The organism is Bradyrhizobium sp. USDA 4502, assembly GCF_054063355.1.
In genome coordinates this window covers 5,328,884-5,442,790 of record NZ_JBSSGF010000001.1, presented here as the reverse complement: position 1 = coordinate 5,442,790, position 113,907 = coordinate 5,328,884, and the positions used below count along the sequence as shown (strand labels likewise).

The 113,907-nt window shown below is 65.4% G+C and carries 105 protein-coding genes and 1 pseudogene (2 of these 106 only partly in view); 68 read left to right on the top strand and 38 right to left on the bottom strand.

Features of this window, described 5'->3' with window-relative positions; translation table 11 throughout:
- From ACVW1B_RS25380 to ACVW1B_RS25360, 5 genes are all read left to right on the top strand, one after another.
- Positions 1-2,312, top strand: partial view of a hybrid sensor histidine kinase/response regulator gene (locus ACVW1B_RS25380; RefSeq protein ID WP_456822376.1) — the 3' portion only. It extends 445 nt beyond the left edge of the window; only the last 2,312 of its 2,757 coding nucleotides appear in the window; its start codon lies off the left edge, out of view; it ends in the stop codon at positions 2,310-2,312.
- 22 nt (positions 2,313-2,334) lie between these two features.
- Positions 2,335-2,805: a chemotaxis protein CheW gene (locus ACVW1B_RS25375; protein WP_310880168.1), complete on the top strand. Its 471-nt coding sequence runs from the start codon at positions 2,335-2,337 to the stop codon at positions 2,803-2,805.
- A gap of 63 nt (positions 2,806-2,868) precedes the next feature.
- Entirely contained in the window at positions 2,869-3,234 is a 366-nt protein-coding gene (locus ACVW1B_RS25370) for a response regulator (RefSeq protein WP_018273268.1), read from the top strand.
- A gap of 130 nt (positions 3,235-3,364) precedes the next feature.
- On the top strand, positions 3,365-4,531 hold the full coding sequence (locus ACVW1B_RS25365) for a protein-glutamate methylesterase/protein-glutamine glutaminase (RefSeq protein ID WP_456822375.1): 1,167 nt from the start codon (positions 3,365-3,367) through the stop codon (positions 4,529-4,531).
- Entirely contained in the window at positions 4,528-5,400 is an 873-nt protein-coding gene (locus ACVW1B_RS25360) for a CheR family methyltransferase (RefSeq protein WP_456822374.1), read from the top strand. The genes ACVW1B_RS25365 and ACVW1B_RS25360 overlap by 4 nt, the downstream gene beginning before the upstream one ends.
- 160 nt (positions 5,401-5,560) lie before the next feature.
- Here ACVW1B_RS25360 and ACVW1B_RS25355 read toward each other — a convergent pair whose 3' ends face one another.
- The 5 genes from ACVW1B_RS25355 to ctrA form a co-directional block, all read right to left on the bottom strand.
- On the bottom strand, positions 5,561-6,718 hold the full coding sequence (locus ACVW1B_RS25355) for a glutathionylspermidine synthase family protein (RefSeq protein WP_456822373.1): 1,158 nt from the start codon (positions 6,716-6,718) through the stop codon (positions 5,561-5,563).
- A gap of 33 nt (positions 6,719-6,751) precedes the next feature.
- Entirely contained in the window at positions 6,752-6,973 is a 222-nt protein-coding gene (locus ACVW1B_RS25350; RefSeq protein WP_304496725.1) for a hypothetical protein, read from the bottom strand.
- A gap of 105 nt (positions 6,974-7,078) precedes the next feature.
- Complete coding sequence (locus tag ACVW1B_RS25345) at positions 7,079-7,513, bottom strand: hypothetical protein (RefSeq protein WP_456822372.1); 435 nt, start codon at positions 7,511-7,513, stop codon at positions 7,079-7,081.
- Between the two features lie 16 nt (positions 7,514-7,529).
- Positions 7,530-7,934: a DUF350 domain-containing protein gene (locus tag ACVW1B_RS25340; protein ID WP_057015189.1), complete on the bottom strand. Its 405-nt coding sequence runs from the start codon at positions 7,932-7,934 to the stop codon at positions 7,530-7,532.
- 167 nt (positions 7,935-8,101) lie between these two features.
- Entirely contained in the window at positions 8,102-8,803 is a 702-nt protein-coding gene (gene ctrA, locus ACVW1B_RS25335; RefSeq protein ID WP_016848562.1) for a response regulator transcription factor CtrA, read from the bottom strand.
- Between the two features lie 367 nt (positions 8,804-9,170).
- On the opposite strand from ctrA, the gene fliI reads away from it, so the two are divergent.
- The 4 genes from fliI to ACVW1B_RS25315 all read left to right on the top strand — a co-directional run bounded on the left by fliI (position 9,171) and on the right by ACVW1B_RS25315 (position 12,753).
- Positions 9,171-10,496: a flagellar protein export ATPase FliI gene (fliI, locus tag ACVW1B_RS25330; protein ID WP_310881916.1), complete on the top strand. Its 1,326-nt coding sequence runs from the start codon at positions 9,171-9,173 to the stop codon at positions 10,494-10,496.
- A gap of 108 nt (positions 10,497-10,604) precedes the next feature.
- Positions 10,605-11,024, top strand: a complete 420-nt coding sequence (gene fliJ / locus ACVW1B_RS25325) for a flagellar export protein FliJ (RefSeq protein WP_016848565.1) — start codon at positions 10,605-10,607, stop codon at positions 11,022-11,024.
- A 211-nt stretch (positions 11,025-11,235) separates the two neighbouring features.
- Complete coding sequence (locus ACVW1B_RS25320; protein WP_253607307.1) at positions 11,236-11,781, top strand: sigma-70 family RNA polymerase sigma factor; 546 nt, start codon at positions 11,236-11,238, stop codon at positions 11,779-11,781.
- A gap of 3 nt (positions 11,782-11,784) precedes the next feature.
- Positions 11,785-12,753 carry an anti-sigma factor gene (locus ACVW1B_RS25315; protein ID WP_456792738.1) on the top strand — a complete coding sequence of 323 codons (969 nt, stop codon included), beginning with the start codon at positions 11,785-11,787 and terminating at the stop codon, positions 12,751-12,753.
- A 297-nt stretch (positions 12,754-13,050) separates the two neighbouring features.
- Here ACVW1B_RS25315 and ACVW1B_RS25310 read toward each other — a convergent pair whose 3' ends face one another.
- The 5 genes from ACVW1B_RS25310 to ACVW1B_RS25290 form a co-directional block, all read right to left on the bottom strand.
- On the bottom strand, positions 13,051-13,251 hold the full coding sequence (locus ACVW1B_RS25310; protein ID WP_092090232.1) for a hypothetical protein: 201 nt from the start codon (positions 13,249-13,251) through the stop codon (positions 13,051-13,053).
- 385 nt (positions 13,252-13,636) lie between these two features.
- Positions 13,637-15,769: a flagellar biosynthesis protein FlhA gene (gene flhA, locus ACVW1B_RS25305; protein WP_050383751.1), complete on the bottom strand. Its 2,133-nt coding sequence runs from the start codon at positions 15,767-15,769 to the stop codon at positions 13,637-13,639.
- 409 nt (positions 15,770-16,178) lie between these two features.
- On the bottom strand, positions 16,179-16,475 hold the full coding sequence (locus ACVW1B_RS25300; RefSeq protein WP_028341258.1) for a hypothetical protein: 297 nt from the start codon (positions 16,473-16,475) through the stop codon (positions 16,179-16,181).
- Positions 16,476-17,132: 657 nt separating this feature from the next.
- Positions 17,133-17,906 carry a DUF2182 domain-containing protein gene (locus ACVW1B_RS25295; RefSeq protein WP_310881912.1) on the bottom strand — a complete coding sequence of 258 codons (774 nt, stop codon included), beginning with the start codon at positions 17,904-17,906 and terminating at the stop codon, positions 17,133-17,135.
- A gap of 44 nt (positions 17,907-17,950) precedes the next feature.
- On the bottom strand, positions 17,951-18,580 hold the full coding sequence (locus ACVW1B_RS25290) for a DUF1326 domain-containing protein (protein ID WP_057015186.1): 630 nt from the start codon (positions 18,578-18,580) through the stop codon (positions 17,951-17,953).
- A 266-nt stretch (positions 18,581-18,846) separates the two neighbouring features.
- On the opposite strand from ACVW1B_RS25290, the gene ACVW1B_RS25285 reads away from it, so the two are divergent.
- Together ACVW1B_RS25285 and ACVW1B_RS25280 are read left to right on the top strand one after the other, a co-directional pair.
- Positions 18,847-19,314, top strand: a complete 468-nt coding sequence (locus ACVW1B_RS25285) for a hypothetical protein (RefSeq protein WP_456822371.1) — start codon at positions 18,847-18,849, stop codon at positions 19,312-19,314.
- A gap of 212 nt (positions 19,315-19,526) precedes the next feature.
- Complete coding sequence (locus ACVW1B_RS25280; RefSeq protein ID WP_456822370.1) at positions 19,527-20,684, top strand: MFS transporter; 1,158 nt, start codon at positions 19,527-19,529, stop codon at positions 20,682-20,684.
- A 7-nt stretch (positions 20,685-20,691) separates the two neighbouring features.
- On the opposite strand, the gene ACVW1B_RS25275 is transcribed toward ACVW1B_RS25280, so the two are convergent.
- On the bottom strand, positions 20,692-21,096 hold the full coding sequence (locus ACVW1B_RS25275; protein WP_456822369.1) for a DUF4864 domain-containing protein: 405 nt from the start codon (positions 21,094-21,096) through the stop codon (positions 20,692-20,694).
- A 118-nt stretch (positions 21,097-21,214) separates the two neighbouring features.
- Positions 21,215-21,646 (bottom strand): hypothetical protein, encoded by a 432-nt coding sequence (locus ACVW1B_RS25270; RefSeq protein WP_057015184.1) that lies wholly within the window; start codon positions 21,644-21,646, stop codon positions 21,215-21,217.
- A gap of 139 nt (positions 21,647-21,785) precedes the next feature.
- Here ACVW1B_RS25270 and ACVW1B_RS25265 point away from each other — a divergent pair, with 139 nt between their 5' ends.
- On the top strand, positions 21,786-22,538 hold the full coding sequence (locus tag ACVW1B_RS25265; protein WP_456822368.1) for a Crp/Fnr family transcriptional regulator: 753 nt from the start codon (positions 21,786-21,788) through the stop codon (positions 22,536-22,538).
- Positions 22,539-22,837: 299 nt separating this feature from the next.
- Here ACVW1B_RS25265 and ACVW1B_RS25260 read toward each other — a convergent pair whose 3' ends face one another.
- Positions 22,838-24,370, bottom strand: coding sequence for a lysozyme inhibitor LprI family protein (locus ACVW1B_RS25260; protein ID WP_456822367.1), 1,533 nt, complete (start codon positions 24,368-24,370; stop codon positions 22,838-22,840).
- A gap of 67 nt (positions 24,371-24,437) precedes the next feature.
- A complete protein-coding gene (locus ACVW1B_RS25255; protein WP_018273259.1) occupies positions 24,438-24,986 on the bottom strand; it encodes a cupin domain-containing protein in 549 nt (182 codons plus the stop codon).
- A gap of 160 nt (positions 24,987-25,146) precedes the next feature.
- On the opposite strand from ACVW1B_RS25255, the gene ACVW1B_RS25250 reads away from it, so the two are divergent.
- Both ACVW1B_RS25250 and ACVW1B_RS25245 read left to right on the top strand, forming a co-directional pair.
- On the top strand, positions 25,147-26,475 hold the full coding sequence (locus ACVW1B_RS25250; RefSeq protein WP_035631725.1) for an aspartate aminotransferase family protein: 1,329 nt from the start codon (positions 25,147-25,149) through the stop codon (positions 26,473-26,475).
- 106 nt (positions 26,476-26,581) lie between these two features.
- Entirely contained in the window at positions 26,582-27,847 is a 1,266-nt protein-coding gene (locus ACVW1B_RS25245) for a D-amino acid dehydrogenase (protein WP_456822366.1), read from the top strand.
- Positions 27,848-28,108: 261 nt separating this feature from the next.
- Here the strand turns inward: ACVW1B_RS25245 and ACVW1B_RS25240 are convergent, their stop codons facing one another.
- Positions 28,109-31,240, bottom strand: coding sequence for a multidrug efflux RND transporter permease subunit (locus ACVW1B_RS25240; RefSeq protein ID WP_456822365.1), 3,132 nt, complete (start codon positions 31,238-31,240; stop codon positions 28,109-28,111).
- Between the two features lie 384 nt (positions 31,241-31,624).
- Entirely contained in the window at positions 31,625-31,828 is a 204-nt protein-coding gene (locus ACVW1B_RS25235) for a hypothetical protein (protein ID WP_016844551.1), read from the bottom strand.
- Positions 31,829-31,974: 146 nt separating this feature from the next.
- On the opposite strand from ACVW1B_RS25235, the gene ACVW1B_RS25230 reads away from it, so the two are divergent.
- The 4 genes from ACVW1B_RS25230 (at position 31,975) to ACVW1B_RS25215 (ending at position 34,022) form a co-directional block, all read left to right on the top strand.
- Positions 31,975-32,328 (top strand): hypothetical protein, encoded by a 354-nt coding sequence (locus tag ACVW1B_RS25230; protein WP_456822364.1) that lies wholly within the window; start codon positions 31,975-31,977, stop codon positions 32,326-32,328.
- A 373-nt stretch (positions 32,329-32,701) separates the two neighbouring features.
- Positions 32,702-33,145: a hypothetical protein gene (locus ACVW1B_RS25225; protein ID WP_253607315.1), complete on the top strand. Its 444-nt coding sequence runs from the start codon at positions 32,702-32,704 to the stop codon at positions 33,143-33,145.
- A gap of 36 nt (positions 33,146-33,181) precedes the next feature.
- Positions 33,182-33,370, top strand: a complete 189-nt coding sequence (locus ACVW1B_RS25220) for a hypothetical protein (RefSeq protein WP_253607316.1) — start codon at positions 33,182-33,184, stop codon at positions 33,368-33,370.
- A gap of 52 nt (positions 33,371-33,422) precedes the next feature.
- Complete coding sequence (locus tag ACVW1B_RS25215; RefSeq protein WP_253625707.1) at positions 33,423-34,022, top strand: hypothetical protein; 600 nt, start codon at positions 33,423-33,425, stop codon at positions 34,020-34,022.
- Between the two features lie 119 nt (positions 34,023-34,141).
- On the opposite strand, the gene ACVW1B_RS25210 is transcribed toward ACVW1B_RS25215, so the two are convergent.
- Positions 34,142-34,774, bottom strand: coding sequence for a TetR/AcrR family transcriptional regulator (locus tag ACVW1B_RS25210; RefSeq protein WP_456822363.1), 633 nt, complete (start codon positions 34,772-34,774; stop codon positions 34,142-34,144).
- A 152-nt stretch (positions 34,775-34,926) separates the two neighbouring features.
- Between ACVW1B_RS25210 and ACVW1B_RS25205 the strand changes: the two genes are divergently transcribed.
- The 3 genes from ACVW1B_RS25205 to ACVW1B_RS25195 are packed head-to-tail and all read left to right on the top strand — an operon-like array spanning position 34,927 to position 38,738.
- A complete protein-coding gene (locus tag ACVW1B_RS25205) occupies positions 34,927-35,424 on the top strand; it encodes a (2Fe-2S)-binding protein (protein ID WP_057015174.1) in 498 nt (165 codons plus the stop codon).
- Positions 35,421-36,467, top strand: a complete 1,047-nt coding sequence (locus ACVW1B_RS25200) for an FAD binding domain-containing protein (protein ID WP_456822362.1) — start codon at positions 35,421-35,423, stop codon at positions 36,465-36,467. The genes ACVW1B_RS25205 and ACVW1B_RS25200 overlap by 4 nt, the downstream gene beginning before the upstream one ends.
- A gap of 3 nt (positions 36,468-36,470) precedes the next feature.
- Positions 36,471-38,738: a xanthine dehydrogenase family protein molybdopterin-binding subunit gene (locus tag ACVW1B_RS25195; RefSeq protein ID WP_456822361.1), complete on the top strand. Its 2,268-nt coding sequence runs from the start codon at positions 36,471-36,473 to the stop codon at positions 38,736-38,738.
- A 219-nt stretch (positions 38,739-38,957) separates the two neighbouring features.
- Here ACVW1B_RS25195 and ACVW1B_RS25190 read toward each other — a convergent pair whose 3' ends face one another.
- Positions 38,958-39,605 carry a cupin domain-containing protein gene (locus tag ACVW1B_RS25190; protein WP_456822360.1) on the bottom strand — a complete coding sequence of 216 codons (648 nt, stop codon included), beginning with the start codon at positions 39,603-39,605 and terminating at the stop codon, positions 38,958-38,960.
- Between the two features lie 182 nt (positions 39,606-39,787).
- Here ACVW1B_RS25190 and ACVW1B_RS25185 point away from each other — a divergent pair, with 182 nt between their 5' ends.
- From ACVW1B_RS25185 to ACVW1B_RS25145, 9 genes and pseudogenes are all read left to right on the top strand, one after another.
- Positions 39,788-40,555 (top strand): ABC transporter substrate-binding protein, encoded by a 768-nt coding sequence (locus ACVW1B_RS25185; RefSeq protein ID WP_456792728.1) that lies wholly within the window; start codon positions 39,788-39,790, stop codon positions 40,553-40,555.
- 179 nt (positions 40,556-40,734) lie between these two features.
- Positions 40,735-41,388, top strand: coding sequence for an amino acid ABC transporter permease (locus ACVW1B_RS25180; protein ID WP_057015170.1), 654 nt, complete (start codon positions 40,735-40,737; stop codon positions 41,386-41,388).
- Positions 41,385-42,116: an amino acid ABC transporter ATP-binding protein gene (locus ACVW1B_RS25175; protein WP_456822359.1), complete on the top strand. Its 732-nt coding sequence runs from the start codon at positions 41,385-41,387 to the stop codon at positions 42,114-42,116. Before ACVW1B_RS25180 ends, ACVW1B_RS25175 begins: the two co-directional genes overlap by 4 nt.
- Positions 42,117-42,130: 14 nt before the next feature.
- Positions 42,131-43,423, top strand: coding sequence for an NAD(P)/FAD-dependent oxidoreductase (locus tag ACVW1B_RS25170; RefSeq protein ID WP_456822358.1), 1,293 nt, complete (start codon positions 42,131-42,133; stop codon positions 43,421-43,423).
- A gap of 80 nt (positions 43,424-43,503) precedes the next feature.
- A pseudogene (locus ACVW1B_RS25165) lies at positions 43,504-43,581 on the top strand (hypothetical protein); the annotation flags it as partial.
- A 21-nt stretch (positions 43,582-43,602) separates the two neighbouring features.
- Positions 43,603-45,858, top strand: coding sequence for an ATP-binding protein (locus ACVW1B_RS25160; protein ID WP_456823066.1), 2,256 nt, complete (start codon positions 43,603-43,605; stop codon positions 45,856-45,858).
- 16 nt (positions 45,859-45,874) lie between these two features.
- Positions 45,875-46,732, top strand: a complete 858-nt coding sequence (locus ACVW1B_RS25155) for a hypothetical protein (RefSeq protein ID WP_456822357.1) — start codon at positions 45,875-45,877, stop codon at positions 46,730-46,732.
- 47 nt (positions 46,733-46,779) lie between these two features.
- On the top strand, positions 46,780-47,274 hold the full coding sequence (locus ACVW1B_RS25150) for a hypothetical protein (RefSeq protein WP_057015167.1): 495 nt from the start codon (positions 46,780-46,782) through the stop codon (positions 47,272-47,274).
- A gap of 7 nt (positions 47,275-47,281) precedes the next feature.
- Positions 47,282-47,977 carry a class I SAM-dependent methyltransferase gene (locus ACVW1B_RS25145; RefSeq protein ID WP_456822356.1) on the top strand — a complete coding sequence of 232 codons (696 nt, stop codon included), beginning with the start codon at positions 47,282-47,284 and terminating at the stop codon, positions 47,975-47,977.
- Positions 47,978-47,988: 11 nt separating this feature from the next.
- Here the strand turns inward: ACVW1B_RS25145 and ACVW1B_RS25140 are convergent, their stop codons facing one another.
- A complete protein-coding gene (locus ACVW1B_RS25140; RefSeq protein WP_310881896.1) occupies positions 47,989-48,390 on the bottom strand; it encodes a PaaI family thioesterase in 402 nt (133 codons plus the stop codon).
- Between the two features lie 308 nt (positions 48,391-48,698).
- Positions 48,699-50,288 carry a gamma-glutamyltransferase gene (locus tag ACVW1B_RS25135; RefSeq protein ID WP_456822355.1) on the bottom strand — a complete coding sequence of 530 codons (1,590 nt, stop codon included), beginning with the start codon at positions 50,286-50,288 and terminating at the stop codon, positions 48,699-48,701.
- 104 nt (positions 50,289-50,392) lie between these two features.
- Here ACVW1B_RS25135 and ACVW1B_RS25130 point away from each other — a divergent pair, with 104 nt between their 5' ends.
- Entirely contained in the window at positions 50,393-51,166 is a 774-nt protein-coding gene (locus ACVW1B_RS25130) for an enoyl-CoA hydratase-related protein (protein WP_456822354.1), read from the top strand.
- 250 nt (positions 51,167-51,416) lie between these two features.
- On the opposite strand, the gene ACVW1B_RS25125 is transcribed toward ACVW1B_RS25130, so the two are convergent.
- A complete protein-coding gene (locus ACVW1B_RS25125; protein ID WP_456822353.1) occupies positions 51,417-52,430 on the bottom strand; it encodes a zinc-dependent alcohol dehydrogenase family protein in 1,014 nt (337 codons plus the stop codon).
- 204 nt (positions 52,431-52,634) lie between these two features.
- Between ACVW1B_RS25125 and ACVW1B_RS25120 the strand changes: the two genes are divergently transcribed.
- Positions 52,635-53,504, top strand: coding sequence for a DUF2066 domain-containing protein (locus tag ACVW1B_RS25120; RefSeq protein WP_456822352.1), 870 nt, complete (start codon positions 52,635-52,637; stop codon positions 53,502-53,504).
- Positions 53,505-53,633: 129 nt separating this feature from the next.
- On the opposite strand, the gene ACVW1B_RS25115 is transcribed toward ACVW1B_RS25120, so the two are convergent.
- Positions 53,634-54,587, bottom strand: coding sequence for a helix-turn-helix domain-containing protein (locus ACVW1B_RS25115; RefSeq protein ID WP_253607332.1), 954 nt, complete (start codon positions 54,585-54,587; stop codon positions 53,634-53,636).
- 734 nt (positions 54,588-55,321) lie between these two features.
- On the opposite strand from ACVW1B_RS25115, the gene ACVW1B_RS25110 reads away from it, so the two are divergent.
- The 18 genes from ACVW1B_RS25110 to ACVW1B_RS25025 all read left to right on the top strand — a co-directional run bounded on the left by ACVW1B_RS25110 (position 55,322) and on the right by ACVW1B_RS25025 (position 76,943).
- Positions 55,322-55,576: a hypothetical protein gene (locus tag ACVW1B_RS25110; RefSeq protein ID WP_456822351.1), complete on the top strand. Its 255-nt coding sequence runs from the start codon at positions 55,322-55,324 to the stop codon at positions 55,574-55,576.
- Between the two features lie 21 nt (positions 55,577-55,597).
- Positions 55,598-56,623 carry a formylglycine-generating enzyme family protein gene (locus tag ACVW1B_RS25105; protein ID WP_456822350.1) on the top strand — a complete coding sequence of 342 codons (1,026 nt, stop codon included), beginning with the start codon at positions 55,598-55,600 and terminating at the stop codon, positions 56,621-56,623.
- A complete protein-coding gene (locus tag ACVW1B_RS25100; protein ID WP_310881890.1) occupies positions 56,620-58,263 on the top strand; it encodes an arylsulfatase in 1,644 nt (547 codons plus the stop codon). Before ACVW1B_RS25105 ends, ACVW1B_RS25100 begins: the two co-directional genes overlap by 4 nt.
- A 68-nt stretch (positions 58,264-58,331) precedes the next feature.
- Positions 58,332-60,866 (top strand): fused MFS/spermidine synthase, encoded by a 2,535-nt coding sequence (locus ACVW1B_RS25095; RefSeq protein ID WP_456822349.1) that lies wholly within the window; start codon positions 58,332-58,334, stop codon positions 60,864-60,866.
- A gap of 4 nt (positions 60,867-60,870) precedes the next feature.
- The gene (locus ACVW1B_RS25090) at positions 60,871-61,905 is read left to right on the top strand and encodes an AAA family ATPase (protein ID WP_456822348.1); all 1,035 of its coding nucleotides are present in this window, start codon (positions 60,871-60,873) and stop codon (positions 61,903-61,905) included.
- A 5-nt stretch (positions 61,906-61,910) separates the two neighbouring features.
- Positions 61,911-62,900, top strand: a complete 990-nt coding sequence (locus tag ACVW1B_RS25085; protein WP_456822347.1) for a DUF58 domain-containing protein — start codon at positions 61,911-61,913, stop codon at positions 62,898-62,900.
- Positions 62,893-63,384, top strand: a complete 492-nt coding sequence (locus ACVW1B_RS25080) for a DUF4381 domain-containing protein (protein ID WP_456822346.1) — start codon at positions 62,893-62,895, stop codon at positions 63,382-63,384. The genes ACVW1B_RS25085 and ACVW1B_RS25080 overlap by 8 nt, the downstream gene beginning before the upstream one ends.
- Complete coding sequence (locus ACVW1B_RS25075) at positions 63,377-64,375, top strand: vWA domain-containing protein (RefSeq protein WP_456822345.1); 999 nt, start codon at positions 63,377-63,379, stop codon at positions 64,373-64,375. Before ACVW1B_RS25080 ends, ACVW1B_RS25075 begins: the two co-directional genes overlap by 8 nt.
- Positions 64,368-65,888, top strand: coding sequence for a VWA domain-containing protein (locus tag ACVW1B_RS25070; RefSeq protein ID WP_456822344.1), 1,521 nt, complete (start codon positions 64,368-64,370; stop codon positions 65,886-65,888). The genes ACVW1B_RS25075 and ACVW1B_RS25070 overlap by 8 nt, the downstream gene beginning before the upstream one ends.
- Complete coding sequence (locus ACVW1B_RS25065) at positions 65,885-67,279, top strand: BatD family protein (RefSeq protein WP_456822343.1); 1,395 nt, start codon at positions 65,885-65,887, stop codon at positions 67,277-67,279. Before ACVW1B_RS25070 ends, ACVW1B_RS25065 begins: the two co-directional genes overlap by 4 nt.
- Positions 67,280-67,364: 85 nt before the next feature.
- Positions 67,365-69,035, top strand: coding sequence for an arylsulfatase (locus tag ACVW1B_RS25060; protein WP_456822342.1), 1,671 nt, complete (start codon positions 67,365-67,367; stop codon positions 69,033-69,035).
- A gap of 37 nt (positions 69,036-69,072) precedes the next feature.
- Entirely contained in the window at positions 69,073-70,095 is a 1,023-nt protein-coding gene (locus ACVW1B_RS25055) for an HAD family hydrolase (RefSeq protein ID WP_253607344.1), read from the top strand.
- Positions 70,092-70,334 (top strand): DUF3302 domain-containing protein, encoded by a 243-nt coding sequence (locus ACVW1B_RS25050; RefSeq protein ID WP_168856266.1) that lies wholly within the window; start codon positions 70,092-70,094, stop codon positions 70,332-70,334. Before ACVW1B_RS25055 ends, ACVW1B_RS25050 begins: the two co-directional genes overlap by 4 nt.
- A complete protein-coding gene (locus ACVW1B_RS25045; protein WP_253607345.1) occupies positions 70,334-71,275 on the top strand; it encodes an HlyD family secretion protein in 942 nt (313 codons plus the stop codon). The genes ACVW1B_RS25050 and ACVW1B_RS25045 overlap by 1 nt, the downstream gene beginning before the upstream one ends.
- 15 nt (positions 71,276-71,290) lie before the next feature.
- On the top strand, positions 71,291-72,727 hold the full coding sequence (locus ACVW1B_RS25040) for a DUF1254 domain-containing protein (RefSeq protein ID WP_253607346.1): 1,437 nt from the start codon (positions 71,291-71,293) through the stop codon (positions 72,725-72,727).
- Positions 72,724-73,740 (top strand): DUF1254 domain-containing protein, encoded by a 1,017-nt coding sequence (locus tag ACVW1B_RS25035; RefSeq protein ID WP_456822341.1) that lies wholly within the window; start codon positions 72,724-72,726, stop codon positions 73,738-73,740. Before ACVW1B_RS25040 ends, ACVW1B_RS25035 begins: the two co-directional genes overlap by 4 nt.
- A 49-nt stretch (positions 73,741-73,789) precedes the next feature.
- On the top strand, positions 73,790-74,815 hold the full coding sequence (locus ACVW1B_RS25030; RefSeq protein ID WP_456822340.1) for a SphA family protein: 1,026 nt from the start codon (positions 73,790-73,792) through the stop codon (positions 74,813-74,815).
- 235 nt (positions 74,816-75,050) lie between these two features.
- Complete coding sequence (locus ACVW1B_RS25025; protein WP_456822339.1) at positions 75,051-76,943, top strand: adenylate/guanylate cyclase domain-containing protein; 1,893 nt, start codon at positions 75,051-75,053, stop codon at positions 76,941-76,943.
- Between the two features lie 127 nt (positions 76,944-77,070).
- Here the strand turns inward: ACVW1B_RS25025 and ACVW1B_RS25020 are convergent, their stop codons facing one another.
- From ACVW1B_RS25020 to ACVW1B_RS24995, 6 genes are all read right to left on the bottom strand, one after another.
- Positions 77,071-77,352, bottom strand: coding sequence for a hypothetical protein (locus tag ACVW1B_RS25020; RefSeq protein WP_057021052.1), 282 nt, complete (start codon positions 77,350-77,352; stop codon positions 77,071-77,073).
- A 95-nt stretch (positions 77,353-77,447) separates the two neighbouring features.
- On the bottom strand, positions 77,448-77,960 hold the full coding sequence (locus ACVW1B_RS25015) for a MarR family winged helix-turn-helix transcriptional regulator (RefSeq protein WP_253607348.1): 513 nt from the start codon (positions 77,958-77,960) through the stop codon (positions 77,448-77,450).
- A 77-nt stretch (positions 77,961-78,037) separates the two neighbouring features.
- Entirely contained in the window at positions 78,038-79,351 is a 1,314-nt protein-coding gene (locus ACVW1B_RS25010) for an MFS transporter (RefSeq protein WP_253607349.1), read from the bottom strand.
- Positions 79,352-79,388: 37 nt separating this feature from the next.
- A complete protein-coding gene (locus tag ACVW1B_RS25005; protein WP_253607350.1) occupies positions 79,389-79,715 on the bottom strand; it encodes a non-heme iron oxygenase ferredoxin subunit in 327 nt (108 codons plus the stop codon).
- Between the two features lie 8 nt (positions 79,716-79,723).
- Positions 79,724-81,613, bottom strand: coding sequence for an aromatic-ring-hydroxylating dioxygenase subunit beta (locus ACVW1B_RS25000; protein ID WP_456822338.1), 1,890 nt, complete (start codon positions 81,611-81,613; stop codon positions 79,724-79,726).
- Positions 81,614-81,888: 275 nt separating this feature from the next.
- Entirely contained in the window at positions 81,889-82,785 is an 897-nt protein-coding gene (locus ACVW1B_RS24995; protein WP_253607353.1) for a LysR family transcriptional regulator, read from the bottom strand.
- 109 nt (positions 82,786-82,894) lie between these two features.
- Between ACVW1B_RS24995 and ACVW1B_RS24990 the strand changes: the two genes are divergently transcribed.
- The 5 genes from ACVW1B_RS24990 (at position 82,895) to ilvA (ending at position 89,887) form a co-directional block, all read left to right on the top strand.
- Positions 82,895-84,514: an FAD-dependent monooxygenase gene (locus ACVW1B_RS24990; protein ID WP_456822337.1), complete on the top strand. Its 1,620-nt coding sequence runs from the start codon at positions 82,895-82,897 to the stop codon at positions 84,512-84,514.
- An 11-nt stretch (positions 84,515-84,525) separates the two neighbouring features.
- Complete coding sequence (locus ACVW1B_RS24985) at positions 84,526-85,317, top strand: alpha/beta fold hydrolase (protein ID WP_456822336.1); 792 nt, start codon at positions 84,526-84,528, stop codon at positions 85,315-85,317.
- A gap of 19 nt (positions 85,318-85,336) precedes the next feature.
- Entirely contained in the window at positions 85,337-86,755 is a 1,419-nt protein-coding gene (locus tag ACVW1B_RS24980) for an MFS transporter (RefSeq protein ID WP_253607356.1), read from the top strand.
- A gap of 18 nt (positions 86,756-86,773) precedes the next feature.
- Positions 86,774-87,964 carry a M24 family metallopeptidase gene (locus tag ACVW1B_RS24975; RefSeq protein ID WP_253607357.1) on the top strand — a complete coding sequence of 397 codons (1,191 nt, stop codon included), beginning with the start codon at positions 86,774-86,776 and terminating at the stop codon, positions 87,962-87,964.
- Between the two features lie 375 nt (positions 87,965-88,339).
- A complete protein-coding gene (gene ilvA, locus ACVW1B_RS24970) occupies positions 88,340-89,887 on the top strand; it encodes a threonine ammonia-lyase, biosynthetic (RefSeq protein WP_456822335.1) in 1,548 nt (515 codons plus the stop codon).
- 28 nt (positions 89,888-89,915) lie between these two features.
- Here the strand turns inward: ilvA and ACVW1B_RS24965 are convergent, their stop codons facing one another.
- The 3 genes from ACVW1B_RS24965 to ACVW1B_RS24955 are packed head-to-tail and all read right to left on the bottom strand — an operon-like array spanning position 89,916 to position 93,102.
- Positions 89,916-90,944, bottom strand: coding sequence for a class II aldolase/adducin family protein (locus ACVW1B_RS24965; protein ID WP_456792704.1), 1,029 nt, complete (start codon positions 90,942-90,944; stop codon positions 89,916-89,918).
- An 11-nt stretch (positions 90,945-90,955) separates the two neighbouring features.
- A complete protein-coding gene (locus tag ACVW1B_RS24960) occupies positions 90,956-91,825 on the bottom strand; it encodes a TIGR01459 family HAD-type hydrolase (RefSeq protein WP_456792703.1) in 870 nt (289 codons plus the stop codon).
- A complete protein-coding gene (locus ACVW1B_RS24955) occupies positions 91,822-93,102 on the bottom strand; it encodes an FGGY-family carbohydrate kinase (protein WP_456792702.1) in 1,281 nt (426 codons plus the stop codon). Before ACVW1B_RS24955 ends, ACVW1B_RS24960 begins: the two co-directional genes overlap by 4 nt.
- A gap of 134 nt (positions 93,103-93,236) precedes the next feature.
- Between ACVW1B_RS24955 and ACVW1B_RS24950 the strand changes: the two genes are divergently transcribed.
- The 10 genes from ACVW1B_RS24950 to ACVW1B_RS24905 all read left to right on the top strand — a co-directional run bounded on the left by ACVW1B_RS24950 (position 93,237) and on the right by ACVW1B_RS24905 (position 104,743).
- Positions 93,237-94,253 (top strand): sugar-binding transcriptional regulator, encoded by a 1,017-nt coding sequence (locus tag ACVW1B_RS24950; protein WP_310881861.1) that lies wholly within the window; start codon positions 93,237-93,239, stop codon positions 94,251-94,253.
- A gap of 28 nt (positions 94,254-94,281) precedes the next feature.
- Entirely contained in the window at positions 94,282-95,721 is a 1,440-nt protein-coding gene (locus ACVW1B_RS24945; protein ID WP_016846935.1) for an extracellular solute-binding protein, read from the top strand.
- A 117-nt stretch (positions 95,722-95,838) separates the two neighbouring features.
- Complete coding sequence (locus tag ACVW1B_RS24940) at positions 95,839-96,768, top strand: carbohydrate ABC transporter permease (protein ID WP_210262648.1); 930 nt, start codon at positions 95,839-95,841, stop codon at positions 96,766-96,768.
- A gap of 14 nt (positions 96,769-96,782) precedes the next feature.
- The gene (locus ACVW1B_RS24935) at positions 96,783-97,640 is read left to right on the top strand and encodes a carbohydrate ABC transporter permease (RefSeq protein WP_018273209.1); all 858 of its coding nucleotides are present in this window, start codon (positions 96,783-96,785) and stop codon (positions 97,638-97,640) included.
- A 4-nt stretch (positions 97,641-97,644) separates the two neighbouring features.
- A complete protein-coding gene (locus ACVW1B_RS24930) occupies positions 97,645-98,748 on the top strand; it encodes an ABC transporter ATP-binding protein (protein ID WP_310881860.1) in 1,104 nt (367 codons plus the stop codon).
- Positions 98,749-98,760: 12 nt separating this feature from the next.
- On the top strand, positions 98,761-99,876 hold the full coding sequence (locus ACVW1B_RS24925) for an ABC transporter ATP-binding protein (protein ID WP_375166746.1): 1,116 nt from the start codon (positions 98,761-98,763) through the stop codon (positions 99,874-99,876).
- A 2-nt stretch (positions 99,877-99,878) separates the two neighbouring features.
- Positions 99,879-101,459: an FGGY family carbohydrate kinase gene (locus ACVW1B_RS24920; protein WP_456792701.1), complete on the top strand. Its 1,581-nt coding sequence runs from the start codon at positions 99,879-99,881 to the stop codon at positions 101,457-101,459.
- Positions 101,452-102,492, top strand: a complete 1,041-nt coding sequence (locus tag ACVW1B_RS24915) for a 2-hydroxyacid dehydrogenase (protein WP_456822334.1) — start codon at positions 101,452-101,454, stop codon at positions 102,490-102,492. Before ACVW1B_RS24920 ends, ACVW1B_RS24915 begins: the two co-directional genes overlap by 8 nt.
- 17 nt (positions 102,493-102,509) lie before the next feature.
- Positions 102,510-103,238 (top strand): class II aldolase/adducin family protein, encoded by a 729-nt coding sequence (locus ACVW1B_RS24910; protein ID WP_172647311.1) that lies wholly within the window; start codon positions 102,510-102,512, stop codon positions 103,236-103,238.
- Complete coding sequence (locus tag ACVW1B_RS24905) at positions 103,235-104,743, top strand: glycerol-3-phosphate dehydrogenase (protein WP_456792699.1); 1,509 nt, start codon at positions 103,235-103,237, stop codon at positions 104,741-104,743. Before ACVW1B_RS24910 ends, ACVW1B_RS24905 begins: the two co-directional genes overlap by 4 nt.
- Positions 104,744-104,766: 23 nt before the next feature.
- On the opposite strand, the gene ACVW1B_RS24900 is transcribed toward ACVW1B_RS24905, so the two are convergent.
- From ACVW1B_RS24900 to ACVW1B_RS24890, 3 genes are read right to left on the bottom strand one after another with little or no spacing between them, the layout of a single operon-like run.
- Positions 104,767-105,762 (bottom strand): ABC transporter substrate-binding protein, encoded by a 996-nt coding sequence (locus ACVW1B_RS24900; RefSeq protein WP_028335663.1) that lies wholly within the window; start codon positions 105,760-105,762, stop codon positions 104,767-104,769.
- Positions 105,763-105,783: 21 nt separating this feature from the next.
- A complete protein-coding gene (locus ACVW1B_RS24895) occupies positions 105,784-106,593 on the bottom strand; it encodes an ABC transporter ATP-binding protein (protein ID WP_310881854.1) in 810 nt (269 codons plus the stop codon).
- Positions 106,590-107,345 (bottom strand): ABC transporter permease, encoded by a 756-nt coding sequence (locus ACVW1B_RS24890; protein WP_225163506.1) that lies wholly within the window; start codon positions 107,343-107,345, stop codon positions 106,590-106,592. Before ACVW1B_RS24890 ends, ACVW1B_RS24895 begins: the two co-directional genes overlap by 4 nt.
- A 122-nt stretch (positions 107,346-107,467) precedes the next feature.
- Here ACVW1B_RS24890 and ACVW1B_RS24885 point away from each other — a divergent pair, with 122 nt between their 5' ends.
- From ACVW1B_RS24885 to ACVW1B_RS24875, 3 genes are read left to right on the top strand one after another with little or no spacing between them, the layout of a single operon-like run.
- Entirely contained in the window at positions 107,468-108,595 is a 1,128-nt protein-coding gene (locus ACVW1B_RS24885) for a mandelate racemase/muconate lactonizing enzyme family protein (RefSeq protein WP_456822333.1), read from the top strand.
- Complete coding sequence (locus ACVW1B_RS24880) at positions 108,595-110,190, top strand: GMC family oxidoreductase (protein WP_456822332.1); 1,596 nt, start codon at positions 108,595-108,597, stop codon at positions 110,188-110,190. Before ACVW1B_RS24885 ends, ACVW1B_RS24880 begins: the two co-directional genes overlap by 1 nt.
- Positions 110,191-110,218: 28 nt before the next feature.
- Positions 110,219-110,941, top strand: a complete 723-nt coding sequence (locus tag ACVW1B_RS24875; RefSeq protein WP_028335658.1) for a GntR family transcriptional regulator — start codon at positions 110,219-110,221, stop codon at positions 110,939-110,941.
- 10 nt (positions 110,942-110,951) lie between these two features.
- Here the strand turns inward: ACVW1B_RS24875 and ACVW1B_RS24870 are convergent, their stop codons facing one another.
- The 4 genes in view from ACVW1B_RS24870 to ACVW1B_RS24855 are tightly spaced (at most 15 nt apart) and all read right to left on the bottom strand, a layout consistent with a single transcriptional unit that may run on beyond the window.
- Positions 110,952-112,742, bottom strand: coding sequence for a chloride channel protein (locus ACVW1B_RS24870; protein ID WP_456822331.1), 1,791 nt, complete (start codon positions 112,740-112,742; stop codon positions 110,952-110,954).
- Complete coding sequence (locus tag ACVW1B_RS24865) at positions 112,739-113,002, bottom strand: SUMF1/EgtB/PvdO family nonheme iron enzyme (RefSeq protein WP_456822330.1); 264 nt, start codon at positions 113,000-113,002, stop codon at positions 112,739-112,741. Before ACVW1B_RS24865 ends, ACVW1B_RS24870 begins: the two co-directional genes overlap by 4 nt.
- Positions 112,999-113,733 (bottom strand): SDR family NAD(P)-dependent oxidoreductase, encoded by a 735-nt coding sequence (locus ACVW1B_RS24860; protein WP_456822329.1) that lies wholly within the window; start codon positions 113,731-113,733, stop codon positions 112,999-113,001. Before ACVW1B_RS24860 ends, ACVW1B_RS24865 begins: the two co-directional genes overlap by 4 nt.
- A 15-nt stretch (positions 113,734-113,748) precedes the next feature.
- Positions 113,749-113,907, bottom strand: the 3' portion of a protein-coding gene (locus ACVW1B_RS24855) for a LacI family DNA-binding transcriptional regulator (protein ID WP_057021071.1). Its footprint extends 876 nt past the window's final position; 159 of the gene's 1,035 nt are visible here — the last part of the coding sequence; its start codon lies beyond the right edge, outside the window; its stop codon occupies positions 113,749-113,751.

Genomic DNA, 113,907 nt, shown 5'->3' with positions numbered 1-113,907 from the left:
AGGAAGACGTGCCGGTCGTCGAAGCTCCGTCGGTGCAGGCCAACATGACCGAAGGCACGCTGGTGGTGCAGACGCTGGAGCGTCCGCTGCGTCCGGGCGAGGTCTCGCTCGACGAGCTCGAGCGCGCCTTCCGCGAGACCGAGACCGAAGTCGCCGCACCGGCGCCGGCCGTGAAGCCTGCACCTGCTGCCGCCGCCGAGCCGGCTGAGGCTGTGAAGAAGCCGGCCCGCAAGGCCGCCGGTGAGGAGGTCCAGGAAGGCGACAAGATCGCCAACCAGTCGATCCGGGTCAATGTCGACACCCTCGAACACCTGATGACCATGGTCTCCGAGCTGGTCCTGACCCGCAACCAGCTGCTGGAGATCTCCCGCCGCAACGAGGACACCGAGTTCAAGGTGCCGCTGCAGCGGCTCTCCAACGTCACCGCCGAGCTGCAGGAAGGCGTCATGAAGACGCGCATGCAGCCGATCGGCAATGCCTGGCAGAAGCTGCCGCGCATCGTCCGCGACCTCTCCGGCGAACTCGGCAAGCAGATCGAGCTCGAGATGCACGGCGCCGACACCGAGCTCGACCGCCAGGTGCTCGACCTGATCAAGGATCCGCTGACGCACATGGTGCGCAACTCCGCCGATCACGGGCTGGAGACCACCGCCGAGCGCCTCGCAGCCGGCAAGCCGGAACAGGGCACCATTCGCCTCTCCGCCTACCACGAAGGCGGCCACATCATCATCTGCATCGCCGACAATGGCCGCGGGCTCAACACCGAGCGGATCAAGGCCAAGGCGCTCCAGAACGGTCTCGTCACCGAGGCCGAACTCGAGAAGATGACCGAGGCCCAGATCCACAAGTTCATCTTCGCGCCGGGCTTCTCGACCGCCGCCCAAGTCACCTCGGTGTCCGGCCGCGGCGTCGGCATGGACGTGGTGCGCACCAATATCGACCAGATCGGCGGCACCATCGACATCAAGAGCGTGGCCGGCGAGGGCGCCTCGGTCACCATCAAGATCCCGCTGACCTTGGCGATCGTCTCCGCTTTGATCGTGGAAGCCGGCGGCGACCGCTTTGCGATTCCCCAATTGTCTGTCGTCGAGCTGGTGCGGGCCCGCGCCAACTCCGAGCACCGCATCGAGCGCATCAAGGACACCGCGGTCTTGCGCCTGCGCAACAAGCTGCTGCCGCTGATCCACCTCAAGAAGCTCTTGAAGATCGACGACGGCGCGACGACTACGGATGCCGAGAATGGTTTCATCGTGGTCACTCAGGTGGGCAGCCAGACCTTCGGCATCGTGGTCGACGGCGTGTTCCACACCGAGGAGATCGTGGTCAAGCCGATGTCGACCAAGCTGCGGCACATCGACATGTTCTCCGGCAACACCATCTTGGGCGATGGCGCCGTGATCATGATCATCGACCCCAACGGGATCGCAAAAGCGCTCGGCGCGTCCGGCTCCTCGGCCCATGACCTCGCCGACGACAATGCGAACGCCCATTCGGCGAGCGGCGAGCAGCTGACCTCGCTGCTGGTGTTCCGCGCCGGCTCCTCGCAGCCCAAGGCGGTGCCGCTCGGCCTCGTCACCCGGCTGGAGGAGATCGCAACCGACAAGATCGAACTCTCGAACGGCCGCTACATGGTGCAGTACCGCGAGCAGCTGATGCCGCTGGTGCAGATGGCCGGGGTCGAGGTGCAGTCGCAGGGCTCGCAGCCGATCCTGGTGTTCGCCGACGACGGCCGCTCGATGGGGCTCGTGGTCGACGAGATCATCGACATCGTCGAGGAGCGGCTCAACATCGAGGTCGCGGGTTCGCAGGACGGCATTTTGGGTTCGGCCGTGATCAAGGGGCAGGCCACCGAGGTGATCGACGTCGGCCACTTCCTGCCGATGGCGTTCGCCGACTGGTTCTCGCGCAAGGAGATGCGCCCGTCGACCTCGGCGCAGTCGGTGCTGCTGGTCGATGACTCAGCGTTCTTCCGCAACATGCTGGCGCCGGTGCTCAAAGCCGCCGGCTACAAGGTCAGGACCGCGGGCGGCGCGCAGGAAGGGCTCGCGGCGCTGCGTTCGGGACAGAGCTTCGACGTCGTGCTGACCGACATCGAGATGCCCGAGATGAACGGCTTTGAGTTCGCCGAGAACATCCGAAGCGACCACAATCTGATCGGGCTGCCGATCATCGCGCTGTCGGCGATGGTGTCGCCGGCGGCGATCGAGCGCGGCCGGCAGGCCGGCTTCCACGACTATGTCGCCAAGTTTGACCGTCCCGGGCTGATCGCGGCGCTGAAGGAGCAGACCGCCGAACTGCGCCGCGCCGCGTGACCGGATGCAAGGAAACGAATTGATGACCAGCAAGAGCGAGACCAGTGAAGGCGCCATGGCCGAATACGTCACCGCCGTGATCGGCGGGCAGCTGTTCGGCCTGCCGATCTCGCGGGTGCAGGACGTGTTCATGCCGGAGCGGCTGACGCGGGTGCCGCTGGCCTCCAGTGAGATCGCCGGCGTGCTCAATCTGCGCGGCCGCATCGTCACCGTGGTCGACATGCGCGCCCGGCTCGGGCTGCCGAAGGCCGACGACGGTAAGCCTCCGATGGCGGTCGGCGTCGACCAGCGCGGCGAATCCTATGGCTTGTTGATCGACCAGATCGGCGAGGTGCTGCGGCTCTCCGAAAACAGCCGCGAGGACAACCCGGTCAACCTCGATCCCCGCATGGCCAAGCTCGCCGGCGGCGTCCACCGCCTCGACGGCCAGCTCATGGTCGTCCTCGATGTCGATCGCGTGCTCGAACTGGTGCCCGATGCCAAAGCGGCGTGAACAGCGCCGCCCGAACTGAAGAACTGAAACATCCCACCGGGGATGAGGAAGTAGAGGTCGCAGATGAGAACGTGTCTTGTTGTCGATGACTCAAGCGTCATTCGCAAGGTCGCCCGCCGCATCCTGGAAGGGCTCGACTTCCAGATCGTCGAGGCCGAGGACGGCGCCAAGGCGCTCGAGGCCTGCAAGCGCGCGATGCCGGAAGCCGTGCTGCTCGACTGGAACATGCCGGTCATGGACGGCTACGAGTTTCTCGGCAATCTCCGCCGCATGCCCGGCGGCGATCAGCCCAAGGTCGTGTTCTGCACCACCGAGAATGACGTCGCGCATATCGCACGCGCGCTGCATGCCGGTGCCAACGAATACATCATGAAGCCGTTCGACCGGGACATCGTCACCGCGAAGTTCCAGGAAGTCGGACTCATTTAGAGCATGATCCGGAAAAGTGGGAACCGGTTTTCCGAGAAGACCATGCTGACTTAGATTCTTCGTTCGATCCGGCGGCAGAAGCCTTCGGCTCAACGGTTGTTGTGCGTCGTGTTGCGTCGCTGGTGAAGTCATGAGTGTTGCGTTGACAAGTACTGCGGTCCCGACATCGACCCGTTCCGACAAGGTGCGGGTGATGGTGGTCGACGATTCCGTGGTGATCCGCGGGATGATCTCGCGCTGGATCGGCGCCGAGCCCGACATGGAGGTCGTCGCCTCGCTGCGCACCGGCCTCGACGCCGTCAATCAGCTCGAACGCATCAACCCCGATGTCGCGGTGCTCGATATCGAGATGCCCGACCTCGACGGCATCTCGGCGCTGCCGCAGCTGCTGGCGAAGAAGCGCGATCTCGTCGTCATCATGGCCTCCACGCTGACTCGCCGCAACGCGGAGATCAGCCTGAAGGCTCTCTCGCTCGGTGCGTCCGACTACATTCCGAAGCCGGAAAGCACGCGCGAGGCCACCGCCGCGGAAACCTTCCGCCACGACCTGATCCAGAAGATCCGTCATCTCGGCGCCAGGGCGCGGCGCAGCCCGGTGCACACGACGGCAAGCCCGCCGCTTGCGCCCGGTCATGACAGATCGCGTCCGCTGACTCCCGCTGCCGCGCACACGGCGCCGGCCCAGGCCACGCGCCGTTCGTTCGGCCTGCTGCCGCCCAAGGTGCTGCTGATCGGCTCGTCGACCGGCGGCCCGCAGGCGCTGATGTCGCTGGTCGCCGAGATCGGTCCGGTGATCGATCGCTTCCCGGTGCTGATCACCCAGCACATGCCGCCGACCTTCACGACCATTCTCGCCGAGCATCTGGCGCGCACCAGCAAGCGGCCGGCGCATGAGGGGATCGACGGCGAGAGCATCAAGCCGGGCCATATCTATCTGGCGCCCGGCGGGCGCCACATGCGCGTCGCCCGCCACGGCGTCGATGCCACGATCGCGCTCGACGACGGGCCGCCGGTCAATTTCTGCAAGCCCGCGGTGGATCCGATGTTCACCTCCGCGATCGATGTCTGGCAGGGCAGCATCATGTCGGTGATCTTGACCGGCATGGGCTCCGACGGCATGCGCGGCGGCAAGGACGTCGTCGCCGCCGGCGGCAGCGTGATCGCGCAGGACGAAGCAACCAGCGTGGTGTGGGGCATGCCCGGTGCCGCGGTCAATGCCGGCATCTGCGCCGCGGTGCTGCCGCTCAATCAGATCGCACCGAAGCTTGTTCGGGTATTTGCGGGAGACCGTTCGTGACGCCGCTGGACTACGAGTATCTGCGTAAGCTGCTGAAGGAGCGTTCCGGCCTCGATCTCTCCGCCGACAAGCAGTATCTGGTCGAGAGCCGCCTGCTGCCGTTGGCGCGCCGGTCGAACCTCGCCGGGATTCCCGAGCTGGTGCAGCGGATGAAGGGCGGCGCAGAGCTGCTGACATCCGAGGTGGTCGAAGCGATGACCACCAACGAGACCTTCTTCTTTCGCGACAAGATCCCGTTCGACCATCTGAAGGAAGCGGTGCTGCCCGCGCTCGCGCAGGCGCGCGCGGCGCGCCGCAGCTTGCGCATCTGGTGCGCGGCGTCGTCGACCGGGCAGGAGCCGTATTCGATCGCGATGCTGCTGAAGGAGATGACTGCGCTGTTTGCCGGCTGGCGCATCGAGATCATCGCCACCGACCTGTCGCAGGCGGTGCTCGAAAAGGCCAAGGCCGGCCTGTTCAGCCAGTTCGAGGTGCAGCGCGGCCTGCCGATCCAGCTGCTGGTCAAGTATTTCGTGCAGAAGGGCGAGCTCTGGCAGCTCAACGCCGATATCCGCGGCATGGTGCAGCACCGCCAGCTCAATCTGTTGCAGGACGTCTCGCATCTCGGCACCTTCGACGTGATCTTCTGCCGCAACGTGCTGATCTATTTCGATCAGCAGACCAAGGCCGGTATCTTCGGCAAGGTGTCCCGGATGCTCGAGCCCGACGGCGTGCTGGCGCTTGGCGCGGCGGAATCCGTGGTCGGCATCACCAACCTGTTCAGGCCATATCCCGACCGGCGCGGGCTCTATCAGCCGAGCGTCGCCCCGGTCGCGCGCGCCGGCGCCGCGCTGCATGTGCTGAAGGCGGTTGCGTCCGCTGCGCGGTGAGACGAGATACCCCGCTCTAACTCCGTCACCCTGAGGAGCCGCGAAGCGGCGTCTCGAAGGGTCGACGGCCATCAGCCGGGCCGTGCATCCTTCGAGGCTCGCAAGGGCTCGCACCTCAGGATGACGGCGACAGAGCCGCGTTCGTCTCAACGTTCATGAACTACAAAATCGCGTGCGGCAGGAAGCGCGAGGTGTTGCCGGTGATCGGATTCTCGTCTTCCCGAATCGAGAGTCCGCAGGGCGTGCCGTCAACCAGCCAGCTGCCGAGCACCGGATACTGCCCGGAAAAATTCGGCAGCGGCGCCAGCGCCTGGCGGATGAAGCCTTCGGCGCCGTAGGGGCCTTGCTCGGCGACCAGCGTGACGCCGGCGCTGACCAGCTCGACATTGGCGCCCTCGCGCGAATAGATCGGCTTGCGCACGAACGAGGTGCCGAGCTGGGCGGCCTGCGGGTCGTCCTCGAAATAGGCCGGCAGCAGATTGGGGTGGTTCGGGAACATCTCCCAGAGCAGCGGCAGGATGCCCTTGTTGGAGAGGATCGCCTTCCATGGCGGCTCGATCCATTGCGTCGGCGCGGTCGAGAGGTTCTTGCCGAACGCGTCGTGGAACATCCACTCCCACGGATAGAGCTTGAACGCGAGCGCGATCGGGCGTTCGTCGAGGTCGACGAACTGACCGTCGTCGCGCAGTCCGATCTCCTCGATGTCGAGCAGCGTGGTCTTCAGCCCGGCCTGCGCCGCGGTGTCCTCGAGATAGGCGAGCGTGCCGGCGTCCTCGGGATTTCCGGTCAGTCCGGTGAGATGCAGCGGGTGGGTCGCGCCGATCCTCTTCCAGGCCTCGATCAGCCGGTCGTGGATCGAATTGAACTGGTCGGCGCGCTTCGGGATGATGTTGCGCGCAATCGCCTGTTCGAGCCAGGTCCATTGAAACACCGCGGCCTCGAAGATCGAGGTCGGCGTGTCGGCATTGTATTCGAGCAGCTTGGCCGGGCCGCGGCCGTCGAAGGTGAGATCGAGCCGGCCGTACAGGCTCGGATTGTTGCGGCGCCAGCTTGCCGCGATCAGATCCCAGAACGCCTCCGGTATCTTCAGCCGGCGCAGAGAGCGCTCATCCCTGACCGCGCGTCCGGCGAGCTCGAGGCACATCGCATCGATCTCGCCGGTCGGCGCCTCGATCGAGCGCTCGATCTCGTCCAGCGTGAAGGCGTAATAGGCTCGCTCGTCCCAGTACCGTTCGCCGTCGATGGTGTGGAAGGTGAAGCCGGCATTCTCGGCGGTCGTCCGCCAATCGTCGCGTTCGAGGCATGCGATGCGTTGCATGAGGGGAAACCGCGCTCGCTCGTCAGCCTGGTGTCAGCTTCCGCCATGCGACGGATCGTCGTCGCCGTAGCGGGCGATGGTGCGCGGCGCGCCGCCGAAGCCGCCGGAGGGCGACCGTTCCGCGGACTTTCGCTTCGCGTCGTGTCCTGCGTGGTGATGGTGGCTGCGGGCATGGCTTGTCGTCAGGCCGATCGACGCCGCGCCGATCGCGATACTTCCCATCAATTTCAGCCATACGCGGCGCGAGCGTTTCATGGACGCAATCCCTGCCTTGCCGTCTGCGGAGCGCGGAGTTTCCATCAGCTGCGTTCGCCGGGCAAGCGAAAGCGCGATGACACGGCGATGACACGGCAACATGCATCAGCCGCCGCTAAAGCCGAACGCATGCGCGAATGAACCGAAGCCGCCGCGGCTCACCGACGAGCTTGACGATGAGCTCGAGGAAGAGGAGGTGCCGCTCGACGAGGAGTTGCTGTTATAGAAGCTGCTGCGCGACGAGCCGCTGCTGCCGCCCGATCCGGACGATGAGCTGCGCGACGTGCAGTCAGCGCCGGGTTGTGGCGGGACCGGCGTGGCGACGCCCGGTGCGGTGACGCCCGGCGGCGTCGGCGGCACCGGCTGGCAATTCGGCCGCGGCATCAGCGCGTAGGCGCTGCCGCCGACCGCGAGCGTTCCCATCAAGAGCAGCGCGACGTGGTTGGAGCGCTTGGATGGCGCATCCGGCCGCGGCGGCGTCGGCACCGCCGGCACGACCGGTCGCCGTTTGCCGAAGTCCGGGTTCGGTTTGCGCGCCATGGTTTGGTTCAACGGCTCAGTAGATCATGCAGGCCGCGTTCAGCGCGCCTGCGGCCAGCGAGGACAGCCCGAGCCAGATCGCCGGCGCCATTTCGCCGGAGGCGATCCGCCCCGACAGGTTCGGCACCGGGATCTTCACGATGTAATAGACGATGATCTGCACGATCAGCGCGATGATGCTCCAGATCAGGCAGTCCACCACATTGGCGGAGTGGGCGATCGCGCTGACCACCGGCAGCACGAAGCCGAGCAGGCTTAAGCCCAGCGCAATCGCCGCCGCCGGATCGTTGTCGCGGATCAGCTGGAATTCGTCATGCGGGGTGACGCGCGTGTAGACGAAGAGGTAGGCGACCACGGCGATCAGCGCCGTGCAGAAATAGACCAGGAACGCCGGCAGGCCGGCGAGGGATTGCAGGATCATGTCGGGGCGGTCCGGGAGTTCGTCGGGATTCGCGCGAGGCAGGATTGCACGTTCCCTTGGTCGGCGCATGCCGACAGCCGGTTCAATCCCAAACAAAAACCCCGCCATTTGCGGCGGGGTTCAGGTCGAAAGGAGCGAACCTTGCGGTTCTCTGCGGGCCCGGAAGGTCAGGCGGGAATGCGCTCGTCGGCCTCGTGCGGCTCGCGCAGCACGTAGCCGCGGCCCCACACGGTCTCGATGAAGTTGCGGCCTTCGGAGGCGTTGGCGAGCTTCTTGCGGAGCTTGCAGATGAAGACGTCGATGATCTTCAGCTCCGGCTCGTCCATGCCGCCGTAGAGATGGTTGAGGAACATTTCCTTGGTGAGGGTGGTGCCCTTGCGGAGCGAGAGCAGCTCCAGCATCTGGTATTCCTTGCCGGTCAGATGCACGCGCTGGCCGCCGACCTCGACCGTCTTGGTGTCGAGATTGACCACGAGATCGCCGGTCTGGATGACCGATTGGGCGTGCCCCTTGGAGCGGCGCACGATCGCGTGGATGCGGGCAACCAGCTCGTCCTTGTGGAAGGGCTTGGTCATGTAGTCGTCGGCGCCGACGCCGAGACCCTTGACCTTGTCCTCGATGCCGGCGAGGCCGGAGAGGATCAGAATGGGAGTCTTGATCTTCGAAACCCGGAGCTGCTTGAGCACGTCGTAGCCGGACATGTCGGGCAGGTTGAGGTCGAGCAGGATGATGTCGTAGTCGTAAAGCTTGCCGAGATCGACACCTTCTTCGCCGAGGTCCGTCGTGTAGACGTTGAAACTCTCGGATTTGAGCATCAATTCGATCGACTGCGCGACGGCGCTATCATCTTCAATCAGCAAAACGCGCATGCCAGTCCCCTATAGTCGCCGCTCCGGGCGTCAGGTCGGCCGCACTTGCGGCACTCACAAAACGCCTTTGAACAACTGATTCGGATCCTGACGAGATATGGTTAACAAAAACTGATTCCTCGACGCAAGCTCTAACCGTGCAATTTTTGTCGAATCGCCCTAAGATATTGCGTAGAAGAAGCTTTTCCTAACCGCGCTCGTTCAGTTTCCACATTAAGAGCCGGGCCTAACCGACTCTCGCGACTCGCCCTTCTTCTGATGGGCAAGCGACCTCAGTCACCAAAGACAGTGACGCAATGATTAATGATGCGGGTAAACACGAAGTTAAGCGGCCGGAGCAAAAAAGCGGAAACTTAAGGTTTTCGCAATGAAGGCGCTCGCGGAGCAGATCGGCGACATCGACGGCGTCAATATTTATGGCCGCGTGGTCGGCGTCCGCGGGCTGATGGTCGAGATCGCGGGCCCCATTCACGCGATGTCGGTCGGCGCCCGCATCGTGATCGACGTCGGCGCGGGCCGCTTCATTCCCGCCGAGGTGATCGGCTTCTCCGGCGAGAACGCGGTGGTGATGCCGTTCGGCGGATTAGATGGCGTGAGGCGCGGTTGCCGCGCGGTGATCGCCAATGCGGCGAGCCAGGTGCGGCCGTCGCCGGCCTGGCTTGGCCGCGTCGTCAACGCGATGGGCGAGCCGATCGACGGCAAGGGCCCGCTGGTGCAGGGCGCCTCGCCGATGTCCTACCGCAACTCGCCGCCGCCGGCGCATTCGCGCAAGCGGGTCGGTCCGCCGCTCGATCTCGGCGTGCGCGGTCTCAATACTTTCCTGACCTGCTGCCGCGGCCAGCGGCTCGGCATCTTCGCCGGCTCCGGCGTCGGCAAGTCGGTGCTGCTGTCGATGCTGGCGCGCAATGTCGATGCCGCGATCTCGGTGATCGGGCTGATCGGCGAACGCGGCCGCGAGGTGCAGGAATTCCTCCAGGAGGATCTCGGCGAGGAGGGGCTGGCGCGCTCGGTCGTGGTGGTCGCGACCTCGGACGAGCCGGCGCTGATGCGGCGCCAGGCAGCGTATCTGACGCTCGCCATCGCGGAATATTTCCGCGACGAGGACCAGGATGTGCTGTGCCTGATGGACTCGGTGACGCGCTTTGCGATGGCGCAGCGCGAGATCGGCCTCTCGGCGGGCGAGCCGCCGACCGCCAAGGGCTACACGCCGACCGTGTTCACCGAATTGCCGAAGCTGCTCGAGCGGGCAGGGCCGGGCACCGGCGACGGCACCATCACCGCGATTTTCACGGTGCTGGTCGACGGCGACGATCACAATGAGCCGATCGCGGATGCGGTGCGCGGCATCCTCGACGGCCATATCGTGATGCAGCGGGCGATCGCCGAGCGCGGCCGCTATCCCGCGGTCAACATCCTCAAGTCGGTGTCGCGCACCATGCCGCGGTCGGCCGACCCCGACTTCCTGCCCTACATCAACAAGGCGCGGCAGGTGATGGCGACCTATGCCGACATGGAGGAATTGATCCGGCTCGGGGCCTACCGGCCGGGTTCCAGCGCGGAGGTCGACGAGGCGATCCGGCTGCATGAGCCACTCGAGGCCTACCTGCGCCAGGCCAAGGACGAGTCCACCAGCCTTCCCGACGGCTACCGGCAACTGGCTCAAATCCTGTCGGGTTTGGAAACGGAACGCTAACTTTGTCGGGCCATCATCACCGGCACACCATAGCTATGCCGGCGGGGCCCAGCGGGGAGCCGGCTCTGTCCCGCGTTCAGATTTGGGACTTCTGGGGAGTATGAGTCGATGAAGTCACGTGAAACGCTGATTCGCCTGAAGAAATTTCAGGTCGACGAGAAGCGCCGTCGGGTTACCCAGATCGAAGGCATGATCGCCGACTTCCAGCGCATGTCGGTCGAGCTCGAGCGCGAGATCCAGACCGAGCAGGAGCGCGCCGGGATCAACGACCCCACGCACTTCGCCTATCCGACCTATGCCAAGGCCGCGATCCAGCGCCGCGAGAACCTGACCCGTTCGGCCGACGAACTGCGCGCCCAGCTCGACGACGCCAAGGCGCTGCTGTCGGAGGCATTCGAGGAATTGAAGAAGGTCGAGTTGCTCGACGAGCGCGACCAGGCGCGCGAACGCGCGGAGGAGAGCGCTCGCGAACAAGCCGACATGGATTCGATCGGCCTGATGCGGGCCCGTCTCGGCGTCATCGCCTGAACCCTCGCTCCCTCCGCTGACCAGATTGAGAGCCCGGGCCGATCGCCCGGGCTTTTTGCTGGGCGCTGTCCACAAGCCGCCGACTTGCCGGCCACTTGTTAGCCCCTTGGCGGATCGTGGTGTCCCAAAATATGCTACCACCGGTCAGGACGGATGATCGGCAGCACGGTGGCAATGAGGCGATGGGGGATCGGGGCTTGGAGGGCGCAAGATGCTGACGCCGGCTGAGCTGGTCTGGCTGATCGCCGCCGTCGCCAAGGGGGATGAGGCCGCCTTCGAGCGGCTGTACGCCGCGACCCGCTCGAAACTCTTCGGCGTCGTGCTCCGTATCTTGCGGCGACAGGACCTCGCCGAGGAGGTCATTCAGGAGGCTTACGTCAAGATCTGGAACAGCGCCGGGCAGTTCAACCCAGCCCTGTCATCCCCGATCACGTGGATGACGTCGATCGCGCGCAACCGCGCCATTGACGTGGTGCGCAAGCGCGGCGAGGCCTCGCTGGAGGAAGAGCCGGCGGCGATGGAGGTCGCAGCCGACCAGCCCGATCCACTGGCGCGACGGGAGATGACGGAAGAGTTGAAGCGATTGCTGGAGTGCGTCGGTCGTTTGGAGCCGGATCGTCAGAAGCTCGTGCTGCTCGCCTATTACAACGGCTGGAGCCGCGAGCAACTCGCCGCAAAGTTCGAGACGCCGGTGAACACGGTGAAGACCTGGCTGCGCCGCAGCCTGATGGATATCCGGGAGTGTCTTGGACTCTGATTGATGGCCTATAGCGAAGACCATATCGCGCTCGCCGCGGAATATGCGCTCGGTACGCTCGATGCCGAGGAGCGCGCGCAGGTCGAGACCATGATGGTCGTCGACAGCGAGTTCGCAGCCCTGGTGCAGGCCTGGCAGTTCAGGCTCGGGCCGCTGAATCAGATGGTCGGCCTGGTCGAGCCGCGTCCGGCGGTTTGGGACAACATCAAGGCGGCGATCGGCCACACGAGCGCGCCGCAGGCGCCGCTGGTGCTGCCGGAGACGCCGGCCACGACGGTAACGCCGCCGCCTTCGCCAATCACGGACGATCCCGAATTCGGCTCGGCGTTCGATCCGGAGCCTGCGCAGTCGCCCGAGCCCCGGAGGCTGCCCGAGGCCCGACCGCCGCGGGTCATCTTCGACGAGCGCAACGTGACCGCGCTGACGGGCCGCGTCAAACGCTGGCGCGGCATCGCGTCGGCCGCGACCGCGATCGCGGCCGCGCTGCTGGTGACGCTCGGCCTGCAGATCTACAAGCCCGACGCTCTGCCGAATGCGATCCGGCCGAAGCCGCGCATCCAGACCGTCGAAGTGAAGACGCCGGCGCCAGCGTTGACGCCGTCGGCGCAATATGTCGCGCTGCTGCAGGGGCCGAATGGCGGGCCGGCCTTCATCATGACCATCGACGGCGCCACCAAGAACTTCACCGTCCGCAAGGTCGGCGCCCCGTCGGAGCCCGGCAAAAGTTTCGAGCTCTGGCTGATCTCCGACAAGCTGCCGCAGCCGCGCTCGCTCGGCGTGATCGGCGCCGATGATTTCACCGCGCGGCCGGTGCTGTCGGGCTACGATTCTGACGTGATCAACGGCGCCACCTATGCGGTGACCGTCGAGCAGGCCGGCGGCTCGCCGAACGGCCAGCCGACCTCGGCGCCGATCTTCACCGGGAAGCTGATCGAGACCGTACCGGGCGCGTCGGGTTCGCCGCCGCGATAGGCCAGCCGCCCATCGTCAGAGGTTGCCGATGGTGGCCGCCCGTCCCATTGCGAGCGCAGCGAAGCAATGCACCCTTCCGCACGAGCGGTGACAGTGGATTGCTTCGCTGCGCTCGCAATGACGTGGATAAGATGTCGCGTCGGCCACCCGCAAAAAAAGAAAACGCCCGTGGGGAGCGGGCGTTTTCGATAGTCAACTTGGGGGTAGTTGGGGGTCTTAAATATCCACGCAGCGACTTTGGGGGGCTGTAAAGAACACTACGTGAATTCGTGAAACTCTCCTGTTAGCGGACCAGTGTTAGCGGACCAGCGAGTTGCTGGTGCTGGTGATCGCGACGGGCTTGCCGGCCTTCATGACCCGCGCCGTCTGCGTGTATCCCTCATCCGACGAATTATGTGCCGCGATGCCGAAGCCCGCGACCAGGATACCGGCGAACAACGCCACAACCACAATCTTCAGGTGCGTCATACGATCGGCGCTGTAGATCGAGTGGTTCATGGAAGTCTCCTGCCGCCTTCCTGCTCTCAGTAAATCTGTCGGTTCGGTCTGTTGTCCGGTTCAACGTCTCGTGCCCCGCTAACGTAGGATTTGCCGATTCCGTTCCCTAGAGGCCATCACAAGGCCGTGATGAGACGTGATCGGGCGCGATCAGAAATGACCCTTTGGTAATCCGAGACGCATTAAAGCTATTTAATATCAGTGTCTTGGGATTATGCTGGGATGCTGCATCCCAGATAGGGCCGTTCCGGCCTGTTCTGCATAAATCAGTTGCCTGTGGCGAGAAAGCACAGACGAAAACGCAAGTGATTTGCGGCCCCTAGCTCGTTTTCGCGCGAAGTGGACGCCCGGCTCGCGTGCAGAAAACGCTTCCGAACAAGTGACTCTAAACGCTGCCGACCGTCTTCAGCCGGGCCCTGGGATGGATCTCGGCTTGCGACAGGACGGTGGTCTGCGAGCGGAACCGTTCCACCAGTGAGCGAACGAACGGCCGGATCGCGGCCGACGTCACCAGGACCGGCGCCTCGCCCTCGCGCGCCGCCTGCTCGAAGGCGTTGCGCACGGCGGTCATGAACTCCGACAGTTTCGAGGGCTGCATCGCCAGGCTGCGGTCGTCGCCGGTGCCTACGATCGATTCCGCAAACGCCTGCTCCCAGCGCGCCGACAACGCGATCAGCGGCAAATAGCCGTTCGGCGAGGTGTTTTGCGCGCAGATCTGGCGGGCCAGCCGGGCACGGACGTGCTCGACCATGGTGGCCGGATTGCGCGAGAACGCCAGCGCGTCGGCGATGCCTTCGAGGATGGTCGAGAGATCGCGGATCGAGATGCGCTCGGCGAGCAGCAATTGCAGCACGCGCTGGATGCCCGACACCGTGACCTGGCCCGGCACGATGTCCTTGATCAGCTCGCCTTGCTCCTTCGGCAGGTCCTTCAAGAGCTTCTGCACCTCGCCGTAGGACAACAGGTCCGCCATGTTGGTCTTGAGCAGCTCGGTCAGATGCGTCGACAGCACGGTCGCGGCGTCGACCACGGTGTAGCCCTTCAGCGCGGCCTCTTCCTTCAGGCCGGCGTCGACCCAGGTCGCCGGCAGGCCGAAGGTAGGCTCGATGGTGTGGATGCCGGGCAGTTGCACCTGGTTGCCGGCGGGGTCCATGACCATGAACTGGCTCGGCCAGATCTTGCCGGTGCCGGCGTCGACTTCCTTGATCTTGATGACGTAGCTGTTGGCTTCGAGCTGGACGTTGTCGAGGATGCGCACCGCCGGCATCACGAAACCCATCTCTATGGCCAGCGAGCGGCGCAGCGCCTTGATCTGCTCGGTCAGGCGGTCGGTGCCGTCGGGGCCGTTGACCAGCGGCAGCAGCGCGTAGCCGAGCTCGATCTTGAGGTCGTCGATCTTCAGCGCGGCGGCGATCGGCTCCTCCGCGGCCGCAGCGGCGGCGGCCGCGGCTGCAGCAGGGGCGGCGGCTGCTGCCGTTTCGGCCGCCTTCGCAGCCCGCTTCTGCTTGCGAGCGTTCCAGGCCAGCACCGCGGCGCCGGAGCCCAGCGCCAGGAACGGCAGCGTCGGAATGCCCGGCAGCAGCGCCAGCACCAGCATCACGCCGGCCGACATGCCGAGCGCCTGCGGATAGCCGGAGAGCTGGCGCATCAGCGCCTTGTCGGCGGCGCCGGTGATGCCGGCCTTGGAGACCAGGAGGCCGGCGGCGGTCGAGACGATCAGCGCGGGCACCTGGGTGACGAGGCCGTCGCCGACCGTCAGCACGGTGTAGGTGCGGGCGGCTTCGCTGAAGGAGAGGCCCTGCTGGGCGACGCCGATGATAATGCCGCCGACGATGTTGATGCCGACGATCAAAAGACCGGCGATGGCATCGCCGCGGACGAATTTCGAGGCACCGTCCATGGCGCCGAAGAAGCCGCTCTCGTCTTCCAGCGCCTTGCGGCGCTCCTTGGCGGCCTTCTCGTCGATCAGGCCGGCGGAGAGATCGGCGTCGATCGCCATCTGCTTGCCGGGCATCGAATCCAGCTGGAAGCGTGCCGCGACTTCGGCGATGCGGCCCGAACCCTTGGTGATGACCACGAAGTTCACGATCACCAGGATCGCGAACACGATGATGCCGATCACGAAGTTGCCGCCCATCACGAAGTTGCCGAACGCCTCGATGACGTGGCCGGCGGCCGCCGTGCCCTCATGGCCGTGGCTCAGGATCAGCCGGGTCGAGGCCATGTTCAGCGACAGCCGCAGCATGGTCGAGATCAGCAGGATGGTCGGAAACGACGAGAATTCCAGCGGCGCCTGGATGAACAGCGAGGTCATCAGGATCAGGATCGAGACCGTGATCGAGACCGCCAGGAAAAGGTCGAGCACGATCGAGGGCAGCGGCAGGATCAGCACCACCAGGATGGTGAGGACGCCGATCGCCAGCGCGATATCGCCGCGCTTCAGGATGTCGCCGATCTCGCCGAGGCTCGGCAATCCGCTCTTGCCTGCCGTGCCCTGACCCGCCGTGACGTCGACCATGGTAGCCGCTCTCCCCCGCGACTGGCGGCTGCGGCCGCCAAGCGTCTGCGCGACGGCCGCAGGGCCGCCGTTCCGAAAGTGAGGCACCGCGCTGGCGTTCACGGGGATCTCCGCCCGTTAGACGCGTTCGACGACACTCGACTTCACTCGGCAATTCTTGCCGGGTGTATGGTTAGCAAAGGGTTAATAAGGGCTTTCGCGCGACCGCACGGGTCGTCGCAGGCGCCGGCAGGGGGATTCGCGGCCGGAAGCAGGGGTGAGAGGGCCTCGTGGTCAAGATGCGCCGCCCTCACCATGAGGGTCCAGACCAGGATTTTGCCCCGCAACAACGCGTCATCCTGATGAGGAGCCCGCCAAAGGCGGGCGTCTCGAAGGATGGCCACGGATGAGGCCGCAGGCCTTGCGGCCTCTATCTGAGCGCACCGAGCACGACGCCCGATGCGGCGATGATGCCGAGCGTGATGACGCTGGCGCGCCACAAGAACTGCTGCCGGGCGGCGCGCCGGTCATGAAAGGCCAGCCAGTCGTGGACAAAGCCCGCGGGGATGTCGAACACCACCGCCGACTTGTTGCGACGGTGCGTTTCATGCTCGCAGTACATCGTCCGGACTGTCGGCACGCCCAGCCGCTCGAGCTCGCAGTGCCACTCCCAGGCATGCTTGCCGTTGGTCCAGCGATTTTCAAAGGGGATCACGTGTGATTCCATGACGAGCCTCCTGGCCCACCCTTGAACCTCACGCGACAAGTCTAGCCGATTTCATGGGCTGGCGCGAGATTGACGCCGCACCGGGGCTCGTGCCCGTGCGGCGCGATGGCGGTAACTCGTCCGGGCGCCATGGAGCGTCCCCGGCGGCCCTGCGCCGGGTCCGCCCGGCGGTGCAGGGGCCCGCTTTAGGCGGGCTCAGTCCAACTGCGCCAATGCGTCGGTTGAACATGGACGTGGTCATTTGAACCAACGACCCAGTCGGCGCCGTCCTTGTGGCAGGGGACCACGAGCGCATGGACCATTCCATCATAGTCCAGGACACAGACTTCGAGATCCCGGTCTGCTGGCGCAGTTGAAACGGGTAGCCATTCTGCGGGCAAGGTATGCATGATGTACCCTCCGATGAAATGCATGCGGTTCTCTCGGCGCGACGGCCGGGGCGTGGGGCATCTGGCTTGACGCCAGCACGCGAGCGTCTGTCGCTCGTCAGTTCCGTCACAAGCAGCGCTGCCGGCCTGCGACGCACAATCCACCGTCCGAACGATCTTGGCACGGATGACGAATGGCAAGTGTGAACCAGCTCGCACTGCTTTCAATCTTCTTCGACAGGATGATCGCCGTCGCGCGATCGATATTCCTACACGTCCGGACACTTTCTCAAGTCGTATGCACGAGCACGATCAGTCCCGCCACAATCAACGCGGCGCCGGCGGCATAGCTGAGGCGGTGGCCGACCGGGAGCAGCTTCTCGCAGGCGACGTAGACCGTGATGCCGACGATCCAGAGCAGGTTCATCACGCCGCCGACGAACAGCAATGCCATCAGGAACCAGCAGCAGCCGAGGCAGTAAAGGCCGTGCCGCAGCCCCATGCGCAGCGCACCGGCCGTGCCCGGTCGCCAGTGCCGGCTCAGGAACAGCACCGGGCTCTGGCAGTAGCGCAGGCAGGCTCGCTTGAGCGGCGTGAACTGGTAGAGCCCGGCCAGCAGCAGGACGCCGCTGGCGAGCGTCGCGCTGGTAGCAGCCATCGCCATCGACAAGAGTCCGGCGAGGTCGAGTTGCCATTGCGCCAGCGTCGCGGCGAGGCTGAAGCCGGCCCAGATCACGAGATAGCCGCACAGGAAGATCCAGGCCTCAGCGAGGGGAGAGGGCGTTGCCGATTGCTTGCGCTTCAGGGCGGCGAACAGCAACACCATCGGCGCGGCGCTCGAGATCATCATGGCGACCATCATCGTCAACCACATGACGAACACCAGCACGGCATAGGAAGGCGTCCATGGCGTCGGATCCATCGGCATATCAGCCATGCTCATGTCGATGCCGGCGCCGGCCAGGAGATAGGCCCAGGCCAGCGCCATCACCGCGGCGATGCCGCCTGCAAAGATCAGGCGGTCATGCCGCAGGACGTTTTCGAGCGCCGATGTCTCGCTCATGGTGGGATCCCAGCAGCCGAACGGCCGAACCGCGCCCGGCTGTGTCAGGCCGCGACGCCGTCCGGCGTCTGCACGACGTTGGCGAGCGAGCTGTGCGAGCCCTTGGTCTCGTACTTGATCGCCCCGGTCGAGCGGATGTTGGAGGAGGCCACCTCGGCCCCCCTATGCTCGAACCCCTCCGGCATCACGACCTGGATGCGATGCGGCGTGCCGGTGACAGGATTCTTGATCGGCTCGACCTCGGTCTCCAGCACGCCCTTGGCGACGAGCTTGGCGACGCGCCCGTTCTTGTCGAAGGAGAACTCGATCGGCACGAACACCGGATCATGGATCTTGGTCACGATCAGGCTGAAGATCTGGAACAGCGTGCCTTCGGCCGAATTCTTGCCGGACAGGATGTTGAACAGCGCTTCGCGCTGTTCCGCCGTGGCGCGCTCGTCGATGATCGGCTGCATCTGCCCGTTGCCCTCGTGAAGCGCGCCGGGAAAGTCGACGGTTGCCGCGAACACCAGGCCGTCGAGCTTGGTGCTGCCGAAATGCCCCTTGGTGATCCGCATGCCGACCATGCCTTTGCAGGAACCATGCGTCGGCAGCGCATTGAAATCGCAGGGGCAGCCAAATGCACAATTGCAGTTCTTGATCCATTCGCCTTCGAGACGCCAGTCAGAAGCCATGGCAAACCTCCATATGACTGTCGGTGATCAATGCAGGCGCTTCAGAATGCCTTCCGCTTCAAAAAAAACCGGATCAGTTCAAGTAGGCCGGGATCATAGCAGCAACCGGTCCGGCGGTACAGGAAGCGCTGACGCCCGATCGTCCAAACATCGCCGCGGCGGCGCACGGAGGCGCCGATCGGGGAGGGAGGACGGACCGGGATTGAACGTCCCAGCCTCGACGTCAGACGAAATACCGAGCAAGTCGCTTCGTGTCGGGGGATTCCATGACAAGCCAAGGAGACCGTGCGGCGGCAACGACCGGCAAACCCTGGATTGGTGGTTTCAGGGCTGTCGCGGCTGTCACCCTTTCCGTCGCGACGGGTGCTGCCGCAAAGCCTCCGGGCCAGGACGCCGCCATGATGCGCATGCTGGCGTGCGACGGCGAAGGCGTCAGGATGGAGGTCTATCTACCGCTATCGGTTGCATTGGCAGGCCAAGGCCTGCGCGCCGGCCAGACGGTGATCGGCTACTACGCGCTCGACCTGACCGAGGCCAACAAGGGCAAGCCGCTTGAGCCGGTTCGCGTCACGATGAGCGCGGACAAGAAGACGGTGACCGTCGACCAGTACACAAGGGGACTGCCGCCGACACAGATTCCGGTGGGCGGGGGCACGGTCGATTTCGATCAGCGGTTTGCGAAACGCGCCAAATGCGGCCCGTTCCAGTCGCAGGACCCGAACTTCGGGAATTGATGCGACGCTAGCCGCGCGCGAATCCGCCGCGGAGCGTGCCGTTTCAAGGGGCGGCGTCCCCTTGCTGGCGCATGCCTAATCTCTCGGCAATGTGGCTTGACCCGGAGGCAAATGCCGACGAAGTTCCGCCTGCCGTGGTAATTTCTTCTGAATTTTCCCCTGAAGTCGCTACGTTCATTCCCGACTCGCGCCGGGCATGGCTGCGCCTTGTCGTGGCCGTGGTGATCGGCTCGCTCGGCAGCGTCGGCATGTGGTCGGTCGTGGTGGCGCTGCCCGTGGTGCAGACGGACTTCGGCGCGACCCGCGGAACGGCCTCGCTCGCCTTCACCATGGTGATGCTCGGCTTCGGCCTCGGCCAGGTCGTGACCGGCAAGATCAGCGACCGCTACGGCATCGTCGCGGCGATCGGCGCCGGGATCGGCATCCTCGGCCTCGGCTATGTCGGCGCCGGCTACGCGCCGTCGATCTGGGCCTTCATCCTGCTGCATTTTGCCATCGGCCTGTCGTCGGCGGCGACCTTCGGCCCGTTGATGGCGGAGGCGTCGCACTGGTTCGAGCGCTACCGCGGCCTCGCGGTCGCGATCGCCGCGAGCGGCAATTACGTCGGCGGTACGGTGTGGCCGCCGCTGGTCAATTTCGGCATGCAGAGTGTCGGCTGGCGCACCACCCATATTGCAATCGGCATCTTCACCGCGATCTCGATGCTGCTTGCACTCATGGTGCTGCGCGTGTTGATGGGCGCGGCGACCAGGCGCAGCCATGGCAACGCGGCACCGCCCCGGGTCGACCTCAAGCTTTCCACCAACGCGCTGACCGTGATCCTGTCGCTCGCGTCGATTTCCTGCTGCGTGGCGATGTCGATGCCGCAGGTCCATATCGTCGCCTATTGCGGCGATCTCGGCTACGGCGTGGCGCGCGGCGCCGAGATGCTGTCGCTGATGCTCGGCTTCGGCATCATCAGCCGGATCGGCTCCGGCTTCCTCGCCGACCGGATCGGCGGTATCCGCACCCTGCTGATCGGCTCGATCGCGCAAGGCGCGGCGCTGTTGTTCTATCTGTTCTTCGACAGCCTGACCTCGCTCTACATCATCTCGGCGATGTTCGGCCTGTTCCAGGGCGGCATCGTGCCGAGCTACGCGATCATCGTGCGCGAGGCGATGCCGGCGTCGGAGGCCGCGACGCGGATCGGCATCGTGATCTTCGCCTCGGTGTTCGGCATGTCCTTTGGCGGCTGGATCTCGGGCGTCATCTTCGACGCCACCGGCTCCTATGCCGCCGCCTTCGCCAACGGCCTCGCCTGGAACCTGCTCAATGTCAGCATCATTCTGCTGCTCATGATGCGCTCGCGGCAGCGGGTGGCGCTGGCGTAATTCTCGATCACACCGCTTGGCCGGCCTTGAGCAATGAGCAGCCGGTGATCTTCAGGCTGCCGTCGGCCTGCCGCTCCAGCGTGTAGAGCGCCTCCCACGCCTCGCCATTGGCGTCGACGATATGGACGCGCTGCGCGATCCGGTCGCCGTCGCTGCGCGCCTCGCCGAACTCGAAGCTTCTGTGCCGATAGACCGGCGCGTATTGGCTCTGCACCATCGACATGAAGATGTCGGCTTGCGGAAAGATCTGCTGGATCGCCGGCGCGGCATGCGAATAGGCCGCCGCGGCGTCGTCGCGGCCGAACGCCTGCTCCTGCGCGCGGATCACGGCCTGCGCGGCGCCGACGTCGTCGGCCGCTGCGGGAGCGAGCGAGCCGAGCAGAATAGCGACGAACATCAGGATGATGCGCATGCGGTGGCACCGTCGACAGTCGACCTTCCAGCCGCCGCAAGGCTACTCCCGCACGACCACGGCGGCAACGGAGCAGGCGCATTCGGCGGCTGGCTCCGAACGGCCACGCAGCGCGATGTCAGTTGACGCGCCGATGGTGCCGCAGCGCCTCGGCAGTCGGGCATCCGGCGTGCCGCGCATGACGCGTTGCGAATGGCTGCTCGATGGTGACGATCTGGCAACCGTATTGCGCCGAAACCTCGGCGATGACGTTCGATACCGCGTCGTCGATCCGCGAGCCGGGCAGATGCGCGACGATCAGATCGCCGATGCTGAGCCGCTTGCGGACGCGCAGGTCGTTGTCGATGCGGTAACTGAACAGGGCATGGATCACGCCGCGGCGATCGCGGATCGCGATCAGCCCGGTCTCGGGCGAGCTGCCGCGGCAGCGCCGGCGCACGAACCGCAGCCACTGATCCGTGGTAATACTGGCATCATGCATGAACACCAGCGGATAGGCCACGATCGCATGCTGATGGTCGATCGGAAGTGCCTGGAATTGCTCGTTCATCGCCGGATTCCCCGATGATGGCGAAACTGCTGGGGAAAGCGCGGCGCAGCATTGATCTGCATCAATGCCGCCGGCGGTTGATCCAGATCAAATCGGGGTTGATAGTGTCAAGCACCCAACCAAGCGGACACCCGAAGCCATGAGCATTGCCGAGCCACTGCAGGATTCCTGTGCAGGCGCGACGCGTTCCGACTGCAGGCACGGCCGCGCCACGAATGGTTGCGAGGACTGCAAGGTCAGGCTGTTCAGCGTCTGCGCTGCGCTGGAGCCGTCCGAGCTCGAGGAGCTCGACCGGATCAGCCAGGCAAAGCTGGTTCCGGCACGAACGACGCTGTTCGAGCAGAGTGCGCTGGCGGGGAGCGTGTTCAATGTCACCGACGGCGTCGTGCGGCTCTACAAATCATTGCCCGACGGCCGCCGTCAGATCGTGGGTTTCGCGCTGCCGGGCGACTTCCTCGGACTTGCGCTGCAGGACCGCTACGGCGTCACCGCGGAGGCGGTTAACGACGTCGCGGTTTGCCGTTTCGTGCGATCGGCGTTCCTCGCCTATGTCGACGGCAAGCCGCATCTGCTGCGCCGCCTGCATGAGTTCGCGGGGCACGAGTTGAGCCTGGCGCAGGACCAGATGTTGCTGCTCGGACGGCGCAGTGCCGAGGAAAAGATCGCTGCATTCTTGCTCAACATGCAGACGCGATACGCCCGGATCGGAAGCGTGTCCGTCACCGTGCCGCTGCCGATGAGCCGGCAGGACATCGCCGACTATCTCGGTCTCACCATCGAGACGGTGAGCCGCACGCTGACCCGCCTTGCGCGCGAGAAGGTGGTGTTGATCGTGCCCGATGGCGTGCGGCTGCTCGACCTCGAACGGCTCAAGCTGAGCGGCGCGAGCTGACGCTTCGGCGTCGGCTTTTTGATCCAGCACAAGGCGATGCGCGCGCAGGCGCGCTAGGTCTCTCCATCACATGCAGGAGACGACCCATGCCTCTCGACACCATCCTCGTCATGATCGCGGTCACAGCGATGTTCGCCATTGCCGCCGTTATTGCGTGGGGCGACCGGCAGACGCGCGATCTTTGATACTGTCGTGTGATCAGAGCCATTCCGGTCTGATTGAATCGGAACGGGTCTCTGGATTGTTGTCTTGACGGGTTTTCGTTACGCGAACCGGTATCCACGTCGCCTGAAGACGCTCTATCTGATCGAGCCCTTGAAATTGTCGATGTCCGCCGAGGGCCGGGCGGGAAACAGCCGCGCGGTCGAGGAGTTGTCGAGCCGGCGCTTGCATTTCGCTTCGTCGGCGTCCTTGTTCTCGGTGCCGTCCTTGTTCGAGTAGCGCTTCTTCGCGAACAGATCGTCCTGCCGGTTGACGATCAGCATGGAGTGATCGCGCTCGAGCGTGTCCGGGTTCTTGCGCTGCTCGTCGGAGCGGAATGTGCCGCCGACGATCTCGCCCGTCATCTCGTAGTCGCAGCCGGCCTTCCAGTCGCCCTGGTCCCACTTCCATCCCGTCGCCTTCACGGCGCCGTTGCTCTCGGTGGTGATCTCGATGATCGCGTTATGGGCGAGCCAGATGCCGGCAAGCCCGCTGCGCTTGTCGTCAAAGCCTTCGAGCAGCGCCAGGCGTTCGCGCTGCAATCCGTCGACGTGGTCGCGGGCATCGAGGGTGAAGTGAACCTGGGAGCTCTGCTTGTTCCAGGCCGGGTGCAGGAATTCCGGATATTGCTGCGCCTGGCTCTTCACCCAGTTGCGCTGGTCGTCGATCAGCGCGCGCCGCGTCGCCTCGTCGAGGTGCGGCTGCAATGCCTTCCAGGCGCGGTTCAGCCGCCGGTCGTTGTCGGCCAGATCAGGGTCGGCGCAGATTTCCTCGTCGGTCGCCGTCTCCGGCCTGGTGCAGTCGAAGGTCGGGACGACGAAGGCGGTGTCCGCACTGTCGGATGCCGTATCCTTGCCGGCGGCAAAATAGCTGCCGGTGACCTGCCACATCGACGAGCAGTCGGCGAAGCCGTGCCACTCCTCGTCGTCGATGGTGCCGACGATCCGCAAGCTCTCGCCCTGGCGGCGGAGTTTGAGTGACGGCGGCCTGGCGGCAGCGGCCGCAGCGTCGGCTTTCGGCTTGTCGGCCGCCGTATCCGTATTGATCACCACGGTGCCGGCGAGCCAGCCACTCCCCGAAGGCTTCAGGTCGGCGGTGAGCTTGCAGCTTCGCCTGCGGTCGCCGCCATAGTCGCCGCGCAGATCGGCGGCGAGGCGATAGGCGCCGCCGTCGGCCGGCGTCAGGGTGACGTTGCCGAAGGCATTGACCCAGTTGCCGGCAAAGCCGGGACGGCCGGATGCCATTCCCTCAAGCGCGGCGGCGCGGCGCCGCAAGGCTTGCGCAAAACTCTCCTTCAATTCGTCCGCGTCGCTATCGGCCAGCACCTCGGCGGCGTCGATGATCATCTCGTTGAACCAGGCCTGGTCGCGCTTCAAGAGCGGCTTGACGTTCGCCGGCATCCTGCCGAGCGCCACGTCGAACGCCCTGTCGATCTGCGTCACCAGCCTGTCGGTGCCGGCCTTCCTGCAGTCCGCGATCTTGATCGTGCCGTCGCCGCCATCGCCGCACAGCCTGATCGCGGTCGGCCCGCTGCTTGATGCCCGCAGATCATCGTCCAACGCAACGGACGGGCCGGATGCAAGGACCGCGATGGCCGCGACGGCGGCCGCAAACCGTGGAGAGCAAGGCATCGACGTCACCCGCACGGCCGCGCCATGCGGCCCCTGCGGCTTGGGTCGCCCGCCGCGCGCGCCGGGTTCAAAATGTCGGCGGCGTGCAGGCCGAGATCACTTCGCACGGCTTGGCGCCGATGCAGCGGAAGCGGTGCGGGCGGCGGCTTTCGAAGTAATAGGCGTCGCCGGCGTTGAGCACCCGCCGCTCGTCGTCGACCGTGACCTCGAGCCGGCCCGAGACCACGATGCCGCCTTCCTCGCCCTCATGCACCAGCGGCACCCGGCCGGTGTCGCTGCCGGGCTCGTAGCGCTCTTTCAGGATTTGCAACGCCCGGCCGAACAGGCTGTCGCCGATTTGCAGATAGGAGATCGGCTTCTTGCCGATCTCGGTCAGCTCGTCGGCGCGATAGAACGCCTTGCGCGGCCGCTCCGGCTCGATCGCGAAGAATTCGGCGAGCCCCATCGGAATCCCGTCGAGGATGCGCTTGAGGGCGCCGACCGACGGGTTCATCTGGTTGGATTCGATCAGCGAAATCGTCGAATTGGTCACGCCGGAGCGCTTGGCGAGCTCGCGCTGCGACAGCTTGTGCCGCGCGCGGATGAATCGAAGCCGACCGCCGATGTCGACGCTCATGGCAGTCCCCTTGGCAAATTCCTGTTGCAGGTGTTGCGGATCGAACAAATCTTGGCAGACCGCCTCAACAAGATCAATGGCTTGCGCTGCAGCAGAAAAGGACTTGTTGAGTGCCTGGAAGAGTGGTCCGACTAGCATCAGTCAGCAATGGAGCGCCGCCGTGACCGTTCATCAGATTCCGAACACCATCAAGACCGACTCGTTTTGGATGCCGTTCACGGCCAACCGGCAGTTCAAGAAGGCGCCGCGGCTGTTCTCCTCCGCCAAGGGCATGTACTACACCTCGGTCGACGGCCGGCAGGTGATCGACGGCTCCGCCGGTCTGTGGTGCGTCAACGCCGGCCACGGCCGCCCGCAGATCGCGGCCGCGGTCGAGCGGCAGTTGTCGACGCTGGACTTCGCGCCCTCGTTCAACATGGGCCACCCGCTGGCGTTCGATTTCGCCGAGCGGCTCGCCGAGATCGCCCCGAAGGGGCTGGATCGCGTCTTCTTCACCAATTCGGGCTCTGAATCGGTCGATACCGCGCTGAAGATCGCGCTGGCCTATCATCGTGCCGCCGGCCAGCCGAGCCGCACCCGCTTGATCGGCCGCGAGCGGGGCTATCACGGCGTCGGCTTCGGCGGCATGTCGGTCGGCGGCATGGTCGCCAACCGCCGCCAGTTCGCGACCCATCTGCCCGGCGTCGACCACATCCGTCATACCCACGATCTCGCCCGCAACGCCTTCGCCAAGGATCAGCCGGAGCACGGCGCCGAGCTCGCCGACGATGTCGAGCGGATGGTGGCGCTGCATGGCGCCGACACCATCGCGGCGGTGATCGTCGAGCCGGTGCCGGGTTCGACCGCGGTGCTGCCGGCGCCGAAGGGCTATCTGCAGCGCCTGCGCGAGCTCTGCACCAAGCACGGCATCCTGCTGATCTTCGACGAGGTCATCACCGGCTTCGGCCGCCTCGGCACCCCGTTCGCCGCCAACTTCTACGGCGTGACGCCCGACATGATGACGACCGCGAAGGGTATCACCAACGGCACCGTGCCGTGCGGCGCGGTGTTCACCAGCCGCCAGATCCACGACGGGCTGATGGTTGGTCCGGACAACGCCATGGAGCTGTTCCACGGCTACACCTATTCGGCGCATCCGGTGGCCTGCGCTGCGGGTCTTGCCACGCTCGACATCTACAAGGACGAAGCTCTGCTGACCCGCGGCGCCTCGCTCGCCGACTACTGGCGCGATGCCCTGCATTCGCTGAAGGGCCTGCCGAACGTGGTCGACATCCGCAACCAGGGCCTGATGGGTGCGGTCGAAGTCGCGCCGCGCGATGGTGTCGTCGGCGCGCGCGGCTACGACATCATGGTCGATTGCTTCAACCGCGGCCTCTACTTCCGCATGAGCGGCGACTCGCTGGCGTTGTCGCCGCCCTTGATCGTCGAGAAGTCGCACATCGACGACATCGTCTCGATCCTCGGCGACTCCATCAAGCGCGTGGCCTGATAATTGCTAGCTAGATTTTAGCTGGCTCTACAAATTGCTGTCGCCGTTGCGAAGCAGAGTGGTTTCGCAGCGGCGATTGCGTTTTCGCTGCAGGATGTGAGGAAAAGTGAAGGTCCTTGTTCTCGGCAGTGGCGTGATCGGCGTCACCTCTGCCTATTACCTTGCGCGCGCCGGCCACGAGGTGACGGTGATCGACCGTCAGCCGAAGCCCGCGCTGGAAACCTCCTTTGCCAATGCCGGCGAAGTGTCGCCGGGCTACTCGTCGCCCTGGGCCGGCCCTGGCGTGCCGGTCAAGGCGGTGAAGTGGCTGTTGATGAAGCACGGCCCGCTGGTGATCCGCCCCAAGCTCGATCCCGTGATGTGGCTGTGGCTTTTGAAGATGCTGCGCAACTGCACCACGTCGCGGTACGCGGTGAACAAGAGCCGGATGATCCCGATCGCGGAATACAGCCGCGACTGCCTGCAGGCGCTGCGCAGCGAGATCGGCATCCGCTATGACGAGCGTGCGCGCGGCACGCTGCAGCTGTTTCGCGAGCAGGCGCAGCTCGATCACACCGGCGACGACATCGCGGTGCTGAAGCAGTACGGCGTGCCGTTCGAGGTGCTCGGCCGCGAGGGCTGCATCGCCGCCGAGCCCGCGCTGGCCGGCGTGAAGGAAAAGTTCGCCGGCGGGCTGCGGCTGCCGCATGACGAGACCGGCGACTGCCACATGTTCACGCAGGCCCTGGCGCTGGAAGCCGAGAAGCTCGGCGTGCGCTTCAACTTCAATGTCGGCATCGACGGACTGAATGCGGACACCACCCGGATCACCGGCGTCGCGACCAGCGCCGGAATGATGACGGCGGATGCCTATGTGCTGGCGCTCGGCAGCTATTCGCCAATTCTGCTGCGGCCGCTCGGCATCTCGCTGCCGGTCTATCCGGTCAAGGGCTATTCGATCACCGTTCCGATCAAGGACGCGTCCGGCGCGCCTGAATCGACCGTGATGGACGAGAGCTACAAGGTCGCGATCACTCGGCTCGGCGATCGCATTCGGGTCGGCGGCACCGCCGAGATCTCGGGCTATTCGACCAAACTCTACGACGCGCGGCGCGCGACGCTGGATCATTCGCTGACCGACCTGTTTCCGCGCGGCGGCGACCTTGCCAGGGCCACCTTCTGGTGCGGGCTGCGCCCGATGACGCCGGACGGCCCGCCGGTGATCGGCGCCACGCGCTTTGCCAATCTGCACCTCAACACCGGTCATGGCACGCTCGGCTGGACCATGGCCTGCGGCTCGGGCCGCGTGCTGGCCGACATGCTCTCGGGGAAGAAGCCCGAGATCGACACCAAAGAGCTGTCGATCAAGCGCTACGATGTCAGGTTCGGGTAGGCCGCATCGCCGTACGCGAGCTGCTGGCGCAAGATGAGTTTATTTTGAATCGTGCAACGGGCTCCGCTTCACCTCGCCCCGCGCGCGGGGAGAGGTCGGAACGCATCGTTAGATGCGTTCCGGGTGAGGGGGAATCTCCGCAAACGCGGCGGTCGCCGAATACGCTGAGACGGCCCCTCACCCCAACCCTCTCCCCGTAAGAACGGGGAGAGGGAGCGCAGCACCGTCGCGGCTGCGATTTTGCCCCAATCTCGTCACGCACTATTCGGCGGCGTTCTTCACGGGCGGTTCGGCATCGTCGTCTTTCTTCGTTGCCGTCCAGCTCGACAGCGCATTCGAGAATCGGTCGAGATAGAGATACACGACCGGCGTCGTGAAAAGCGTGAGCGCCTGGCTCACGATCAGGCCACCGACCATCGCATAGCCGAGCGGCTGGCGGATTTCCGATCCCGTTCCGGTGCCCAGCATCAGCGGGACGCCGCCGAGCAGCGCCGCCATCGTCGTCATCATGATCGGGCGGAAGCGCAGCAGGGCCGCTTTCCGGATCGATTCATGCGGCGACAGATGCTCCTCCCGTTCGGCGGCAATCGCGAAGTCGACCATCATGATGCCGTTCTTCTTCACGATTCCGATCAGGAGGATGATGCCGATCAGCGCGATCAGGCTGAAATCGAATCCGAACGCCATCAGGATCGCCAGCGCGCCGACCCCGGCCGATGGCAGCGTGGACAGGATCGTGAGCGGATGAATGTAGCTCTCATAGAGCACGCCGAGGATCAGGTAGACCACGACCAGCGCGGCCAGGATCAGCAGCGGCACCGAGCTCAGTGACTGCTGGAAAGCCTGCGCGGTGCCCTGGAAACTCGAGCTGAGCGTGGCTGGAGCACCGAGATCGGCGACGGCGTTCTGGATGGCATCGGTGGCCTGGCCGAGCGCCACCCCTTGCGCGAGGTTGAAGCTGATCGTGGTCGCAGGAAACTGTCCCTGGTGCGCGATCGCGAGCGGGCGCACCGGAATAGTGGTCCACTTGCAGAACACGGAGAGCGGCACCTCGTCCCCCGTGGTCGGCGACTTGATGTAGAGCCTGTTGAGCGTGTCGAGCTTGCCCTGCAATTCGGGGAGGATCTCCAGGATGACGTGATAGCTGTTGAGCTGGGTGAAGTATTGGGTCACCTGGCGCTGGCCGAACGCGTCGTACAGCGTGTCGTCGATCAATTGCGGCTGGATACCGAAGCGCGACGCGGTGTCGCGATCGATGGTCAGCGTCAGCGTCGTTCCCTCGGTCTGCTGGTCGGTGGCGACGTCGCGCAGTTCCGGCAGCGTCTTCATCCTGGCCAGAATCTTCGGCGCCCATTCGTTCAGCTCGTCGAGCTTTGCATCCTGCAGCGTGTATTCGAACTGCGTCCGCGTGGCGCGGCCGCCCAGCCGGACGTCCTGGGACGCCTGCATGTAGAGACGTGCTCCCTCGACCGCCTCGAGCTTCGGCCGCAGCCGCGCGATGATCTGCTGCGCATTCGCGTCGCGCTCCTCGCGCGGCTTCAGCGTGATGTACATGCGACCCGAATTGAGCGCGGTGCCGCCGCCGCCGATGAACTCGGCCATGCTCTCCACCGCGGGATCGGCCCGAACGATCCTGCTGAGTTCTTCCTGGTGCCGCTCCATGTCGGCGAAAGAGATATCCTGGGCCATCTCCGACACCGCGTTCAGGAAGCCATTGTCCTGTTGCGGGAAGAATCCCTTCGGAATGATCAGGAACAGATAGACCGACAGTGCGACCGTCGCGAAGAAGATGCAGAGCGTGGTCCGGCTCCAGCTCAGCGCCCGATCAAGCCCTCGCTCATAGGCATGCAGCATCCTGTCGAATGCCGCCTCGCTCCATTGGTAGAGCCGGCCGTGCCTGGTTTCGCCATGCGCGCGCAGGAAGCGCGATGCCATCATCGGCGTCAGCGTCAGCGACACCACCAGGGAGACGAAGATCGCCATCGCCAGGGTCACCGCGAATTCGCGGAACAGTCGGCCGATCACGCCACCCATCAGCAGCAGCGGGATCAGCACCGCGATCAACGAGATACTGATGGACAGGATGGTAAACCCGATCTCGCCGGCGCCCTGCAATGCCGCGGCGAGCGGCCGCGCGCCCTGCTCGACGTATCGCGTGATGTTTTCCAGCATCACGATGGCATCGTCGACCACGAAGCCGACGGCGATCGTCAGTGCCATCAGCGAAAGGTTGTCGAGCGTGTAGCCGAACACCCACATCAGCGCGCAGGCGCCGAGCAGCGCGAGCGGCACGGTCACGGCGGGAATCACCGTCGCCCAGAAGCTGCGCAGGAACAGGAAGATCACCATGACGACCAGAACGATGGTGATGAGCAGCGTGATCTGCACGTCCTCGACCGCGGCGCGGATCGTCAATGTCCGGTCGCTGATGATCTTGATCTTGATGGCGGGCGGAATCGCGGCGACGAGCCTTGGAAGCTGCTCCTTGATCCTGTCGACCGTTCCGATGACGTTGGCGCCGGGTTGCTTGAAGATGACGAGGAACACGCCGCGTTTGCCGTCCGCCCAGGCGACCCGCTTCATGTCCTCCGACCCGGCGACGGCCTGGCCGATGTCGCGAATCCGCAACGGGCCGCCGTTGCGGTAGGCGATGATCACGTCATTCCAATCCTTGGCATCCAGCAACTGATCGTTGGCGTAGATCGTGTAGGCACGGCTCGTGCCGTCGATGTTGCCCTTCGGACTGTCGACCGTCGTGATCGCGATCTGGCCGCGGATATCTTCCAGCGAGAGCCCCTTGGCGACCAGCTTGGCGGGATCGATCTGCACGCGGATCGAAGGCTTCTGCTGCCCGCCGATGAACACCTGGGCGACGCCCGAGATCTGACTGATCTGCTGCCCGAGCTGGGCGTCGACTGCGTCGCTCACGGTGATGAGGGGCAGGGTGTCCGAGGTCGCCGACAGCAGCAGGATCGGCGAGTCCGCCGGGTTGACCTTGCGATAGGTCGGCGGCGTCGGCAGGTTCTTGGGCAACTGGCCACCTGCGGCATTGATCGCCGCCTGGATGTCATTGGCGGCGCCGTCGATGCTGCGGTTCAGATCGAACTGAATGGTGACTGCGGTCGACCCGAGCGAACTCGTCGAGGTCATCTGGGCAATGCCCGGAATCTGCGCGAATTGCCGCTCCAGCGGCTGCGCAACCGAGGAGGCCATGGTTTCCGGGCTGGCGCCGGGCAGGCTTGCGGAGATCTGGATGGTCGGAAAGTCGACTTGCGGCAGCGGCGCGACCGGCAACAGGGGATAGGCGACCATTCCGACGAACAGAATGCCGGCCATCAGCAGCGAGGTGCCGATCGGGTAGCGGATAAACCGAGATGAGATGCTCTCGTTCATTTCTGCGATCCAAATGAACGGCAGGCGCATCTTTTCCCGAAGGTCGGGAGTCGTCCTCGAAAGCTCGAGCGCGAACGCGCGTTTTCCTCGCCATGGCCAATCGGCAGATCGCGGAGCTGCCTCCGCGTCTACCTGTTTTTTGCCAGCATAATCATTCCGGGGCATGCCGCGCGAATGGAAACGTCGGATCGCACATTCGACGTTCGTTCAATGGCCGGAATTCGCGTGCCGTTATCGCCGTTTGGGAAGCGTCAAAAATGTCGCTGGCGCAGAATATATCGTGGGACGACATATTATTGCGCGCGCGGTTGGCTCGACGCCACGAGGGGGCGTCATGATTGTTCAGGCGCCGCTTGTCCGGTGTAACTTGCTCGTGCAGTGGTCCTAGGCGATGTCGAACTCGTCCTGCATCCTGGTCACGATGTCGCGAAGTTCTTTTTCCTTCGCCTCGTCCAGGGCGGTCTCGCGGGTGCCGCCGAGATCCCAGCTCGGCGTATAGCCCTTGAGCCGGATCAGCTTCAGGCCAGTGACACCGGATCGTCTTTCCAGCTCGGCCGTGATCTCGTGCTGCATTTGAAGCGTCTTCATCGCGCACCTCCGGGAACGCTATTCCGCTCAACAGGACAGCCAGCATCATGTTCCTCGCGAGCCCGCGCCGGATGTGTGTCCCGCCGTGCAGGAACGTGCGCCTTGCGGTCCACGTTGCTTCCGGTCGAACCAGGAAAGGACCTCACATGAAGAAACTGGCAACGATCGGATTGGCTGCGGCCGTGATGCTGTCGACATCGCTCGCCTTCGCGCAGGGTGGCGGCGGCGGTGGGGGCGGCGCCGGTGGCGGATCGGCCGGCGGTGCGAGTGCAGCCGCGGGGACCGGAAGCTCCGGCACAGGAACCGGCACCGGCGGCACCACCGGGATGGGAACCGGCTCGGGAATGAGCAATCCGCCCGGCAGCACGACCGGGAACATGAACAACCCAGGCACCTCGACGCCGAACTACTGGACCGACCCAAACAACAATTCCGCGACCGGGACCGGGACCTCAAACCTTCCCGGCAACAACAGCGGAACGCGGACCAATCCGCGATGATCGCGAAAGCCTCGCCTCAGCGCGGGGTTTTTCATTACGGTCGCGTTCGGCGACGAAAGAGCCCGGCGCGATGGCCGGGCTGGATCGCGAATATGAACAGATATGTATGTACCAGGCTTGGCAATGCGACGATCTAACCGAATGCCAACCTGATCGTCTGTGCACTTTAGCACACTTGCGCGGCCACCGTGCTCAGCGACCGCAGCCATCGCATCCGGCGCGGGCCTATGCGGCTCATATGCCGTAGAGCCCGCGGCGCTCTCGAATTCATATCCCGCCCTGAAGATATTGAGCCCGACGCAGACGCTCTCGCGTGCAGGCCAGACCGTTGAGGTTCGGCCGCGAGCGCGGCAGCGAACCGAAAGGTGATGTCATGTCTTCGCTTCAGATTGCTATCGGCGACCGGATCATCGAGCCGATGATCGCGCTTGCCGGCTGCACGACGCAACAGCGCATCGTCGTGGCCGGCACGAGGAGCATGGAATTGATGTTCGAGCTGCAGCGGCGCGGCTACGCGCGCGCGGCGGCGTCGGGCAATTGCGGCCGCCCCGCCGGTCAGTACGACGTTGCGCTGGTCGATTGGCGGCGGCGCACGCTTCTCTCGCTCGAGCCGGCGCTGGACTGGTTGACGAATGTCCTTAGCGCCCGTGCGGTGCTGGTCGTGTGGGTCGATGCCCAGAAGCCCTCGGCCAACCAAAGCCTGCGGGCGTCGCTGGAGCGGCGCGGCTTCGTCGTCGAGCAGGGCATCGTGCATCAGTACGGCTGCGCGCTGTCGGCACGGAGGTCGCAAGCCCATCCGCTGCAGCTTGCGGCCTGACGCGCTGAACGCGGCTTATCGCGAGGGGAAATCACCATGTCCAAGGTGCGACGCGCCGTGATCCGCGAATGGATGTTGCTGGCGCGCGAGAAACGGCAATCCAGCGAGCAGGCGGCCGCCTTTGCAACGGCGGCGCTGCAGCGGCACGACCTGCCGCGCAGCAGCCGTCGAACACCGCATGAAATCATCATGCGGTGGCTGCGGCCACGCACCGGACGTCCTTGAGCGGTGGCCGCCGCCATCGTGGGGCGGGCGGCAATCAACAGCAGAGCGATCGATGCGTGCCCATGAGTTTGAGCTGCCCCCGCATGCGCCTCGCGGCGCGGAGGATCTTGTTGCCGAAATCGCGAGGTCAACGTCCGACGCTGCGGCCCGCAGCGCCGCGGCGCTCGCGCTGGTGTATTGCGACATCATCGCGGGCGAGGGACCCACGGTGGCCGGCCGGGCGCATTTCTCGCGAACGATCGACGCCGCCGATGCCGCGCTATGTGCGCGTATCCTCTGTGCCGCCGGTCGCGCCGGACATTCGGTCAGTCGCGCCGAAGCCGACGCGCTGTTCGCGATCGATGCGGTCGGGAGCGAACGGGTCGATGACGGACGTTTCGACGACCTGCTTGCTAAGGCGGTGCTGCATCATCTGATGGGCGCCGCCGGCACAACCATTCCCGGCCGCGAGCAGGCGCTGGCCCGCGACAATCCGCTGGATGACTGGGGGGCGGCGATCGTGCTGGCTGCGGAACCGCGATCCTGGCTCGCCGGTCATCTTGACTGGATGAAGCCGTCATCCCCCGCCGCGCGCACCATCGATGCGGTGCTTCATGTCAATCCGGCAGGACCCCGGCTGCCGCTCGGCATCCTCTTCAACATGGAGGCCTGAACAAGCATAGCCCGTTGAGCCAACGGGTCGCGCGATGGCCCGCCGATGACAGGCTCCGCGACATCCGGGGCAGTCGGTCCCGCATGTCGCTGCTCTCATGCGGGCTACGATGGGTAAGGTCAGCGCGACGGCTTTGGGTTGGCTTTCTTCGCAGGCTTTGCCGTTGTGCCGACCGGCTGCACCCGCAAGCCGTCCACGAATACGTCCAGCAGCCGGAGCGCAGTGGTCTGCCAGCCGGGCTGGTCGTGCATGTAGCACATGCCGATCAGCGCCCGCAGCACGTCCTCGGCGCTGATGTCGCCACGGATCGCACCGGCCGCGACCGCGCGCGCGAGCAGGGTGCCGATCGCTTTGGTCAGGCGGTCGAACGAATAGGCGTGCAGCTCGGTCGAGCCGTGAGCGACCAGCGCCAGTGCTGCGACCATGCCCTTCTTGGTGGCGACGAATTCCACGTTAGCGCGCAGCCAGCGCCGCAGCGCCTCGACCGGCTCGGGCGCGCATTGCAGTTGCTCGGCCAGATCGCCGAGCTGCTCGACCTCGCGGCGGTAGACCGCCTCATAGAGCGCTTCGCGCGTTGGGAAGTGGCGATAGAGCGTGCCGATGCCGACGCCGGCATGGCGCGCCACCGCCTCGAGACTCGCCTCGCTGCCGCCGGCCGAGAACACGGCCTTGGCCGCTTCCAGCACGCGCTCGCGATTGCGCACGGCGTCGGCGCGGGGCTTGCGTGCAATTTTTGGTGATCGACCGGCCATCGCTTTTTCTTTTCACCCTCCCTTGTAAACGGAGGACGCCTCCGTATATGGCGACCAGCACCGGACCTGACAAGGCGCGCCGATCCTGCATCGGCGGCCACGGGTTTCCGTTGCCTCGATTCAACCCGACCATACACGGATCGGAGCCTTGCATGAATCTCCCACTCAGCCTCACCATCAACGGTGTCCGCCGGGAAATTGCCCTCGACGACCCCCGCGTTACCCTGCTCGACCTGCTGCGCGAGCGCCTCGACCTCACCGGTACCAAGAAGGGATGCGACCGCGGCCAGTGCGGCGCGTGCACCGTCCTGGTCGACGGTCGCCGCATCAATTCCTGCCTCGCGCTTGCCGTCAGCCATGACGGCGCCGAGATCACAACCATCGAAGGCGTCGCGCGCGGCGACCAGCTGCATCCGGTGCAGGCCGCCTTCATCGCCCATGACGGCTTCCAGTGCGGCTTCTGCACGCCGGGCCAGATCATGAGCGGCATCGGCCTGATCCAGGAAGGCCAGGCCGGCGATGATCCGGAGCGCGTGCGGGAATGCATGAGCGGCAATCTGTGCCGCTGCGGGGCCTATCAAGGAATCACCGAGGCCGTGCTCGAGGCGCAGGCCGACATCAACGCGACCAAGCAGAGGCGCTCCGCATGATGAACTTCGATTATGTCAGGCCGGCCAGCGTCGCGGACGCGATCGCGGCGGCATCCGAGAAGGGCGCGAGCTATCTCGCCTCCGGCACCAATCTGCTCGACCTGATGAAGGGCGGCGTCAGCCGGCCGAGCCTTCTCGTCGACGTCACGCGTCTGCCGGGGCTCGACCGCATTGAGCATCTGGCCGACGGCGGCTTGCGGATCGGCGCGCTGGTGCGCAATGCCGATCTCGCGCATGACGCGGAGTTTGCGCGCGACTATCCGGCGGTCGCCGAGGCGTTGCTGTCGGGCGCGTCCGCCCAGCTGCGCAATGCCGCGACCGTCGGCGGCAACCTGATGCAGCGAACGCGCTGCGCCTATTTCTACGACGCCGGCAGCGCCTGCAACCGGCGCTGGCCGGGCGCCGGCTGCGACGCGCTGAAGGGCGAGAACCGCCTGCACGCGGTGCTCGGCTGGAGCGAGGGCTGCATCGCAACCCATCCGTCGGATTTCTGCGTGCCGCTGGTCGCGTTCGACGCCGTCGTCGAGATCGAGGGCAAGACCGGCCGGCGCGAGCTGCCGCTCGAGGCGCTGCACCGTCTGCCGGGCGAGACGCCGGAGCGCGAGACCGCGCTGGAGCGCGGCGACCTGATCGTCGCGCTGCGGCTGCCGGCCGAAGCGCAAGGCTTCTCCGGGCATGCCCGCTACATCAAGGTGCGCGAGCGCACGTCCTACGCGTTCGCGGTGGTCTCGGCCGCGGCCGGCTTGCGCATCGAGGATGCAAAGATCCACGAGGCGCGGCTGGCGCTCGGCGGCGTCGCGGCAAAGCCGTGGCGAGCGCGCGAGGCCGAGCAGGTGCTCGCGGGCGCCGCGCCGGATGCGGCGACCTATCGCGAGGCGGCGCGCGCCGCGCTCGCGGGCGCAAAACCGTCCGGCGACAACGCCTTCAAGATCGAGCTCGCGCAGCGCATCGTCGTGCGCGCGCTCACCCTTGCTGCTGCAGGCACGCCGGATCGCATTCCCGCGCTGCCGGGCTCTCCCTTCTCATCCGTTGCAGGAGCGTAACGCATGACGGCTGAACTCAATCTGACCCGCGACCCCGCCCATCTCAGGCACGGCTCGAATATCGGCCAGCCGCTGACCCGCACCGACGGCACGCTGAAGGTGACCGGCAAGGCCCGCTATGCCGCCGACAATCATCCGCCCGGCATGGTCTATGCCGTGATCGCGACCAGCTGCATCGCGCGCGGCCGCGTCACCGCGCTCGACGTCGCTGCCGCCAAGCGCCACCCCGGCGTCATCGACGTGATGACGCCGGCGCACAAGCCGGAGCTCGCGGAGGACCCGGATGCCAAGGGCAATCCGTTCGCCTTCCGCATGGAGCTGTTGCAGAGCGACGAGGTGCGCTACGCCAACCAGGCGATCGCGGTCGTGATCGCCGAGACGCTGGAGGCCGCCACCGAAGGCGCCGCGCTGCTGTCGCCGCGCTATCAGGTCGAGATCGCGCGTGTCGGTCTCGACGCCGGCGAAGCCTACGCGCCGCCGGTGGTCGGCATCGGTAATCCAGCCGAAGTCCGGCACGGCGATATCGATGCTGGCCTTGCCGCGGCATCGAAGCGGATCGACGCAACTTACGAGACGCCGGCGCAGTATCACAACGCGATGGAGCCGCACGCGATCGTCGCGGTGTGGGACGGCGACCGCCTGTTCCTCGACACGCCGAGCCAGGGCATGGCGATGGCGCAGATGCGGATCGGCGGCCTGTTCGGCGTTCCGCCCGGCAACATCCACATCAACAGCCCGTTCCTCGGCGGCGGCTTCGGCTCCAAGGGCCTGGTCTCCGGGCCGCAGGTGCTCGGCGTCATGGCGGCGAAACTGGTCGGACGTCCGGTCAAGCTGGTGCTGCGGCGGAGCCAGATGTACGGCCCGGTCGGCCATCGTCCGCAGACCCGCCAGCGCATCCGGATCGGCACTGGTGACAACGGCCTGCTGACCGCACTCGATCACGAGGCGCGCGTCACGACGTCGAGCTTCGACGATTTCTACGAGCCTGCGGCGGACGCCTCGCACACGCTCTATGCCAGCCCGGCGATCCGCACCGCGCATGAGGCGGTGCGCGTCGACACCGGCACGCCGCTGTTCATGCGCGCGCCGGGCGAGGCCACCGGATCGATCGCGCTGGAAAGCGCGGTCGACGAGGCGGCGTTCGCCTGCGGCATCGATCCCCTGGAATTCCGGCTGAAGAACTATGCCGAGGTCGAGCCGACCACCGGCAAGCCGTTTTCCTCCAAAGCGCTGCGGCAGTGCTACGCCAAGGCGGCCGAACGTTTCGGCTGGGCGGGGCGTCCGCTGCAGCCAAGGCAGATGCGTGACGAGAACGGCTTTCTGGTCGGATGGGGCATGGGCACCGCGACATTCCCGGCGCTGATGTTCCAGGGCAATGCCCGGGCCGTGATCCGCGCCGACGGACGCGGCGTGATGGAGAGCGGCGCGCATGACATGGGGCAGGGCGCCTGGACCGCGCTCACGCAAATCTCGGCCGATGCGCTGGCGCTTGATCTCGAGCAGATCTCGTTCCTGTCGGGCACGTCGGACCTGCCGGATGCCGGCATCGCCGGCGGCTCCGCGCACACCGCAACGGTCGGTGCCGCGATCCACAATGCCGGTGCGGCGGTGATCGCAAAACTCGCCGAGCTTGCGACCTCCGATGAGCGCTCGCCGCTGTTCGGCGCCGGCAATGCCGGCGTGGTGGCGCGGGCCGGGCGGCTCCATCGCCGCGACGATGATGCGCGCAGCGAAAGCTACGCCGAGATCCTGGCGCGCGCCGGCGTTGCCGAGGTCGAGGCCTCCGGCACGGGTGCGGCCGATCCGGCGGCGCAATCGCAATATGCGATGCACGCGCATGGCGCTGTCTTTGCCGAGGTGAAGGTTGATCCGGAGCTCGGCCAGATCCGCGCCACGCGGCTGGTCGGCGCGTTCGCCGCAGGGCGCATCATCAATCCGTTGATGGTGCAGAGCCAGCTGCGCGGCGGCATGATCTGGGGCCTTTCCTTCGCGCTGCACGAGGAGGCGGTGATGGACAAGCGGTCCGGCCGCATCCTGAATGCCAACCTTGCCGAGTATCATGTGCCCGTGAATGCCGACGTGCCGCCGATGGAGGTGATCACGGTCGACGAGCACGATCCCCATGTGAACCCGCTCGGCATCAAGGGCGTCGGCGAGATCGGCATCACCGGCAGCGCCGGCGCCGTTGCCAACGCCGTCTTCCACGCCACCGGCATCCGCGTGCGGAATTTCCCGATCAAGATCGAGGAAGTGGTGACGGGGTTGAGGTGATGCGGCTCGATAGGATCACGGTGTAACCATCATCGTCGTCCCGGCGAAAGCCGGGACCCATAACCACAGGGTCGTGTTGTTTAAGAAGGCTGCGGCCCCAGCGTCGTGCAATCACTCATATTCGTGGTAATGGGTCCCGGCCCCCGTGCGCAATTGCGCACTAGGCCGGGACGACGCTGGATGGTTTTCGCCGGGACGACGGCGGAGGGAGATGGGCCGTCACCCCGCCGCCGTCACGCAATTCACCCACAGCACCACGGCCTTCGCATCGCGCGCGGGATTGGAGAACCGGTGCGGCCTCCGGCTCGCGAATCTGAAGCTGTCGCCTTGCTTCAGAGTCCAGGTCTCCGTGTCCACCGTCAGCGTCATCTCGCCCTGGAGCACGAGGCCGGCCTCTTCGCCGTCATGGGTATAGAACTCGTCGCCGGTGTTGCCGCCGGGCTCGAGATGCACCAGGAACAGGTTGAGCCGGCTCTCGCTGCCGGCCGGGCTCAGCAGCTGCTTTGAAATTCCCGTGCGCCACAGCTTCAGCTCGGCGCGCTGCACCTCGCGGGTCACGATGCCGCCGGCGCCGTCATCCCTGGGCGTCGCGCCGAACAGCGCGGCGATGCCGACGCCGAGTACGTCGGCCAATGTCGCCAGCACGCGCAGCGAGGGCGACGACAGGCCGCGCTCGATCTGGCTGATGAAGCCGATCGACAAATCGGTGCGCGCGGCGACCACCTCCAGCGACATTTCCTTGCTGCGGCGCAGGTCGCGGATGCGGCGTCCGACCGCGAGATCCATCGCCGGCTCCGCCGGCTTGCCGGCCGGTTTCCTGGCCGCGCGGCGTGCCGTTGCGGGCTTCGCTGCCGCGCCTTTACGCATTCTCTTGCCGCCGCTCACGTCAGTCCGCTTCCTTCATGTGCATGAAAACCGCTTGCATTGGCCGCGGTTTCGTGACCACAATTTCATATTGGTGAAAATAGGCCGGAACGGCGTCGACCGCAACCAAAAGCCCGAAACGCGCGGGCGATGCGGCGCCAAGGCCAGCTTCGGGAGGTGTTGCGATGTCGTTTCAGCGTCTCGTCCAGGCCGCGGTGGCGGCGCTTGCCCTTGCCTTGAGCGCGCCGTCAGGGGCGCAGCAGGTGCTGAAGGTCGGCTCGACCCCGACCGGCATTCCCTTCACCTTCCTCGACACCAAGACCAATTCGATCCAGGGTATCATGGTCGATCTCGCCACCGAGATCGGCAAGGATGCCGGCTTTACCGTGCAGATCGAGCCGATGCAGTTCTCGGCGCTGATCCCTTCGCTGACCGCGAACAAGATCGACATCATTGCCGCCGCGATGTTCGCCACCGCCGCGCGCAAGGAGGTGATCGACTTCTCCGAGCCGGTCTACACGTATGGTGAAGGTTTGGTGGTGCCGAAGGCCGACACCAAGGCCTATGCCTCGCAGGAGGATCTGAAGGGCACCGTGGTCGGCGCCCAGGTCGGCACGGCCTTCGTCGATGCGCTGAAGAAGACCGGGCTGTTCAGCGAGGTCAAGGTCTACGATACGATTCCCGACATCCTGCGCGACGTCAATGCCGGCCGTCTCAAGGCCGGCTTCGCCGATTATCCGATCCTCGCTTACAATCTGCAGCAGGGCAATTTCGCCGACGTTCGGCTGGTCGACGGTTACAAGCCAGTCACCGTCGGCACGGTCGCGATCGGCGTCCGCAAGAGCGACACGGAGCTGCTCGCGAAGATCAACGCCTCGCTGGCCAAGCTGAAGGCCAACGGCACGATCGCAAAGATCCTGGAAAAGTGGGGCCAGAAGGCCGGCGGGTCGTGAAAGCCATTGCGTCGAGGGGCCTTTAGGTGACCCGTCATCCTGAGGAGCGGCGTCTTCGCCGCGTCTCGAAGGATGCACGGCCCGGCTGGTGGCCGTCGACCCTTCGAGACGCGCTACGCGCTCCTCAGGGTGACGGGAACAATATTCGAGCGTGTGTCGGGACGGGATAAATTTAGCCGATGCAAAAATTCTTCCATGACGCCGTCGAGTTCGTGCCGATCCTGCTGCAGGGTGTCTGGCTGACCATCGTCGTCACCGTCGGCTCGCTCGTCCTTTCGACCGTGCTCGGGCTGGTGTGGGCCTTGATGCGGGTGTCCGGGATCGGCGTCCTGGTCGGCCTCAGCGCCTCGTTGATCAACGTGATCCGCGGCATCCCGATCATCGTGCTGCTGTTCTACATCTATTTCGTGATGCCCGATTTCGGCATCGCGCTGTCGGCGCTGCAGGCCGCGATCATCGGGCTCGGCATCGCCTATTCGGCCTATCAGGCGGAAAATTTCCGCGCCGGTATTGAGGCGATCGACAAGGGGCAGATCGAGGCAGCGCAGACCATCGGAATGGGCTGGTGGCTCACCATGCGCCGCGTGGTGCTGCCGCAGGCGGTTCGGATCATCCTGCCACCCTACGGCAACATCATGATCATGATGCTGAAGGATTCCTCGCAGGCGTCCACCATCACGGTCGCCGAGCTGGCGCTGCAGGGCAAGCTGATCGCATCCTCGACCTTCAAGAACACCAGCGTGTTCACACTGGTGGCGCTGATGTACCTCACCATGAGCATCCCGCTCATCCTGCTGGTTCGGCACTTCGAGAACAAGGCGAACCGCAAATGATCGAGCTCCGCGACGTCCACAAGAGTTTTGGCAAGGTCGAGGTGCTGAAGGGCATCACCGCCTCCGTCGCGAAGAGCGAGGTGGTCTGCATCATCGGCCCGTCCGGCTCCGGCAAGTCGACCATCCTGCGCTGCATCAACGGGCTCGAGAGCTACGATCGCGGCGAGATCAGCGTCGAGGGTGCGCGCATCGACAGCAAAGACCGCTCGATCGTGGCGATCCGCACCCAGGTCTCGATGGTGTTCCAGCGCTTCAACCTGTTCCCGCATCGCACCGCGCTCGAGAACGTCATCGAGGGGCCGCTTTATGTGAAGAAGGAGCCGCGCGAGCAGGCGATCGCCCGCGGCCGCGCGCTGCTCGCGCAGGTCGGGCTCGCCGACAAGGCGGAGGTGCATCCGCCAAAACTCTCCGGCGGCCAGCAGCAGCGCGTCGCGATCGCGCGGGCGCTGGCGATGCAGCCGAAGGCGATCCTGTTCGACGAGCCGACCTCCGCGCTCGATCCGGAGCTGGTCGGCGAGGTGCTGTCGGTGATGCGCAAGCTCGCCGACGACGGCATGACCATGGTCGTCGTCACCCACGAAGTGGGCTTTGCCCGCGACGTCGCCGACCGCGTGCTGTTCATCGACGGCGGTGTCATCGTCGAGCAGGGCGCCGCCAAATCCGTCCTCAATCAACCCCAGCACCCGCGCACCCAGGATTTCCTCCGCCGCGTGCTGCATCCGCTGTGATCAGGTCACCTGCAATGAACGCGCCTATTCGCCTGAAGCTGCCACCGAGCCTCTATGCCGACACCGCGGTGCAGGCGACGCCGACGCCTCAGCTCACAGCGGACAAGAGCGTACCGGTCGCGATCATCGGCGGCGGCTTCACCGGCCTGTCGACCGCGCTGCACCTCGCCGAGCAGGGCGTGCTGGCGACCGTGCTCGAAGCGCAGGAGCCGGGCTGGGGCGCCTCGGGCAACAATGGCGGGCAGACCAATCCGGGACTGAAACACGACCCGGATCAGATCGAGCAGGATTTCGGCGCCGATCTCGGCCGCCGCATGATCGAATTCTCCTACGGCACCACCAACTTCACGCATGACTTGATCCGCCGCTACCAGATCCCCTGCGAGGCCAGGCAGAACGGCACGCTGCGCGCCGCCTACAACGAAGCCAGCGCAGCGGCGATCGAGACCACGGCAAAGCAATGCATCCGGCGCGGCATGCCGGTAAAGCTGCTCGACGCCGCCGAGATGCGCCAGATGACCGGCAGCGACCGTTACCTCTGCGCCATGCTGGATGCGCGCGGCGGCGATTTGCATCCGCTGAGCTATGCGCGGGGCCTTGCGCGCGCCGCGATCGGGGCCGGCGTCGCCGTCCATGGCGAGACCCCGGCGCTGCGGCTGCGCCGCGACGGCGGCCGCTGGCGGATCGAGACGCCGCGCGCGGTCGTGCTCGCCGACAAGGTGCTGCTCGCGACCAACGGCTTTACCGACGATCTCTGGCCGGCGCTTCGCCGCAGCATCGTGCCGGTGTTCTCGTCGATCGCGGCGACCGCGCCGCTGTCCGAGGCGATCGCGCGCGCGATCATGCCGACCCGGCCGGTGCTCTACGAAAGCGGCCACATCACGGTCTATTACCGCATCGACCAGCACAATAGGCTCTTGATGGGCGGCCGCGGCCCGATGCGCTGGATCAGCAAGCCGACCGACGTCGCCTATCTGATCCGTTACGCCGAGCGGCTATGGCCGCAGCTCAAGGGCGTCAGCTGGACCCACGGCTGGAACAGCCGCCTTGCCATCACCGCCGATCACTACCCGCATGTCCATGAGCCCGCGGAGAATTTGCTGATCTCGCTCGGCTGTAACGGCCGCGGCGTCGCGCTCTCGACCGCGATGGGCGCACAGCTGGCGCGCCGGCTGATCGGCGGCCCCAAGGCCGAGATCGACATGCCCGTGACCGGTATCAAACCGATCCCGATGCACGCCTTCTGGCGGGTCGGCGTCACCACGGCCGTGCTGACCGGCCGGGTGCGGGACTACCTCGGTGTGTGAGGCATTTAACACAATTACAGAATGTGCTGGGCTAATCTCGCGCGTCGGATATATTCGCAGTCTTTACTGGAAGGCTGTTCATGCAGTGCGAGCGATGCGGCCGCGCAAACCGGGCTGGCAACGATTATTGTGAAGATTGCGGTGCGCCATTAGGCCTCAAATGTGACTCCTGTCAGCATGTGAATGGGCCCTCCAGCCGCTTCTGCGGCCGCTGCGGGACCGCGCTCGCCGCGGGCAGCGTCCGTCCCGACGCGCCATCGCAGCGGCTGCTCCGTTCGCTCAGCACCAAGGGCGGCGAACGCAAGAACCTCACTCTGCTGTTTGCCGATATCCGCAACTCGACCAATCTGATCGACAGCCTCGGCGATCCCGAACTCGGGATGCGGCGCCTCGAGCCGGTGCTCGACCTGATGAAGGAAGCCGTCCACCGCTACGACGGCATCGTCAACAAGATCCAGGGTGACGGCGTCATGGCGCTGTTCGGCGCGCCGCCGCGCCCGCATGAAGATCATGCGGTCCGCGGCTGTCTCGCCGCGCTCGCCATGCAGGATTCGGTGGCCAGGCTCGCCGATCCCGGCATGCAGATCCGGGTCGGGCTGCACACCGGCGAAGTCGTCGTTCAAACGGTGGAAAACACAATCTATCAGACCTACGACGCCGCCGGCGCCAACGTCCATATCGCCAACCGGATGGAGCAGATGGCGGATGAGGGCGCCATCCTCATCACGCGGGACACCTATCTCGGCGCCAGGCAATTCGTCGAGGTCACGCCGCTCGGCATGCAGACCATTCGCGGCATCTCCATGCCGGTGGAGGTCTTTCGGCTGACCGGGCTGCTCAGCGCGCCCGCCAGCGACGTTTTCCGCAGCGGCCGCCGCCTGACCTCGATGGTCAACCGGACCGAGCAGATGGCGGCGTTGGAGCATGAGCTGTCGCGTGCAGTTGGCGGCGACGGCCGGGTCGTCGGCATGGTCGGCGACGCCGGCATCGGCAAGAGCCGGCTCTGCTTCGAGTTCGCCGAAAACTGCCGCCGCAAGGGCATTCGCGTCTATGAGGCCCGCGTGCTGGCGCATGGCCGCGCAACACCGTTCCAGCCCGTGCTCGAGCTGTTGCGCGACATCTTCGGCATCCGCGCCAAGGAGCCGATCGAGACGTCCCGACGTCGCGTCATCGACCGCTTCGCCGAGATGGCCGCATCGGAGCAGGAACTGCTGGTGCTGCTCGAATTCCTCGGATTGGCTGATCCGGCGTATCCGGCCCCGAAGCTCGATCCGCGCGCGCTGCGGCTGCAACTGCTCGATCTCGTTCGAACCTTGGTGCATGCGCGCCCCAGCGACACGCCGGCGGTTGTCATGATCGAGGACCTGCACTGGATCGATGCCGCGAGCGAAGAGTTCGTCGAGACGCTGGTCGATGCCATCGTCGGCACCGCGACGTTGCTGGTGGTCAATTTCAGGCCGGGCTTCACGGCACCTTTCATGCAGCGGTCGCACTACCGTCAGATCGCAATCCCGCCGCTGCCGTGGTCCGATTCGAACGAGCTGCTCCGCGAGCATTTCGGCAGGCATCCCTCGCTCGCCTCGCTGAGCAGCAACGTCATTGAACGCGCGCAGGGCAATCCGTTCTTCATCGAGGAGCTTGCCAACACCGTCGTGGAGCGCGGCAATGTCGAGGGCGAACGCGGCAACTACCGGCTCAAGCATGGCGTCGATGCGGTGCCGCTGCCCGCGACGGTGCAGGCCGTCGTGGCCGCCCGCATCGATCACCTCGAGGATATCGCCAAGCAGGTGCTCGAGACGGCGGCCGTGATCGGCCGGCTGGTCGCGATGTCGGTGCTGCGTCCGGTCGCGGCGTTGCCGAACGACGATTTGCAGAACGCCATCGCGCAGCTGCGCCAGGCCGAGCTGCTGTACGACCTGCCGCCCTACGACAAGGGACTGCTGGCGTTTCGCCATCCGTTGATCCAGGAGGTCGCCTACGCAACCCAGTTGCGGTCGCGGCTGACCACGCTGCATGCGACTGTCGCCAAGGCCATCGAGGGCTTCGACTGGGGCAAGCTCGACGAGTTTGCCGGGCTGCTCGCCTATCACTACGAGGCCGCGGGCCAGCCGCTGGAGGCGGTCACCCATTTGCAGCGTGCGGCGCGCTGGATCGGCAAGACCAACTCCGCCGAGGCAATGAAAAGCTGGAAAAAGGTTCGCGCCCTGCTGCAGGACCAGCCCCAGTCCGAATATGTCGACCGGCTGCGGGCGATGTCGAGCGGCCAGATCCTCAACTTCGGCTGGCGTGAGGGGATGTCCGCCGAAGAGGTCAAGCCCTACGCCGAAGAGGCGATCAAATACGCACGCGCGGCGGACCCGGTGCACGAGCCGATCCTGCTCGGCGCCTACGGCAGGATCCTGGCCGCGGACCGCGGCCGCCGACGATTATGTTAATCTCGTGCAGGACGCCTTGAAGCTCACCTCCGGCACCGGGGACGTCGGACGGTTTGCGACGGTCAATGCGATGCTGAGCCAGGCGTTCTTCCTGTCGGGTCGTCTTGCCGAGGCGCTCGACGCCGGGCAGGTGGCGGTTGCCGCGATTGCCGAGCAGGGCGGTTTTCACAACAACGTCACACTCGGCCTCAACCCGAACCAGATTCTCGGCTTCGACGTCGAGCACTGGATCAGGTGTCTCGGCACCAGAATTCTGGTGCGGCTCGGCCGGTTCGATGAAGCCGAACGGCGGATCGCCGAGGTGCTGCGGGCCGAGCCGGAGCGCTTCGCCGCCGTCGTGCAGTTCATTCCGCATTTTGCGATGGTGGAGATGGGCTGGAGCCGCGGCCGGCCGGAACTGGCCAAGCCGCATGCGGCGAGGATCGCCGAACTGGCCGAGCAGTCCGGCACGCCCTATCTGCGGGTCGCGGCGCTCGCCAGCGCCGGCCTCGCCAGCGGCGCCGCGGGCGATTTCAAGGTTGCCGCCGCCCAGCTTCAGGAAGCGATCGACTTTGCGCGCTCTGCGCGAGCCGGCCTCGAATTCGAGGCGCGCATGCTGGCGGATCTGGCCGAGGCGCTCTATCGCGCCGCCGACCACCATGCGGCCCTGCAAGCGGTGGACGAGGCGCTGACGGTCGCGCGGCGAAGGACCGATCGCGTCGCCGAGTTGCACGCGACCGTGCTGCGCGGCCTGATCATTTGCGCCTTGGGCAGCACGTCACATGAGGAGCTTGACGAGATTGTCGGCGGCGCTCAGAATCTGCTCGATGTCTCGGGGGCAGTCTATTTCACACCACAACTCGATCAGCTTCGATTGCATCTTGAGCGACGCTAGACGCGACGATTTTTCATTTCTGGAAACAAGGTACTGAGGGGGTTTTAATGGGACGGATGATTCAAGACGATACGACGCGCGATGTCCTTGATCTGCTGAACAAGCGGTTTGGTCCCGGCGGGATCATGGAGATGGTGGAGCTGCAAAAGGAGTTCGACATCTTCTCTCCCAATCATCCCCTCGAACAGTCGTTCCGGCTGATCGGGATCGAGCCGGCCGACCGGGTCGAGCGGAAGCGCTGGTATACTTTCCTCGGCACGCTGAAGGACTATCCTTCCGATCAGCCCAATGTGAGCGGATACAAGCGGGTGGTCCAGGCGTTCCGACAGGCGCTCACGCAGGGTCCGTATCTGCCGGTGCTGGTTAGCGTTCATGCCATGAAGGAAAATCCGAAGGTGACGTTTGCAGCCGATGGCCATACGCCGCTGATCTACTCGACCCAGTCGTATCGGGTTCTGTCGATCCCGACCAAGCCAAGCCAGGTCGCCCGCAAGGAGCTTGCCGCGATGGCGAAGCAGCGGCGGGCTAAAGCCAAGAAATGAGCAAGACGTGAGCATCGCAGCGGAGACCGCAGGTGTCGGCGCCGAAGGCGACCGGGCGCGGTTCTCCGACCTCTATGCCGATGTCGAATCCTACTACAGCGCGCGGATCGCCAAATACGGCGCCACCCCGCGCGGAGTGGACTGGTCCTGCCAGGCCACCCAGGACCTGCGCTTCGTCCAGTTGCTGAAGCTCTGCGACTTCTCCGCACCGTTCAGCCTGAACGACATCGGTTGCGGATACGGCGCGCTGTGCGCCTATCTCGCAAGGCGCCATCCGCAAGCGGAGATCGACTATCTCGGGATCGACCTGTCGCTCGCCATGATCAGCCGCGCGCGCCGCCGTTTCTCGGCGCCGGGGCGCCGCTTCAAGGTCGGCAAGGGCAGCCTGCGTCGCGCGACCTATTCGGTCGCGAGCGGCATCATGAATGTCGATGTCGGCGGCTGCCGCCGATCCTGGGAGGCATTTGTCGCCGGGATGCTGGCCGACCTGCGCCGCGCCAGCCTGCGCGGCTTCAGCGTCAACTTCGTCACCGGGGAGGCGGACGGCACGGCGGCCGACGATGCGTCGCCGGTGCAGCTCTATTGCACCAGCCCCGAGCCGTGGATCGATTATTGCGAACGCGAGCTTGGTTGCACCGTCGAGACCATCGACGGCTACGGACTGAACGAAGTCACCCTGCTGGCGCGATGTAGGGATTGCTGATCGGGTGCGGACTATCGCTTGTCCAGAATCCGCAGCTCGGCGGTGGCGCTGGCGACCGTCACATCGTCGGCGTCGATCAGATCGGCTTCGACGATCATGTCGCGGTCGGTCTGCGAGATGACCTTCGCCTTGGCCGTGATCGGGCCGATGCGCGCCGGTTTGAGAAACCGCGTGGTGAGGGTCCTCGTCACGACGGTCCGCGTTGCGGGCAGCGCGGCGAGGGCGCCGAGGCCGGTGGCTGAATCCAGCATCGCGGCAAGGAAACCGCCCTGGATCGTTCCATGGCGGTTGGTGAACAAGGGTTGCGCCTCGAAACGGACTGTGGCGATTTCACCGTCGAAGCCCAGCCACTCGCGTCCAAGAAGTTGCGCGCCGGGCGGCACGTCTGCGCTTGCTTCACTCAAGCCGGTCACCGCAATTGTTGTCGGTCTAAATGTATCAGAGCGTCTGGCTCATGCAATGTCCGCGGGCGCGGGTGGCGAAAGGCGGCAAATCACTGAGTGGCCCGACCTTTTGCAGATCGTGTCGCGAGAATGCGAGCGTGTGACTCACAGGTCGTGCAACACATTCACTGTCGTCCCGGCGAAGGCCGGGACCCATAACCACCGATGGTCGTTGTTTCGCGATGCTGGAACGACGAGCGCGATCCACAATTCTCGCTGCGGCGTATGGGTCCCGGCCTGCGCCGGGACGACGGTGGAGAAGGAGTCGTGCGTATAACTCACCCCTCCGCGACCGCATCGCCCCAGGGCTGGAACGGCTCGGTGACGCCGCTGTTGGTGGCGCCGTCGCGCAGCACGACGCTCGGGCAGGCGAACTTCATCGGCAGGGTCTGGATGCGGGCTTCCTCGAAGTCGAAGCGGCCGCGCAGCGCCTCGCGCACGCTCGCGGGCAGGCGCTTGTCGCCGATCACCACGGCGCCTTCGCTGGCGTCGATCCGGGGCTGGTGGATCGCGGCGTCGAGATCCATGCCGAAATCCATCACGAAGGAAAGCAGTTGCGACACCGCCGGCAGGATGCGGCGGCCGCCCGATGCGCCGGCGGCAAGCGTGCGGCCGTCGGCGGCCTGCGCCACGACAGGCGTGTAGTTGGTCAGGCAGCGCTTGCCGGGCGCGAGCGAGTTTGGTGCGCCTTGCGTCGGATCGAACCACATGATGCCGTTGTTCATGGTCAGCCCGGTGTTCGGCGTCACGAATTTGGAGCCGAAGGTCGACAGCAGCGTCTGCGTCACCGCGGCCATGTTGCCGTCGCGGTCGACTGCGGAGAAATGCGTGGTGCAGGACGGCGCGATTGCTTCGGCGCCGAGCGCGCGCCGGCCGTCGACGTCACCCATGTCCTTCAGCCGCTCGCGATAGGCGGCTTGCAGCGCCTCGGCATAGGCAGCGTAGGCTGCCGCATCCGGACCGCCCTGCGCGGGCGCCAGCGCCTTTTGCAAAAGGCCGAGCGTGCGCGCCATGGTCGGACCCGCGGTCAGCTCCGGCGTCGCATAGACCGTGCCGCCGCGATACGGAATTTTCAGCGGCTCGCGCAGATGGGCGCGGAAGGCGGCGAGGTCGCGCACCGACAGCGCGCCACCGGCGGCCTGGATGTCGTCGGCGATGCTGCGCGCGAGATCGCCTTCGTAGAAATCGCGCGGGCCGGCCGCGGCGAGCTGCGCCATCGTGGCCTTCAGCCTGTCCTGCGGCATGCGGACCACCGACCTGATGCCCCATTGCGCGTTCGGCGGCAGGCCGTCCTGCAGATACGCCGCGGCGCTGGCGGGATAGCGCCGCAGATCGGCCGCGGAGCTTGCGATCATCGCGGTGGTCCACCAATCGACCAAAAGGCCCTCGCCGGCGAGCTTGACGCTCGGCGCCAGCAGATCCTTCCACGCCATTTTGGCGTGGCGGCGATGCGCTTCCTCCATGCCGGCAACGACGCCGGGCACCGCGATCGAGCCGGGGCCGTGCAGGTTGCGGTCGTCCTTGACCCGCGCCCAGGGGAACAGGTCGGAGGCCGCACCGCCGGTCAGCGGATAATCCTCGATGCGCAGGCCGTCGGGCGCGCGCATGCCGTAGTCGATCACCTCGACGCGGTTCTCCTTGGCGCGATAGAGCACCATCGCGCCGCCGCCGCCGGCGCCGCTCATCCACGGCTCCACGACGCCAAGCGCGAAGGTGGTTGCGATCACGGCGTCGACACAATCGCCACCATCAGCCAATACCTCCGCGCCGACCTCGGCCGCCTTGCGCGACTGTGCGGCGACGATGCCGCCCTTGGCGCTGACGGCCGGCTTGCGGATCACTTGCGAGTTGGAGAACTGGTCGGACATGGCGTTGCTTTCGCTGTTCTTGTTGCGGGTGGGACACGTTGGCGTAGCATGCCAAGCATGGCACTGTCAGTGCAACAACAAGAACCAATTTCAGGGAGCGGAAAATGACTGGTGTGAAGCGTGAACGGGACGGCAAGGTCGGCATCCTGACGCTCAACGATCCCGCGAGCCTGAACGCCATGACGCCGGAACTGCTCGGCGATCTCGCGCGCGCCGTCGGCGAGATGAGCCTCGACCCGGACATCCGCGCGCTGGTCCTGACCGGGGAGGGACGCGGCTTCTGCTCCGGGCAGAACCTCAAGGCGTTCCAGTCGCTCGGCGACAATATCTACACCGGCGTGATGAGGCATTATTGGCCGGCGATGCAGGCCTTGCGCGAATGCCGCGTGCCGGTGGTGGTCGCGGTCAACGGCGTCGCGGCCGGCGGCGGCTTCAGCCTCGCGATGTCCGGCGACATCATCCTGGCGGCGCGCTCGGCGAGCTTCATCCAGGTGTTCAGCCGGATCGGCCTGGTGCCCGATCTCGGCTCGACCTGGCTGTTGCCGCGCCTGATCGGCCGCCAGCGCGCGCTCGACCTGATGCTGCTGAACGAGCCGCTGCTGGCCGAGCGGGCCAAGGAGTGGGGGTTGGTGCGCGACGTGGTCGACGATGCAAAACTGCTCGACGAGGCAAAGGCGCTCGCCGGCCGTCTCGCCGACGGACCGACGCGCGCGCTGGTCGCGACCCGGCAACTGCTCGAGGAGAGCGAGCACGCCAGCTACGCCGATCAGTTCCGCCGCGAGATCGAGCTCCAGCAGGTGATCCGCGAGAGCGCCGACGCGAAGGAAGGCCGCCAGGCCTTCGTCGAGAAACGCAAGGCTCAGTTCACGGGACGCTAGAGCGGGATGAGCTTACCTAAATCGAGCGGCGGGCTCCGCTTCACCTCGCCCCGCGTGCGGGGAGAGGTCGGAACGCATCGTTCGATGCGTTCCGGGTGAGGGGGAGTCTCCGCGAATACAGCTATCACCAGACATATGCGGAGGCAGCCCCTCACCCCAACCCTCTCCCCGTAAGAACGGGGCGAGAGAGCGCAGCGCCGTCGCTGTTCGGCGCAATCTCAGGATGCTCCAGGCCTTGATCGTGCGCGTGCTAGCCGATCGCAATCGCGATCTTGCCGAAATGCGCGCCGCTCGCCATGTGGGCGAACGCGGCCTTGACCTGGTCGAACGCGAACACCTTGTCGATCACGGGCTTGACGCCGTGCAGGCTGATGCCGTCGCACAGCGCCTGCAAATCCTCGATCGAGCCGACGGTGACGCCTTGCAGCCGCTGCTGTTGCATCACCATCAGCGGCAGCCGCGTGTCGGAAGAGGCGGGACCTGCGAGCACGCCGATGAAGGCGATGGTGCCGCCGATCCTGGTGGCGCGGATCGACTCGTTCAGCGTGCCGACGCCGCCGACCTCGACGACGAGATCGACACCGCGCCCGGTCAGCTCGCGCGCCTTTTTGCCCCAATCGGGCGTGGACTTGTAGTTGAGCGTGACATCGGCGCCGAGCTGTTTCAGCCGCGCGATCTTGGCGTCGCTGGAGGATGTCGCGATGACGCGGGCGCCGCACATCTTGGCGAATTGCAGCGCGAACAGCGAGACGCCGCCGGTGCCCTGGGTCAGCACCGTCTGCCCCGGCTTGAGGTCGCCGAGCTTGACCACCGCGCTCCACGCCGTCAGGCCGGCGCATGGCAGTGCCGCGGCCTCGATGTCGTTCAGATGATCCGGCGTGCGCACCAGCGCATGCGCGGGGAAGACCCGGTACTCGGTCAGCACACCGTCGACGCTGCCGCCGAGCGCCGCGCGCATCCGCGCCTCGCTCGGCTCGCCGGCGAGCCAGCTTTCGAAGAAGCTGCCGATCACGCGATCGCCGGGTGCGAAGGTCCTGACGCCGGCGCCGACCGCCTCGACCACGCCGGCGCCGTCGGAGACCGGCACCAGCGGAAATTTCTGGCGCGAGCCGTAACCGCCCTTGACCGTGAGCAGGTCGCGATAGTTCAGCGTCGCCGCCTTCAGCCGCACCAGGACCTCGCCCGGGCCGGCTTGCGGAACAGGCTTGTCGACCAGCGCCAGCGCGTCGACGCCGCCGGGGCCTTGCAACTCATAGCATTTCACGGAACGTCTCCTGCTCGGTGCACTTGTGTTGGGCAGCGCTCGCGGCGCCGCCGCGCATGCGCCGAGCATATGTCAGGCCTGCCGCGCGTGGCCATAGCGCGCAGTGGGGTTGATGGAATGGCGCCCATGCCCGAACGCGCTGGCGCGCGACCGGGAAATACCGCCAATCTGCGCCGTCAATGAAGCGACCGAGCGGAGGTGACCATGGCTGCCTTGCTTGAGACGAAGCGCGATCTGATCGCAACGCTCGCACGCGGCGCGGTCCGCGTGCTGCTTGCCGCTGCATGGATCGCTTGCGGTGGTGCGATGGCCGCAGCAGACGACAGCCTCTACCGCGCGCAAACCGTCGTCACCGGCCAGGGCGAGCCGAACCGCATCGTAGGCTTCGGGGCGTGTCTGGAGGACGTCCTGATCAAGGTTTCCGGTCAGCCAATGCTGGCAGGCGACCACCGGCTTGCCGCGTACAAATCGAAGGCCAAGGCGTTCGTCAGCAGTTTCGACTATCACGATCAATATGCCGGCAAGCCGCATCATGACGAGCAGGGCACCCGCGACCGGCCCTACGACCTGACGGTGAATTTCGACGAGAAGAAGATCGACGGCATTCTCGCCAGGATCGGTCTCAAGCCGTGGCGGTCACAGCGGCCGGTGCTCGGCGTCTTCGCCGAGATGCAGCACGGTCCAAAGGATTACATTGTCACATCCGACGGGACGCAGTCCGACCTGCAACGCGATGCGCTTGCGGCTGCGGCCGGCAAGCGCGGCATGCGCTTCGTGCTGCCTGATACAACCGCGTTGACGAGCGCCAACATCACCGCCGCCGAACTGCTGAAGACGCCGCCGGCGAAGCTGAGTTCGATCGTCGCGCCGCAAGGCGGCGAGGCCACCCTGCTCGGTCGGCTGGTCTGGGACGACAAGGATCTCGGCTGGGCCACGCAATGGCGGATGGCCTGGCACGGCAAGGATTACAAATGGCAGTTCCGCGGCGTCACCTTCGATGAAGCCTTCCGCCGCGGCATCGGCGGCGCCGCGCAGGTGCTGTCGGGCAATGGCGATCCGGGGCGACCAAAATAAGCTTGCGCGCGCAGCGGCTGGATCGCGCTAGAGCCTTTTCCGTTCCGATTGAATCGGAACGGGGCTCTAGATTCTCATTTTGACGCGTTTTCTTCACGCGAACCGGTATCCACTTCGCTCGAAAACGCTCTACCCGGCGTAACCGAGCGTCTGCGACGGATATTCCCCGAACATCGTGCGGTAATATTGCGAGAAGCGCCCGAGCTCGATGAAGCCCTGTTCGATCGCAACCTTGGAGACGGTTGTCTGGTCGGGCGTGCTTTCGCGCAGGATCGAACGGATCGCGCAGAGCCGCTTGTAGCGCAGGAACGTTACCGGGCCGACCCCGAACACCTCGTGGAAGGCGCGGTGCAGGCTGCGTCGCGACAGCCGAAGCTCGCTGCAGATTTCCGAGACATGGACCGGGCGAGTGCCCGCGGCGTGCAGATAGTCCTCGACGTGGCGCACCAGGCGCATCGCCGACGGTAGATAGCTCGTCCCGTCGGGAGGCAACGATGTCACAACCGTCGCGGTCACGCAGTCGACGATCGCGCGCTTCCAGAAGCCGGCCGACGCGTCCGTCAAGGCGTCCGGATAGCGCGCGAGGTGCGCGACGATCCGCGGCAGTTTGTCCGCCGCGCCCATGCCGATCGTGGGATCGGCGCGAAAGTGGTTCTTCGCCTGCCAGGTCTCGGCGTCGGCGAGCCGCGGCTCGCCGCCGAATATGTCGGGCAGATCGGCGAGGTCGAAGCGGATGGCCGCGTAGGACGAAGCGCTGTGAAAGACCCCGTCATGCTCGACCGACGGCGGAATCACCAGCACATCGGCCGGCTGCATGTCGAACGCCCAATGCGTGACGCGGTCGGTCGCGTTGAGCAGCATTCCGATGATCAGCTTGGGATCGGTCGAGACGCGCTGGGTGCGGACGCCGACATTGAACGCGCCGATGCTGAGCGAAAAATCACCGATCCCGACGTGAGACAATGTGCCGCGCAGCTTGCCGCGCTCCAGCTGCATGACATCGACATGCGAGCCTTTGACGGCATCGTGGAGACCCTCGAAGCCGTCAAGCTCGCCGGTGCTGACCGTCAGGTGTTGGCCCATATCCACGTTCACAACTGCAGCGCGATTAATCTACTAAAACCAAATGCTTGAAGTCGGTACAAAAAATGTGCCCCGCGACAATGTGCTTAGATTGGTTCGATTCGCATGGCGAGATCGTGATGCGGATTTGCAAACGCGCGGATTTTCGCTTGTTTTTCCGAGAAAGCAATAAGGCCGACCGGATCGGATTGATCGAATTGGAGCATCTTTCGTTAAGCCTGCACGCCTCGGGGTTGAGATTGGCACAAAGTGCACATCCCTTGTATAGTGCGTTCCGCTATCGTTTGAACTGACAGCAGAATTCGCTCGTGACAACGTCCAGTGGAACGAGTCACGATGGAGAATCCTGTGCACGCAAATGTGCACATGGATTGGCAACGGAGGAGAAAGGGAAGAAGGCCTGACGGATCAACGCTGCCGAAAAGTGCAGCACAGAAGAATGGAAGGGCGCGACAATGCACTCAGGCACGACGCAATCATGCACGACGTTCGGTCACCGAGATCATAAGGCTCCGATCTTCAACAGGATTTTCCGTCTGGCGCTCGTTGGAGCAGCCGCGATTGTCGCGCAAGCAGGCCCGGCGTCGGCGGTCAGCATCGGCTCTTCCGCTTCACTGCCGATCATCACACAGCAGGAAGGCAGCGGTAACGTTGTGCAGGTGCGCGCTGTCGCGCGCCGGGGCGGCGTTGCCGTCGGACCGCGCGGCGGTGCGGTAGCTTACCGGAGCCGGACGGTGGTGGGGCCGGGCGTTCGCCCCGGCTGGCACGGCGGCGGAACGCGCTGGGTCGGACCGCGGCCGGGAGGTTGGGCGCGGCCCGGCTGGTACGGCTGGCCGGTCGGGGGCGCGGTCGCGGCCGGCGCAGCGATCGGGTTCGTCAGCGCGGCGAGCGCAGCCGCCTGGGCGGGACCGGCGCCGGCAGCGGGCATGTGCTGGTACTACACCGACCCGTCTCGAACACAGGGCTTCTGGGACTACTGCTCGCGGTAATGCCCAAAGAGGTGCATCGCCATGTCCCGGGTAGAGATCGCCTCCGCTGAGCGAGAGCGTGACGACCGCGTCCAGACCGACGACATGGTCTGGATTCCCGGCGGCACGTTCCGCATGGGCTCCGACCATCACTATCCCGAGGAGGCGCCGGCGCATCGGGCGTCGGTAGACGGCTTCTGGATCGACCGCACGCCGGTGACCAACGCTCAATTCCGCGAATTCGTGCGGGAGACCGGGCACATCACGGTCGCCGAGCGACCGCCCGATCCTGCGCAATATCCGGGGGCGCTGCCGCATATGCTCTACGCCGGCTCGCTGGTGTTTCAGCCGCCGCGCCGCGTCACCACCCTGCGCGACTGGAGCCAATGGTGGACCTTGATGAAGGGCGCGAACTGGCGCCGCCCCTACGGCCCGCGCAGCAACATCAACGTGCTCGGCAGCCATCCGGTGGTCCACGTCGCCTATGCGGATGCGCTCGCCTACGCCAAATGGGCCGGCAAGGAACTTCCGACCGAAGCGGAGTGGGAGTTCGCGGCGCGCGGCGGGCTCGAGGCCGAGGAGTTCGCCTGGGGCAACGCCTTGACGCCCGGCGGCAAGCACATGGCCAACACATGGCAGGGCAATTTCCCGATTCAGAACCTCTGCGAGGACGGCTTCGACCGGACCTCGCCGGTGACCGCGTTTCCGCCCAATGGCTACGGCGTCCACGACATGATCGGCAATGTCTGGGAGTGGACCGCCGACTGGTGGTCCGCCCGTCATGAGGCCGACGCCGCGAAGCCCTGCTGCATCCCGCAGAATCCGCGCGGTGGCCGCGAGGAGGCGAGCTACGATCCCGCCCAGCCCGCCATCAAGATCCCGCGCAGGGTCCTCAAGGGCGGCTCGCATCTGTGCGCCCCGAATTACTGCCGCCGGTATCGCCCTGCCGCCCGCCATGCCGAACCGGTCGACACCTCGACCAGCCATGTCGGATTTCGCTGCGTGGTGCGCCGACCCGATTCTCAATCGTCACAAAAACCGTTCGACAAGCAAGGAGCGTCAGAATGAGCGATGAGAGCAATATCGTGGCCAGGCAGTCCGGTAGTCGCGGAGGGCTGCTTCGTGGCTTGTTCGCGGCGGCGTTGGTCGCGACAAGCCTGGCGCCATTTGCCGGGTCTCCCGCGTCAGCGCAGCAGCCGAACGCGGCCAAGCCGAACATTCTCGTGATCTTCGGCGACGATGTCGGCCAGTCCAACATCAGCGCCTATACGCGCGGTGTGGTGGGCTACAAGACACCGAACATCGACCGCATCGCCAATGAAGGCATGATCTTCACGGACTACTATGCCGAGAACAGCTGCACGGCGGGACGCTCGACCTTCATCACCGGGCAGGCCTGTCTGCGTACCGGGCTCTGCAAGGTCGGCATACCCGGCGCACCGGTTGGACTCCAGAAGGGCGACATGACGATAGCCCAAGCGCTCAAGCCGCTTGGCTATTCTACCGGACAGTTCGGCAAGAACCATCTCGGCGACCGGGACGAGTATCTTCCGACGGCGCACGGCTTCGACGAATTCTTCGGAAATCTTTATCACCTCAATGCCGAGGAAGAGCCGGAGCGCCCCTATTTCCCGAAGGACGATCCGGCCTTCGTCAAAGCCTATTCGCCGCGCGGCGTAATCAAGTCGTCCGCCGACGGCAAGATCGAAGACACCGGGCCGCTCACGCGCAAGCGTATGGAAACTGTCGACGACGAGACGACGGGCGCCGCGATCGATTTCATGCAGCGGCAGGCGCGGGCCAACAAACCCTTCTTCACCTGGATGAACTTCACTCGCATGCACATCTTCACGCATGTTCGGCCGGAATATCGCGGCAAGAGCGGCATGCCCGGCAACGAGTATGCCGACGGTATGTGGGAGATGGACCAGAATGTAGGCAAGCTGCTGAAGATGCTCGACGATCTTAAGATCGCCGACAACACGATTGTCATCTTCACGACCGATAACGGTCCGAACGCCTTCACCTGGCCGGATGCGGCGACCACGCCGTTCCGTTCGGAGAAGGACACCAACTGGGAAGGCGCGTTCCGCGTTCCGGCGATGATTCGTTGGCCGGGCCGCGTGAAGGCCGGCGAGACAGCCAACGGCATCGTTTCGGGTCTCGACTGGTTCCCGACCCTGCTTGCCGCGGCCGGCGATACATCCGTCAAGGAACGCCTCTTGAATGGCTGGCAGCCCCAGGGCAACCCGACCACCTTCCGGGATCACCTCGATGGGTTCAATCAACTCGACTACATCACGGGCAAGACGGACAAGAGTGCACGCAGCGAGTTCTTCTACTTCAATGACGACGGCGATCTCGTTGCCACGCGTTTTGACAACTGGAAATTCGTCTACGAGAAGCAGGAGCAGCCCGGACAAATGGATGTCTGGGCCAATCCCTTCAAGCCGCTGCGCGTTCCGAAGATGTTCAACCTGCGCATGGACCCATACGAGCATGCTGAGATCTCGGGCAGCGGTTACGACCAGTGGCGTGTGGAAAATGCCTATCTCGTTGCTCAAGGGGTTATGAGGTCGGCGGCCTTCCTTCAGACGTTTGCCGACTATCCGCCGAGTCAACGTCCGGCGAGCTTCAGCATCGATCAGGTTCGCAGGCAGGTCGACAAGAAGGTTGACGAGTCGTTCAAGAAGCGCGGTCTCGAATAGTCGCGAGGCCCTGCGAGACAGGCCAGTGGTATCGGCCTGTCTCGCACTGTATCCAAGGGGACAAGCGGATGGATGCTCGATCGAGCATAGGGTCTGCATCGACCGCGACCCGAGCACACCGAAAGAATCTGGATGCCGGTGCGAGCCGGAGGCTTGTCGCAGCGGCGCTGGCATTCGTCTCGGGTGCCGCCGGCCTGATCTACCAGGTGATCTGGATCAAGCAGCTCTCGCTCGTCGTCGGCGCTGATGTCTACGCCATCACGACCGCCGTGAGTGCCTTCTTTACCGGCCTGGCGTTGGGCGGCCTGATCTTTGGTGGAAGGGCCGACCGTGCCGGCCAGCCGGCGAAACTCTACATCGCGATCGAGATCGGCATCGGCATAACCGGCGTCGCCACCACATTGATCCTGGCGAATATTGCGCCGGCCTTCGTGGCGATCGAGAGCGCGAGCGGCTTGCTCGCATGGGCCATGGTGTTCGTTCTGGTCGGCATCGCCCCGCTTCTGATGGGTGGGACGCTACCGGTCCTTGTGCGTGCGGTGCTGCAGAATTCCGGCGATGCCGGCCGCGTCGGTGGCCGGCTATACGCCGCCAACACGGCCGGCGCGATTCTTGGCGCTCTGCTGCCGATGTTCGTCCTCATTCCGCTGTTCGGGGTGCAAGGGACCTCGACCGCGGCGGCGACACTCAATGCCCTCGCGGCGGCGGGGGCGACGGTGCTCGGCCGGATTCCCCTGGCTTCGGCGAGGATCAGGTCTGCCCGCGGCGCGGCGGTGCATCAACCGCGCCGGGTCGGATTGGCCGTTGCCCTCTATGCCGCCGCCGGCGCAATTGCCCTCGGCTACGAGGTCATCTGGTCCCAGTCCATCGTTCAGTTCATGAGTACGCGCAGTTTCGCGTTTTCCGTGGTGCTTGCCACGTACCTCGCGGGACTTGCGGCCGGTGCCGCGATCGTTGCGCGGGTAATCGACCGGATCCGCGATCCCTGGAGTGTCTTTGGCCTTCTGATCGCGGCCGCCGGTTTCCTGGCCTTGATCGAGATCGCGGCACTTGGCCATTGGCTCGTGGTCGCGCAGACGGCGACCGAGGCGTTCGTGCTCCACCTTACCGAAAACCAGTTCGCCGGCATGTGCGCCCGCTTCGCGGTGGCAGCGTTCTGCATCGTATTCCTGCCGACCTTGCTGCTCGGGGCGGCCTTTCCGGTGGCGCTGCGTCTGGTGGTGCGGGATGCGCATATCGGGCAGGACGTTGGCGCCGTCGTGGCGGTCAATACGCTGGGCGGTGTGGGGGGCGCACTTCTCACCGGCTTCGTGCTTCTGCCCTGGCTCGGGCTTGTCCACACCCTTGCATTGCTCGCAATCGGCGCCGGCCTGCTGGGTGTCATTGCCTGCTGGGGCGGTCGCTCGAGCCGCACCGGTCTTGGACTGGCAGTCGCGGTCGGCGCAGCCTGCATCGTCGCTGCGGTCGCCACGCCGTCCGACCGATTGGCCCAATTGCTGCCGGCAGCGCGGTCGGGAAAAATCATGTTCTATGAGGAGAGCCCGGGTGGGACGGTCGCGGTGGTCAACACCGGCCGCTTCCGCCGGCTCTATATCCAGGGCGTATCCAATTCCGGCGACGCCATGCCGTCGCTGCGCTACATGCGGCTGCAAGCGCTCCTGCCTCTCATCATTCACAATGGCGAGCCGAAATCAGCCCTGGTGATCGGCTACGGCACGGGCATCACGGCCGGGGCTCTCTCGCAATTCCCTGCTCTCGACAGGAGGGTGGTGGGTGAGCTGCTCCCGGCGGTCCTTCGTGCGGCTCCGATATTCGACGGCACCTTCAACGCCGCGACCGACCCGGGATTGGAGAAGCGCCTGGGCGATGGCCGTCGTCTCCTGCAGCGCGAGAGCCAGACCTACGACCTGATCACGCTGGAGCCGCCGCCGCCATCGGCGGTGGGCGTCGTCAATCTCTATTCTCGCGATTTTTATCGCCTGGCATCGTCGCGGCTGAACGACGACGGGATTGTCGCGCAGTGGTTGCCGCTGCCAACACAGAACGATGAGGACACGCGCGCACTGGTTCGCAGCTTCATCGATGTGTTTCCGTACGCGTCTCTGTGGACATCGGAGCTGCATGAAATGTTGCTTGTCGGGTCGCGTCGTCCGATTCAGTTGGATGCGGAGCGCATCAGCGCGAGGTTCAACCAGCCCGAGACGTCCGCGGCGCTTTCCGCGGTCGGCGTCAACTCGGTCGCGGCGCTGATCGCAACCTGGATCACCGACCGTGACGGGCTCGTGCGCTACGCGGCGGACGCGCCGGCGGTGACGGACGACAGGCCGCGAATCGAATACGCGACATGGGTTCGTCCGGACGAGTTCAGCCGGACGATTTCGCACATCTGGCAGTACCGTAGCGAACCGCCGCTCAAGGGAGCGGACGAGCAGTTCACCGCCTCGCTGCTGAGCGAAAGGCGAGATCTTGATGCGTTCTATCGTGCCGGCCTCAGCGCCTATGCGGGCAACCGGCAGGCTTACGCGCGCGAGATGGCGAGCCTCAGCCAAGCGGCGAGGCGAAACCCCTATTACAGGTGGTTTACGGGGTCCAAGGAGCCGTAGTGCAATGTCAGATCATGCCGCAACACAGTTAGCGGCCGCCCCGGCGCGGCGAACTGCCAAGGACTCCGCGGCCCGCGACGCCGTGCTCGATCTCAAGGCGCGCATCGGCAGATCGGTGCTCGGGCAGGATCATCTGGTCGAGAGCATGCTGATCGGGTTGCTGGCCAACGGCAATCTCCTGATCGAAAGCCTGCCGGGACTAGCCAAGACACGCGCGGTGAAGACGCTGGCGAAGAATCTTGCCGCGGACCTGTCGCGCGTGCAGTTCACGCCGGACCTGCTGCCGTCGGACGTGACCGGCGCGGAGATCTACCTGCAGACCGAGAAGGGCGGCCAGTTCCAGTTCCAGAAGGGGCCGATCTTCGCCAACCTCGTGCTCGCGGACGAGATTAACCGCGCGCCGGCCAAGGTGCAGTCGGCGCTGCTGGAGGCGATGGAGGAGCGTCAGGTCACCGTTGCCGGCAAGACCTACAAGATGCCTGACCTGTTCATGGTGCTCGCGACCGAGAATCCGATCGAGCAGGAGGGCACCTATCCGCTTCCCGAGGCGCAGCTCGACCGCTTCCTGATGCATGTCGTGATCACCTATCCCGACGAGGCGACGGAAGGCGAGATCATCAAGCTCAATCGCGCCGAGAATGCGCGGAAGCCGGAAGCCGGAGCGGCCGAGCCGCCGCCGGTGCCGCAGCAGGCGATCCTCGATGCGCGCGGCGAGCTCGATGGCATTTTCGTCTCCGACCTCGCACAGAAATATATCGTCGACCTGATCTATGCGACGCGGTTTCCCGGCCGCTACGGCGAGCCGTTGAGCAAATGGATCCAGATCGGCGCCAGCCCGCGCGGCAGCCTTGCCATCGACCGCTGCGCGCGGGCGCGCGCATGGCTCGACGGGCAGGATTTCGTCACGCCCGACCACATCCGCGCCGTCATCCATGACTGCCTGCGGCACCGCCTGATCCTGAGCTACGAGGCCGTATCGCAGGGCATCAGCCCCGACCAGGTGATCGACAAGATCACCGAGCTTGTCGCTGCAGCGTGAGGGCCGTGATAACGGAGACATCAGCCAGAACGCCCGGTGTCTACGTCAGTCTCGACGATCTGATCGCGCTCGAATTCAGGGATCGCAGGGTTTCGTTCCTGCCGCGCCAGCCGGTGCATAGTCTGCTGTCGGGCCGGTTCGCCTCGCGCATGCGTGGCCGCGGGTTGAACTTCGAGGAGATCAGGGACTATCGCCCGGGCGACGATGTCCGGGAGATCGACTGGAAGGTCACGGCGCGGCTGCAGAAGCCGCATGTGCGCGTCTTCAACGAGGAGCGCGACCGTCAGGCCCTGCTCGTGGTCGATCAGCGGCTGTCGATGTTCTTCGGCAGCCGGCGCGCCATGAAGTCGGTCACCGCGGCCGAGACCGCCGCGATCGGCGCCTGGCGTGTGCTCGGCGTCGGCGACCGGATCGGCGCGATCGTGTTCAATGACAGCGATGTCGTCGAGCTGGCGGCGCGGCGCAGTCGGGCGACGGTGTTGCAGATATTGTCCAGCATCGTCGCGCAGAACCAGGCACTCGGCGTCGGCCGCGGCATCGTTCCGGCGTCAGGCATGCTCAACCGGGCGCTCGAACATGCCGAGCGGCGGACGATGCATGACGCAACCGTGATCCTGATCAGCGATTTCGATGGCGCCGATAGCGCGACGCGCCGGATGATCGGGGCGATCGCCCGGCATAACAACGTGGTCGCGGTGCTGGTCCACGATCCCTTGCAAAGCGATTTGCCGGCCTCGAGCCGGATGACCGTCACCGATGGCGAGCTGCAGATTCAGCTCGAAGTCGGCCGCGAGAGCGTCCGCAAGAGTATCGCGCAGGCGTCGCAGGAGCGGCTGCGCGGCGTATTCGCGTGGACGCGCGAGCTTGGCATTCCGGTGCTGCCGCTGAGCACAGCCGAGGAAACGGCGCCGCAAATCCGGCGTCTCCTGGGCGGGCTGCCGGCTCGGCACGGACGCGGTGGCGGTCACGCCCGAGCGGAGGCGGCTCTTGGCTGATCCCCAACCCGTCATTGTGGATCCCGTCGCGGGCCTGATCGACATCCCGCTGCCACCGTCGGTGAGCCTGCTTCCGGCGACATGGGCGTCGCGGATCGTGATCGTGCTGGCTGCCGCAGGGGTCGCCGTCGCGGCGTGGCGCCTGCTGCGACATTTCCGCGCCAACCGCTATCGGCGCGCGGCGCTCGCGGAGCTTGACCGGCTGCTGCAGACACAAGGCGGCGTCCCGGAGGGAATGGCCGCGAGCCTCGCGCTGCTGGTGCGGCAGACCGCGCTCGATGCCTTTCCGCGCGAAACCGTCGCACCACTTGCCGGCGCGGGTTGGCTTGCGTTCCTCGACCGCAGCTATGGCGGGGACGAATTCTCGCACGGCGCGGGACGGCTGGTCGCGACCGCGCCGTACGGGCGGACGACGGCGGATGCCGGCGATCTAACGGCGCTGCAGGATCTGGTGCGGCGCTGGATCAGGGGGCACCATGTTTGAGTTCGCATGGCCCTGGATGCTCGCGCTCCTGCCGCTGCCGATCCTGGTGTGGTGGCTGTTGCCGCCGTATCGCGCGCGGCAGGCGTCCGTGATGGTGCCGTTCTTCGACCGCCTTGCGGCGGCAACCGGACAGACCCCGCAGCGCGGCGCCGTCGTGCTGCAGCGGCGGCGCATCCAGATGGTGACGGCCGCATTGATCTGGGCGCTCGTCGTCGCGGCGCTGGCGCGGCCGCAATGGGTCGGTGATCCGGTTACCCGCGAGGTTTCGGCGCGCGATCTCATGCTCGCGATCGATATCTCCGGCTCGATGGACCAGCGCGACTTCCGCGGTAGCGACGGCGCGATGCTGACGCGGCTCGACGGCGTCAAGCGTGTGGTCGCGGATTTCATCGCGCACCGGCATGGCGACCGCGTCGCGCTGGTGCTGTTCGGCACCAGGCCCTATGTGCAAGTGCCGTTCACGCAGGATCTGCAGACCGCGACCGCGCTGCTGGCGCAGACCGGGGTCGGCATGGCCGGACAGCAGACCGCGATCGGCGACACCATCGGGCTTGCGATCAAGACCTTCGAGGCAAGCAAGGCGCGACAAAAGCTTCTCGTCCTGCTCACCGATGGCAACGATACGGCGAGCCGCGTCCCTCCGGAGCATGCCGCCGACATCGCGCACCAGAACGGCCTCGTGATCGACACGATCGGCGTCGGCGATCCGGCCGCGACGGGCGAGAACCGCGTCGATCTCGGCGTCCTGCGGTCGGTCGCCGCCACGACGGGCGGCCATTTCTACCGTGCCGAGGACGGTGCGCAGTTGCAGGCGATCTATGCGGACATCGACCGTCTCGCGCCGGCCAAGCTCGATACGCTGTCATGGCGGCCGAAGCAGCCGCTGTTCCAGTGGCCGCTCGGCGCCGCCGTGGTGCTGTCGCTGCTGCTGTGGCTCGGCCTTTCGCTGGAAAGCGGGCTGGGACGAAGGGGAGCGCCCGGCCATGCATGACGCGGCCGCGATTCCCTTCCATCTGCTGCGGCCGCTGTGGCTGCTCGCGCTGATTCCCGTTGCTGCCGTCTTCGCATGGGTGCGGTGGCGGCAGAGCCCGCAGGCGCAATGGGGCGGGGTGATCGCGCCGCATCTGCTCAACCATCTCATCGTGCAACCGGGCGCGGGACGCGGCGTCAGCCCGCTTTATCTGGTCGCCGCCGCGCTGTCGCTCGGCGTCGTCGCGTTGTCGGGCCCGACCTGGCGGCGCGAGCTGCCGCCCTTCGTCGAGGACAAGGCGCCGCTGATGATCGCGCTGTCGCTCGATGCAACGATGGGACAGAGCGACGTCGCGCCGACGCGGCTCGAACGCGCCAAGCAGAAGATCAGGGATCTGCTTGCGGCGCGCGCCGGCGCGCGCACGGGGCTGATCGCCTATGCGGGCACCGCGCATCTGGTGATGCCGCTGACCGACGATCGCGCCGTCATCGAACCCTTCCTCGCCGCGCTTGCCCCGGGCCTGATGCCGTCGCCCGGGAAGAACGCCGTCGCGGCGGTGGCGCTCGCCGCAGAAGCGCTCGCGACCGAAACCGTTCCCGGCACGATCCTGCTTGTCGCCGACGACGGTGGCGACGAGGAGGGAGCGGTTCGCCAGGCCGCCGGACGGAACGGCCTGGTCAAGCTGAGCGTCACGCCGAACAAGGGCGAAAGGTTCGCGCTCGGTTCGGACGTCGTACAGGTCAGCATCGACGACGCTGACATCGCGGCGCTCGAGCGCCGGATCGAAACCCGTTATCAGGCCGCGCAGGGTGACGCGTTCGGTACGCAATGGCGCGATGAGGGCTTTTGGCTGCTGCTGCCGATTGCACTGCTCAGCCTGCTCTGGTTCCGGCGCGGCACGACGGTGGCCTGGGTTGTCGCCTTCGTCTGTCTGTCGCACGTGTCGTCCGCGAGGGCGGAGGGGCCGCGCCGTTTTGCCGACCTGTGGCTGACGCCGGATCAGCAAGGACGCATCGCGTTCGATCGCGGTGACTATGCGACCGCGGCCAAGCGCTTCTCCGATCCGATGTGGCGCGGCATCGCCGCCTATCGTGCGTTCGACTTCCTGACGGCCGCGCAGGAATTTGCGCATGTCGATACGCTCGAGGGACGCTTCGCGCTGGGCAACGCCCAGGCGCAGAACCACGCCTATGAGAAGGCGATCGCCGCCTATGACGAGGTTCTGAAGATCGCGCCCGGCCACGTCGCGGCGAAGACCAACCGTGCCATCGTGGTGGCGGCGCTGAAGGCGAAAGAGGAGAAGCGGAAGAAGCAGGAGCAGGACGACAGCGCGCCGCCGGACGAGAAGGCCGACGAGATGCGGGTCGACCCGACCCAGAAGGGCGGCAAGCGGATCGAGGTGAAGCCGACGGATCTCACCACGGCCGGCGCCGCCGAAGCCTGGATGCGCCAGGTCCAGACCACGCCGGCTGACTTCCTCAAGCTGAAATTCGCGATTCAGGACGCGGCGCGGCCGGCGGGGGCGAAGCCATGAGGCAGCCGCTCGCCGCCGCAGCCCTGATGCTCGGACTGCTGATGCCCTGCGCGGCACTCGCGCAGCAAAGCGTGCCGGAGCCGATCCTGCGGGTGACGATCGATCCGCCGCGCGTCGTGGTGGGGCAGGCGGCCACGCTGCGGATCGACGTGCTGGCGCCGAATTACATGACGGCGCCGCCCGAGCTGCCCGACTTCCAGGTCCGCAACGCCGTGACCCGTCAGTTGCGGAGCATCAACGAGAACGAGCAGCGGGACGGCGTCACCTATGCCGGCGTCCGGTTCGAATTCGCTATCCATCCACAGGAGCCGGGCAGCTACGCGATCGCCGGCCAGGCGATCACCATCAAATACGCCGCCGAGCCGCCGGCGACACGCGAGGCCACGCTCGCGCTGCCGCCGATCGCATTTGAGGCCTTCATCCCGGACGCGGCCTCCGCCCTGCAGCCGTTCCTGGCCGCGCGCAATCTGTCGATCGAGCAGACCGTCAACCGCTCGTCGGATCAGCTCAAGACCGGGGATGCCGTGACCCGGACCGTCACCATCAAGGCCGAAGGCATTCCGGCGATGCTGCTGCCGCCGGTGAAGTTCGCCGCGTTCGACGGGCTCAAGCTGTACCCCGCCCAGCCGTCGCTCCAGGACAAGACCGACGGGCGCACCGATGTGCTGTCCTCGGCCCGCACCGACAGCGGCGTCTACATGCTCGAGAAGGCCGGCGATTACGTGCTGCCGCCGATCGACCTGCGCTGGTGGAACATCGACGCGCAGCGCATCGATGTGGCGCATCTCGACCCGGTGACGCTGCACGTGGAGGCGAACCCCGCAGCCGGCGGTGCGTCGTCAATCGGCAGCTCCGGCGCACGCCGGTCATGGGGTGCGCTGCGCGATGTCATCGCCGATCACTGGAAGTCGACCGTAGCCGTGCTGCTGGCGCTTGCCGGGCTCGGCTGGCTGATGCCGCGGACGGTCCGCGCGATCGCGGCGTATCTTCGCCGGCATCGCGAAGCCTATCTGCGCTCGGAAGCGTTCGCCTTCAGGGAGCTGCGGCGCGCCGCGCGCCATGGCGACGCCAAGGCGGTCTACTTCGCGCTGCTCGACTGGCTGCAGCGGTTCGAGCCGGTCGCGCCGCAGCACACGGTCGAGGCGTTCAGGGCCGTTGCCGATGATGCCGCGCTCGATGACGAGATCGGCGCGGTCGAGCGCGAGCTGTTCGCGCCGTCTGCCGGCGCAGCGCGCTGGTCACCGCACCGGCTGCTGCGCCAGGTCGGCGGAGCCCGGCGCAATCTGCGTCGGCGCGCGAGACGCCGCGAAGACACGCGCCTACTTCAGAACCTGAATCCGGTCGGGCTTTCCTCCACCACGTCCTTTGGTCGACCAAAGCCCGCCAGATGAACGAAGCACATTGAGACCGATCGAGCAGAACGCATGATTCGTAATCACCAGAGCGAGCAACCCTAGCGTAACTCAGGAGTATCGAATGACGAGTGAGACGAAGAAACATGACGCCGGCGCCGATTCCACTTGCGGTGCCTCGACCATCGATCGCCGAGCCGTGCTGCTCGGCACGTCATCGCTTGCTGCCACGGCGGCGCTGACGTCGCAGGCTCTCGCGCAGGCCCAGAAGGCCGCACCCGCCGCGGCGCCGGCCGGCGGCCGCAAGCCGAACATCCTCGTCATCTTCGGCGACGACATCGGCATTCCGCAGATCAGCGCCTACACCATGGGCATGATGGGATATCGCACGCCCAATATCGACCGGATCGCGCGCGAGGGCGCCATCTTCACCGACGCCTACGGTCAGCAAAGCTGCACGGCAGGCCGCGCCTCCTTCATCCTCGGGCAGGAGCCGTTCCGTACCGGCCTGCTTACCATCGGCATGCCCGGCGATCCCCATGGCATCCAGGACTGGATGCCGACGATCGCCGACGCCCTGAAGACCCAGGGCTATGCCACCGGCCAGTTCGGCAAGAACCATCTCGGCGACCGTGACGAACATCTGCCGACCAAGCACGGCTTCGACGAGTTCTTCGGCAATCTCTATCATCTCAACGCCGAAGAGGAGCCGGAAGGCTATTTCTATCCGAAGGATCCGAACTTCCGAAAGCAATATGGTCCGCGCGGCGTCATCAAATCGTCCGCGGATGGAAAGATCGAGGACACGGGTCCCCTGAATACCGCGCGTATGCCCACGGTGGACGAGGAATTCCTGGGCGCTGCCAAGGATTTCATCGGCCGCCAGGCCAGGGCGGATCGGCCGTTCTTCGTCTGGTTCAACTCGACGCGCATGCACGTCTTCACGCACCTGAAGCCGTCATCCCTCGGCAAGACCGGCAAGGGCATTCACGCCGACGGCATGGTGGAGCATGACGGGATGGTCGGCGAATTGCTCAAGCAGCTCGACGATCTCGGCATCGCCGAGAACACGATCGTGCTCTACACCACGGACAATGGTGCGGAGCTCGCGCTGTGGCCCGATGGCGCGATGACGCCGTTCCACGGCGAGAAGGGCACGACGTGGGAAGGCGGCTTCCGCATCCCGATGATGGTGCGATGGCCGGGCGTCGTAAAGCCGGGAACGCAATACAACGAGATCATCTCGTTGATCGACTGGTTCCCGACGCTGTGCGCCGCGGCAGGGATTCCGGACATCAAGGACAAGATGAAGACCGGATTCGCCGGCGCAAGCGGCAAGAGCTTCAGGGTTCATCTCGACGGCTACAACTTCATGCCGTTCTTCAAGGGAGAGGCAAAGGAGCCGCCCCGCGATGCGATCTACTATTTCGACCAAGGCGGCAACCTCAACGCGCTCCGGTGGAACGACTGGAAGCTGAGCTTTGCCGTCGCATCGAAGGGCAATATTGCGACAGCCACCCGCGAAGTGCCCTCATGGGCGCTGATCGCCAATCTGCGCATGGATCCCTACGAGCGCGGCATGGAGGAAGGCGGCGGAGCGATCCAGTTCCTCGCCCAGAACATGTGGCTGATCGTGCCCGTGCAGGGGAAGATCAAGGACTTCTTCTCCGACTTCGATCAGTTCCCCTACCAGGGGGGCAGTTCGCTGAACGCAAGCGGCATCAATTACGGGCTGCTTCGACAGCAGGCGGCCTTGAAGCGGCTCAACGAGCTGGAACGCATGAAGCCGCAGTGATGCGGGAAGAGCAACGGACGGAAAGAGGGAAAGTGCGATGATGGTTCGGCTTGCCGCTGTGCTGCTTGCGGGTCTTGTGGCCATCTCCGTTGCGGTGGCACAGCCGGCGGATCCCTTGCCGTCCTGGAAAGACGGCGCGGCGAAATCGGCGATCGTCGATTTTGTCGCGCGCGTCACGACGCAGGGCGGGCGGGATTTCGTGCCGCCGGCCGAGCGGATCGCGACATTCGACAATGACGGCACGCTGTGGACCGAGCAGCCGTTCTATTTCCAGCTCGCCTTCGCGTTCGACCGCGTCAAGGCGATGGCGCCGGTGCACCCGGACTGGAAGACGCGGCAACCGTTCAAGGCGCTTCTCGAGAAGGACACCAAGGCGCTGGCCGCGAGCGGCGAGAAGGGCCTCCTGCAGATCATGGCGGCGACGCATGCCGGCATGACCACCGATGCGTTCGCAAGCTCGGTGCGCGACTGGCTCGCGACCGCCAGGCATCCGCGCTTCAACCGGCCGTATGACAGCCTGGTCTATCAGCCGATGCTGGAGCTGCTGGCCTATCTCAGGGCCAACGGCTTCAAGACCTTTGTCGTTTCCGGCGGCGGCGTCGAATTCATGCGGCCGTGGATGGAGAAGGTCTACGGCATCCCGCCGGAGCAGGTGGTCGGCTCGTCCGGCGTGGTCAAATTCCAGGTCGGCCCCGACGGCAAGCCGGTCCTGATGAAGCAGGCCAAGGTCGAGTTCATCGACGACGGCCCGGGCAAGCCGGTCGGCATCAACCGCTTCATCGGCCGCCGTCCGATCTTCGCGTTCGGCAACTCCGATGGCGATCTGCAGATGCTGCAATGGACCGTGGCGGGACCGGGCGCGCGCTTCGCCGGCATCGTGCACCACACCGACGAGGTTCGCGAATACGCCTATGATCGTCAATCCAAGGTCGGCAAGCTCGACAAGGCGCTCGACGCGGCCGCCGCGTCCGGCTGGACCGTGGTCGACATGAAGCAGGACTGGAAGGAGATCTTTCCACCCCTGGCCACGGCCGGTGCCGCGAAGGAGACGAAGCCATGAGCGGTTACGACATCTTTGCCTGGATCGTGCTGGTCATCCTGGTTGCCAGCGCGATCGCGGTGTTCTGCATCGCCGGCTGGCTGCCGGGGCACATCGCGAAATCGCGCAATCACCCCTATGCGCAAGCCGTGATGGTCGCCGGCTGGATCACTTTGATCTGCGGCTTTGCGCTGTGGCCGATCGCGTTCATCTGGGCCTATGTCGATGTGCCGGCGCCGCGCCGGGCGGGAGATGCGTGATGGGTGTCGCGATCTTCAACGTCTATCTTGTGCTGCTGTTCCTCTTGGTGCATTTCAAGATCGTGCGCTTCAACCTGTTCTGGAAGGCGTCTCCCTTCATCGTACTGGTGCTGCTGCTGTTCGGCCTGCTGGTGCCAATGGGCTGGGGCGCGCCGCAGGGCTCGGCGCTGGTCGCGCGCAACGCGGTGTCGATCGTGCCTGACGTCGCGGGTGAGGTGACCGAGGTGCCCGTCGTCGCCAACGTGCCGCTGAAGGCCGGTGACGTTCTGTTCAAGATCGATCCGACGCCCTATGACGCGCAGGTCAAGGCGATCACGGCGCAGCTCAAGCTGTCGAAGACGCGGCTGGCGCAGATGACGACGCTCTACGAGCGCGATGCGGGGCGCGGCTTCGACGTCGAGCAGCGGCAGTCCGAGGTCGATCAGCTCAGCGGACAGCTCGAGGCCGCGCAGTGGAACAGCGACAAGACGGTGGTGCGCGCGCCGGCCGACGGCTACGTCACCAACCTCGCGCTGCGCAAGGGCGCGCGGGTCGCGAACCTGCCGCTGTCGCCGGTGATGGCGTTCATCGATACCTCGAACACGATCATCGGTGTCGAGATCAACCAGATCGATGCGCGCTACGTCGCGCCCGGGCAGGAGGTCGAGGTGACCTTCAAGTTCGCGCCAGGGCAGATCTATTCCGGCAAGGTCGAGAGCGTGCTGCAGGCGGTGGCGACCGGCCAGGTCACGACCTCGGGCACGGCCGTTGCGCCGAAGGCGATCGAGGCCGTGCCCTTCGTCGTGCGCGTCAGGCTCGACGATGCCGCGTTCGCCAACCGCCTGCCGGCCGGCTCGACCGGAACGGCGGCGATCTACACCGACCATCTGAAGCCGACCCACGTCGTGCGCCGCGTGATCCTGCGGCAGCTCGCGATCGTCAATTATGTGAATCCGTTTTGAGTGATGGAGATTGTCATGAAGCCATTGATCGCCGGAGGACTTGCGCTGATGATGGCGACCGCATCAACGTATGCCCAAACGCTGTCCAGCGACGATCTCAACCGCCGCATGATCGAGCGCCGCGCTGTCGAGGCCGTGATCTGGGGCATTCCCGCGGTCAATACCGATCTGATGCGGCAGGAGATGCTGACCAGGACGCCGGGCAAGGTGGGGCAGGTGATCTATTGGGGGCGTCCGCTTGATTGGCATAACCAGACGCTGACGCCGAATCCGGACGCGCTGTACTTCATGACGTTCTTCGACACGCGGAATGGTCCGATCGTGCTCGATCTCCCGCCTGGCAATACGAACGGATCGTTCAACGGCAATATCGTCACGGTCTGGCAGATGCCGCTCGAGGATGCCGGCCTGCTCGGCGTCGACAAGGGTGCCGGCGGCAAGTTCCTGATTCTGCCGCCGGGCTACAACGGCCCGAAGCCCGACGGCTACATCGCGCTGCAGTCCGACACGTTCGGCGGCTACATGCTTCTGCGCTCCAACCTCAAGAGCCACGGCGATGCCGACGTCCAGGCCGCAGTCGCCTACGGCAAGCGCATGAAGGTCTATCCCCTGGCGCAGGCGGCCAGCCCGCCGGCGACGGTGTTCAGCGACGTGAAGGACACCGATTTCGATTCCACCATTCGCTACGACGCGGCTTTCTTCGAGCACCTGAACCGGATCATACAGGACGAGCCGTGGATCGACCGGGATCGGGTGATGATCGATAGCCTGAAGTCGATCGGCATCGAGAAGGGAAAGTCGTTCGCTCCGTCCGAGGCGATGAAGACGGTGCTTGCTTCGGCGGCGAAGGAGGCGGGTGCCTGGCTGGCGGCGAAATACGACGCCGGCCTGCCGCCGTTCTTCTCTGAGACCAGCCGCTGGACGTTCCCGGCGCCGCCGGACGTCGTCAAGGCCTACTCCGACGGGTTCGCCGATCTGAACGCATACCCGACCGACAGCCGCGCTCTCGCTTACAGCTACGCCTATATCGGCATCAAGCGCCTGGGCGCCGGTCAGTTTTATGCGATCTCGATCCGCGACAAGGCGGGCGATGCCTTCGACGGCAGCAAGACATACCGCCTCAACGTCCCGGCCAATGTTCCGGTCGAACAATACTGGTCGGTGACCGCCTACGATCGCGCGACCCATGCGTTGATCAAGAACGTCGCTCGGGCCAGCCGGTCCTCGCAAATCCCCGACCTGAAGAAGAACCCGGATGGCTCAGTCGACATCTATGTCGGGCCGGCGGCTCCGGCCGGGCAGGAGACGAACTGGCTGCCGACCGACCCCGCGCGCAAGTTCGAGCTGATGGCGCGCTTCTACGCGCCAAAGAAGGAGTTTTTCGACAAGGTGTGGAAGCTACCCGACGTGGAAAAGATCAATGCCACGGTTGGAAATGGAGTGAAGCAGTGAAATTCAGATATCTGTTGGCCGGTGTCCTTTGCCTCGCGGGCCAGAGCACATCGCTCGCGCAATCGCCGGTGCCTGTCACGGTGGACAATTTTGCCCGTGCCGAGTCCGATCTCTATCTGGGCAATCTCGCCAAGGGGGTCGGCCTCGGAAAGCTCAACCATCGCCGCGAGCCGGCCAGCATCGACAACCAGACCGTCATCCGGCTCAACCGCGATACGCTCTATACATCAGGGGTGTTCGACCTCGACGCCGGGCCGGTGACGATCACGATGCCGGACCCTGGCAAGCGCTATATGGCAATGCAGGTGATCAGTGAGGATCATTATGTGCCCGCGGTCTATTACGGTGCCGGCAAGCGCATGCTGACGCGCGACAACGTCGGCACGCGCTACGCGGTGGTTGGAATTCGGACGCTCGTCAATCCGAACGATCCGAAGGATCTCGAGCAGGTCCACGCGCTGCAGGATGCCATCAAGGTCAGCCAGAAAGGCACCGGCAAGCTCGAACTTCCGAGCTGGGATCCCGCCAGCCAGAAAGCCATTCGCGAAGCGCTGCTTGCGCTCAATGATTACACCGGAGGCTTTGCGCATGCTTTCGGACCCAAGGGGCACGTCGATCCTGTCAGGCATCTGATCGGCACGGCCGCCGGCTGGGGCGGCAATCCCGACAAGGACGCCACCTATCTGAGCGTCACGCCCGCCAAAAACGACGGCACGACGGTCTACAAGCTGACCGTCCGCGACGTTCCCGTCGACGCGTTCTGGTCGATCAGCGTTTACAATGCCAAGGGATATTTCGAGAAGAATCCCTATGACGCCTACACGCTGAACAACATCACGGCAAAGAAGTCCGCTGATGGCTCGATCGCGGTCCAGTTCGGCGGCTGCGACGGCAAGCTCCCGAATTGCCTACCGACCATGAAGGGCTGGAACTATACGGTCCGGCTCTACCGGCCGCGTGCGGAAATCCTGAACGGCAAATGGAAGTTCCCGGAGGCGCAGGCGGTCAACTGAAGCGCGAGCGAATCCGCTATGATGGCCTGAGCGAAGTGGGGAGATCAGGATGAGGATGGTCAGAAATCACAGGTGCGCCGCACTGGGCATAGCTGGCGCACTCGCACTGTCGGCAGCGCCGCGCACGGCGTCGGCCGACGCCGGCGGATTGAGCTTCTGGCTGCCCGGCGCGTTCGCGAGCCTGACCGCGGCGCCGGCGATGCCCGGCTGGGCCTATGAGACGATCTACATTCACCTCGACCAAAGCGCCAACGCGGGCAAGAATTTCGTCATCGGCAACCGTGTGCCCGGATCGGTCGTCGCTGGTCTCAACGCGCATGCCGACGTTCTCGTGGAAGGATTTACCTACACCTGGGCTCAGTCGGTGCTTGGGGGCCAGGCCGCCGTAACCTTCCTTGCCGCGCCGGGAAATGTCGGCGTCGGCGTCGACGCGACGTTGACGGGGCCGCGGGGCAATACGGTCTCGGGCGTCGCAACCGACAACCGCAACACGGTCTCCGATGTCTTCTACCAGGGCACGCTGAAATGGAATCAGGGTGTCAACAACGAGATGGTCTACATCTTCGGCAACATCCCGAGCGGGACCTATGACAGCAGCCGCCTCGCCAATCTCAGCTTCGGATTCACTGCGATCGATGTCGGCGGCGCCTACACCTATCTCAATCCGGAAACCGGCCAGGAGTTCTCGGTGCTGGCGGGCGTCACCTACAACGGAATGAACAAGGATCTGCAGTACCAGAACGGCATCGACTTCCACGTCGACTGGGGACTTTCGAAGTTCGTCGCCAAGAATGTGCATGTCGGTGTCGCCGGCTACTATTTCCAGCAGCTCACCGGAGACAGCGGTGCCGGCGCGAAGCTCGGTGATTTCAAGGGACGCGTCGCCGGCATCGGCCCGCAGGTCGGATTCATCTTTCCGGTGGCCGACGGCTATCAGGGCTATCTGAACCTTCGTGGCTACAAGGATTTTGCCGCCGAGAATCGGCCCGAAGGGTGGACGGCCTGGGTGACGTTCCAGCTCTCGCCGGCCGCGCCGGCTACGACACCGACGAAGCCGATCGTGCGCAAATATTAGCGGAGGCGAACGACGAGCTCGATGAGTGATGCGCGCGAGACCGGCCGGGGGCCGGTTCGTATCGGCTTCCGTACATCGATCATCACGGTGGTCATTGCCGCGGTGCTGGTGGTCGGACTGACGCTGGTCTATCTCAGTTTCAGGCGGGTCTCGTCGATCACGCAGATGGCTGCGAGCACCTTCATCGACAAGGTGGGGCAAATCGGCGCCGATCGCATCGACGCGCAGTTCAAGAATGTGCGCGACAGCCTCGAGATCCTTCCTGGCGGGAATTCCGGCCATCCAGGAGGCCGACGTCGCCGACAATGTCAGGCTCTACGCCCTGCTGGCCTCGATGCTGCGCAACAATCCGCAGATCTTCAACCTCTATGTCGGGTACGAAGACGGCTCCTTCCTTGAGATGGACGTCATCGATCGCGCCAAGCCGCAATTCCGCACGGCGCTGAATGTCGCCGCCGACGCCGTCTACCGCGTCGTCGTCATTGCCCGCTCCGGGGCGGCCGCCGCGGCACCGGTGACGCTGTTCCTGTCGGAAAACCTGACCCAGGTCGCGAAGGTGGCGGGGCCGCACAGCTACGACCCGCGGCGGCGTCCCTGGTATGTCGATGCTTTAAAGGATCGCAAGACGCTGCTCACCGGGCCCTATGTGTTCTACGCGACCGGGGAGCCCGGCTACACGCTGCGCACGCCGCTCAGGGAGGGCCGCCGCGGGGTGGTGGCCGCCGACCTGCTGCTCAATCGCCTCGAGGAGATGCTGAGCCGGCAAAAGCTCGGAAAATCCGGGCTGGCCTTCCTGTTCAACGACGCCGACCGTATCGTCGGGCATCCCGAGATGCGCGAGCTGATGACGGAACGCAGCGACGCATTGCCCCGGATCGACGTCCTCAAGCTTCCCGGCCTGTCCGCGGCGATCCAGGCCTGGCGCAGCGACGGGCTGGCCCAGCAGTTCTTCACCGACGCTGACGGACGGACCCTCGTCGCGGCCTTTCACCGCATCGAGACGGCCGGTGCGGCTAACATCCATCTCGCGGTGGTCGCCCCGCTCGACGAGTTCTTCGCCAAGATCATCTCGGAGCGGCGCGCGCTGTTCGCCGTCGCGCTCGGCTTTGTGATCGCGATGTTGCCGTTCGCGTTCTGGCTCGGCTCGCTGCTCGCCCGATCGCTGCGCGAGCTGGCGCGGCAGACCGACGAGATCCAGCGCTTTCAGCTCGCCGACCGGCCGCGGATGCAATCGGCCATCGACGAGATCGATGAACTGGGGCGCTCGGTGTTTACGATGCGCACCGTCGTACGCAACTTCTCAAGCTTCATTCCGCAGCCGATCGTCCGTCAGCTGATGCAGTCCGGAGCCTCGCTGCAGCTCGGCGGCATCAGGCGCGAGGTCACGGTTCTCTTCACCGACGTCGCCGACTTCACCGCGAAGACCGAGAAGGCGGACCCCTCCCAGGTCATGATCTTCACCTCGCGTTATTTCGCCGCGATGTCGGAGGCGATCATGAAACACCATGGCACCATCGACAAGTTCATCGGCGACGCCGTGATGGCACTGTGGAACGCGCCGGACGAGGATCCCGATCACGTCGTTCATGCCTGCGAGGCCGTGCTGGACTGCGTTCATCGCAATGCCGAGCTCAACCGGGCTTTCCGCAGCGAAGGCTGGCCGGCCTATGGCACGCGGTTCGGCCTGCATCTCGGCGATGCCGTGGTCGGCAATGTCGGCTCCGCCGCCCGCATGAGCTACACCGCGCTCGGCGCCACCATCAATCTGGCCTCGCGTCTCGAAGGCCTCAACAAGAACTACGGCACGCAGGTCCTGGTGAGTGCAGCCGTGAAGGCGCGTGCCGAACACAGATTCGCGTTCCGCAGCGTCGACCAGATCCGGCCGAAGGGCTTTGCCGACGCGATCACGGTCTACGAGCTGTGCGGCGAACGCGGCGATTCGGAGCTGACGTTCTGCGCACGCTGGGAGGCCGTCTACAGTTCGATCCGGTACGCGGAGCCCGCCGTGGCGGCGCTGCGCGTTGCCGATTTCCTGGTCGAGTACCCCGGGGATGGCGTCGCGCAATACCATGCCGAACGGCTGCGCAATGCGGTTCAGCAACCGTTGCTTGATCTACCCGTGCCCTGAGATGCAGGGTGAGGAATTTTGATCCGACCTCGATCTTCCAGGGCCGCTTCGGTCATCGATCGGGTCGCGCGATCGCCGATGCGATCGTTTCGGCCGCCCCCGCAACAGGGGCGCGTAACGCCGGTGGCTAGGCCGCCATCAGTTGCTGAAGCGCAACAGCTTGCTCACGGGTCTGGAATGCGATGGCGGTGTGGGTAAAGCCCGACGAGGCCTGGGTCTGCGCGATATGATTGAGGACCTCGTTGCCCTTGACCACGTGAAGATCCATTCCCTGGCCGGCCGGGAAAATCCCCAGAACGACGTCGTAGGCCTCGATGATGGCCTTCAAGGCGCCACCCTTGTCTTCCGACGCGTCGATAAAGATACGAACATCCGCGGCGATACTACGAAGTTCGTCAAAGTCGATCACTGGAAGTCTCCCATACGCAACTCACTGATCGATCCTAGCTACAACTTGCTTACTGAAACATAAATTACGCGGGGTTCCTCACCGGACAAGTGTCGCTAGGCGCCGGTCGGCGGCCTCCGCTTCGCAATGCGTTTGACCGGCGCATGGGCCGGCACGGCATTCGAGGTCTGGTCGGCCATGTGGGGAATGCGGTGCTCGATATGCGCCACGACCCGGAAGAAACTCTCCAGCGCCTTGGCGTCGAGACCGGCCGTGAGGTTGCTGTGCCGGCGCAGGATTTCATCCAGACTGCGGTCGAGCAGCGCCACGCCCTGCGATGTCAGCCGGATCTCGGTCCGGTTCCGGGCGCTGCCTCGCACCGGCGTCAGCTCGATCAGGCCCTTTTTCCTCAGCGAGGTTGTCTCGCGGCTGACGACGGCCTTGTCGAGTTGCGCATTGGTCCAGATGTCGTAGGCGCTTGCCGGCTCATGCTCCCTGAGAAAGGACAGCACCCGCCATTCCGCGAGCGATACGCCGTAGGCTTGCGGGAAGAAGGCATTGGCATTGGCGCGCAACTTCGCGACCAGGCTGGACAGCACCGTGGGCACGTAACGTTCGAAATCGATCACCAGCTCCGAGCCCGTGTTCCCTTGCGCGGCGCGGCGCGGGTCAGGGGCTCTGTTGCGGTTTGCGCCAGTCCGGCTCTTCATTCTTTCACGAGTTGAGTGCGCGCGATCAGGACCAACGCCGCCGCGACCAGGAGAACGCCTGTTACCACGAGGAATCCGGTGGTGAAACTGCCCGAGGCGTCCTTGGCGCGTCCGATCACGATCGGGATGGTGGCGCCTCCGATGCTGCCGATGGTGCTGACCAGGCCGATCGCGCCCGGCGCGCTCTGCCGCGACATGTAGGACTGGGGAATAGTCCAGAACACGGCCTGCGTACCATAGACACCGACGTTGGCAACCATGAATCCGATGATGATCCAAACCGGCGATGTTGAAAAGGCTGCTATCGCGAAGCCGGCCGCTGCGATCACGAAGGTTATGGCCGCATAATAGAAGCGCTCACCGACATGGTCGGAGTGCCGCGACAACGCGATCATGCCGATCAGGCCGGCGACGGGCGGGATCGCGGTCACGAAGCCGACCTGTGAATTCGGCAGCCCGAACGACTTGATGATTTGCGGCAGCCAGGGAAACAGCGAAGCCAGGCCACAGAACAGGCCGAAATTGCACAGGCCGAACAGCAGCACCATCGGCTTGGTGATGGTCCGGAGCACGCCTTCGGCATGCACCACCCCGGTCGCCTTGGCGTCGCGCTCCAGCGCGCTGGTCAGCCAGTTGCGCTGCGCCGTCGACAGCCAGCTCGCCTGCTGCGGGCGGTCGGTCAGATAGAAAATGCCGACGATCCCGAGAATGACGGGCGGCAGGCCTTCGAGGATGAACAGCCATTTCCAGCCCGAGATGCCGAACACCCCGTTCAGCTCGAGGATCGCGCCGGAGATCAGCGAGGCGAAGATATAGGAGATCGGCACCGCATAGTTGAACATCGCGTTGTAGCGGGCGCGGTAGCTGAACGGAAACCAGAGGCTCAGCAGCAGCATCACGCCGGGAAACAGGCCGGACTCGGCAAAGCCGAGGAAGCCGCGGAATGCATAGAGGCTGAGCGGGCCTTGCGTGAATGCCATCAGCATCGTGGCGATGCCCCACAGGATCGCGATCCGCGTCAGCGTGACGCGCGCGCCGTATTTGCTGAGGATGAGATTGCTCGGGATCTCGAAGATCGAATAGGTGAAGTACATGATGCCGACCGCGATGCCGAACTTCTCGGCATTGAGCCCGAGCTCCTTGTTCATCTGCAGCGCGGCAAAGGAGATGTTTCCGCGGTCGAGAATGGCGAGGAAGTACATCGCCATGACGAACCACATCAGGCGCAGCGCGACTTTGCGGATTGTGGTGCGTTCGATCTGCGGATCGGCGGTCGTCATCGCCGCCTTGTCCATCACGACTTCGGTCATCCCTGTTTCCCCCGATTCTTGATTTTTGATGGTCGTCTTATGCGGGCAGGCAAACTTCGAGCCTGTCGCCTGTCACACGTACCGGATACGTCCGGATGTCGATCTCGACGGGGCTGGTCAACGCCTCGCCGGTCCGGATATCGAAGCGGCCCATATGCAGCGGGCATTCGATCTCGCAGCCCTCCAGAATGCCGTCGGACAGCAGTGCCTCCGCATGCGTGCAGATGTTGCTCGTGGCGTAGTACTCATTGCCGACGCGATAGAGAGCGACGTGGTGGCGGCCGATTTCGATGCCGTACGGCTCGCCCTCGTTCAGCGCGCTGAGTGCGGCCGCTTCGTGCCAGGTTCCCTGATCGTCAGTCATGTGCCCTCTCAAATGCTGTAGAAATCGAGCACGGTCGGGACGCGGTCGTTGACCAGCGTGATGACCTTGCGCGTGATCTTCCAGGTCTCGCCGTCACGCCGCAGCGTGTGCTCATAGCGCCCGTGCCGCAGATGTTCCTTGGCCATGCGCGGGTCGTAGACGTGGACCGAGAACACCGAATGGCAGGTGATCTGATCGGCGCCGGCTTCCGACGCTTCCAGGTTCGAGATCTGGTGCACGGTGCGCGGCAGCGGCAGCGCGGTGATCGATTTGCGCGACTCGATGCGCGCGATCCGCTCTTCCAGTCCGCGCCGCGCATCGTGGTAGAGCAACGAGACCTGCGTGTCGGGATCATTGGTGGTGGTGTACTCGTCGAGCCATGCCGGCACCCAATAGACAGCATCCTCGCTGTACATCGCGACCCAGTCGGACCATTCGCCGGCGTCGAGCAGGCGGGCCTCGCGAAAGATGACCGCGGCTGCGACCGCGTGGGTATCGGTTTCCCTGATTGCGTCGGCCGCCATCACGCGGTCTCCCCGGCGGCGTGCTGCAACAGCCTGCGCCACTCGCGATACCCGGGATGGAAATTCGTCTCGCCGCCGAAGCTGGCGGGGCCCGAACGACCATTCGGAAGGGGTGATGCCGAGCTCGTGCGTGTGCGCGCTCTCGCCGTGGCCGACCTCCGCGACGCCGCGCAGATAACCTTGCGTCGGCGCGGCGGTCGTCGCGTTGTAGCCGGTCTGGCAGAACTCATACATGACGTTGTCGTCCGAGCTTGCCAGCCCGGAGGCATTGAAGAAATCTTCGTAGTTGCGGATACGAAGCGTGCGCGCCGCGGCGCTTTCGCCGACCGGAGCAAGGCAATGCGACACCATCTCGGTCTTGTCGGGCGCCAGCGGCCGCCAGGTTCGCACCTGCGCCGACAGGATGTCGATGACCTGCAGGTTCGGAAAAATCGTGAGGTTGCGCTGGCGCAGCATCCATTTGGCGCGGGTGCTGCCGACGCGCTGCCGCACCGCATCGAGACGCGCCGGATCCATGCCGAGCGGCCGGCCATAGAGCTGCGTGCGCTTGATCGACCAGTTGACGGCGTGACCGTAATCGAAGCTGAAGCTGCCTTGCCCTTCCTGCTCGCCTTCCGGCTCCGCAGTGAATCCGGCATCCGGTCCGGCGCTTGCATTGCGCTTCTTCAGGATATCGACGTAGGAGCTGTGCGTGGTCGCGAAGTGATAGTAGTCGAGACCGTTCTCAAACTGCAGCTTCCAGTTTCCATCGAACGTGTAGGTGCTGGCGCCCGGCACGAATTCGACCTCACCGCTGTCGCTCTGATCGATGATGAGGTCGAGGAACGCGCGGGTGTCGCCGAGAAATTCCTCCAGCGCCGGAACGTCGGCCGAGAGGCTCGCGAACAGGAACCCGCGATACGAACCCAGCCGCGCGACCGGAAGAAGGTCGTGATTGCTGTTCGAGAAGGACGGCGGATACTGCCCGCTCGCTTCCTCCGTTACGGAGATGTTGCGCCCGCCCGAGTCGTAGGCCCAGCCATGATAGCGGCAGACGTGAAACTTCTGCCGGCCCTGCTTGAACGGACAGACGATCGTTCCGCGATGCCGGCAGGTGTTGAGGAACGCGCCGACTTTGCCCTCAGCGCTCCGCATCACCAGAATGGGATGCCGGCCGATATGGGTGGTGACGAAGTCGTTGGGCCGGGCGACCTGGGATTCCAGGCCGATGAAATTCCACGTGGCCTCGAAGACATATCGCAGCTCGGCGTCGAACACGTCCGGGTCGGTGAAGATCCGGCGATCGACTTCAAAGATGCGTTCGCCGGGGCGGTCGTCGATGAGCCGGGAAATCTCGCTCAGCCTTGCCGCGTGGGTCTGCGAAGCAGCGTTCATAACGTCCTCCCTTCGACTAACCGCCGGCCGCGAAAAGTCCCCCGCAGAGCCGCGTCACGGCTCGCGTCTTTTCACGGCGGGAACAGCCGGCTTGATCGCCAATCTTGGAATGACTCTATAGTTGTCATGACAACTATGGTCAAGACGGATTGGCGGGCCGGGAAGTCGGAGCCGGACGCGGTGGACGGGCCGACCGTCTGGAACGGGCGGCCGGATGCAGCGAATGAGGCCCGCGCGTACAGCGCGGAATCAGCCGATCGTTTGGAGTGGCGTACTCAGGTCTTGCGCGCCGGTGCAGTCAGGATAATTCCCTCATCGATCAGGGCGCGACAGATCTTCTTCAAGGCGGCAATCGCTTCACGCGTGGCCCGGCTCACGGGCCGTCCGCGCGGCAGCGCCAGCACGCGTTCGGCGCGCATCCACGGCAACAGCGCCGCCGACAGCACGCCGGCAGCCACCTCCTGGTGAATGCCGGAGAATGGTAGCAGCGCGTAGCCGAGGCCAGATGCCACCATGCGTTTCATCGGTGTGCTGTTGTCGACCCGCACTGCGCAGAGCATGGTCGACGGGAATGGGTTGCGGCTGAGCGGGGCCACCGCGGATGGCAGGGCGTCGAACTCCTTGCGGGTCAGCCGGCCGCGCTTCAGCAGCGGATCGCGCGACGGCCCGATCAGGAACACCTGCTCGACGACCAGCGTCTCATAGTCGAGATGGTCGTTGGGGGATGGCGTCGTCACGATCGCCAGATCGAGTTCGCCGCGCAGCAGGCGTTCGGATGCGTTCTCAGTCAAGCCCTCGCTCAGTTCGAGCCGCACGCGTGGAAACTGCCTTACGAAGGCCTGGGCCAGTGGCGGGTAGAGGATATCGCCGAGGCTCGGCGGCGCGCCGATCCGCACCGTACCGCTCGGCTCGCGGTTTTCCGTGCGCACCTCGGCCTTGATGTCGTCGATTGTGCCGAGCAGCCAGCGCCCGCGCGCGAGCAGCACCTTGCCGGATTCCGTGACCGAGACACCGCGCGCGCCGCGTTCGAGCAAGGCGCCGCCCAATTCGTCCTCGAGTTCCTTGACGTGGCGGCTGAGTGCCGACTGGGCGACGTTCAGCGTGCTCGCTGCGGCGGCAAAGCCGCCACGCTCGGCGACGGCGACGAAATAGCGGATCTGCCGCAGGTCCATGGCGGGCACTCCATCTCAAATCGAGATGGATACCATATCAAACATATTCTTGTGAGATACCAAAAAAGGAGCAGTCTCCTCGCAACGATCAAATGGAGGAGAGACGAGGATGGGCATCGCCACCGATGAGGCACGCCAGACGTCCGTATTCATTGCCGGCGGCGGGCCGGTCGGCCTTGCGATGTCGCTGCTGCTCGATCGCTTCGGCATCGACTGCGTGGTGGTCGAGAAGAGCCCGACCACCACAGATCATCCCAAGTCGCGCGGCTGCTGGGTCCGCACCATGGAGATCTTCCGGCAGTGGGGGATCGAGCAGGCGATCCGCGACCGCGGCCTGCAGGACAATTCCGACATGTTCGTGTTCCTCGACAGCATCGCAGGTCACGAGTTCGGCCGCACCCGTCCCGAGCCGAATGTCGGGCATACCCCCGCCTGGAAGAGCCTGGTCGCCCAGGACGCCGTCGAGGAGGAAATCCTGCGGGTGGTCGAGAAGTCCAAGCACGCCACGGTGCTGTTCAACACGTCCTGTGAATCGTTCGAGGAGACCAACAGCGGGGTCAACGTCACGACGCGTTGCGAAAAGACCGGCGAGGTGACGCGATGGACGGCGACATATTTGATCGCAGCCGATGGCGCGGGCAGCCAGACCCGGCGCAGCGCCGGGATCGAGATGGTCGGGCCCTCGACGCTGGCGGTGATGTCAAACGAGTATTGGCGTGCCGATCTATCGCGTCTGCCGATCGCGCGCGAGGCCGCCGGCTTCATCATCGTCCCGGACAAGCCCGACCTGCCGCGTGCCGGCATCCTGAACACCAATGGCCGGGATCGCTGGCTGACCGTGACGCAAATCGGCCTGAGTAAGGATGATCGCGAGCGGCCGTGGACCGACCAGGAGTTCATCGAGATCGCGCGCGGCCATGTCGGCATTCCCGATCTCGATGTCACGCTTTTGAACCGCTCGATCTGGCGGGTCAGCATGCAGGTGGCCGAGACCTTTCGAAAGGGCCGGGTGTTTCTGGTCGGCGACTGCGCACACCGCTTTCCGCCGACCGGCGGTTTCGGCCTGAACTCCGGCGTTCAGGACGCGCATAACCTCGCGTGGAAACTGGCCTTCGTGCTGAAGGGCTTTGCGAACGAAAAGCTGCTCGACAGCTATTCCAGCGAGCGACGTCCGATCGCGCAATCCAATGCCAATTTCAGCTACGGCAATCGGCTGAGATTCGGGCTGACCGATGACGCCGTGCGATCGCGCGATCCGGACCGGATCAGGTTCTGGATCAACGACATGGACAATCACCTGCACAGCATCGGGCAGAACCTCGGCCACAATTACGAGGAGGGCGCGGTGATCCCCGATGGCACCGTCGCGAAGGCCTTGAACTCCCGCTACTACACGCCGACGGATCGTCCCGGCGCGCGATTTCCGCATATGTGGCTCGAACCTTCGCGCAAGAAATCGACGCTCGACTGGTTCGACAAGCAGTTCACCGTCGTCACGGGGCCGCTCGGCGGCGAGTGGCTGGAGGCGGGGAAGCAGGTGTCGGAGAAGACCGCCTTGCCGCTGTCGCTGAAACAGTTGCCGTCGGCCGATCCGGCGGACGGATTCCAACTGGGCATGCGCGGCGCCGTGCTGGTGCGCCCCGATGGACACGTGGCCTGGCGAATGCCGTGGCTGCCGTCGGATCCGGCGAAGGAATTGGCCGGCGCGCTTTCAACGCTGCTGCATTAGCGGGGACCCCGATGCAATCGTTCGAATCCAACGGCGTCGTCACGGCGTTTGAGAAAACCGGGCGCGGCGAGCCGATCGTGCTGCTGCATGGCGGCGAGGCCGATCATGCGATGTTTGACGGCCTTGCGCCTGTCCTTGCGGCGAACTTCACGGTGATCGCCTATGACCAGCGCGATTCCGGTGCCACCCGAAACCCTCCGTCGTCCTATTCGCTGGCCGATTTGGCCGACGACGCCGCGGCCTTGGTCGGAGGGCTCGGTTACGATCGTGCCCATGTCTTCGGAACCTCGCTGGGTGGGCAGATCGCGCAGGTGCTGGCGGCCCGTCATCCCGATCGCATCGACCGCCTGATCCTGAGCAGCACCTGGAAGGTCAACAGAAGTCCACTCGACGTCAATGCGGATGTGTTCCGCAAGCTCGCTTCCTGGCGCGCGGATACCATCGCCAATGCGTCGAAGATTTCCGAATTCTTCTTTCCGCCGGCATACCTGCGCACGCGGCCTGAGCTGATCGAGATCTTCCGTGGCTCGAGCCGCGACGAGGGACAGAAGGCGCGCCGCGCCGCCTTGCTTGCGCAGCCTGTCGCCGCCGATCTGACCGGCTTCGATCGCCCGACGCTCTTGCTGGCGGGCAGTGATGACCGGCTGATCCCGAATGTCGAAACATTTGCGCTCGCCCGCGATCTTGCGCGCGTCGAGACGAGGACCATCGCAGGCGTCGGCCATGTCGCGTCGATCCAGGCCCCCGAGCGGGTGGCGGAGGCGGTGACGGCATTTCTGAATTCAAACAAGAAGGCGGCTTGACAACAACAGGGGGAGGACCATGGCGGAGCAAACGAGTGCGGTGCCGTTCGACGAAGCGCCGGTAACGACGCGCTATTGGCTATCGATCATCATCTTCGCCGTCACCGGCGTGGTCGATTTCTTCGATTTCTTTGTGGTCGGATTTCTGGTCTCGGTGCTGGCGCCGAAATGGCACCTGACGTTCGGGCAGACCTCGATCATGCTGATGAGCGCCGGCATCGGGGCGATGCTGGGCGCCTTCGTCGCGGGCATCCTCGCGGATCGCTTCGGACGCAAGCCGCTGGCGATATCAGGCGTTATGATTTGCGGCCTGACCTCGGGCGCGATCGCGTTCATTCCGGAAGACGGCTGGGTTGCGTTTGCGATCCTGCGCTTCTTCGTCGGCTTCGGCCTTGCCGCTGGAGCTGCGGCGGCGGTTCCTGCTATCGTCGAATTCGCACCGACCCGCCATCGCACGCTGGTCACGAGTCTCGTGGTCGTCCCGGTCGCCTTTGGCGTGCTGTCGGCGTCGGTGACGGCGAGCTTCCTGCTGCCGCTGGTCGGCTGGCGCGGATTGGCGGCGGTCGGCTTCTTGCCGATCCTCCTCGGAATTCTGACCATGATCGTCATGCCGGAATCGCCGCGCTGGTTGATCAGCAAGGGCCGCGTGCGCGAGGCGCAGGCGAGCATCCGAAAACTCTATCGGATCGGCGGCGATGAGTTTGTTCTGCCCACGCTGCCGCCGGCGAGCCCGGCGACATTTGCCGATCTCTTTGCCGAGCAGCGGCGCTTCTGGCTGACCGTCCTGATCTGGTTCGGCGCCAGCACGGCGAATTACGGTGTGTTCCTGTGGGGGCCGACGATCGTGGCGCTGCTGCTTGGCGTCTCTCCCCAGGATGCAGCCAAGATGTTCATCTATGTCAGCCTCGCCGGCGTGCTCGGCCGGACCGGCTTCGCCTTCCTCGCCCATCGGATCGGGCGCAAGCCCTGCGGCCAGTTGATGGGCTATGGCACCGCGGCGTCGCTGGCTCTCGCCGCCTATTTTCACAACGACTTTGCCGGCTCGGTGCCGCTGTTCCTGGTCTTCCTGATCGTCGGCGCCGTGTTCTTCGATGGCGGATTTTCGAACATTGGGCCCTATCCCGCGGAAATCTTCCCGGTTCAGCTCTCGGGGCGGGCGGTCGGCCTTGCCCAGCTCTCGAATGGGATCGGCAAGATCGTAGGTCCCCTGTGTCTCGCATTGATCGCCGGTGCTGACAATCTCGTGCATCCAAGTGCGACCGCTGCGGCGGTGTTGCCGGCGTTCTGCTTTCTTGCCGGCGCGGGCCTCCTGATCGGCCTTGCCTTTACGTTCCTCGGCGTCGAGCCGCACGGGCGCCCGGTGGTTCTGTTTGGCGAGAACGCGGGCGCGAGCGCCGCACCGAAATCGCTGGCCGCAAAACCGGCAGCGGGACAGTGAAAGACGAAAGGTCATACCATGGACAACGCTTTCGACACGATCGCAGCGGCGGCGCCGTTCGATACTGCAAAGCTCGATCGGCTGATGGATGAAGCGGGGCTCGATGTCCTGATCGTCACCTCGCGTCACAATGTGCAGTATCTGCTCGGTGGATATCGTTTCTTCTTCTTCGACGTCATGGAGGCGATTGGCACGAGCCGCTATCTGCCGGTGTTCGTCTATCAGAAGGGGCACCCGGAAAATTCCGCCTACATCGGCAACCGCATGGAAAAGTTCGAGCACGCGCTCGGACGGATATGGACGCCGGTTGTCAAGGCGGAGGCGTGGGGAACGATCGATGCGATCGGCCTCGCGATTGATCATGTGAAGAAGCTCGCGGGCTCGGCCAGGCGCGTCGGCATCGAGGCTGGCTTCCTGCCGGCCGACGCCAGGGATCATCTGTATGCCGGCCTTGGCGACGTCGAGTTCCGCGAGGCCCATTTCTCGCTGGAACGTCTGCGTGCCGTAAAGTCTCCCGCCGAACTGGACCTCATCAGAGAGGCTTCCGAACGGGTCGTTGATGCGATGATGGCCACCTTCAGTGGCTGCGCGCCGGGCATGACCAAGAACGACGTCGTCGCCCGTCTGCGCCGCGAGGAGCAGGAGCGCGATCTGGTCTTCGAATATTGCCTGATTGCCGCGGGCAAGAGCCATAACCGCGCGCCTTCCAGCCAGCGTCTCGTGCAAGGCGACGTGATCTCGATCGATTCCGGCGGAAACTACCGGGGCTACATCGGTGACCTCAGCCGCATGGGCATCCTGGGTGAACCCGACAGCGAGCTGCGCGAGTTGCTACAGGAAATCGAGGACGTCCAGCAGTTGGCCCGGCGCGCGATCCGGCCGGGCGCCATGGGTGGCGACATCATCGCGGCGGGCGAGGCGGCCGTCAAAGCCTCGCCGCATCGCGCCGTGCTCGACTTCACCGCACACGGCATTGGGCTCGTCAGTCACGAAGCGCCGCGCCTGACCGCGAACGGCCCGGTTCCTTACGCGCCGTACGACGCCGACCGGCCGCTCGAACGCGGAATGGTGATCTCGATCGAGACCGCACTGCTGCATCCAACGCGTGGCTACATCAAGCTCGAGGACACCCTGATCGTCTCCGAATCGGACTGGGAAGCGCCCGGTGACCATGGCAGGGAATGGAATTCATCGCGTCTCATGGCGTGAAGCGGTCAACGCCACGGCGGCATTTTTGGCTGGGGCACCGATTCAGCTGCGGGGGTCAAGTTCGGAATATTAGAAATATATCCCTGAGTTGCCCGACGTGTCAAGTTTGTCCGGTCGACGCCGGCCGCCGCCGGCTCCTTTGCATGGGGTTGTTTTCGATATTTTGGCAACGCCCGCCTGCGACGGCCCAGATGACTTCATATGCGTTCTGCCAGGCGATTGATCCGGCGGTCTTGGCTTCACGCGAGCCTTCGGCCATGCGATGCTTCGAGCTGGATGTAGCGGCGGCTCCGTGTCGTCTGCTCGCCAGGTCGGCGCCGACGATGGGCAGGTGCAACCGATATGGATTGCCTCCCCATCGACAGAAGCGACCTGATGACCGCTGCCGCCAACGCGCTCCGCGACTACGCCCAAAGCATCCTGACCGCCCGGGTCTACGACGTGGCGGTCGAGACGCCGCTCGACCCGATGCCGCGGCTCTCCGAACGATTGTCGCGCACGGTGTTGCTGAAGCGGGAAGACTTCCAGCCGATCTTCTCGTTCAAGCTTCGCGGTGCCTACAACAAGATCGTCAGGCTGCCGGACGCGCAGCGCAGGCTGGGCGTGATCTGCGCGTCGGCGGGCAATCATGCCCAGGGCGTCGCGCTGTCGGCGCGCAAGCTCGGCATTCCGGCGACGATCGTGATGCCGAGGACGACGCCCGCTATCAAGGTCGAGGCCGTCCGGCGTTTGGGCGGTGATGTTGTCCTGCATGGCGATACGTTCGACGACGCGCAAACCAAGGCCAGGGAGATCGAGGCTGCGCGTGGCTTGACCTTTGTGCATCCGTTCGACGATCCCGATGTGATCGCCGGCCAGGGCACGGTCGGGATGGAGATCCTGCGCCAGCATCCCGATCCGATCGAAGCGATCTTCGTGCCGATCGGCGGAGGCGGACTGGCGGCCGGCGTGGCCGCTTTCGTGAAATTCCTCAACCCCTCGATCAAGGTCGTCGGCGTCGAGCCGGCGGACGCTGCGTCGATGGCGGCCGCGCTCGCCAAGGGCAACGTCGTCGCGCTGGATCAGGTCGGACTGTTCGCCGACGGCGTCGCGGTCCGCAAGGTGGGAACCGAGACCTTCCGGCTCTGCCGCGACCTGCTTGACGAGGTCGTCACGGTGGACACCGATGCGATGTGCGCCGCCATCAAGGACATCTTCGACGACGTGCGATCGGTTGCCGAACCCTCCGGGGCATTGGCGCTCGCCGGCCTCAAGGCCTACGCCGAGCGCGGCGCGCTCAGCGACGGCAGCCTGATTGCCGTCAACAGCGGCGCCAATCTGAATTTCGACCGGCTGCGCACCATTGCCGACCGCGCCGAGGTCGGCGAACATCGCGAGGCGCTGCTTGCAGTGACCGTGCCGGAGAAGCCGGGCAGCTATCGGCACTTCATCCGCATCCTCGGCTCGCGCGCGATCACGGAGTTCAACTACCGCTTTGCCGAGACCACCGCGCCGGCGCAACTGTTCGTCGGCATCGCGCTGAGCCGCGGCGAGGTCGAGAAGCGGGAAGTCATGGAGCTGCTTCGGCGCGAAGGCTATCCGATCCTCGATCTGAGCGAGAACGAGATGGCCAAGGACCATGTGCGCTACATGGTGGGCGGTCGCGCTCCGCTGCTCAAGGACGAGGTCATCTACCGCTTCGAATTTCCGGAGCGTCCCGGCGCGTTGCTGAAATTCCTCGAGAGCCTGGCGCCCGACTGGAATATTTCGCTGTTCCACTATCGCAATCACGGCGCCGACTACGGACGCATCCTGGCGGGGATCGAGGTCAAGCCTCACGAGCGCGCCCGGTTCGTTCAGGCGCTGGATGCGCTCGGCTATCCCTACTGGAACGAGAGCGAAAATCCGGCCTATCGCCTGTTTCTCTCCGCCGAGAAGGGATGAAGTGCCTAGCGCTTCCCTCGACCAACGGTCAGCGATCGGCCGTCAGTTGCTGGCGATAGCGCTCGGCGTCCCAATTCAGCAGCGCATGCTCGTTCTCTGCGGTCAGATAATTGACCCGTGCGGTCAGGGGCAGGCGGCAGGTGACCAATGCGAGACAGCTCAGCATGGCTTCCGCGCCGTCGCTCGCATCCTCGCGGATAAGGCTGCCGAGGTCGGGGACGAGGAGGGCAACCGGCGGCGGCAGTCCGTTCGCGGTGGTCTGCGCGATCATGGCGCTCAGCTTCTCGCGATGGTCCAGGACCGGCAGGCCCGGGCCAAGGAAGACGACGTGATCAGGATACAACGAGCCGCTGGTCGCGATCGCGCGGCTGTAGCGGTCGGTGGCAATGTCGTGGCCGCGAGGATCACGCGGCAGGCGATAGTTGGTGCCGGCGCAGATCGTGCGGAGCGCGTCATGATCTGCCGCCGGTGCGCTGCGCTGCTCGAGGGCGAGACGTTGCTCGACCTCGGCGACCAAAGCTTCGGCGGCGTCGCAGCTGGCCGCACCGACCACCAGGCCGTGATTGCCGAGGATCAGGACGTCGACAGCATCATCGGCGATCGCGTCGCTGACGGCGCGCGCGAGCGGCAATCCCGGGTGATGATAGTCGAGGTAACGCCACGCCAGTCCGTCCAGGCGCCGGGCAAATTCGTCGCGGGCGTCGGTGCGCACCGCCCATGCGATGGTGTTGACGGAATGGACGTGCAGCACGATCCGCTGCGGCATCAGCGCATGCAGCGAGGTCTCGATCGAGGCGCGCAGCGTCGTCCCGGCGTTCGGCGCCAGCGGCACGCGTTCGTCGCCATGCATCAGCGCCGCGCGCGCGGCCGACAACGCGACCGGCACGAAAATCTCCTTGTCCTCGGCATCGGCGAGCCAGGTCCCCGACGCCTTCACCCACAGCACGTCGCCATCCTTGACCGACGAATTGCCGCCGGCGCCTTGCACCAGCAGGATATTCCTGCCGACCCGTGCCGACATGCGGCGCAGTTCATCCAGCATTTGAGGCGGTCGCATCGGGGCTGTTCTCACCAGGTCAGATGGTCCATCGTCCAGTGCGGCATCCGCGCCGCGGTGCCGGCCACGGTCTTGATCGCCCGCGGCAGATCGCTCGCCTGCGCAAGCGTCGCGCGGTGGGCGCCGGAGCCGATCAGCAGGGTCAACATGCCGGCGATGCGTCCACCGGCGATATCGTGATCGAGGGAGTCGCCGATGACGAGGATCCGTTCCGGCGGCGGATGCCCCAATTGATCGAGCGCGGCGGCAAACATCGGCGGATGCGGTTTGCCGACGAACAGCACGGTGCCGCCGAGCGAATGATAGAATGCGGCGAGCGCGCCCGGCGCGGGGATCAGCCCCGCGACCCCGAACATCACGAGATCGGGATTGGCGCACAGCATCGGCAGTTGGCGTGCGGCAGCGGTTGCCAGCGGCTCACGCCATCGCTCGGGCTCGGCCGCGTCATCGTCGAGACCGCCGAGCAGGATGAAATCGGCCTCGCGCATGTTGGAGACCACCACTAGGTCGGTGCCGTCGACGATCGAGCGGTCACCGTCGCGCGAGATCAGGAAGCAGGCGCGTCCGAGCTCGGCAAAGGGAGCCTGCTCGCGCGCATGCAGGCCGCGCCAGGTGACCTCGCCCGAGGACAGCACGCCGTCATAGGCGTCGGGCGGCAAGCCGAGCGTCGCGAGCCGCCGCTGGTTGCTGCCGGCGCGCTTGCCGGAATTGGACAGGATCAGGATCCGCTTGCCGGCTTCGCGCAGCCGCGTCACGCACTCCAGCGCCGCGGGGAACACCGCCAGCCCCTCATGCAGCGTGCCCCACTGGTCGAGCAGCACATGATCGAAGCGGTCGGCAATGGCGTGAAGGCCGGCGATCGCGGTCGCATCGGCCTTCATGGCGGGCCTCCGTTCAGCGCGAGCAGCGCGGCGCCGTAGCTTGCTTCGGTCTGCTCGGCGACCGAGACGGGAACGCCGAGAACGCGATGCCGGATGCTGGTCCATGCGTCGTTCTTCGCGCCGCCGCCGATGCCGATGACGCGGCGCAGGCGCGGCGCACCGAGCCGCGCCAGCTGACGGTAGGCGAGGGCTTCCACCGAGGCGATGCCCTCGAGCAGCCCCTGGAAGAAGCGGCAATCCTCCGCCGGACGCGGCGTGACCCGCGCGGCGAGCGCCGGATCGGCGATCGGAAAGCGTTCGCCGGGCTTTGGCAGCGGATAGTAGTCGAGCCCGGTCGGCTGGTGCGGCGTCAGCTGCGGTGTCAGCAGCTCCATCTCGGCGGCGGTGAAATGCACCAGCAGCGCGGCGCCGCCGGAGTTCGAGGCGCCGCCGGCAAGCCAGCGCTCGCCGAGCCGGTGCGAATAGACGCCCTGATCGGCCGCGAAGATCGGCTGGGTCGTAAGCTGCTTCACCACCAGCGTGGTGCCGAGCGAGGTGACGGCATCGCCAGGCTGGTCGGCGCGCGTTGCGATGAAGGCCGCAACGCCATCGGTGGTGCCGGCGGCGACCTGCGCCGTGGGCGGCAGTCCCAGCGACCGCGCGATCTGCGGATCGATCTCGGCGAATGGCGTGCCCGGCACCAGCACTTCGGGCAGCAGATCGTCTCGCACGCCGAGCTGGTCGAGCCAGGACGGCCAGGCGCGCGCGACCGGGTCGTAGCCGAGCTTCAGCGTGTTGTTCTCGTCGCTGATGCCGTGATGGCTCGCGAGCCGGCCGGCGATCCAGTCCGCCTGGTGAACGGCGTGGCGCGCATCGCCGATATAGTCATGGCTCAGCAGGTAGAGCAGCTTGGCGAGCGCGCTGCTCGCGCCATGCGCGCCGCTCTCGCGCGGAGCGACCGCCGCGACGCGCGTCGCCTCACGCGTGGCGCGTGCATCATTGTACATCAGCCCGGGCGAGCAGGGGCGGCCGGCGGCGTCGACCAGCAGCAGCGTGCCCGATGTGCCGTCGACGACGATGCGCGTGACGTCGCCGAGAGCGACGCTCCCGCCGAGCTTGCGGATGGCCGCCGTCGCGGCCTGCCACCACAGCTCCGGTGTCTGGTCGATGGCGTTGCCGTCGACGCGCGGTGCGGGCAGCGCGACGGACGCGAAGCCGCGGATGCCGGCCTGCGGGTCGATGGCACAGGCGCGCACGCCGCCGGTTCCGACATCAATGCCGAGATACAAACCTCCCATGCGACCTCAACGCTCTTTGGTGCGCGCGCGTCGACATTGGTTGCGCTGCAGCACGTTTGGGGGATTGACGCCCCGTTCGGCCTCTGCAATTTTTTGCAGGACGTGAAGAAATTTGCAAGCGGACTTTTCCTGATATGGCACCCCCGCCCGACAGGCTGCCGGTGATCGACGGCGAGGCGTCGCTCGCGACGCGCGCAGCGTGGCTGTATTTCGCGGCGGGGCTCACCCAGTCGGAGGTCGCCGACCGCCTCAACATCCAGAGCACCAAGGCGCATCGCCTGATCGCACGCGCCAGCCGCGAGGGCATGATCCGCGTGTTCGTCGAGGGGCCGGTCGCCGAATGCGTCGCGCTCGAGAACGATCTCGCGCAGCGCTTCGGCCTCTCGTTCTGCCGCGTCGCGCCTGATCTCGGCGAGGGCGATCTGCCGCTGAAGGCGCTGGCGCTGGAAGGCGCGAGTTTCCTGCGCCAGACACTCGAGCGCGGCCAGGACAAGGTGATCGGCTTCGGCCATGGCCGCACGCTCGCGGCGGTCGTGGAGCAGATGCCGCAGACGCCGGCGCGCGACGCGCAGTTCGTGTCGCTGCTCGGCGGACTGACGCGGAAATTTGCCGCCAATCCGTTCGACGTGATTCACAAGCTCGCCGAGCGCACCGGCGCGGAAGCCTATCTGCTGCCGGTGCCGGTGTTCGCCAATTCGGTCGCCGACCGCGCCGTGCTGATGCAGCAATTCGGCATCGCCGACGTTTTCGCGCTGGCGCGCAAGGCCTCGCTGCTGTTCGTCGGCATCGGCCAGGTCAGCCGTGACGGCTTCCTGGTGTCGAGCGGCATGATCAAGCCCGACGAGGTCGTCGAACTGAAGCGTGTCGGCGCCTGCGCCGACCTGCTCGGGCATTTCTTCAGCGCCGACGGAACGGTGCTGGACACCGATCTGTCGGCCCGCGCTACCTCCATGAGCATGCCCGACCTCAGGAAGCACCGGATCGTCGCCATCGCCGGCGGGCCGGCCAAGGTGACCGCGCTGCGCGGCGTGCTGCGCAGCGGCGTTCTGCACGGCCTCATCATCGACGAAGCGACCGCAAAGGCGCTCGCCACCGACAAGCCGGAGACCACATCCGGCAAGACAAGAAGCAAGACCCGGAAGGACACATAAAACAAGCGTCAACAAGGAGAGGAAATACATGTTCGATCGCGAGAAGAATCTGTTCGACTCCTACGCTGCCAAACGCATCAGCCGCCGCGATCTCCTCGACGGCGCCGCCAAGCTCGGCATCGCGGGCATCGCCGCCAACGCCGCCTTCGCCTCCTCGATGTCGAAGGCGATGGCCGCCGACTTCAACTGGAAGGCCCAGAGCGGCAAGAGCGTCAAGCTGCTGCTCAACAAGCACCCCTATGTCGACGCGATGATCGGCGACATCGAGGCGTTCAAGTCGCTCACCGGCATGAACGTCACCTACGACATCTTCCCGGAGGACGTCTATTTCGACAAGGTGACGGCGGCGCTGTCGTCGAAGTCGGATCAGTACGATGCCTTCATGACCGGCGCCTACATGACCTGGACCTATGGTCCGGCAGGCTGGATCGAGGACCTCAACACCTACATCAAGGATCCCGCCAAGACCAATCCGGCCTTTGCCTGGGACGACGTGCTGCCGGGCCTGCGCGCCTCGACCGCGTGGGACGGCGTCGCCGGCTCCGAGCTTGGCTCGGGCAAGGCCAAGCAGTGGTGCATCCCCTGGGGCTATGAGCTCAACAACATCACCTACAACCGCAACGTCTTCGACAAGGTCGGCGTCAAACCGCCGAAGAACCTCGACGAGATGCTGGAGGTCGCGGCCAAGATCACCAAGGACGCCGGCGGTCCCTACGGCGTCGGCGTGCGCGGCTCGCGCTCCTGGGCGACCATCCATCCCGGCTTCCTGTCGGCCTATTCGAACTTCGGCCAGAAGGATTTCGTGATGGAGGGCGGCAAGCTGAAGGCCGCGATGAACACCAAGGCCTCGAAGGATTTCCACGACAAATGGGTCAAGATGATCCAGACCTCGGGCCCGAAGAACTGGTCAACCTACACCTGGTATCAGGTCGGCACCGATCTCGGCGCCGGCGCCTCGGGCATGATCTTCGACGCCGACATCCTCGGCTATTTCATGAACGGCGGCGACAACAAGGAGAAGGGGCATCTCGGCTACGCGCCGTTCGCGGCCAATCCGGCCGCCAAGGCGCCGACCCCGAACGTCTGGATCTGGTCGCTCGCGATGTCGAGCTTCTCCAAGCAGAAGGAGGCAGCCTGGCTGTTCATGCAGTGGGCGGCATCCGTCGAGCACGACCTGTTCGGTGCGCGCAAGATGGACTTCGTCAATCCGGTTCGCGCGTCGGTGTGGAAGGACAGCGAATTCCGCGACCGCATCGCGAAATCCTATCCCGGCTATCTCGAGCAGCACGACATGTCGTCGCCCGGCGCCAAGATCTACTTCACGGCGCAGCCGCTGTTCTTCGACCTGACGACGGAATGGGCCGCCTCGCTGCAGAAGATGGTGGCCAAGGAGGTCAGCGTCGACGAGGGGCTCGACAAGCTCGCCGACAGCATCAACCGCCAGCTCAAGCAGGCCGGTCTCGGCTGACGGATCAACTGTGCGGTGCCTGATCCCCCGCACCGCACCCATCCGCCGGCTCGGACCCTTGTCCCATCCGAGCCGGCGGCGTTTGCCAGCCGAACGCGATCTCTTATCATCATGAGCATGGTCCAACTCCTCCAGACGAACGCGCAGGCGGCGCCGGCCAAACCAAGGCCGCGCGTGCGCCTCTTGCCCTATCTGCTTAGCCTGCCGGCGCTGCTCGTCTGCGTGGCGATCCTGGTTCCGTTCGTGACCGCGGCGGTCTACTCGCTGCAGCGCTACCGGCTGAACCTGCCTCATCTGCGCGGCTTCATCGGCGCCGGAAACTACATCGACTTCCTGTCCGACCCGGCGTTCTGGAATACTTTCCGCGTCTCGATCACCTATACTGTGGTCACGGTCGTGCTCGAGCTGCTGCTCGGTCTTGGCATCGCGCTGCTGCTGCGCCGGCCGACCCGCTTCCACAACGCAGTGTCGATCATGCTGCTGCTGCCGCTGATGACGGCGCCGGCGATCGCCGCGCTGATGTGGAAGCTGATGACCAATCCGAGCTTCGGCATCCTGTCCTATCTGGTCGGCCTGTTCGGCGTCACCGATTTCAAATGGGCCTCCGATCCATCGAGTGCGCTGTTCACGGTCGTGCTGGTCGATGTCTGGGTCTACACGCCGTTCATCATGATCCTGCTGCTGGCGGGGCTGCGCTCGCTGCCGCGGCAGCCGTTCGAAGCCGCGGCACTCGACGGCGTGCCGGCGAGCTTCGTGTTCTTCCGCATCACGCTGCCGATGCTGGCGCCCTACATCATCACGGCGTCGCTGTTCCGGCTGCTCGATTCGATCCAGCAGTTCGACATCATCTATGCGATGACGCAGGGCGGGCCGGGTGACCGGCTGATGGTATTCCAGGTGCAGGCCTATCTGGAATTCTTCCAGTACACCAATGTCGGCAGATCGGCGGCGCTGTTGATGATCCTCTGGCTCATCACCAACATCCTGTCGAACATCTTCATCAAGAACTGGCTGCGGCTGCGCGCGCGTGCGCACGGCCACGCGTGACGGGGAGGGGCGCGATGGAACATTCCAGCCTTGCTGGTCGCATCTTCCGCGGTGTGGCGCTCACGCTGATCCTGATTTTCTTCATGTTTCCGATCGTCTGGATCTTCCTGATGTCGTTCCAGACCAACGAGCAGATCCTGCGGATCCCGCCGCGGATCCTGTTTGAGCCGACGCTTGCGAATTACGAGGCGTTGATCTCCGGCCAGCTGCGCACCGCGGCGGGCAATCTGCAGATCTCCTTCATGCGCAACCTCTTCAACAGCGTCGTGCTGTCGAGCGCGGCGGTGCTGCTGGCGCTGCTGCTCGGCGTCCCGGCGGCCTATGCCTTTGCGCGCTTCAAATTCCGCCTCGGCGAGAGCATCGCCTTCACGCTGCTGTCGTTCCGCTTTGCGCCGCCGCTGCTCGTGCTGCTGCCGCTGTCGCTGTACTATCAGGAGCTCGGACTGAACGACACCTACTTCGGGATCGTCTGGGTCTATCAGTTGATCGCGCTGCCGCTGATCCTGTGGATCGTGCGCGGCTATTTCGAGGATATCAGCCCTGATATCGAGCATGCCTACCGACTGGCCGGGCATTCCTGGCGCGAGGCCTTCACGAGAATCGCGGTGCCGCTGGCAGGACCAGGGATCGCCGCGGCGGGACTGCTGTCGTTCATCTTCTGCTGGAACAATTTCGTCTTCGCGCTGATCCTGGCCTCCGCGGACAAGCAGCCGGTGACGGTCGGCGCGCTCGCCTTCGTCACCGCGTCCGGTATCCAGTACGGCCAGATCGCGGCGGCGATCGTGCTGTCGGTGACGCCGACCCTGTTGCTTGCGCTCTATGCCCAGCGCTATCTGGTCGAGGGTCTCTCGCTCGGCGCGGTGAAAGGCTGATCCGATGGCGCGTCTCGAGATCAATTCGGTGAGCAAGGCATTCGGTGCGGCACGGCCCGCCGACGGATTGTCGCTGGCGGTCGAGCCAGGCGAGATCGTGGCGGTGTTCGGACCGTCCGGCAGCGGCAAGACCGTGCTGCTGCGCATGATCGCGGGCATGTTCGAGCCCGACGACGGCGACATCCTGGTCGGCGGCCGCTCGGTGGTCGGTGCTCCGCCCGAGCGGCGCGGGATCGGCATGGCATTCCAGAACTTTGCCTTGTTCCCGCACATGACCGCCCGCGACAATATCGCAAGCGGCCTGCGCGCCAAGGGCGGCGGCGGCGATGTCGCCGGCCGCGTTGCCGCGATCAGCAGGCTGCTCAAGATCGAGCACGTGCTCGGTCACGCGCCGCGCGAATTGTCGAACGGACAGAAGCAGCGCACGGCGCTGGCGCGGGCGCTGATCGGCAATCCGGATGTTCTGCTGCTGGATGATCCGCTGCGCAATGTCGACGCCAAGCTGCGCTACGAGATGCGGCTCGAGCTGCCGAACCTGCTGCGCCGCGGCACTGCCGCCGTGCTCTACGTCACCCAGGACTATCGCGAGGCGATGGCGATCGCCGACCGCATCGCGGTCTTGATCGACGGCCGGCTCGCGCAGGTCGCAACGCCGACCGATATCTATGCCCAACCCGCATCGGTCGCGGTCGCGCGCCTGTTCGGCGATCCGACCATCAACCTCGCGGAGGTCTTGCCAGTAGCGGAGCACGGCATGTTGTCGGCTGACGTCGCCGGCGCCAGGATGCGGCTCGGCGCGGCCGATGGCGCAGCACCCGCCGGTGCATGTTGGCTAGGCGTCCGGCCCGAGGATCTCGCGGTCTCGTCCGCATCCACCGACGACGCCGTCCCGGCGCGCATTCTCGCGATCACGCCGATGCACGAGAAGGCGGTGCTGCTGCTCCGGCTTGCCGACGGAACGGAATGGCTGGCGGCGCTGCCGCCGGATGCACCGCAAGGCGCGGCTGACGATGCCGTTTTCGTTCGCTTCGCGCTTGACGCCGCGATGCTGTTCGATCGCGCGACCGGGCTGCGGATCGGGGCGTCGCACCGGCTCAAGGCGGCATAGGAGCGGATGGTCATGGACATGCTCGAGCTTCGAGGCATCGACAAGGTCTATCGCAGCCGCGGCAAGGAGCCGGTGCATGCGGTGCGCGCGCTCGACATGGCGGTCGAGAAGGGCGAAATCGTCGCGCTGCTGGGATCGTCCGGCTGCGGCAAGACCTCGACGTTGCGTATGATCGCAGGGTTCGAGGACGTCTCTGCCGGGTCGATCGCGCTCGGCGGGCGGCGGATCCACGAGCTGCCGCCGGCGCGGCGCAAGGTCGCGATGGCGTTCGAGGGCTACTCGCTCTATCCGCCGCTCACGGTCCGCGAGAACATCGCCTTCGCGCTGAAATCCGCCCAGTTGCCGCGAACCGAGGTGGCGCGTCGCGTCGACGAGATCGCCCGCCTGGTCGAGATCGAGGACATTCTCGACAGCTATCCGCGCGCGATCTCAGGCGGCCAGCAGCAGCGCGTGTCGCTGGCGCGGGCGCTGGTGCGCGACGCCGATCTCTATCTGCTCGATGAGCCGATGGGGCAGCTCGAACCGCAGCTGCGCGCGGTGCTGCGCGGCCGGATCAAGAGCCTGCTTGCCGAGCGCGGCATGACCGCGATCTTCGTCACCCACGACCAGACCGAAGCGAGCGCGCTGGCCGACCGCATCGCTGTCATGGAAGGCGGCGTGCTGCAGCAGTTCGCCAGCGAGAAGGAGCTGAAGGGCCGGCCCGCCAATCTGTTCGTTGCAAGCTTCATCGGCGAGCCGCCGATGAACCTGCTCGAGGCGGAGGTGACGCGGTCGGATGGCGGCTTCCGCCTGTCGGTCGGAACCGACATGCGTTTCGATATCGCCGGCGCCGGACTCGACGTTGAGGCGGCGAAGACGCTCGCGGCCACGCCGCAGGTGCGGATCGGCATTCGTCCGCAGAAGATCGTGGTCGGGACCGGTGACGTCAGGGTCAAGGTCGTCTCCAATCAGTGGCTCGGCGATCAATCGCATGTCGCCGGCGATTGCGGCGGCCGCATGCTGATCGCGGTGACGCCGGGCCTCGTCGCCGCGCGGCCGGGAGAGATCATCTCGTTCACGCTGGAGTCGCGTCACCTGCACATCTTCGGCGGGGACGGGACCTGCATTCGTCATGCGGAGGGAGCGTGACGATGACCGCTTCCGCCAGCCGCGACGTGATCATCGGCATTGACGCCGGCACCTCCCTGATCAAGGCGGTGGCGTTCACGTTGAATGGCGAGCAACTAGCCGATGTCTCGCGGCCGAACGCCTACGTTAGCCCGGCCAGCGGCCATGTCGAGCAGGACATGGCGCGGACCTGGAGCGATACGGTCGCGGTCATTCGTGCGCTGGCGAAGTCCGTGCCTGACCTGTCGGCGCGGATCGCGGCCGTCGCGGTGACCGGGCAGGGCGACGGCACCTGGCTGATCGATGACGACGGCCGGCCGGTCGCGCCGGCGCTGCTGTGGCTCGACTCGCGCGCCGGGCGGCTGGTCGAGGCGATTCGCGGCAGCGAGCACAACGCGATCCTTTACCGTCGAACCGGCTCCGGGCTCAATGCCTGCCAGCAAGGGCCGCAACTGGCCTGGCTGCAGGCCCACATGCCCGACACGATCGCCAGCGCGACCACGGCCTTCCACTGCAAGGACTGGCTTTATTTCCTGCTCACCGGTGAACGCGCAACCGATCCGTCGGAAGCCACGTTCTCCTGCGGCGATTTCCGCAAGCGAGCATTCGACGCAGAGACCGCGCGGTTGATCGGTATCGCCGACCTGACGCGCCTGTTCCCGCCGGTCGTTGACGGCGCGGTCATGACGCATCCGCTGACCGCGGCCGCCGCCATCGAGATCGGCCTGCCGGAAGGTGTGCCGGTCTGCCTCGGCTATGTGGACGTGATCTGCAATGCGCTCGGCGCCGGGCTCTACGATCCGTCACCCGATGTCGGCTGCACCATCATCGGCTCGACCGGCATGCATATGCGGCTGGTACCGAGCGCCGACGCGGTGACACTGAATCGGGAGGCAACCGGCTACACCATGCCGTTCCCCGTGCCCGGTCATTATGCCCAAATGCAGTCCAACATGGCGGCGACGCTGAACATTGACTGGATGCTCGATCTCGCCTGCGACATGCTGGCGGCGGAAGGCGTGACGCGCACACGCGCCGAGCTGATCCGCCGGCTCGACGATCAGGTGCTCCGGGCCAGGCCCGGCGAGGTGCTGTTCCACCCGTTCATTTCCGATGCCGGCGAGCGCGGTCCGTTCGTCGCGCATGAGGCCAGCGCGCAATTCTTCGGCCTGCGCTCGCGCCACCGCTATGGCGACTTGATGCGCGGCGTGATGGAGGGCCTGGCCTTCGCCGCACGGGATTGTTACGCGGCGATGGGGTCGCTGCCGCGCGACGTCAGGATCACGGGCGGCGCGGCGAAGAGCCGTGCGCTTGCCGCCATCCTGGGGGCCGCACTGGATTGCGACGTCCGCATCTGCAGCCGCGCCGAGGCCGGCGCCGCAGGCGCTGCGATGATCGCGGCGGTCGCGATCGATGCCTATCCCGACATGCGCGCCTGTGCCGAGCAGTGGGTCGCGCCGCATCTAAGTGCGCCGCAATCGCCGGACGCTGCGCTGGCGAAGCGCTATGCCAGCATCTTCCCGACCTATCTCGAGGCAAGGCTGGCGTCGCGGCCGGTCTGGAAGCAACTCGCCGCGCTGCGCGCCGGAGGCGATCATGTCTAAGTCCATCGCCATCGTCGGCGACCGCTTCATGCTGCCCTCGGTGTTCGCCGAGCACATCCGATCGGCCTGCGGCGATGGGGTCGATATCCGCACCCTGGAGCAGCCCTGGCCGGACGAGCCGATGGAGCACGGTTACGCCGGCTCGAAGCTCGACGGTCTGAAGGAATTCATGGGGCAGCCCGACGAGATCATCGGCTTCATCGGCGATGCCGAACTGCTCGTCACCCATCTGGCGCCGATCTCGCGGTCGATGCTGGAGCGGCTGCCGAAGCTGAAGTTCATCGCGGTGTCGCGCGGCGGCCCGGTCAACATCGACATGCAGGCGGCGCGCGACCACAACGTGCTGGTGGTCAATACGCCCGGCCGCAATGCGGGTGCGGTCGCGGAGTTCACCATCGGCGCGATCCTCGCCGAGACGCGCCTGATCCGCAGCGGTCACGAGGCGCTGCGTGGCGGGGAATGGCGCGGCGATCTCTATCGCGCCGACCGTACCGGGCGCGAGCTCGGCGAGATGACGGTCGGCATCGTCGGCTACGGCGCGATCGGCAGCCGGGTGGTCAAGCTGCTGAAGGCCTTCGGCTGCAAGATCCTGGTCGCCGACCCCTATGTCCAGCTCAGCGCGCAGGACCGCAATGACGGCGTCGAGCACGTCGCGCTCGGCGAATTGCTCGGCCGCGCCGAAGTCGTCACGCTGCACGCCCGGGTGACGCCGGAGACCACCCGTTTCATCGGGCGCGAGGCGCTGGCGCGGATCAAGCCGGGCGCGTTCCTGATCAACACCGCGCGCGGTCCGCTGGTCGACTACGACGCGCTGCATGATGCGCTGGCATCGGGGCATCTCGGCGGCGCCATGCTCGACACCTTCGCGGTCGAGCCGGTTCCGGCGGACTGGCCGCTCTTGCGACTTCCCAACGTCACGCTGACGCCGCACATCGCGGGCGCCTCCGTGCGTACCGTCACCGTGGCCGCCGTGCAGGCGGCCGAAGAGGTTCGCCGCTTCCTGGCCGGCGAGCCGCCACGCAATCCGTGCTGAAGAGAAAGGCAGTTCGTATGACCCGTGAGGAACGACAGTTGCGCGAGGCGATCATCGCCAAGTGCCGGTGGATGAATGCGTCGGGTCTCAACCAGGGGACATCGGGCAACATCTCCGCCCGCTACAAGGACCGGATGCTGATCACGCCGTCGGCGACGCCCTATGATTCGATGAAGCCGGAGATGATCGCCTCGATGCCGCTCGAGGGCGACTATGGCGCGTGGGAGGGGCCGCTGCAGCCATCCACCGAATGGCGCTTCCATCTCGACATCACGCGCGCCCGGCCCGATGTCGGCGCCATCGTCCATACCCACTCGACCTACGCGACCGTGCTCGCGATCGCCCGCAAGCCGATCCCGGCCTGCCATTACATGATGGCGGCGTTCGGCGGCACCGAGATTCGCTGCGCCGGCTATGCGCGCTACGGCACCAAGGAATTGTCCGATCATGCGATCGCCGCGCTCGAAGGCCGCAATGGTTGCCTGCTCGCCAATCACGGCATGATCGCGCTCGGCGCCAATCTCGACAAGGCGATGTGGCTCGCGGTCGAGCTCGAGACCATCGCGCGTCAGTACTACCTCTCGCTGGCGCTCGATTCGCGCGTCATCCTGACCGACGAGGAGATTGCCGACACCGCGAAGGGATTCTCCACTTACGGTCTGCAGGCGCCGAAGCCGAACAAGGCGCGCGCAACGGCAAAGGCAGCGCCGCGCCGCGCCGAGAAACGGCGCAGCAGCAAGCGATGACGGGCACTGCGCCGGTCTCAGGTACGGATCACGGGCTGGTCGATATCGCGATCATCGGTGGCGGCATCAACGGTGCCGGCATCGCCCGCGACGCCGCCGGCCGCGGCCTGAAGGTGCTGCTGTGCGAGAAGGATGATTTCGCCGAGGGCACTTCGTCGCGCTCGGGCAAGCTGATCCATGGCGGGCTGCGCTATCTCGAATATTACGAGTTCCGCCTGGTGCGCGAGGCGCTGATCGAGCGCGAGGTGCTCCTCGCGTCGGCGCCACACATCATCTGGCCGATGCGCTTCGTGCTGCCGCATTCGCCGGAGCAGCGGCCGGCGTGGCTGGTCCGCACCGGGCTGTTGCTCTACGACCATCTCGGTGGTCGCAAGCAGCTGCCGGCGAGCCGCAGCCTGGATCTGTCCCGCGCTCCGGAGGGCGCGCCGCTGCGTCAGGAGTTCCGGCGAGGCTTCGAATATTCGGACTGCTGGGTCGATGACAGCAGGCTGGTGATCCTCAATCTGATCGATGCCGCGCAGAACGGCGCCTGCATCCTGCCGCGCACGCGGGCGGTGCGCGCGCGCCGCGACGGCGAGACCTGGCTGCTCGACATGCGCGGCGACGACGGCACAACGCAGGTCGTGCGGTCGCGCGCGCTGGTCAACGCCGCCGGGCCGTGGGTTCAGGATGTCATCCAGGGCGTGGCGGGCCTGAACTCGGCCCAGAGCGTCCGGCTGGTCAAGGGCAGCCATATCGTGGTGCCGAAATTCTGGAGCGGGCCGCAGGCCTATCTGCTGCAGAACAGCGATCGCCGGGTGATCTTCGTCAACCCCTATGAGGGCGATCTCGCATTGATCGGCACCACAGACATTCCCTATCACGGCCGCGCCGAGGACGTCGCGATCGGCGAGGACGAGACCGATTACCTGTTGCAGGTCTTGCGCCGCTATTTCCGAACGCCGCCGCAGGCCGGCGAGATCGTGCATGCGTTCTCCGGGGTCCGGCCGCTCTACGACGACAACGCCGACAATCCGTCGGCCGTGACGCGCGACTATGTGTTCGAGGTTCATGGCGCGCAGGGCGTGCCGCCGCTGCTGTCGATCTTCGGCGGCAAGATCACGACCTACCGCCGGCTGGCGGAGCAGGCGCTGCAGCGCCTCGCGCCGTGGTTTCCGAAGCTGTCGTCGGCCTGGACCGCGGATCGGCCGCTGCCGGGCGGCGACATCGGCGGCAGTTTCGATGAATTCGCGAATCGGCTGGCACGCGACTATCCCGATTTGCCGCGAACGCTCATTCATCACTATGCCCGTCTTTATGGGACGCGCGCGCGCCAGCTGCTGGGTCCGGTCCGCAGCGCCGCAGACCTGGGCCGTCATTTCGGCGGCGAGTTCTATGAATGCGAAGCGGTGTATCTCCGCGAGAATGAGTGGGCAAGGCAGCCTGCCGACTTCCTGGACCGGCGCACCAAGCACGGCTTGCACTTGACGCCCGCGCAGCGGGTCGCGTTCGAGAGCTACCTCTAGGACGCGATTTGCGTCCAGGTGCGTCACGCAATCGTTTTCAAATACAGGCTCGGATCGAAATATTTGCTTGCCGGGGTAAAGTCCTTGATGCCGGCATTGGCCATGAAGAAGTCGGTCGATTGCTGCAGCCAGTTGGTGACCGTGCCGTCGGAATACATCCGCTTCCAGTCCCGCGACGAGAACATCTTCTGCGCCTTGAACGATTCGTCGATGTCGGCCATCGGCGTCTGGCTGTAATGGCCCTTCTGCAGCTTTTCCATCGCTTCGGTGCTGTTCGCGATGATGTAGTCATTGGCATCGGCCCAGCCACGGATCAGCTTCGCCAGCGTTTCCTTGTTGGGCTCGTAATAGTCGTTGGCCGCGGCCCAGCCGCCGATGATCGCGGCCTTTGGATAATAGGCTGAGGCGTCGGCGAGCTTGACCGCGCCCGGCACCTTGTCGCGAACCGTCACGTTGAAAGGCACCCAGAGCGCGACGGCAGGCACCGCGCCTGAAATGAAGGCGGTTACGGCGGCCGGCATGGTCTGGTTGACGAGTTCGACCTGTTTGGGATCGACCTTGTTCGCGCGCAGCGCGGTGTCCAGGAACACATGCGCGGTGGTGCCGGTCGCAGTTGCGATCCGCTTGCCCTTCAGGTCCTCGAATGACTTGATGCCCTGATCGCCGCGCACCCAGAGCTGTGCGGTCGCGACCTCGATGTCGTTGATGAGGAAGACCTTGCCCTGGCCGCGGGCGGGGAAGTTCGAGAGCACGGCGCCCGTCGCCAGCACGTCGAGGCTGCCGCCGATCAGCGCCTGGAAGATTTCGAGGCCGGTATTGAACTGCCGCAGCTCGAGATCCAGTCCCTGCTTTTCGAAGGAACCGCGGTCCATGCCGGTCCAGATCTGGCCGTCGACGGCAACGGTGTGCAGATAGCCGACACGAACTTTTGTTTTTGCCTGAGCAATCGCAGGGGCTGCGGCGGTGAAGGACCCCAGGGCAAGCCCGGCCGTCGTGGTCAGAAATTGTCGCCGATCCATAGGTCGTCCTCCGCTGTGTTGTTATTCCGAGAATGAGACCGGACGCATCTGCGCCTGCTGGGCGCGATACTCGTCCATTACGAGATGCTTGATATAGCTTCGCAGCTCGCCGAATTCGGGCCGTTCCTGGATCGATTCATCGCGCGGATAGGCGAACGGCACGTCGATGATCTGCCTGATCCGCGCCGGCCGCGCGGTCACCACCACGATACGGGACGCGAGATAGATCGCCTCCTCCACGGAGTGGGTGATCAGCATGACCGTCTTGCCTTCGGTCTGGAGCACCTTGAGCAGCAGGTTCTGCATGTTGGAACGGGTCTGGGCGTCGAGCGCACCGAACGGCTCGTCCATCAGCAGGAACTGCGGCTTGACGGCATAAGCCCGCGCGATCGCGAGCCGCTGCCGCATGCCGCCGGACAAATGCTTCGGATAGGAGTTGGCGAAGTCGGACAGCCCCATCAGGCCGAGATAGTGATCGCAGATCGAATCGCGCTCGTCGGCCGCGACGTGATTGGCTCGCAGCGTCAGGCCGAAAGCGATGTTCTGTTTCACCGTCAGCCACGGGAAGACGCCATATTCCTGGAAGATGACGCCGCGCTCGGGGCCGGGACCCGTGACGGGCTGCCCGTCGAACAGCACGCTTCCGGTCGTCGGCTTCTGGAAGCCCGCGAGCATGCTCATCATCGTGGTCTTGCCGCAGCCTGAAGGGCCGATCACTGCGATGAAATCGCCATCGCTGATATCGTAGCTGACATCCTCGACGACGTTGAGGCGTCCCTTCGGGGTCTCGAAGGCAAGCGAAACCTTGTCGAACTGTGCACGCGTGGTCATGCGATGGCCCGATCCTGCCAGACCAGCAACCGGGCCGTGATCTTGCGCAGGATCATGTCCATGATCAGCGCGATCAGGCCGATGCAGATGATGCCGACATAGATGACGTCGAGCAGGAAGTAGGTCGATGCATTCTGGATCATGGCGCCAAGCCCACGCTGGGCCGCGATCAGTTCGGATGCCACCAGCGTCGCCCAGGCCACGCCAAGCGCGACCCGCAGCGCGGTGAGGATGTGCGGAACGGTGAGGGGGATGATGACCTTGCGAAAGATTTCCGCTTGATTGGCGCCGAGCGTCTGCGCCACGCGGATATAGAGCGGCGTGATCTGCGAGACACCCTCATACATGACGATCACGCCGGAGAAGAACGAGGCGTAGAACAGGATGACGAGCTTTGCGAGCTCGTCGACGCCGAAATAGACGATGACGAGCGGGATCAGCGCGATCGGCGGCAGCGCGCGGAAGAAGTTGATCATGGGGTCGGCGAAGGTGCGGGCCGGGCGATACCATCCGAGCAGGAAGCCGACGGGCACCGCGACCAGAATTCCAAGCGAGACGCCGAAGAAGACGCGCCTGGTCGAGGCGAAGATGTCGATCAGGAGGCCTTCCTTGGTGAGAAGCTCGACGAATTTCGCGGCGACCTGGTGCGGGGCGGGGATCAGCGATGCGTTGACGAAGCCGCTCCAGCGCACGGCATACCAGAGCAGGATCGCACCGACCCACGGTATCAACCCGAGACCAAAGCGTCTCACGCCAGCTCCGTCCATTCGACGCGTCCACCCAGATTGCAGTTGATGTTTGCCCAAGTCATATTATAAATAGGATGACCATACAAGCGCCGCTTTGGTCGTAGGCGCCGCAGGCTTTTCCGCGCATGACATCGCCGCCTTTCACCATCCGGAGCGTCCAGGCCTTTGGCTTTCGCTATCCTCTGACGACACCGGTCATCACCTCGTTCGGGCGGATGGGGGACCGGCCTGCCGTGTTCGTTCGGGTCGAAGACACGGACGGTTACGCGGGCTGGGGCGAGGTCTGGTGCAACTTTCCCGCGCCGGGCGCCGAGCATCGTGTTCGGCTGGTCAACGAGGTCCTGGCACCGGCGCTTGTCGGATTCAGGGCAAGTGAACCTCATGCCGCATTCGAGCGATTGACGCGGGGAACTTCGGTGCTCGCGTTGCAATCCGGCGAAGCGGGCCCGTTCGCGCAGTCGATCGCCGGCATCGATCTCGCCGTCTGGGATCTCCATGCGCGCCGCCGGAACGTAGCGTTGTGGAAACTGCTCGGCGGATCGCGGCGCCGGATCAAGATCTATGCCAGCGGCATCAATCCGGTCGGATCGGAGCGGGTGGCGGAAGCAGCGCTCGACCGCGGCTACCGCGCCTTGAAGCTGAAGATCGGCTTCGATCCCACAGGCGACCGGGCCAATCTCGCCGCGCTGCGCCGCCTCGTCGGCGATGGCATGCTTGCGGCCGATGTCAACCAGGGCTGGACCATCGCGCAGGCGCTCGAGCGTGCGCCGCAGCTCGAGCCGTTCGGCCTTGCCTGGCTCGAGGAGCCCATCCGCGCGGACCGTCCGCGGCAGGAATGGAAGCAACTGCACGAGACGATCCGTTTTCCGCTCGCTGCCGGTGAGAACATCGCGAGCCACGCCGGCTTTGCCGAGGTGCTGAGCGAGCCGGTTCTCGGTGTCGTCCAGCCTGACATCGCCAAGTGGGGCGGGCTTTCGGCTTGCGCCGGCATCGCCCGCGACATCCTGACGTCAGGCAAGATGTTCTGTCCGCACTATCTCGGCGCCGGCATCGGCCTGTTGGCGTCGGCGCATCTTCTGGCGGGCGTCGGCGGCGAGGGACTGCTGGAGGTCGACAGCAATGAGAACCCGCTGCGGGATCAATTCTGCGGCCCCGTCCTGCACGTCAGCGATGGAATGATCGAGCTCGGCGACGAGGCGGGTCTTGGCATCGCGCCCGATCTTGCCTCGATCGAACAATACCGGACTGCGTGATGTCGGGGCTCGGCTACGATTATGTCATCGTCGGTGCGGGGTCGGCCGGCTGTTTGGTCGCAAACAGACTGTCGGCCGATCCTGCCTGCCGCGTGTTGTTGCTCGAAGCCGGCGGATCGGACCGGAATTTCTGGCTCAAGCTGCCGGTCGGGTATTACCGGACCATCTACCACGAGCGCTTCTCGCGCCTGTTCAAGACCGAGCCGTCGGAAGGAAGCGGCGGCCGCGCCATCGTCTGGCCACGCGGCCGCGTGCTCGGCGGATCGTCGTCGATCAACGGCCTGATCTTCATCCGCGGCCAGCACGAGGATTTTGACGACTGGGAACGTCTCGGCGCCGACGGCTGGAGCTATCGCGACGTCCTGCCCTATTTCCGACGCTACGAGCGCTATCGCGGCGGCGAGAGCCAGTTTCACGGCGGCCTCGGTGAGTTCGAGGTCTCCGACCTCCGGAACGACAATCCGGCGTCGAGGGCCTGGGTGGAGGCGGGCGTGCAGTTCGGCCTGCCGCGCAATCCCGACTTCAACGGCGCGACGACGCTCGGCGTCGGCGCCTATCAGCTTGGCATCGGCCGGCATTGGCGGACCAGCTCGGCATCCGCCTTTCTTCGACCGATTGCCGACCGGCGCAACCTGACCATCATCACGCATGCGCAGGTGAGCAAAGTCACTTTCAACAGCCGCGTCGCGACCGGCGTCGAGTGGATCAGCAAGGGGCAGGTTCATCGCGCGACAGCCGATCGCGAGGTCATCCTGTCTGGCGGCGCGCTGCAATCGCCGCAAATCCTCCAGCTTTCCGGGATCGGTCCGGCCGACCTGCTTCGCAAGCACGGTATTGCCGTCATCACGGACTCGCCCGAAGTCGGCTCCAATCTGCAGGACCATTACCAGGCACGGCTGATCGTGCGCCTGAAGGAGCGGATCTCGCTTAATGACCAGGTCCGTCATCCTGTCGCGCTCGCGAAGATGGGGCTGCAGTGGATGCTGGCCGGGCGGGGACCGTTGACGGTGGGGGCGGGACAGGTGGGCGGAGCGGCCTGTACCGAATATGCGGTCGGTGGCCGTCCCGACGTGCAGTTCAACGTGATGCCGCTCTCCGTCGACAAGCCCGGCGAACCCCTCCACAGCTATTCCGGCTTCACGGCCTCGGTCTGGCAATGCCACGGCCGGTCGCGCGGGCAGCTCGCGATCCGCTCGGCCGATCCGTTCGAGCAGCCGCTGATCGCGCCCAATTATTTCGCCGAGGAGATCGACCGCAAGACCATTGTTGCCGGCCTGAAGATCCTGCGCGAGATCTATCAGCAAAAGGCGTTCCGCCCGCTCTGGGACGTCGAAATGGTGCCGGGCGAGGCCGCAAATAGCGATGCCGGGCTGTGGGATTTTGCGCGCAACACCGGCGGCACGGTGTTTCACTGCGTCGGCACCTGCCGCATGGGCGGCGACGATCGGGCGGTGCTCGATCCGCAGCTGCGGGTGCGCGGCGTCGAGCGGCTGCGCGTGATCGACGCCTCGGTGATGCCGCAGATCACCTCGGCCAACACCAATGCGACCAGCCTGATGATTGGGGAACGCGGTGCAGCCCTCGTCATGCCGTGATTGGGCCGCTTGATTTCCGGAGGGCGAGATGGAATTGAGTTCCGACAGTCACGTCCCCAAATACGCGCAGATTGCCGATATCTTTCGCCAGCGGATTGCGCGCGGTGTCTGGAGTCAAGGTTTTCGCCTGCCGGCCAACGAGGATCTGGCGGCCGAGTTCGGCGTCTCGCGCGTCACCATCAGGCAGGCCGTCGAACTGCTCGCCCGCGACGGTGTCATTGAGGCGCAGCAAGGCCGCGGCACCTTCGTCACCGGGACTGTACGACAGGACCGCTGGCTCAAGGTCGAGACCACACTGTCCGATCTCGCGGACATGTACCGCGACACCTCGCCGGAGATCATCAACATCTCGGAAAGCCGGAGCGATGCGCCGTTGCTTCCCGAAGACGGCAAGCCGGCCGAGAAATATGTCTTCATGCGCCGTCTGCACTCGCGCCAGAAGCAGCCTTATTGCGTCATTTCCATCTATCTCGATGAGAAGATCTTTCGCAGGTCTCCCAAGCGCTTTCGCAACGAGACGGTGATCCCGATCCTCAACGATCTCAGGGATCCGGCGATCGCCAGCGCCCGCCAGACATTGACCATCGGAACCGCGGACATCGAGGCGGCGCGGCTGCTGCGCGTGCCTTTGAATTCGCCGGTCGCCGAAGTCCGCCGTGTCTTCACGGCGAGCGATCGCACCGTGATCTATCTCGGTGAAGTCACCTATCGCGGCGATTTTGTGCGGATCGATATGGATCTAAGGCCATAGCGCGCAAGGATCACCGCGAAAACAGCTCCTGGTTCCGGCGTTCGAGCTCTTCCCCATAGGTGCGCAGCACGTGGGATTCGCTTAAGGTACCAATCGTGACGCGATGGTCGGCACGGTCGATGACCGCGAGGACGTCGGCTTCGCTCCGTTCAAAGGCCTTCAGGATCTCGCGAACCGACGTGGTCGGAAGCAAATACTCATCCTGCTGCTGGGCCAACGACCCGAGCGGATCGTCGTCCCGATTGGTGACGGAATGCAGCGTCGCCGCCGCAACGATGCCGGCATAGCTGCCGTTCGGATCGCGCAGCACGACCTGTCGGACCTGGGCCGGCGAAAACAGCTTCTGCGCTTCGCCGATCGGCATGGTCGTCAGTGCATTCTCGAAGTCGGCGCGCATCAGGGAGGCCGCGCTCATCTGACGGACCCAGCCGATGTCCTGCGGACCGCGGATCACCTCGCCGCGCAGATGGAAGCGCCATGTCGCAAAACTGTAGCCGAACAATTCGCGGACGATGAGCGCGCAGACCGATGATGCGACCACCGCCCCGACGGTCACGGAGAAATCGCCGGTGATCTCGAGCGCGAGACAAACCATGCTGAACGGTGCGCCCAGTACGCCGGTTCCGAGTGCGGCGAGAGCCGCGATGGCGGCGGTGCCGGGCTGAAGCGCGAGCGTGGGGAAGGGGCCGGTCAGCACGACGCTGTAGAGCTGCCCGATCAGCGCGCCGAGCAGCAGCGAGGCGAAGAACAGTCCGCCGCGAAAGCCGGAGCCGAGCGAGATGGCCGATGCCAGGATCTTGAGCACGATGGTCGTCGTGAGCAGGAGCCAGCTCGGATTGCTGACCAGCAGGATCTGCATTGCGCCATGGCCGGCGCCGAGCACGGTCGGCGTCAGCAGGGCGAGGCCGCCGAGGAGCAGGCCGCCGAGGATCGGACGCACGAAGCCGCTGAAAAGCGTGACGCGCTGAAAGCAACGTTCGGAGAATGCGACCGCGAGCATGACGAGGATGCTGACGAATGCGCAAATGATGCCGATCAGCACGGTCTGTCCGATCATCTCGACGGACACGGGCGATGGGAAGCCGGGCACCATCAGAAAGGACTGGTGCGTCAACCCCCGCGCCACCAGCCAGGCCGTGACGGCGCTGGCGATGACGGGCACGAGAGCGGCCGAGGTGTAGGCTCCCAGCACGACCTCGAAGGCATAGAAGGCGCCGGCCAGCGGAGCCGAAAACGCTGCGCTGATCGCCCCCGCCGCGCCGCAGGCCACCAACAGCCGCATGTCGTTGCGGCGGGCGGCGAGGCGCTGGCCGACATGGGAGCCAAACATCGAGCAGATCTGCGTGTATCCCGCTTCCAGTCCGACCGATCCACCGAACCCGTTGGACAGCAGAGTCTGGATCGAGATCAGCAGGCTGCCGCGGAAGGACACCCGGCCGCCATAGAGCGCGTTGGCTTCGATGGCGTCAGCGAGCTGCTGTCCCTTGACGCGCCGTGCGAAGTACAGCCCGATCAGCGCCAGGACCAGGCCGCCAACTGCCGGGATCAGCAGCGTGCGCTGCCAGGAAATCACGCCGGTGGCGCTCAGATGTGCGTCGAGGGGAATGTCGAACAGCAGCGCGTGCGAAGCCTGGCTGAGGCCCGAGATCGCGGCAACGAGGACGCCGCTCAGCAACCCGACGACAATGCCGACCAGCACGAGGCCGGTCTCGCGATTGCGCACGAAATTGCGCAAGAACTGCGGCAACAGACGGGTGCCGGGAGCAGGGGCCGGCTTCGCGGCATTTGTCGCCAGCGTCATCCTATGCTGGATCCCGCAGCTGTCCGGTGCGCACGACAGAAAAGCCGATCTTGCTCGACGAGCCGACCGGCGCGTTCGGGTCTCGCTGCGAAGCGGCGGCGGCTGCCGTAGGACTCGAGGCAGGATTCACCGCGCGTCGAGCGGTTCGGTGCAGGCTCGCGATTCAAGGGGACTCCCGACGGTGCGAGGCGGTCCTCGTACCATTCCCAAACATTTCCGGCGACATTATGCAGGCCGTATCCGTTGGTTTCCTGGCTCATCCGGCAAGAAACCCGCCATCCACCGCGACGACGGTGCCGGTAGCATATTGAGATGCCGGCATGCAGAGGAATGCGACGGCTCCCGCAACGTCCTCCGGCTGACCCCAGCGCTTGAACGCGGTGCGGTCGGCGATGCGCTGATAGTGCGCGCGATCGGTGCGGCCGGCCGCATTGATCGCCGTTTCGATATAGCCGGGGGCAACCGCATTGACCCGGATGCCTTGCTTGGCCCATGCCAACGCGAGCGCCTTGGTCAGCATCACGACACCGCCCTTGCTGGCGCAATAAGCCGGGATTCGCGGCAGCGCCAATGTCGCATTCATCGAGGCAAGATTGACGATCGCGCCCTTGCTCTCGGCGAGAAGCGGGCGGAACGCCATGCAGGTTCGAAATGTGCCCGTGAGATTGACGTCGAGCACCCTCATGAAGGTCTCGATCTCGTATTCCTTGTCGCGGGCGAGGATTCCCGCGCAGTTGACCAGCGCATCGGCGCGCTTTTGCTGTTGGGCAAAAGAAGCGACAGCGTCGTCGTTCGTGACGTCGAGCGTCGCCAGTGTGAGTCCGGGGCGCAATTTCAGCAAAGTGCGCGCCAGATCGGTCTCGTTGGCCGCCGTTGCGGTCACCGTCGCGCCGAGATCGCAAAACTGATTGCTGATCGCGGCGCCAATGTCGCCGGCGCCGCCGATCACCACGGCATGGAAGCCGGGCGCAAGAGAGAAATTTGAGCGCATTGGAGGGGTCTCGCTTCAGGATTTGAGAGGGGGAGCCGTCGATTCACGGACCACCAGGGAGAAGTCGATCTCGCGATGCATGATGGTCTGCTCGCCGGCGAGGCTGCGCACCAGATATTCCCCGGCGCGCTGCCAGGTTTCTCCGGTCGGCACGTGGATCGTGGTCAGGCTCGG

Coding starts and splice junctions, on each gene's coding strand:
- ACVW1B_RS24960 (WP_456792703.1), bottom strand. CDS start 91,825: ATGAAGGCCGATGCGACCGCGATCGCCGGCCTTCACGCCATTGCCGAC.
- ACVW1B_RS24955 (WP_456792702.1), bottom strand. CDS start 93,102: ATGGGAGGTTTGTATCTCGGCATTGATGTCGGAACCGGCGGCGTGCGC.
- ACVW1B_RS25040 (WP_253607346.1), top strand. CDS start 71,291: ATGAAGCCATTGATCGCCGGAGGACTTGCGCTGATGATGGCGACCGCA.
- ACVW1B_RS25025 (WP_456822339.1), top strand. CDS start 75,051: ATGTGCGCGACAGCCTCGAGATCCTTCCTGGCGGGAATTCCGGCCATC.
- ACVW1B_RS24940 (WP_210262648.1), top strand. CDS start 95,839: ATGGTCCAACTCCTCCAGACGAACGCGCAGGCGGCGCCGGCCAAACCA.
- ACVW1B_RS24895 (WP_310881854.1), bottom strand. CDS start 106,593: ATGACCACGCGTGCACAGTTCGACAAGGTTTCGCTTGCCTTCGAGACC.
- ACVW1B_RS25275 (WP_456822369.1), bottom strand. CDS start 21,096: ATGCGCATCATCCTGATGTTCGTCGCTATTCTGCTCGGCTCGCTCGCT.
- ACVW1B_RS25090 (WP_456822348.1), top strand. CDS start 60,871: ATGTCAGATCATGCCGCAACACAGTTAGCGGCCGCCCCGGCGCGGCGA.
- ACVW1B_RS25005 (WP_253607350.1), bottom strand. CDS start 79,715: ATGACTGACGATCAGGGAACCTGGCACGAAGCGGCCGCACTCAGCGCG.
- ACVW1B_RS24865 (WP_456822330.1), bottom strand. CDS start 113,002: ATGAGCCAGGAAACCAACGGATACGGCCTGCATAATGTCGCCGGAAAT.
- ACVW1B_RS25060 (WP_456822342.1), top strand. CDS start 67,365: ATGACGAGTGAGACGAAGAAACATGACGCCGGCGCCGATTCCACTTGC.
- ACVW1B_RS25000 (WP_456822338.1), bottom strand. CDS start 81,613: ATGAACGCTGCTTCGCAGACCCACGCGGCAAGGCTGAGCGAGATTTCC.
- ACVW1B_RS25050 (WP_168856266.1), top strand. CDS start 70,092: ATGAGCGGTTACGACATCTTTGCCTGGATCGTGCTGGTCATCCTGGTT.
- ACVW1B_RS25045 (WP_253607345.1), top strand. CDS start 70,334: ATGGGTGTCGCGATCTTCAACGTCTATCTTGTGCTGCTGTTCCTCTTG.
- ACVW1B_RS25070 (WP_456822344.1), top strand. CDS start 64,368: ATGCATGACGCGGCCGCGATTCCCTTCCATCTGCTGCGGCCGCTGTGG.
- ACVW1B_RS25355 (WP_456822373.1), bottom strand. CDS start 6,718: ATGCAACGCATCGCATGCCTCGAACGCGACGATTGGCGGACGACCGCC.
- ACVW1B_RS24860 (WP_456822329.1), bottom strand. CDS start 113,733: ATGCGCTCAAATTTCTCTCTTGCGCCCGGCTTCCATGCCGTGGTGATC.
- ACVW1B_RS24930 (WP_310881860.1), top strand. CDS start 97,645: ATGGCGCGTCTCGAGATCAATTCGGTGAGCAAGGCATTCGGTGCGGCA.
- ACVW1B_RS25120 (WP_456822352.1), top strand. CDS start 52,635: ATGGCTGCCTTGCTTGAGACGAAGCGCGATCTGATCGCAACGCTCGCA.
- ACVW1B_RS24875 (WP_028335658.1), top strand. CDS start 110,219: ATGGAATTGAGTTCCGACAGTCACGTCCCCAAATACGCGCAGATTGCC.
- ACVW1B_RS24920 (WP_456792701.1), top strand. CDS start 99,879: ATGACCGCTTCCGCCAGCCGCGACGTGATCATCGGCATTGACGCCGGC.
- ACVW1B_RS25105 (WP_456822350.1), top strand. CDS start 55,598: ATGTCCCGGGTAGAGATCGCCTCCGCTGAGCGAGAGCGTGACGACCGC.
- ACVW1B_RS25260 (WP_456822367.1), bottom strand. CDS start 24,370: ATGCCTTGCTCTCCACGGTTTGCGGCCGCCGTCGCGGCCATCGCGGTC.
- ctrA (WP_016848562.1), bottom strand. CDS start 8,803: ATGCGCGTTTTGCTGATTGAAGATGATAGCGCCGTCGCGCAGTCGATC.
- ACVW1B_RS25370 (WP_018273268.1), top strand. CDS start 2,869: ATGAGAACGTGTCTTGTTGTCGATGACTCAAGCGTCATTCGCAAGGTC.
- ACVW1B_RS25310 (WP_092090232.1), bottom strand. CDS start 13,251: ATGAACCACTCGATCTACAGCGCCGATCGTATGACGCACCTGAAGATT.
- ACVW1B_RS24915 (WP_456822334.1), top strand. CDS start 101,452: ATGTCTAAGTCCATCGCCATCGTCGGCGACCGCTTCATGCTGCCCTCG.
- ACVW1B_RS24950 (WP_310881861.1), top strand. CDS start 93,237: ATGGCACCCCCGCCCGACAGGCTGCCGGTGATCGACGGCGAGGCGTCG.
- ACVW1B_RS24905 (WP_456792699.1), top strand. CDS start 103,235: ATGACGGGCACTGCGCCGGTCTCAGGTACGGATCACGGGCTGGTCGAT.
- ACVW1B_RS25240 (WP_456822365.1), bottom strand. CDS start 31,240: ATGAACGAGAGCATCTCATCTCGGTTTATCCGCTACCCGATCGGCACC.
- ACVW1B_RS25135 (WP_456822355.1), bottom strand. CDS start 50,288: ATGTCCGACCAGTTCTCCAACTCGCAAGTGATCCGCAAGCCGGCCGTC.
- ACVW1B_RS25075 (WP_456822345.1), top strand. CDS start 63,377: ATGTTTGAGTTCGCATGGCCCTGGATGCTCGCGCTCCTGCCGCTGCCG.
- ACVW1B_RS25220 (WP_253607316.1), top strand. CDS start 33,182: ATGTCCAAGGTGCGACGCGCCGTGATCCGCGAATGGATGTTGCTGGCG.
- ACVW1B_RS25180 (WP_057015170.1), top strand. CDS start 40,735: ATGCAAAAATTCTTCCATGACGCCGTCGAGTTCGTGCCGATCCTGCTG.
- ACVW1B_RS24980 (WP_253607356.1), top strand. CDS start 85,337: ATGGCGGAGCAAACGAGTGCGGTGCCGTTCGACGAAGCGCCGGTAACG.
- ACVW1B_RS25195 (WP_456822361.1), top strand. CDS start 36,471: ATGACGGCTGAACTCAATCTGACCCGCGACCCCGCCCATCTCAGGCAC.
- ACVW1B_RS24925 (WP_375166746.1), top strand. CDS start 98,761: ATGGACATGCTCGAGCTTCGAGGCATCGACAAGGTCTATCGCAGCCGC.
- ACVW1B_RS25365 (WP_456822375.1), top strand. CDS start 3,365: ATGAGTGTTGCGTTGACAAGTACTGCGGTCCCGACATCGACCCGTTCC.
- ACVW1B_RS24965 (WP_456792704.1), bottom strand. CDS start 90,944: ATGCGACCGCCTCAAATGCTGGATGAACTGCGCCGCATGTCGGCACGG.
- fliJ (WP_016848565.1), top strand. CDS start 10,605: ATGAAGTCACGTGAAACGCTGATTCGCCTGAAGAAATTTCAGGTCGAC.
- ACVW1B_RS25170 (WP_456822358.1), top strand. CDS start 42,131: ATGAACGCGCCTATTCGCCTGAAGCTGCCACCGAGCCTCTATGCCGAC.
- ACVW1B_RS25315 (WP_456792738.1), top strand. CDS start 11,785: ATGGCCTATAGCGAAGACCATATCGCGCTCGCCGCGGAATATGCGCTC.
- ACVW1B_RS25150 (WP_057015167.1), top strand. CDS start 46,780: ATGGGACGGATGATTCAAGACGATACGACGCGCGATGTCCTTGATCTG.
- ACVW1B_RS25095 (WP_456822349.1), top strand. CDS start 58,332: ATGGATGCTCGATCGAGCATAGGGTCTGCATCGACCGCGACCCGAGCA.
- ilvA (WP_456822335.1), top strand. CDS start 88,340: ATGACCGCTGCCGCCAACGCGCTCCGCGACTACGCCCAAAGCATCCTG.
- ACVW1B_RS24885 (WP_456822333.1), top strand. CDS start 107,468: ATGACATCGCCGCCTTTCACCATCCGGAGCGTCCAGGCCTTTGGCTTT.
- ACVW1B_RS25235 (WP_016844551.1), bottom strand. CDS start 31,828: ATGAAGACGCTTCAAATGCAGCACGAGATCACGGCCGAGCTGGAAAGA.
- ACVW1B_RS25225 (WP_253607315.1), top strand. CDS start 32,702: ATGTCTTCGCTTCAGATTGCTATCGGCGACCGGATCATCGAGCCGATG.
- ACVW1B_RS25200 (WP_456822362.1), top strand. CDS start 35,421: ATGATGAACTTCGATTATGTCAGGCCGGCCAGCGTCGCGGACGCGATC.
- ACVW1B_RS25115 (WP_253607332.1), bottom strand. CDS start 54,587: ATGGGCCAACACCTGACGGTCAGCACCGGCGAGCTTGACGGCTTCGAG.
- ACVW1B_RS25190 (WP_456822360.1), bottom strand. CDS start 39,605: ATGCGTAAAGGCGCGGCAGCGAAGCCCGCAACGGCACGCCGCGCGGCC.
- fliI (WP_310881916.1), top strand. CDS start 9,171: ATGAAGGCGCTCGCGGAGCAGATCGGCGACATCGACGGCGTCAATATT.
- ACVW1B_RS25320 (WP_253607307.1), top strand. CDS start 11,236: ATGCTGACGCCGGCTGAGCTGGTCTGGCTGATCGCCGCCGTCGCCAAG.
- ACVW1B_RS24910 (WP_172647311.1), top strand. CDS start 102,510: ATGACCCGTGAGGAACGACAGTTGCGCGAGGCGATCATCGCCAAGTGC.
- ACVW1B_RS24990 (WP_456822337.1), top strand. CDS start 82,895: ATGGGCATCGCCACCGATGAGGCACGCCAGACGTCCGTATTCATTGCC.
- ACVW1B_RS25065 (WP_456822343.1), top strand. CDS start 65,885: ATGAGGCAGCCGCTCGCCGCCGCAGCCCTGATGCTCGGACTGCTGATG.
- ACVW1B_RS24935 (WP_018273209.1), top strand. CDS start 96,783: ATGGAACATTCCAGCCTTGCTGGTCGCATCTTCCGCGGTGTGGCGCTC.
- ACVW1B_RS25290 (WP_057015186.1), bottom strand. CDS start 18,580: ATGGCTTCTGACTGGCGTCTCGAAGGCGAATGGATCAAGAACTGCAAT.
- ACVW1B_RS25100 (WP_310881890.1), top strand. CDS start 56,620: ATGAGCGATGAGAGCAATATCGTGGCCAGGCAGTCCGGTAGTCGCGGA.
- ACVW1B_RS24985 (WP_456822336.1), top strand. CDS start 84,526: ATGCAATCGTTCGAATCCAACGGCGTCGTCACGGCGTTTGAGAAAACC.
- ACVW1B_RS25295 (WP_310881912.1), bottom strand. CDS start 17,906: ATGAGCGAGACATCGGCGCTCGAAAACGTCCTGCGGCATGACCGCCTG.
- ACVW1B_RS25340 (WP_057015189.1), bottom strand. CDS start 7,934: ATGATCCTGCAATCCCTCGCCGGCCTGCCGGCGTTCCTGGTCTATTTC.
- ACVW1B_RS25285 (WP_456822371.1), top strand. CDS start 18,847: ATGACAAGCCAAGGAGACCGTGCGGCGGCAACGACCGGCAAACCCTGG.
- ACVW1B_RS25205 (WP_057015174.1), top strand. CDS start 34,927: ATGAATCTCCCACTCAGCCTCACCATCAACGGTGTCCGCCGGGAAATT.
- ACVW1B_RS25030 (WP_456822340.1), top strand. CDS start 73,790: ATGAGGATGGTCAGAAATCACAGGTGCGCCGCACTGGGCATAGCTGGC.
- ACVW1B_RS24995 (WP_253607353.1), bottom strand. CDS start 82,785: ATGGACCTGCGGCAGATCCGCTATTTCGTCGCCGTCGCCGAGCGTGGC.
- ACVW1B_RS24880 (WP_456822332.1), top strand. CDS start 108,595: ATGTCGGGGCTCGGCTACGATTATGTCATCGTCGGTGCGGGGTCGGCC.
- ACVW1B_RS25375 (WP_310880168.1), top strand. CDS start 2,335: ATGACCAGCAAGAGCGAGACCAGTGAAGGCGCCATGGCCGAATACGTC.
- ACVW1B_RS25265 (WP_456822368.1), top strand. CDS start 21,786: ATGAGCATTGCCGAGCCACTGCAGGATTCCTGTGCAGGCGCGACGCGT.
- ACVW1B_RS25130 (WP_456822354.1), top strand. CDS start 50,393: ATGACTGGTGTGAAGCGTGAACGGGACGGCAAGGTCGGCATCCTGACG.
- ACVW1B_RS25175 (WP_456822359.1), top strand. CDS start 41,385: ATGATCGAGCTCCGCGACGTCCACAAGAGTTTTGGCAAGGTCGAGGTG.
- ACVW1B_RS24975 (WP_253607357.1), top strand. CDS start 86,774: ATGGACAACGCTTTCGACACGATCGCAGCGGCGGCGCCGTTCGATACT.
- ACVW1B_RS25230 (WP_456822364.1), top strand. CDS start 31,975: ATGAAGAAACTGGCAACGATCGGATTGGCTGCGGCCGTGATGCTGTCG.
- ACVW1B_RS25215 (WP_253625707.1), top strand. CDS start 33,423: ATGCGTGCCCATGAGTTTGAGCTGCCCCCGCATGCGCCTCGCGGCGCG.
- ACVW1B_RS25055 (WP_253607344.1), top strand. CDS start 69,073: ATGATGGTTCGGCTTGCCGCTGTGCTGCTTGCGGGTCTTGTGGCCATC.
- ACVW1B_RS24870 (WP_456822331.1), bottom strand. CDS start 112,742: ATGACGCTGGCGACAAATGCCGCGAAGCCGGCCCCTGCTCCCGGCACC.
- ACVW1B_RS24945 (WP_016846935.1), top strand. CDS start 94,282: ATGTTCGATCGCGAGAAGAATCTGTTCGACTCCTACGCTGCCAAACGC.
- ACVW1B_RS25185 (WP_456792728.1), top strand. CDS start 39,788: ATGTCGTTTCAGCGTCTCGTCCAGGCCGCGGTGGCGGCGCTTGCCCTT.
- ACVW1B_RS25345 (WP_456822372.1), bottom strand. CDS start 7,513: ATGGCGCGCAAACCGAACCCGGACTTCGGCAAACGGCGACCGGTCGTG.
- ACVW1B_RS25350 (WP_304496725.1), bottom strand. CDS start 6,973: ATGAAACGCTCGCGCCGCGTATGGCTGAAATTGATGGGAAGTATCGCG.
- ACVW1B_RS24900 (WP_028335663.1), bottom strand. CDS start 105,762: ATGGATCGGCGACAATTTCTGACCACGACGGCCGGGCTTGCCCTGGGG.
- ACVW1B_RS25255 (WP_018273259.1), bottom strand. CDS start 24,986: ATGAGCGTCGACATCGGCGGTCGGCTTCGATTCATCCGCGCGCGGCAC.
- ACVW1B_RS25210 (WP_456822363.1), bottom strand. CDS start 34,774: ATGGCCGGTCGATCACCAAAAATTGCACGCAAGCCCCGCGCCGACGCC.
- ACVW1B_RS25300 (WP_028341258.1), bottom strand. CDS start 16,475: ATGGAATCACACGTGATCCCCTTTGAAAATCGCTGGACCAACGGCAAG.
- flhA (WP_050383751.1), bottom strand. CDS start 15,769: ATGGTCGACGTCACGGCGGGTCAGGGCACGGCAGGCAAGAGCGGATTG.
- ACVW1B_RS25010 (WP_253607349.1), bottom strand. CDS start 79,351: ATGACCGAAGTCGTGATGGACAAGGCGGCGATGACGACCGCCGATCCG.
- ACVW1B_RS25270 (WP_057015184.1), bottom strand. CDS start 21,646: ATGAACGAGCAATTCCAGGCACTTCCGATCGACCATCAGCATGCGATC.